The following is a 115343-nucleotide window of genomic DNA, read 5'->3' on the forward strand; positions in this document are numbered from 1 at the left end:
ATATTATGTTTATTACTGTGGCATGGTTTTCATACGATATCGTCAGTTACGGCATATGGACCTATTCACCTCTCATATTTTCAACTGAAATTACATCATACTATGCTGATCTCTATGTGGTGTTTACCGGCATGGCTGAATCAATTCCGGTGGTTGTAGGATTCCTGATTGCAATATACTATGTAGACCGCATAGGGCGCCGCCTTCTCCTTATAATAGGATTTTTAGGGGCCTTTGCAGTACTTATATTATTCTTCTTTGTGAACCAGTATATGGTAGTAGGCCTTTTGATGACTTTCAGCGCCTTCGGGTTTGTTCACTTTTTCCATAATGTAGGGCCGAGCCCGATAACATATACGTATCCACTGGAGATATTTCCCACCAGAATAAGGGGCACTGCAATGGGTTTTGCCACTTCAGTTTCAAGAATTGGATCTATAGTTGCTGTATTTTCATTTCCTATAATAGATGCATTATACGGATTGAAGGCAATAATAATTTTCTTCGCCATATTCGAATTCATCGGACTAGCATTTACATTAAAATATGCACCGGAAACAAATGGGAAATCCTTAACATAAAAATAACAAAGGCTTATTTAAAATAAATTTATAAAAATGGGGCAACCATAATAGGAAGAATTGCTGTAGCATCCCCGTAAATATTTACAAATTTTGCATCTTTTCTTACCTTTTTCCAGGTTATTGCTTCCTCAAGCTTTGCACCTGAGAGTGAACCATCGTATTCCTGTGCGGTTGTGATATAAACAGCCTCGTTCAGCCCGTCCCTGAACTGGTTCCACCATATGGTATGGTGCTTTGAAATGCCGCCCCCTATCATCAATGCGCCCGTTTTCTTTGCATCAAATACTATATCAGAAAGCCTGTGCTCATCTTCAAGGATGTTTATTTTGAAATCATGGTGCATTTCATAGAATGACCATAACTGTGACCCGAATGATCCATCGGTTATGCCCGGAACAAACACAGGTATGTTATTTTTTGCAGCGTTATATAGAATTGAGTTTTCATTGTCCAGTTTCAATCCTACTTCCCTTATCAGATCCACCGGTGCCCATTCTTTCTTTTTGTTGTATAACTCCTCTATCATGGGCATTAGCTTCTCTTCTATTACAACTCCATAACTTTCATCGGGGACAAATACATTGCCCAATCTGTTAATATTCATATCCTTGAGTTTCTCATCACCAAAGTTAAATGTCCCGGCGTAATAATCTGTATACACACGTGCAACGTCATGGTCAAGGGTACCATTGGTTGTTATAATTACATCAACAAGTTTGTTTTTTACAAGCTGATTTATTATCCCTCTTGTCCCTGTGGAAATTATATCAGCCGGAAACGAAAGGAATGTTGTTTCATCCGATGTGAATTCTTCCTTTAAAATCTGATATCCTTCATATAATTTTTTTGATGTAAAACCACCGCTTGTCCCGAACATTTCCATTAATTGCATTAAGGTAGTATTTTTATTTATTTTCAGATCCTTTACCGGATCTTTTAATAAATCCTCTCTTTTTATTTCCATGAAACATAATAGTAATTTTATAATTCAATCTATCGGTTTATTTCCGGTTTTCATTACAAAGAAACTATGTATTGAATGCTTTAAAATACAAATTCATACAAGCCAGTAATGTTAAAAATTTAACAGTATACAAGGGCCGGGACCGGGAATCGAACCCGGGTCCGGGGATCCACAGTCCCCAAGGATGTCCATTACCCCACCCCGGCCATTTTAGCTCATGGATATTATTACTATGTATAATTATTTTTTTAATTTTTGATGCCATATACAAGAACAGATTCTATTTCATGGTAATTATCTGTATGGTGTGCATAGATCCTCGGCACCTTTATAAATATCCTTTCCTGCCTTATTATTTGAATTCTCTGTGAATAGAATTCCCTGATATATTCATAGCTTTTTATATTATGTATACTGTATATATGTGTCCCTATTTCTATGGCTTTATTAATAAATGGCATATCGTCGTGTTTTATGACAGATCCAAATGGGGGATTCATTAACACAGTGTCATATTCCCCCTTAACATCAGAAACATCTACATTTGCAAATTCTGCATCTGAAGCGTTATTTTCTGCATTTTTCCTGGATGTAGCTACCATCTCGGGGTCTATATCTATACCTGTGGAAACTTTTGCACCGAGATATGATGCCCCGATAGCAAATATCCCATTCCCTGTTCCAAGGTCTATTACATTCTTCCCTGCAATATTGCCATCCATATACGCTTCAATTAAAAGTGTTGAGGCAGTATCTGCATCTGTTGGGTACTGCTCCAGGTTAATATTATAAAAATCAGGCTTTTCCAATCTGGAGAGGAAAATTTCAAGCGCTTTTTTGTTTATTTTATTCCTGCGGGTTTCCAATTGCCATCTCCAGAATATTTTTGGCTAGACGTTTAGCTACCGGCATTTCATTTCCTCTCTCTATAAGTATTTTTTCAATCTTCCTTACAGCTCTCTGCCTTTTCCACGTGCCATTCTCATGAACTGCGAGAACTATATACTCCGCAATTTCACGGTCTATATTGATGCCGAATCTTTCCCTTATCTTAATCTGCCATACTGGAACCAGAACTACCGGAATATCACGCAGGGTGTTACTCCTTGCTTTTTCTATTAATCGGTTAATATTGCTTTGGTCTGACATCCGGCTTTCATTCATAACGTCTATATAAACATTTCATCTTTTGCCATTATAATGATATTCAGCATTATGAATAAAATCAATTGCTTGAATTATTATTACAATTTTATTTCCATCATTATTTCATATATCTGTATACATTTGCAGCATATGGAGCTAATTTCTTCCGGATCAAGCATTTCACAGAAAGAGGGCGTACGGCATAATCATGCTGCTAAATTAATATAATTACTGCAGGCAAGTAATGGCATAAAAACACCACCATTAACTCACTCATTAAAGACAATTTCCAGAATATATATTAGTTTTCCTTAGCACCTAATATATTTATTTAGGATTAACATACATATGAGAAGTAAATGTCCGGTAAAATAGCTTTATACATTGAATACTCCAAACCACGGGTATGGTGGCTTCTTGTTTTTATTGGCTTTGGTGGGGCTATACTGGCGATTAATCATTTTTCATTAACAAATATATTGATGGTAATTGTTGCAATTGTTGCTATAACAGCAGGGTCTATGGGTGCTGAAGGCTTAACCAATTATATAGACCTTGAAATGGATACGACAATGGAAAGAACCAGAAACAGGCCGCTTCCAAGTGGAAAGATCACCATGAAGGGGGCACTTATATTCGGTTATTCACTTGCCATATTCTCTGTGTTAATCCTACTTGTATTTGGAAGGTTTATAGCATCACTTTTCATGGCAATTGGCATAGTAGATAATGTTTTTATTTACAGCTACCTTCTCAAGAAGATTTCATCATACAGTATCATATACGGGGGGTTTTCAGGAGCTTTTCCGGTACTTATAGGCTGGTATGCAGTGACATCCACTTTTTCCTGGCTTCCGTGGGTATTGTTCCTCCTGGTCATGTTCTGGATTCCGGTACATGTCTGGAGCCTCGCCTATAGATACAGGGAGGACTATAAAAAAGCTAATGTGCCTATGTTCCCCGTTACCCACTCAGACAGGTCAACCGCTATTGCAATCTCATTTTCATCCCTGTTGCTGATAGTATTTTCACTGACACCATATTTTCTGGGGCTTTACAATCTGGTATATCTAATACCGGTTGCAATTCTATCGATTCCAATAATAATATTCTCATATAATTTTATAAAAAAACCTGATAGAAAGACATCTTTCCGGCTATTTGTCTATACTGCCCCCTATCTTACATTTGTATTTATTCTTGTTATAATATTGAATCTGTTGCGTGTATTAAATTTATTCCGTTTTTTCTGATTGTGCTAATCAAAAAATTAATAATAAATGAATTACTTAATATAAAATCATAGAATACATATACAGTGGAATTCAATTGTATAATGCAAAATATGACAGAGGTAATTAAATGGAACAGGTTAATGACATAGTATTTCCGGGCGACGTGATAGCAAAGGAGGAAGAATACCTCTCAGGTAGAAATACACAGGATATAGACGGAAATATCATAGCCACCGCTTTCGGAAAAGTATCAAGGGATGATAAATCACTTGTAATATCTGTTGATACACAAAAACAGGCAGTAGTTATAAGAAGATATGATATTGTATATGGAAAAATAATAAAAATTCTTAACAAGGAAGCAGTAATACTGGTTTCTGGAGTTGATAAGGGAAAGGCAATAGTCCCTGTGGCCACAGAAGCAAGGCTCAAATTGCCGATTCCAAACAAAACAATGTATTCCCATATTGTTACACTTGGAGATATATTAAGGGCAAAAATAGTAAGCACAAGGCCACTTTATGCCACTATATTTGAATCCGGGCTTGGTGTACTTAAGGGCAGATGCACCGTATGCAGGAGTGAACTCATTGCAGATAACGGAAAACTGTATTGCAGAAATTGTGGTAGAATAGAGCAGAGGAAAATTGCCCAGGATTATGGCAATATAAATATATCAGGTGTTAATTATGAAAGAAGCCGATAAAACAAAAAATGTTCAGGAGCTTTCAAGAGAAGTTAAAGACATGAGAAAGGAAATAGATAGTATGAAGGAGCTTCTGGGCGGATTGATAAAGGTCATGATGGATCATGATGACCAGTTTAGCGACGAGGATGAATATAATTAGGTGAATAAAATGGCAACATTACCGATGAAAATGCTTGAAGAAAATTTAAATAAAAAAGTTACGCTCTTATTGAAGGACAACAGGTCACTTGTAGGGATACTTGCAGGGTATGATGAGTACATGAATATGACTCTGGATGATGCAGAGGAAAATGGTGAAGTCCAGAGAAAAATTGGAAAAGTCATTATACGTGGAAGCAACGTGGTAAGAATTACCACAAAATAATTTCTAAAGTATATATAATCTGTTTTAATAACACCCTATGTCTGAAAAGATAAACGATAAGCAATATGTAATGGGATTTACATGGGCAGGGTACAGAAATGGCAGAAGATTCCCACTTTTAATTAACACATTTTCAAATGATTATAAAAACGATAAGGACAGTATAGAAATTCTCGGAGAGAAATTTTCCAGGAAGATATATTACCCCTCTTTCCTCGGCGGTGAAAAAGTTATCGAAGGAAATGAAATGGTTATAATATACAATGGCCTGGAACTTATACAGAGGCCAGCCCGCCTTATTGCATTTATAATGGAATTAAGGAAGAAATATGGGTTTAAAAAAATGTTTTATCTACAGGGAATTTCTGACCCCTACCTCCTGCCTGTACTCTCATATCTAGGAATCAATATTTTTGATGACCTGTATATAAGGAAAGAAAGCCAGGAGAATTTAAAATATACTGTTGCCGGTAAAACAAAGGTTGATTATAATCCGCTGGAAGAAAATATAAAATTCGCTGAATCCATCCTGGACTCAATTTTTCTGGCTACCAGAGATGGCACATTGCGTGAAATTGTTGAAAAAATTGCAATATCAGGGAAAGCCCTTGAAATTTTAAGAATAGCAGATACAAAATATTATAATGAGTTTTCCCAGGTATTTCCTTCAAGGACCCCATATATCCAGGCTAATTCAATCGAATCATTAAACAGGCCTGATATAGCTTATTACAGGAATAAAATAGCAGAATATACAAAACCGGAACACAGGAACATTGCACTTCTGCTCCCCTGCTCAGCAAAAAAGCCATATTCAGATTCAAAAACCCATAAAAAAATACTTGCAGGCATCTGGCAATATAGAAGATATCTCCATGAGCTGATAGTAACATCACCTGTCGGGCTTGTACCACGTGAACTGGAAAATGGGTATCCTGCCAGATTTTATGATATTCCGGTAATCGGCACATGGTATGAGGATGAAAAAGTCATGATGAAAAACCTCATTTCCAGTTATATGAAGAAAAATAATTATTCAGAAATAATAGCATACATACCGGAAGACCTGGATTTTATCCGGGAATCACTTCCGGAAAACTCAAAGATAATAGAGGGAAGGGTTACTGATGATGGCAACATTGCGAAACTGGCATCCGTTTTAAAGGATACAATAACGGGTGATAGTGAGTATGCAAAGAAGCTGGACGATTACCGGGCAATATTGAGATTTCAGTTTGGTGAATGGATCATGCCATACCTTTCCAAGATAAAGCTGATAAATAGCTTTCATCAGGATATGCTTGTTGAAGATGGCAAAATACTTTTTGTGTATAACGAATCTATTGGCCGTTTTTCAATTACCCATGAATCGGGCAAATTTTTCATGGAGAACAATAAGTTTAATGTTTCAATTGAAGATTTTAACCCCACATCCAGTGTATACGCTATGGGAATACGCGACGCCACCACGGACATAAAGGCCTTCGATGAGGTGGTAATGACATATGGAAATGAATTGCGTGGCACCGGCACAGCATTAATGCCATCCAGGGCTATGGTAGATATGGATCATGGAGCTGCTGTAAAGGTCAGGTCAGGAGTTAAAAAGTAATATTTATTCTTAATAAAGGATTATTAATAATATTGAAATTATCCCCTATGAGTATTCTGATCAGGAATGGAACAATAATCACTGAAAACGACAACAGAGATATACTGCACGCCAACATACTTGTAGATGGCAATAAAATAACATATATTGGCAGTGAAGAGCTTCCACATGACAATGAAATAGATGCCACCGGCAAAGTTATCCTGCCCGGGTTCATAAATACTCACACACATGTGGGGATGAGTGGATTTAAGGGTTTGCTTGATGATATGGTTCTTTCCGAATTTCTTGATAAAACATCAAAACTTGATTCACAGAGGACAGAAGAAGGAATATACAACTCAAGCCTGCTGGGCATGAATGAAATGATCAACTCCGGAATAACCTCATTTGTTGATTTATATTATTCTGAGGATGTAATTGAAAAAGCAGTAGAAAAAACCGGAATGCGCGGCTTTCTTGCCTGGGCAACGCTTGATCAGGAGTTTACCACCCAGAAAGGAGACCCCGTTAAAAATGCAGAATCTTTCATAAAGAAAAAGCATCCTGACACAGTTACCCCTATGGCAGGAATTCAGGGCATATATGTTTCATCAGATGAGAACTATTTCAGGGTGAAAGAACTTTCTGAAAAGTACAATGTTATGGTGCACACACACCTTTCAGAAACCAGAAAGGAGGTATATGATTTTGTAAAAACCCATAATGAGCGGCCTGTAGAGCATCTGGGTTCCATAGGTTTCCTGTCTGATAAGCTCATTGCTGCACACTGTGTATGGATTACATTAAACGAAATTAAACTGCTTTCAAAATATAATACATCTGTTTCATGGAATTCTATAAGCAATGCCAAACTGGCATCCGGCGGAATAGCACCTGTTCCTGAATTGCTTTCCAACAGCGTTAATATCTCTCTTGGTACAGATAGTTCAGGAAGCAATAACTCATTAAACATGTTCGAAGAAATGAAATATTCAGCAATATCAATTAACAATGACCGGTGGTCAGCTGATACGGTAAAATCACAGCAGATACTGGATATGGCAACCAGGAACGCAGGCATGGCATTGCACGCACCAATCGGAATAATAAAAGAAGGATACCTTGCAGACCTTATTGTGCTTGATATGGAGCAATACAATACAATGCCATATACAGATTCTAACATAGTGAATAACATTGTATTTTCGGCAAATTCCGGGAATGTGGAACAGGTAATGGTAAACGGAAAAATAATCATGAAGAAGGATTCTAGCAAAACAGGAGTGTCTTTTTTCAGTGGATTAAATTATTTATAATTCCGGTCATACGGAACTATTTTCAAAATCTTAAAAGTATATAGAACCCTGCAAAGCAGGCCAGTTATTTATACTATTTACCTGCATTAATTGTAAATATATAACGGGTGGTGATGAAAACCCTATTATCTACCAAATAAAACACATGAGGCGCAGCTTTTAATTCTTTCTACTTTATTTCCATATCAGAATGCAATGCTAAATAACCATATGGATATAAAAATATATAAAGGCTTAAAATATTAACCAAAGGATAAGATATGAGCTGGACAGAAGCTGAAGTTAGGGAATTAAAAGTAGGAAGATACATGTTAATAGATGATTCACCCTGTAAAATAGTTGATATTACAATGTCAAAACCAGGTAAACACGGTGAAGCAAAAGGGCGAATTGTCGCCATAGGAGTATTTGATGGGCAGAAGCACAGTGTTGTTTACCCAGTGAAACATAAAATCAAGGTTCCTATAATAGTTAAAAAGAATGCACAGATACTTTCTATTGCAAATAATGAAGCACAGATGATGGATTCTGAAAGTTTTGAAACATTTATTTTGCCAATAGAGCCAGAAGATCAGGATAAATTAAAACCGGGAATGGAGGTGCCATATTGGGAAGCTATGGGAAAAAGGAAAATAATGCTGCAGAATTAATGTCGCAGTTTTCCAATCTAAAAATTGCTGACGCGCTGGCCAGCTATGAAGATGCAGATTATGTGATATTCGGGGCCCCATTCGATAATACGTCCAGTTACAGGAGAGGTTCCAGGCTGGCACCCAATTCCATACGGGCTGCCTATGATAATCTCGAATCATATGAGGTAAATTATGGTATAAACCTTCTCGATGCAAAAATATGTGACCTTGGGGACCTCCCGGTTTATGAGGATGTTGATTATATACTCAGTGAGATTGAAACGGCCACTGCTACAATATTCCACGACAAGAAAATACCGGTAATGCTTGGTGGTGAGCACTCCCTTACAGTAGGTGCACTGCGCAACCTTAAAGATATTACAATGGTAATTATTGACGCCCATTCTGATTTCAGGGATTCATATATGGGCAATAAGAATAACCATGCATGTGTTACAAGAAGGGCTCTTGAACTCCTGGGTAAAAACAAAATAATCTCAATAGGGACAAGGTCAACATCATACGAGGAAATAGCTTCAGGAGAATATGAAAATGTTAGATTCATCTCAGCAAATGAGGTCCGTGCATCAGGCATAGATGAAGTTATAAGCGAAGTTATGGAAAAAACATCGGATAGGGTTTATTTCTCCATTGATATGGATGGTTTCGACCCGGCATATGCACCTGGCGTTGGAACTCCAGAGCCATACGGGCTTACATCATATGATGTTCGCAGCATATTAACATCAATATCAGATAGAATAATTGGTTTTGATATAAATGAAATGACGCCACTATACGATAATGGCAATACATCAATGCTTGCTGCAAAATTAATTCAGGATTTTATAGCGAGCCGTGAAAAGGCTCTAAAAAAATAAATTTATAATCCCATTTTTGAAGTTATTTCTTTTCCCTTTGTTATTATTACCTTGCATGGTGTAGGCAATTTTATGGAAGCTTTCTTTAAAGCATCTTTCATGGTTTTAGCGCTGGCTCTGTCTACCTTCCCAACCATAATAATTTCTCCAATATGGACTCTTGCGGCTGTTCCTACCGGTTTTCCAAAAGCCATTCTCATACCACTGGATATCCTATCAGCACCTGCTCCGGTAGCCATTTTATGTTCACGGATTACCTGGTGCGGGTACACGCGTATATGAAGGAAATAATTTCCAGCTCCCACGTTTTCAAGTAATTTCCTGTTAATAGAAATTCTTGCAGCTTCCAGGGCTGTATGCCTTATCTGGCACGCTTCTTCTGCTACTAATTGCATTTCAATTTCAAATTCCCTTTTCTGGTTACCCTGTACGAATGTGGTAATCTTGGGGTAAGGAACCCCGCCCATAAACTCCTTTCTCGTATATGCTGGGCCTGAAATCTTTGAATACATTCTTGCTGGTTTAGTTACCATAATAATCTATTCATGAATTCATGCGCGTATAAAAACATTTACGAAAATATCCGGTAAAAAATTTTATAGCTCCATCCAGGAATTCAAAAAAATATTGCTATTTGATTATTAAACTAAAGTAATAGGGCGTCTCACATTTTAACAATTGACGATTTTCATTATCTCCCTCGGTTTTTCTCCCAGTTCCATGTTTGATATTATCATGAGATTGTATGCAATTGTTTTCAGGCCTATTGCAGTATCATAATCCCTGTTCACAGTGTACCAGATATTCTCACACTTCAGTATTTCTTCAAGTATGCTGAAGGTACGCTCTATTTCCCATCTAAGAGGATACATTGAAGCATATTCTTTTCTCATGTCAATGCCTATTTTCCTGTTTAATGGCAACCTATTATCTACTATCCCTCTTCTCCTATTGGTATCAATTACAGGTAGAGCATGTGTATTTTCAAATATATAATCGTATATGTCAGATGCATCATAAGCTGAATCTGCAAGAACATATGAGAAATCTCTAACAGAATCCACCATATCATGCGACACATGGGAATCATGCATATTTCCCTTTGTTACCATCCATTCCATTATAATGAGGGAATCAACATCAATTGCCATATGGCATTTTCTACCATATGACCATCCCTTTGTTGTCTTTGACCATCCTGATACTGGATCTTTGTAATTATTCCATGCCTTTCTTCTCATTGCTGTTGAATGCTTGCATGTATGTATTATAAAGGAATCTATTGCAGCTATTGATTCTATTGAATAAAGATAGGTAATTTCGTTGTTTACTGCATGGAGGTCTATCATTCTGGCTCTCCTTGAAAGTGTCTGGAAGCTTGGTATCTCGTTAAGGCCAGCCATTCTTATATATTCCTCATGGTTGGTGAGGAATATTCTGGCTGATCTATAAGATATATTGAAAATCTGTAAAACTATCAGCACCTTCAATATCTGTCTATCTGTGTACTTTCTTTTCCTGTCATCAGGCGAAACAATATTATCTATGATTTCCATAATCAATGGGATTTGCTGTGAGGGCATATCCCATTATTGTTTTTTTGTTAATAATGTTCGACATCTGTCTGATATTTTATGAAATGTGAGACACCCTATAAAGTAATTTATCCAGTGGCAGTTATTAATCCACTGCATCTGCGGGCGTTTCTTCTACTGTTGTGGAACCTGCATTTTTGACAGTGTCAGGTCTCTTTATCCATGTAATTAATGTAATTGCAAGTACAACTACTATTATTACGATTCCCAGCACTGATGCAAAGTTATATGGATATGCAGGAAGGGGGAAGAAATTTGATGCCAGTACAGCTATAAGGGCAACTATTGAAATTACAGGTGCAATCAAATATCCGGTGAGGGTTTTTTTGTTAATTTTCCCTGCCTTAAATGTTGAAATTATAAGACTTGAAGAAGATATGGATCTGATCAGGAATGAGAAAAATGCATCGGCAAACAAAAGCACGTAGCCTCCATCTATGGGGCCAAAATATATTCCGAATACCATGCACAGGAATACGGATATAGCCAGAATGAAAATTGTTGTATAAACAGGAGTTCCATTTTTGTCAGTGCGGGAAAATATTCCGGGGAAAATTATATTATCTCTGGAAAATGCGTAAAATATCCGTGTCATGGAAGTTCCCATGGATATATTGTTTCCCATGAAGCTATTGACAGTAAATATGAAGAGAAGCCCGAACATTATTGGGCTCAACTCTCTGAAAAGGACTAACCCGTTATCCACAGAATTTCCAAAGGAAAGCATTCTAGATGGCCCCCATGCAACTGTCATAGCATATGATAAGAATACTATAGTAACGCCTATTATAATTGAGGAAATTAATAATGATTTTGGAACCGTTTTTTTCGGTATATGTGCTTCTTCAGAAATTGCAGTTAATGCTATAGATAACCCTATAAATGTTACCACGGACAGGGTAAGGGAATGTGCGAATCCTATGATCCCGCCACTGGCAATAAACGGCGAAAAAACCGCAAGCGTATTATTCTTCCCTGCAAGTATAACAAGGCCTATTCCCCCGGCTATAAGAATGATGAATTCTGCGATCCCGGTTATTATCTGGTAATTTGTGGAAAACCGGATTCCCTTATAGAGTATTATAAAGGTTATAACATTCAATGCAAGTACTATGGGAATCCATAATCCTCCGGTCAAGATTTTACTATCAAATATGCCAAAAAATCCAGCAAGTCCAAGCATGCCAAACCCCGCATAAGCAAATATTGTTCCGAAAAGCAAATTCCACCCTTCGAATGTTGCCATGAATCCCCCTATACTCTTTCCCACATAGGTAAAATCACTCCCTGCGGAAACATACTTGCTGGAAAACCTGTAGGAAGTATTCAATATAGTTAAATATATAAGAAAACCCACCAGTATTGATAGTGGAGTTGCGCCCAGAGCTACCAGTGCTATACCTCCAAGGAGATACGCTATATCAGCGGCGGGAGCAGTCATTCCCCAGCCCTGCCATACAAGCCTGTTTGTTCCAAGAATATTTCTTTTTAAATTATCTGCCACGGAAAACGATAAAAATGTTATCTATAAATATATTGTAGCACAGAAATATAACAATATTGTGATATAAAATAATACCTGTTTCCTATTTATGGTTGCCTTCTTCCTATAATATTGTTAATAATTATATTATATGGCCCTGTGTAATCTTTATCCAGTTTCTGGCCACATTTTGTGCATTCAAGGGACATATCTGGCCCTATCCTGTATTCCACGTTTCCACAATTGGGGCATGCACTTCTTATCCAGAGCTCATCAGGTGGTGTTTTGATCCTTGGCTGAATTTTCGCTGCCGTATTGGGTTCTCCAGATTGTGCCGGTTCATCCGTGCCTCTTTCCCGGGAGGCTTTTCTATTTCTATCTACAATATAAAAAGTCACAGTGTAAAGCCCGAGAAATGCCCATATAAATATGAAAACTGAAGTGATCGATGATACTATAACATTGCCGGCAAAGGCAGTAAGTGCAAATTCAATGAACGAGGAAACGAAACTGGCAAAGACTGATCTTAATAATCCATATCTTATATAAATAAAGCTGAGTGCCAGTGTTGAAAGGTAAATTAGAATGGAATCATAAATATTATAATTTGTAATTAGGACAGCTACTGCTGCGGGCAATATCATAAAAACTATCAGATACTCTTTAACATGACCGTAGGGATTCAGGAACGAAGAAAATTTGAACTTTTTTGTAGCCAGCAGAATTATGGCAATTAATATTGTAATAGGTATAAACTCAAATATGAGAACCTGAAAAACAGAACTCATGAGATAGATAAAATTCTGTTCCCCTAATGGCATTTTTGATACCGGGCTAACTGCTATTGACGGATCAAAAACTTCTATAATTACAGAGGAAAATACGAGCAAAGCCATGTAAACAGCAAGTGCAGAGAAATAATACTCATTATTTTTTATATCAAAACTTGCAAATTTAGTGCTGTTATAAATGAATGGTGTGAAAGATGCCAGAACTATAATAATGCCTGATATTAGAAATATATATGCCAGATTGCTAGTAACGGTAATATGAAGGTAAAAATAGGAACCTGAAACACCTATTATTGAGTTTATGTCTTTGATAAGAAAAGGGATTGTAAAAAAGAATCCAAGAACAGCTATAGCAATTCCAATATACGAAATGCCCCTGTTCAGTCTATTTATTAAATTCAGTTCATCCATTTAAAATCATATAAAATAATCATAATTCAACCTATCGGTTTCACAGGCATAATTAAAAATTTTTGCCAGAAATTTATAAAAATAAATTATGCAGGCATAAATTTATTTCAAAGTTATTGTAAGCCGTTTATCTATTTTCCCTTTAACGGTTGAACTGGCCACTTCTATTTCGCCTACTTCGGATGTAGTTGCCGTATAGAGGCCATAATCAGACTGCAATGGAAGCCCCGCAATGTTTATGACCCTCAGTTCTTCATCATCTGGCAATGTCCCCGTGGAATAGCTCATTCTCTGTTTTTCCCGTGGAAAATCATTATTGTTCATGTATTCTATCTTTATGGGAATGTTCTGCTTCACTATTTTGTTTGCTTCCTCAGTGATATTTTTTACTATGTCTTCTGTAATGTTGTCTATATAAAGATCAACCCATGCTTTGTCATCATATGTCTGGCTTATTCTTGATTTGGCGTTGTAAAACTTATAAGCCAATCCAGATATTATAAACATGGCCGTCCTGAATCTCATATGGATACTCCTGACATCCCAGTCCAGTTTCTGCTGAATTGTTTTTCCAACCACATTCTCCGGATATGTATCCAGAGAAATAAGGTGAATATAGTCCCCGTCTGTCCACACGTCCACTATTCCATAAGTTTTTCCGTCAATAACTATTTCACCCTTATCATTCTGCTGCCCATCCATAGTAGGGAAAAAAATAGTTTTGTCCACAGTCAAATCTGTAAATTCACACATAAGGACCTTCCCCTCGCATTCCTTTAAGTATGAGTCCTTTAAGAATATCTGTTCTGTTATCATTAAGCACATAAGAACTTATTTCTATATAATTTTATTTTTATTTTTTCATGAATAATATGCATACTATTACTGTTTATCTAAATTCTCCCCAAAAATATCATAAAGCATATACCCTGTCCTGGTAATTTTTTCTTTTTCCATTAAATAATGGTTATGGCGTTTAAAATCGAAGTTTTTGAAAGTTACATTATCATATGATATATCCATTAATACCAGGGGCTCCGGGCTTGCCAGATACGTAAATTTGTTTTCCAGTGAGAAAGGGTGTTTTTTCCCCATAAGTGCAAAAGCCATCATGCTCCGTATCTGATGCCATACAAAACTACGCCCCTGGATATTAATTATGTAAAATCCATTGCGGGTTGAATAATTTATTGATTTTATAGTTCTTACAGTATTCCTACTGTCCAGTTTACAAAAATTTACAAAATCATGCTGCCCCACAAATTCTCCAAGCGTTTCCATTACCCGGGATATATCAATATTCTCAGTTATAATATATGAATATTGCTTCAAGGAGTTGTGCCTGGGGTTTAAATAGCTATCAAGTGCCGAATAGGAATAAAAGAACATTCCTGGAATTCTGGCGTTCAGGATTCCCATGACATTTCCTATATTTGTATCTGTGTCAACCAGCATAACATTTCCCCTTGCCGATACATACCTATCAGTTCTTGCTGCACTTTCAATGTTATTTCCAATACCGTATTTTTTCAGTATTTTTATAATTGAATCCTCAACACTGTTTTCACCATTCCCCCTTTGAAAACCCGTAAATGATGTTCCATCATATCCATATTTTATAAGATAATACATTGTTTCTCTCTAATTTTTGATAAGGCTTTGCTATCAGGCAATGCTTCCCATGCACATTACCCTCTCTGGGAGTTATATTATTTTTGTGCCTGTTCCCTGAAGGTCTCCAGCTTTCTACACTTTACCCTTACATGTAAATAAGGTTTTATCATGTTAATTGTTCTTGCGGCTACGCCACAAAGCCCACAATTTGAATATAATGCATATTAATAAATCTTTGTGTGTTGAGTTGTATAATTTTAATGTTTTATTGTCCTACTGAACCATATACTTTTTATTAATACCGGTTACATAGGAAAATGTACATTATGGTGTTTCTAAAAGTAGTATGGCAAAACTTTATATCGGGTTTTAATTTAATCCATTAAAATGTCGGTCCCTTACAGAATTACCATCAGAGTTTCTGAAGATTTAATTAATCAACTTCAGGAAATAGTGGAAAAAAATCAATATAGCAGTATTTCAGAGGCAATACGTTTAGCCATCAGTGAATTTATAACAAAAAACAGGGAAAATGCTACCAGCAAGGTAGACCTGAAACTTCCAAGAAATATATACACAGAACTTGAAGAGGAAGTAAACAATGGAAATGCCATATCTGTGAACGACCTTATACGATTCATATTGAGGGAATATGCAAAGGGAAAAACAAAAAACTAAATTTATATAAATTGTTAGTATCAGTTTACAATGGTTGTAATAAAGGAAAACAAGGATGACCTTATCCATGAAATCGGTATCAATTATTACTCAAAATTAAGTGATTTTGCGGGGATTATAGGATATTCCATTGAAGAAGAAAATAATGAAGTAAAGCTGGAATTTAATCCTGACAGGCCAGATCTTTTCTCATTTTATGCATTAAAATCCAATATGAAAATATTTTATGACGGCAATTATAGAATAAAGCCGCTCTTCGAAAAATCAGATAAACTAATCCGTGTAGATAATAGTGTAAAATCTGAAAGGCCTTATGTGATGTCCTTTGTCGCCCGTGGAAAGCCACTTGGAAATTATTATAGCCATATAATAGATTATCAGGAAAAACTACACGAAACTATTGGAAAATCAAGAAAAAAGATGGCTATAGGCATACATGACCTTGATAATATCTCACCTCCCTTCCTGTTTACCATGCGGGATAAAAAAACTTTAGAATTTACAACATATGACAATTTCCATGGAACAGCCAGAGAAATACTGGAGAAGCATGATAAGGGAAAACAGTACCGGCAGCTAATTTCATCGGACACAATGGTGCCTGTAATACTTGACAGCAAGGAAGATGTAATGTCAATGCCCCCCATAATAAATGGGCTGAAATCTAAAATTGGAAATAATACATCAAAACTTTTCTTTGATATAACAGGAACAGACTATAATGCGGTGCTTTCTGCGTTTTACCTCTTTGCCTATGAAATGTCGTATATTGGATATGAAGTACTTATACCTGATGCTGATAGGAATACAATTAACTATGACTGGAGAAAGGTAGAAATTACACATAAAGAAATTACAAAACTTATGGGATTGGAACCTGATAATACTGTAATTTTGCTGAGAAAAATGGGATACAGATGTGAAGTAACATCGGGTGGTTACAGGGTAGACGTTCCAGGAAACCGTATAGATGTTATGGGGCCTGTAGACATAATAGAGGATATAGCAAAGGCATATGGCTATGGTCGCATTCCAGCCAGGCCACTGAAAACTTCAGGTACCGGTGTTCCGTACACACCGAACGAAGATGAGAATATAATTAAAGGAATATTAACATCTATAAATTACCAGGAAGTCAGAAGCTTTATCCTGAATTCAGAAGATTTTTACAGGAAAACAGGATACTCAGGAGATGTAATAATCACAAACCCTAAAAGTTTAGAATACTCAGTAATTAGAGATAAATTATATCCAGGCATAATAAGCCTTCTTGCAATTAATAAGCGGAGAAAACTGCCTTTAAAAATTTTTGAAATAGGGCAGGTTGTTGTTTCCGGAAATCAGGAAAGCCATCTCTGTGTATTGTACAACAATTCGAAGGCAGCTTATTCAGACATTTATGCTGTGCTTGAATATTTGCTGGCAAGAACAATAAATGCCGGTGCAAAGGTGTTGCAGGGCAATTATAATGAAATTATATCAGGTAGAGGAGGAGATATTGTTTATGAAAACACAACACTGGGAATAATAGGAGAAATGGACCCCTCAATTCTGGTTGATTTCGGGATTCAAAATCCGGTAGCCTTTATGGAAATAAATCTTGACAAACTAAGAAACATTATAGAAAAATAACTTTCGTGGGTTAAGGCAAAATCCACATACTTATTATACAGTATAAATTAAGATGAATAAATAAGAATTTTAACCATATTGCAATTCCGTACCATGAAATCAGTTAATCTCCGCGGTGCAGTGATGCAATCATTTACATCCATCGGACCTATGCTGGATTTCATCGCGTTGTTTTCAATTATCTCTGCATATTCTGGTTCAATGCTTCCATTCGTCGTTATTTTTTCATTTCTGCTTTCCTATTTCACATTATATACAATATATTCCCTTTCCAGGATATATGTTACAAATGGCGGTTACTATTCATATGTGGGCAATGCACTTGGCAGGGGGGCAGGGTTTTTTGTTCTCCTGCTATATATTATATATTCTGTACTCACCGTTCCCAATATATCACTGTTCATTTCAGGATTTTCATATTCAATTCTGGAGCTGGCTGGCTTCACTGCTCCGGTTTTAAAGTATGTGCTCCTTCTTATATTTATAGGGACGGTTTACTATGTTGTATCAAGGGGGTTAAAAGTATCGATAACCTATACTCTAATTGCCGGTTTTCTTGAAATTGCCTTTATTATTTTAATGAGTATAATATTTATAATCTACCGCTCTCCAGGTTTTTCATTTTCCGGGATAAATTTTTCCTTTAATCCATTCTTCTTCGGCGTCATATTTGGCATACTGGCATTCTCAGGCGGTGGATCGAGTATATTTATTTCAGAACAGACTGCGAGTTCACATATAAACACTCCAAAGTCTTTATTTCTATCCTTTACAATATCCGGGATAATAATGGCAGTTTCGGCATTTGCATTGCTAATGTTCGCTGGATTTGCAGGCCTCCGTGCATATGAAAGCAACTCATTTTATATCACCGAGCTGGTACAGGCAAGGCTTGGAACGCCATTCCTGATATTATTCTCATTTTTTGGCATCATGAGTGCATTCAATTTAAGTGTGTCATACCTTAATGCATTTGTCCACATGGTGCCAAAGTTTTATCATGATTTTAATTTGAAAGGTGAATTTAACCGGAATAAGTTGATAGCAATTTTATCTGTGACTTCTGCTGGCATTGCTATATTCAGTGGATATTATGGGGGATTTTTCAATTCCTTTGTCATCATAGCTGGAATAATCAGTTTCGTTTATATTATAATACATATAATTTCCAACATATCATTGATAAAAATATTCAGGAGAAAAAAATTTTTTATGCCTGTCCTGTCATCTATAATTCTTACCATAGCTTTTATCCTTTCATTTTCAGGAAATACCGGTTATTATGCTGTGATTAATTACTTTTTAATAGGATTCATAATGATTTCTGCATTTATCGTAATACTGGTAAGAAAAATTATACCACGGTTTTATATGGCTATCAGGTTTGAATATTACGCCAGGATTAACGAACTTCCAGAACATGATAAATAAATGTTGCAGTATTATAAACAAAAGGCTAAGGCGTAAAATCGATGAAATGTATAATTTTGTCAATGAATAGTTACCAAATAAATACAAACAGTAATGCAGGCAGGCCAATAGCGACATACAGGAAAGTATAAGAGGACTTATGATCACAGAAAGATGCAAAATATTTTACAGTGTTCTGCGGTGTACCTGATTCATATATAAAGGGAAAATTAAAGCTATGCTATTGAATCTATACTAAATTCTGGCATATTAAAAATACTGAATTCTTAAATAAATAAGGTAAATTTTTATATTAAGATTTCATTATCGAAATTAATCTATGGAAATTACAGATCGATTTAAACAAAATATAGCCAGGCATCCAGAGGTACCAGTCCTGATTGCCCTGCTTGCCCTTTACATGTTCCTGTCCAATTTTTTTGTATGGTCACTGGCATTTCAGGACAATTACCTGAATGTATCGGGGGGAAGTGATCCCTACTTCAATTATTATATTGTTCAGTATATACTGAGTACCCATACGCAATTAACACACACCATTTTACTAAATTACCCTGTTGGCACATTTAATGCAAGGCCGCCTTTCTATCAGTGGAGCATTGTGTTTGCAGGATATATTCTATCTCCATTTGTTGGGGTCAAAATGGGCGCTTATTACGCTTTTATGGAATCTGATGCGTTTTACGGAGCGCTTTTAATCATACCTGTATATCTTATCACAAAACAGATATTCGGCAAGAAAGCAGGTTTATTCGCTGCTGTACTGTTTACCATAATGCCAGGAAACCTTACATCCGGAATACTTACAGATGGGAGGGCACATACACCTGAGCTTATATTCGCATTTTTATCCATATACTTCTTTGAAATGGCGGTTATTACTGCAAAGAAGAGGGTAATAATAAATAAACTTACAGACACAAGGTCATATTTCAGTTCAATTAAGAACTACTATGAAGAGAACAAGATAGCAACAATATATGCACTTATGTCTGCAGTTTCCCTTGGGGGGCTTATAGTATTCTGGCAGGGATTCCCGTATATAGAAGTTATACTGCTCATATACGTTGCTGTCCAGCTTCTTTATAATCTATTCACAAAGAAGCCAACAGGCTACCTCACATATATATCTACAATATATGTGGCTGCATCTTTTCCAATAGGCTTTTACTATTACGACGTGACTTTCATGATCCATGCATGGTTTTTGCCTCCCCTTGCAATGGGGTTGATGATTATTGGATTTGGCATATTAATTAATATAGTGGCAAGGCGTCCATGGATCATAACCATACCAGCACTTGTTCTGGTTACTATAGCGGGATTATTCGTTATAAGCAAAACCAATCCAGCAATACTCAAGGAACTGATAACGGGTGATGGGTACTTCGTAAAATCGAGGGTATATTCAACCATAGCTGAAGCAGCAGCCCCTGCACTTGGCCAGTATATATCAGATTTTGGCCCTGGACTTTTCCTTCTGGGAATAGCAGGTGTGCCATTCATAATTTATCGCTTCCTGAAAGAAAAGAAAGAAGCTACCTTACTGGTTATAATATTTGCTATATTCTCAATATTCATGAGCTTTGAGGCCGCAAGATTCAATATAACTGCAGCTCCAGCATATGCAATACTTGGCGGAGGCCTTATAATGTACTTTGTTGACAAAATAAGGCATAACGAATCAACAAAAAAGTCCAGGCATGTTTCAGGAAGAAAATCCCTGCGCAAGAATATAAGCGGAGTGACAATTGGATTTGCTGTTATAGTGGTTTTAATATTGATTATTCCTTCAGGCATGGGTGCATTTTCTGCAGCAGTACCTGAAAACAACGCTGCATCATACAATCATATACTAAATTCAACAGTTCCAAAGGGCATAAGGCCGAACAATCCATTCGGAAACTATGGACTGGCAATAGACAATAAAACACAGCCTATAGCAGCTTCTTTTAACTGGCTTGCAACGCAGAATACAAATCAATCAATAGAAAATCGCCCTGCATATGTTTCATGGTGGGATTATGGGTTCCAGGAGTTACAGCAAGGGCAACACCCCACAGTTGCTGATGATTTCCAGCAGGGTATAGCAAGTGCTGGGCAAATGCTACTGGCACAGAATCAAACACAGGAAATCTCTCTGTTCATTTCAAGGGTATTGCAGACTCCCGGCGGGTATTCCAACGGGCATTTCAATGCAAGCATAACTGCTACAATGCATAAATATTTTGGCGTCAATGAGACAAATACCATAGCAAATATGTACGGCAATCCATTGAATTCTTCTTACACACCGCTTCTATCAGAGACAGCATACGGAGGCCACCAGATAAATGTTACATCATCATATAATGCCAGACATGCACTTATAATGGGCCAACTTTCAACCAAATACAATTTATCAACACTGGTAAATGCCTATAGCGCATTGGAGAAAGTCACAGGATCTTCAATATCGTATATACAGGTAGACCATTCACTGTATCCATTTTCAGGTTCCAACCCTGGAATATTCTATGCACCTGCATATCTTACCGACACACCGTCTTATACCGCTGATGGTGAAGTTGTTCCTACAAATTACTATAATGTAGTAGCTGTTACAAACACAGGAGCTCAGTATACATTAAATAATCTGCCTACCGGTGTCACCGTAAGTAATTATCTTCTTAACTACACATCCGCATTTTACAATACCACCATATACAAAACAATATACGGATTCCCGGAATCCAACATAAACAATGTAACACATGTATACCCTGCATTCAATATGAGCAATTTTGAACTGGTATACTATGCATCAGAATATAATCCAGCTAAGGATGCAAATAATTCAACTCCTGGCTGGACCCTGATACCACTTCAGACTGCGTATAAATACCAGCAGGAGGGAAAGGGGACAGAGGTACTTCTTCCAGCCAGTTTGATAGGAAATGAAGATCCTATTATAAATTACTATCCCGGTGCAGTAATACACGGGCAGATAACGAATGCGAACGGTATCGGAATAGCCGGAGTTCATGTTACAATAGAAGACCAGTATGGAATTCCACATGAAGTTGTTACCACAAACAGCACAGGATATTACTCGATAACAGGATTGCCTGGAAATGATACACTTGTATATTCCACTGGTTCAGTGAATTCAGATACTCTTAACGGTACAAACGTAATAGGCACACAATCTGTTGCAGTTTCACAGAATCAGGGAAACAGAATAGGAAATTACAATATTACACAGAATATGCATATGGCAAGGAACTCAGTATATGGCTATGTAACAGTTGATAATGGGACGTCGCACGCTTCAATAAATTCCGGAACCATAACATTAACGAATTCTACATATGGAATAAATGTAACAGCGCCTATAACAAATGGCATGTACTCCTTGAGCAATGTTATACCATATGGATACAATGCAACAATAACCTCTAATGGAAAAACATACACAAACTTTACAACTTTACAGGTCACAGGCAAATCACAGCAATTAAGCAATCTTACAGTTAAAATGGATAGCATTAAGGTAACCGCATCTGTTAGCGGTTCAGGTCTCTCCGGGTATACCGCGTACTTAAACAGTACTTCGGGTAACTATCAGCTCACCGGGGTCACTTCATCCTCCGGAACATACACATTTGGGGTGTATCCCGGGACTTATAATATTACCATCAAAGCAAACGGAACAGAGGACAAATCAGTTGCAACAGTTTCTGGATGGGGCAAATCGAAGTCTGTATCGCTCACACCTGAGTTAACCGCAAAGGTTTCAGGTAATGCTACACCGTATGCTAAGATATCCTTCTACTTTGATGGTCAGATATCAGATTACAAGAATGTAACTGCAAATGCTAGCGGTGCCTATAATATATCGATGCCCTATGGCATTTATACTATATATTCCACCAATACATCAGGCGGCGTATTTGCTAAAACCATAAATGTAACAGGAAATGCTGTCCAGAATATTTCATATTCTCCAGCAGTAAAATATAAAATTAGTTCGACTATGAATACGACAAAGTACTACAGCGGTACATATGAAATATTAGCGGCAAATTCTACAGGCCAGCACTATACATTGCTGGATTACAACTATGCAAATTCGAGTATACCATATACAATATACCTGCCAAGCGCTAAATATTCATTTGCCGGAACAGGTACATACAATGGCAAAACAATGGCCGGTTTCAATATATCCACGACGGCAACTAGTGTAAACATCAACCTAACAGATTCAGACAGCCATTCAATATTGACTTCAACTAACAATACTATAGGATATGTAAGCCAGGGGATCATGCTGGTTTACAATAATTCAACACCGTACTACTATACAGAAATCTCGGGTGGAACTGGAAAAGTATATGGATATAATACCAGCACGGTTGGGATACAATCACCTTACTACTATAACAGTACTATTCCGATAAATAGCTCCATATATTATGCGAAGCAGAATATGGTTTCTGTATCAATGTCAGTGTATAATGATTCAAAACTCACAAACTATACCGGCACTATTACACTAACTGGTCTTTATAACACATACACTTTGAATATGACTAAGGGTGTTGCCAGCAAGGAAATTGCTATGGGTGTGTACTACACACAGGTATCAAATAACAGCGCATACATAGTTCCGGATCTCACAGGAACAGTTGTTAATAGTTCAGCTTCCCAGTCCTTTGTGAAGAATTCGAACCTGTATTTCACATTTAAGAATTCAAATACAACAATAACAGGCTCCGGAACGACACTGTTCAATTCAACGGGTGTTAATGTAGGCCTTAACCATCTGCCTGCAGGGACATACACACTGTATTCCGTAAACGCAACCCTTGTGAATATGACTACAATTACCCTTGACAAGAACACGAGTCTATCACCGGTATACCATACAGGGTATAATCTGAGCATAACAAACAACCTGAGTATATCGGCCGCATATCATATCAAAAATGGCTCAATGGAAATTACAACCAGTTCAAGCAAAAACCTGACAATTATGCTTCCAGATATTAATTTCACTATAACTTCAAGCGGGAACTTCACTAACTCTACCGGCGCATATACATATGTTAATACCAGTACACCTGCAAATAACGTTACACCTGGAGCAGCAGTCCATAACTTCAAAGTCAATCTAACTCCTAAAGAGGTATACGACAAAATATCAGGTAATGTCTATTTAAAAGGAACTAATGTATCGGGTGTTAACGTAATACTGACGAAAAACGGTAAGCAGATTGATAACACTACATCATCTTCTACTGGATTCAATTTAACAAAGTTGGTTCCCGGTACCTACGGACTATACGCTAACTACACTACTGCTGGAGGAAATGAATATGCCTATTTCCAGAATGTTACACTGCAGCCATTCAAAAATCTTACCTATAATATATCTCTGATGCCTGCATATAAAGTAACTCTGGGAGGTTTAAATAATACTAATTCCAGTGTTCCAACGCAGCTCACAGTTACCGGCGGATCTCCAATATCCCCATCTATGTATATAACATCCACAGGTGAATCAAACTCGATCATATTGCCGGGAAATGAGACCTATAACTTCACAATTACAAACACAACAGTTCAGAGTGGCATTACTGTTAATTACTCGGCTTCGCAGACAATATTCCTTAATAATACAGACAATAAACAATTAACGCTGCATAAAGACTATGTTTCAAGATATATACTTATGGACCCTTCAGTTACAGGATATATAGGCGAGAACGTTACAACAACAGTAAAGGTATACAATAAGGGAACTACAAATGACACACTGCATCTTTATTCAGGCAATTCAACATGGGCATTATCTTTCAGCCCGTATAATCTTACTGTACCTATGGGTGCAAACAAAACTGTGGTAGTTAATATTACTATCCCTATAGCTAAGGCAGGCAACAACACAGTAGATGTTATGGCATTAATAAACGGCACATCACACTATATAGGTAATATAACTGTTGATGTTGAAAAAGGTTCGAGCTATAATGTTTCATATTCTAAATATGCTGAAGTCAATGGAACATTAAATATGATACCTGTTACAATAAAGAATACAAATAACACAGCTTTAACAATAAATCTAGGCGTTATCAATTCATCGAAACTCTTATCAGATTACGATATTGTGGCATATGCAACCGAGAATGGAAAAAATGTTACAAACGTAACCCTATCAACCGGGCAATCAGTAACCATTTACATACTTGCATATGGCATAAATGGAAGAACACTGCATTCAGTACCTATAGAATTTGAAACAAATGCCACAATAAACGGTAAATTAACATACCAGAATGAAACTATTACACCTGTGCTCCCATCAGCTACTGTTGGAACAGGCTCATCCGGCGACCATATAATAAGTAATTATAATAAGAATCCAGCAATTACCATATATATTGGAATTGGAATCATAGTGGCTGCACTCCTTGCCGGCGTCATCGGTTCATCAATAAGATCCAGGAAAAAGAGGTAAAAATCAATGAGATATAAACTATTAATACTATTTTTAGCTGTATTCGCTTTAATAGCCTTATCAGGCACTGCAGCCTCGGGCAGCAATACCCATGGCAACTCACCTGAGACATCATCCAGTTCGTTCTCTCCGGGTATTTCCGTTCCAACCTATGTATATGAGAACGAAACTTTCTACCTGAATGTAACGGAATTCACTTCAGGATACCATAATTACTCACTATCAGCATATCTTGGCGCGGAAAACGATACAGGTTTATCACCCCTTTTCTATTATGGGCACTCTAAAACTGGAAATTTCTCCATACCGGTCACTGCTCCCTCAGAAATAGAAAATATACACGGATTTATAAATGCTACTGCAGTTAATTCTACAGGAAGCACTGTTAGCAGCGTTTCTAGCATATCACTTATAAATGTAAGTGCTCCTGTAATATTCAATTCAACCATCAAGAATACAGACCCGGTTCCGATCACAAACATAACTGTTACATATACCATATCCCATGGCACATCTTCTGTGGTTGCCGGGATAAGCCATATAAATGAAATAAAAAGCAATTCAACATATAAGGACAATATAACAGTTCCGGCATCTCTGGTATATAAGGGAAAAGACACACTTACAGTTACTACAAATAATCCTGTTATCACCATAGCAGGGAAAAGTACCACAACATTCTATTACGGCCAGTCACCTAATTACGACTGGGTGTATTATATCGCTGCTGTAGCTGTTGCGTTTTCTGTGTTTTTGATTGTTGCCAGTGGAAGAAGAAATACCGTGAAGGTACCGAAATGGAAAAGGTCTAAATCGTCCAGAAAATCAAAAAAACTGGAAAAAGCCAAATAATTTAAATAAGTGAGTGAAGGGTAATAAACTCTTTATCATATATGTTTTTTCTGCTAAATTTTACCGGCGTCCTCGATGTATCATATCTATCATCTATCAATGATATCCTGGCCGCTGAAAGGGCATTGTCATGTATTTTATGAGGCGTGCTTGTGTTTTCCTCATTTACTATGACCATGGGTGCTATGTTTTTTAACTGTTTTATTATTATATCTCTGTTAGGGCGATCACCGTTCCCTATCTTTATCATAATGTACCTGTAACTATAGTTTTTCACCACATCTAGAACATCATCCTTTACACCGCATATAGTGGGGCATTCCCAGGCTTCCATCAGTACATTATCTGCCATTACGGCTATTCCTGGCCTTGGCCCCGGGTCTATTCCAATTATAACTCTGGTAAACTGGCTTTTATTAAGGAGTACGGGCAAACTCCGCCTTATGCCTTCTGTAGCTGTGACAGCTTTTATCTGGCCGGGCAATGTAAACGGATCCTGTTCTGAACTAAGTATAACATTTATGTCGCCAGGTATAGAATAAAGGTCAGGTATGCTAAAAAATGGCAGATTCCATCTCTTCAATTCTTTTATAATATCATGGTAAAACTTGAAATCGTGAGTATATATTCCTACACGTGTCATTTATAATATTAAGTATTTCATTGCTAATAAATATTATTATTTAAATTTTTCAGATCTGTTTACAAAAAATAAATTGTATTTATTTTGGTTGTTCAGATGCTGCTATTTTATAACCCAGTACATTCGCAAATTGCATATCTTCCGGTGGAACTTTTATCATATGTCCAGGTGCTATAGTGTCTAATTTGTTTCCGATAAGTATCGATCCTCCTCCGACTGGAAGCAGTGCTGTAATCCTGTTCATGTCTTCCCTCAAGGTTTCCTCTACCTCGTTAACGATTCTAAGGGCTAATTGATCCAGAAGTGGTCCTGAAACATCTGGCCCGCCTATTTCATTTTGCTTAAAAACTATTTTCTCCCCTATGGCATCCCTGGCTACATCTGGGGGAACCACAAAACCTGTTTGCTTACCTATAACTTTGCTCATGCCTGAAACAACATCACCAATTCCCGCCTGTATACTGAAAGAGTCCTCTATGATCGGCTCCATATTTTTCAAATTAATTGTCAGGACATCGGTTGTTTTGAATCCTATATCTATAATTACGCCATTTCCATATTGTGTCTTTAATATTCCATGATTCAACGCATAAATGGCCGCACCTACCCCCTGGGGACGCATAACCAGTTTAGATATTTTAAAATCCTGTTCAGTTCCCTGTGCAGACTTTATCTTTAAAGTTTTTCCCTCAAGGAGTTTTGCAGCTTCCACTACTTCCCTATCGAAACTACCAAGCTGCACCCCACTGGAGAGTGTAACATCCGTTTTTTCTCCTTCATGCCCAATTCCACTTGTCCATAATGCTCCGGCTAAAAGCTGAATAGCATTCGGATCAGTAAGCCTTCCGTCTCCCTGTGGCTCTCTTAAATTAGTTCCCGTAGCATCCTCGCCGAAGATAAATGACTCACCGTCATTAACGGATATTACAGGTATATTACCTCCTATTCCCCAGTTACGTGATTCAGCGGGGGTCCATCTGGATGGAAATTTAGCCTTTTTATTTCCCTCCGTTACTAATTTGGTATCTCCATATCCCAAGTCAACTCCCAGTATTACCAATTTCTATCACCTCTGAAAAAATTCATAGAATATGATATATATTATATATTTAAATATTTGTCTAAATATGATAATTTTTTGATAATAACTAAATATATATGTCGTACAATGTCTTATTTTGTAGAATATATTCAAATAAATGATGATATATAGATTTTATAGCCATATTTTGCCAGAAATATGAAATATAAAATTATACCAACAGAAATATTGTATATTACTTTATTTGATAGATGTTATTTTATAATATAACTAGATTCTATATTAAAGCAATTCCGGTAAAAAAATAAATATGGATTTGCAATACACATTAACGGATAGGTGGCAGAGAAGCTATGCGTGAGACTGCAGATCTCATCTACTTGGGTCCAAATCCCAACCTATCCTATACTCTATTGAGTGCTAAAAGATTTATTATATAAAGAAACGAAGTAATTATTATAATTCATTTGAGCCCTTTGACCTTTATATCAAAATTCTTAGAACATAATGCACGACAACGGCTTAAATTTAATGCGAAAGCACCTCATGGTTTTTATACAAAAGGCAATTACAAAACTGCAATATAAGTTATCCAGAATTAAAATAAAAATAATTATGTAATTTAATTGAGCATCTTCACTCCTTTTATCATATAAGGACTATATAGTCGTTAGTTTGCGGGAGGACTATACCAATTATAGCACATATAATATTACGTCCATGAAATAAATAATAATAGTAGATTGTTAAAGAAAATAAGATTGTGTTTTAATTTACATACTCATATTAAGTTATATTTAATACCTTAATACATTAAGTCGGTTGCCGTGAGTTAAGACCCTATTTACGTATATATGCAATATATGATTTAACGCGCGAGGCAATATAATATCATACCTGAAAATATTATTTTGTAATTTCATTAACCTTTATGGACGTTATATCTTAAAAGGTCTATATAGACGTTAAGTCCCAGGATGTCTATACACATCGTGGAATATACGGATATAATGCACGCGGGAGAAAGGCGAAATATTAGAGTGGAATTTGATAAGTAGAATAAGGTATCTCATATTTTAGCAAATTACGATTTTCATTATCTCCATTAGTTTTTCTCCAAGTTCGCTGTTTGGTATCACCGTGAGATTGTATGTAATAGCCTTTAATCCAATTGCAGTATAATAATCCTTGTTACTTGAATGTAGATCAATTATCCTCACCCTCCTTGAAAGAGTTTTAAAACTAGGCACTTCTTTGAGTCCAGACATTACGATATATTATTTATGATTGTGAGGAATATTCTGGCTGATCTGTAAGGTATATTGAAAATCTCCAAAACTATCACAACCTTAACTATCTATCTGTGTACTTTCTTTTCCTATCATCAGGCGAAACAATATTATCTGTGATTTCCATAATCAATGAGATTTGCTGTGAGGGCATATCCCATTATTGTTTTTTTGTTAATAATGTTCGACATTTGTCCGATGTCTTATGAAATATGAGGCACATTAATTAAATTCATTATTAACCGGAGAGTTTATATTTACACATAATTACATACACAACCGTTCCAATGATTATGTTGTTATTAACATCAATATTATTTAATGTAAAGGATAATGGATCAATTAGAAATAAAAAGGCAATAGCAATATCAAAAAACTAAATTTTTTATGAAATATGGCTATCTATTGATTCCACTATATTTTTAAGTGCAACGGCGCTGTTGTGTTCAACATTCCTGGCAGAATATACAAATGTAACCTTAGTATGTTCTTTAACAAGTTCTTTTAGTTTTCCAATTTCCTCATTGCCTGACAGTTCTATAGTATACCGCTTAACAAATTCTTCCCATTTTTCATCCTCATGGTTAAACCATTTCCGCAGTTCCGTTGATGGGGCTATGTCTTTCATCCACAAATCTATATGTGCTTTCTCCTTTGAAATTCCCCTGGGCCATAATCTTTCAACCAGAACCCTGAAACCCTCCTCTGGAGTGTATTTATCATAAATCCTCTTTATGTATATCATTTATTAAAAATCCCGAGTGCATTAATAAGTTTATGGTATCCAGCTTCAATTGAATCTGGAAATAATTAACAATATGTTAAATAAAGGATTTGAATTATTATAGATATGACGCCAGCGGATAAAAAGCAAATTCTCCAGAAATCAGCAATATTATCCAATTTATCCTTAATTATTATATTCTTTGTTTACATAATTCTCTCTGAAATTCCATTCACAGTATATACCATACTTGTCATGGTTAGCATAATTATCATAAACAGCCTTCTATTCATGCATTTCAAGGATGCAATGCGCGACCAGGAATCTGATGAAAACATATTTCAGTATATTACAGATGACCTGAGCTGGAGATATGTAACATATCTTTCCATATTTTTCCTTGCAATGTTGATTGCACAGGGATATATAAAAATCGTAGATACCTATTCATATCTCGTTATATTGAATGCATTTATAATATTCATATGGTCTATCTCTGCCAATAATCCTATGGTAAACATTCTTGTCAGGAAATCAGAAAAACTCCAGGACATTTATTTAAACAATGAAGCAGCGGATCTATCAACCCAGATGGGTATAAAAGAGCCGGAAATTTACGTAATCAATACAAATGGGAGAATAGCCAATGCCTTTGAGATAAATAAAAGGGAATCCTATGTTTTTATAACCAGTTATTTGATGTCTATACTAAACCATGACGAGATTGTTGGGGTCCTGGCCCATGAACTTTCGCACATAAAACTGGGGCATAACCGTAAAACAACAATGGTTAATTTTGTTGTATTCATCATAATGCTGAACCTGATTTCACTGGCAATTACCTCCACAAATGCACTGTTATTTTATTTAACTCCTGTATTTATCATTATATTATTTTTATTTATCTTTCTTGTTTCTCCTGCCATAAAACGGCACAATGAAACTGAAGCAGACCTTAACGCCGTAAAATATGTGAATAAGGATTACCTCATTAACGGCTTAAGAAGAATAGCAGAAACAGACAAAATCCCGGAAAATGTAATGAGATCTTTGAGCCTGGACCACCCTTCCACCGAAAAAAGAATCAAACTCATAGAAAATAGTAAATCCTGAATTAGCATTTATTATATATGCTCAGGTTAATCATAGCGGATGCGGAACTCCAGACAGTTCCGGAAAAAATGGCAAAGGACAGATCAATAAGGAACATTGCAGAAAAAAACCATAAGAACCCAGCTGAAATGCTTCTAGATTCAAATTATATGCATACCACAATAGAAAAATTTTATCCAGGCGAATCCAACAGGAGAGGCAGGCCCGATATAATATACATATTTCTGGAAATGGCTATGGAATCCATATTAAATAAAAATAATATGCTGGATGTTTACGTCCATACAAGGGATAATTTCATAATACATATCAATAATCAAACAAAATTGCCGCGATCATACAATAGATTTCAGGGCTTGATGGAGGACCTTTTCAAAAAACGCTCTATCGAGTATAATGGCAATGAATTGCTTTCTATGGAAGAGGGGAAGATCATACCATTTCTAAAAAACCTCGATGGCAAAACAGTCGTACTTTCACCTGATGGCAAAGAATCTTCATTATCAGGAATAATCAACGATAATGATTTAAATGTTGTAATAGGTGGATTCTCCCAGGGTGATTTCATATCAGACCTCTATGGAAATTTCCCCTCATATAAAATATTCCGTGAAGAACTTACCATATGGTCTGTTGGCATGGAAATAATATCCCAGTATGAACGGTTTACTTCGTTGCTCGGATAATTCCGGAGTATTTCATGTTATTCTATTAAGATGGAATATTGCACGCTTCGAGTTCAGGCATAGGAAATGTTATTCCTGGTTTGACAATACGTCTACTTAAAAACCCTTATTACTGTAATAGAATTAATTAAATGGGGATAAATATGGTTAAACTTGGAAACAAGGAGGTTTCTAGCATTGGTCTGGGAACATATGGGATGGGAGGCAAGAATTCACCGGATTATAAAAATGACGCTAAAGAAGTAGAGGCTATAAAATACGCAATAACAAATGGGATAAATCTTATTGACACTGCAGAGTATTACGGACATGGGCATTCTGAGGAACTGGTAGGAAAAGCAATAAAGGATTTTGAAAGGGAAGATTTATTTATAATATCAAAGGTGTGGCCTGTTAATCTGCATTATAAGGACGTTATCAATTCTGCAAAAGAGTCATTAAAAAGATTGGATACAGATTATATTGATCTTTATCTTATACACTGGCCAAACCCAAAGATTCCTGTTAAGGAAACACTGGGTGCTATGGGCGAATTGCTGGACAGTCATTTAATAAGAAATATTGGAGTTAGCAATTTTGATATAGCCAACCTAACAGAAGCAATAGACCAGCTCAAACATGGAAAAATAATTGCAAACGAGGTAGAATATAATCTGGAGAATTATTATATAGAAGATGATTTAATCCCGTTCTGCGAGAAAAATAACATTAAAATAATAGGCTATTCCCCACTGAACCAGGGCCGCATAAGCAGTAAAATAAACCATGTTGCAAAATCACTTGGCATGTCCAGTATACAGTGTACCCTCGGATACCTGAAGAAAAAATCTATACCTATACCTAAAGCATCCAGTATTTCACATATTAATGAACTGGTAGAATGCATGAATATTGATCTGGATGAAAATGAATATAACAGAATTAAGGAAGCTGTAAGAAGATAATTTAGTTCATTCAAGAATTTTCTGGATTTTATTTAAATGTAACCACATTTGTCATATTTTTATTTTGATTTAAAACCCGTAATAGTATAATGAGAAATATCTGGATCAGTTCAGTATTTATTTTATCTACTGCATAAACTTCCTGCCATAGCATTTCCTGTATACACCTTACAAAAATATAAACGCAGGGTATTATCAAGGAATGGTACAGAAGATAAAAAATAAAATATATAAAGATAGAAAAAACAAAAAGAATAAATTTATAGTAATAATACCATATGGATTTCAATGGCACGAATGCACACAAGAAAGAGAGGAAAATCAAGATCCACGAGACTCGTACTGGCTGAGAAGCCCTCATGGATGCAGAATGATGATGAAATAAAGGAAGAAATATTAAAATTCAGAAAGGATGGCTTATCAAATTCTATGATAGGCATTAAACTCAGGGATCAGTATGCTGTACCGGGTGTCAGGCCTGTTCTTCATCAGAAAATGGGAAAAATACTTGAAGAAAACGGCATTAAGGATGAGATACCTGAAGATCTGGCTTTTCTTCTGAAAAGATACAAGAATGTTTCACAGCATCTGGCTCTGAATAAGAAAGATATAAGCAATAAAAGGGGAAGCCAGCTTATAATGTCCAAAATTTTACGCCTTATGAGATATTACAAGCGTACAGGCAGATTGCCCGCAGACTGGTCCCTGAAAAGAGCCCTATGATTTATGACATTTTAGGGGACTCTCTCTTTAATATTTTACACCAGGCAGGTGAAAAACTTAAGGAAGAAAAGTATGTCCGTGTACTCGCACATTATGACGGTGATGGTGTCAGTTCATCAATAATACTTCTTAAAGCGCTGGAGCGCCTGGATATAAAGTACCATTTATCATATATAAAAAACCTTGACAATGAAGGTTTCAGGTCACTGTATGAGGAAGAAGCAGACTCGTTAAATATCATTGTTGATGCCGGTTCCTCCCAGATTCCAGCTATAGCAGACCATTCAAATTTTATAATTCTGGACCACCATTTTTACAATAAAACGGAAACATCCTGCATAAATATAAATGCCCGGGATTTTGGCATCAATGGCACAAGGGATGCCTGTGGGGCTACAATGGCATACATATTTGCACTTGCACTTGATGAAAACAACCGGGACTTATTCCCATTTTTTATGTCCGGCGTAATGGCAGACAAACAGGATATAGGCGGGCTTTCTGGCCTGAATAAAGATCTTTACAGTGAATATAATTCATATAAAACCCATCACACACTCAATCTTGAGGGCACAATTTCCGATGCAATTACATATTCAATAGACCCTTTCTTTGATGGCCTTACCGGACATCCAGATGAAGTTAAAAAATTTCTTGAAAGCAATGGAATAGATCCGGATAAAAATATTATTGATCTGACAACAGATGAGAATAAAGCACTTGGAAACAGGCTTGCATTGAAAATACTTGAAAACAACGTTGGTTCTGATGCAATAAAATATCTTGAGGGGGATGTTCTTTATTTTGACAATTTAGGATTCTCATCCAAAGAATTGAATTCAATTATAGATGGCAATGCAAGAATAGGTTTGCAATCCCTGCCGGTTCAGTATTTTCTGGGAGATAACAGCGCAGGAAATGATATGGTGGCCAATGTAAAAATATTCAAGACAAAGTTGATCGATTACATATACAGGGCAAAATCAGATTTGAAGGAGGAAAAATACCTCCGCTATTTTTATGCACCGGAATCTGAAATGGCCGGTCCTATAGCCGGGGCAATAGCTCTCTACACAGTAAAGCCAGATAAGCCTGTAATTGGATTTAACAGCGGCACAGACGACGTCAAAATATCATCCAGGGGATCACGATACTCAGTCAGCAGGGGATTAAACCTTTCTGAAGTAATGAAAACCGCATGCGCTGCTGCCGGAGGCTCCGGTGGCGGGCATGACATTGCAGCAGGTGGAGTAATTCCAAAGGGCAGGGAGAAACAATTTCTGGACGCTGCCAATGAAATGATAAAATCACAGATTAAGATATTTTAAGCTTTAATTGCGTTGTTTCCATATTTAACTTATGTTTCAGTACAATTTTACTTGATGAATATTTTTCCGGAATTATCACATATATCATCAATTAATCCACTTTTTAATAATTATCCGGGCAATTCTATCTATTATTCTAAAAGCTTATATAGGCTGATAGGTTATTATTAGTTGGGTAGTTTTATGTCGGTTTATAATGCAGTTGTTTTAAGATCAATAAAAAGAAACATGTCGAGAGTTAAGAATAAAAAGTTACCTACAATAGCAGGCCATAAGCTATTGTATGAATGCAACTTAAGATGCAAAATGTGTCCGTTCTGGAGGAGGCCAGATAGCAAACTTCTGTCTATGGAACAGGAAATAGCAATGATGGAAAAACTGAAAGAGGGTGGAGTGTCATACCTTGGATTTGAGGGCGGTGAGCCCCTTCTTAGAAATGATACCCCGGAAATATTGAAAGAAAGCCACAAGAGATTTCATACATCCATGGTAACAAATGGATGGCGCCTTGAGAAGAAAATAAATGAAATACACACTTCTTTAGATTTCCTTTTTGTCTCTATTGATGGAAGCAAAGAGGTGCACGATACCATGAGGGGAATGCAGGGTTCATTTGAGCATGCAGTAAGGGGAATCAATGCATCAAAACATATGGTACCAGTTGCCATGAGTTCAACAATTACAAGAGAAAACATAGATAGCATAGGAGATATACTTGATCTAGGTGATAAGTTAGAAGTCCCGATAAATTTTCAGATAGAATATGACTATTCAACAGCAGAGAAAATATCACCCGAAAAGGAAAAACTCCTTGGCGCTCTGAATATGCTTATTGATAGGAAGAAAGCCGATGGCCCTATAATGAATACTGTACAGTATTTTGAGGCAATAAGGGATTCCTGGTTTTACGGATATAAATGGGAATGCAGGCCATGGCTTACCATAAACATTGACCCGGAGGGCAGGGTTGTGACCCCATGCTATATCATCAACGAATATTCAGGATCTGATTATGTATGGAACATAGACATTAAAAAGATGTGGAACACATTTGACTGGGAACCCTACAGAACCTGCAATAAATGTGCATTATCATGTTACCTTGAACCTTCCCTGTTTAAATGGACAAGGCCGGCAATGGTAAAAAGCAGAATAATAGATGCCACTATAGATTACATAAAATTCAGTGCGTCAAAGAGAAATTTTTAAACTATTTATAAGCCGCCGACGGGATTAACATTAAAAGGTTAAAGCTATAAGCTAAAAATACCTAAATTATTTTTTTTCTTTATATACTCACGATCCGGTTTTTGTAATATAAAAATACAATTATATAATCGCATGATTATTTTATAGTTTTAAGCCAGGTTAAAATTTAACCCTTGAGTTATAAAAAATATGGCCATAATTGCAACTTTTAATCTTGCCTTAATTTTCATACCCTATAATGCCATTTTACAAGGCAATTTTACAAGGCAAAGTCATTTACTGGTATAACTACACCCTAAAAGTAAGTCATGCTCCAAAATCATAAAGGAAACCTGTTATTTTTTTCCAGGTTATCTGCCAATTTTAACATACATAAAACAACTCATGCAGAAATCTTAACCTTTACCTCTTGATTCACAATTATATAATAATAGGAAAGCAGCCGCCGCCATGTTAGATATTTCATAAAGGATCCAGAGAAAAAAATCTCCATATAGCAATCCCCTATATCCCTCTCTCTTGCGTCAAGCAAATGCGAAAATGCAAAAAATAAGCAAAATCCATTGAAATTATTATGTTTAAAATTTCGTAAATGCAAAAAAATGCGAAAATAAAAGAGATTAACTTCCCCTTAAGAAATACATACAGAAACCGGCATAAACCTGGATTTCACCCAATGGTATATAATTGACATGGAGATAATTCCAACCCTCCACAATATTTTGGTTATATACAGTTATTTAAGGTATGAGGTATTTTTCTATCTACCTTTCTATAAAATATTCAGTTAAACTTATAGTCATGGTTTTCAAAATAAAGCAACCTTGGTTGGGATTATCATTTTCTATGTTAGATTATCCAAAAAAATTTAGCAGGGAGAACTAAAATTGACCTACCTGAGCTTAAGAATGGGATTGAATGTATAAGGTAAATCATGCTATCAAATCATATAATAAAATATACTCTGTAATCTCAAATCTATGAAATCTATTCTATTTACTATTTCATCAAGCTCTTTGTTTTCCTTTGCTATTTCATTTATACCCCTTGACATGTTTTCTTTGAGCTTTTCCCTATCTTTCCTTATATTGTTACAGAGAGCATTCTCAGGAACCATAAAGTTATGGAATTCATTGCTGACTGCACGTTTGCCTGCCTCTGATTCGTCAATGCCTGCTTCCTCCATGATTTTTGACATGGCATCCTCAACTTCCTCTTTCCACCCGTCACTCAGTCTTTTAATAAATAAGAGAATCAGAATATATTTGTAATCCACAGATGTCCGTACTAGATCTGCAGCATTATCCATCAATTTAACCAGATCATTTTTTGTAATTTTGCGAAAACAGTCAACTGCCATAGAACTCTAAAGTATCAGTGCACTCTTATATTTGGAGTATACTATACGTGGTATGTGTCATTAAGAATTTATATGATTTAGATATTGTCTCCATTGTTGGACTCAAATTGTACTGTAACATGATTGACACCGTATTTTGACAGTATTCTTTCGATGTCTTTCCTCACGGAATCAAGTTCACCTATCTGCATCTGAGAAGGTATACTCATATGCAGGGTGGCCACTCTCTGGTGCTGGCATATGTCCCAGATGTGCAGATGATGTACACTTGGAAACTCCTTCCTAATCATCTCTTCAACCTCTTTGACACTGACGGAAGAGCCTTCGAGCAGTATGTTAACGTTTCTCCTGAACATATTGCGGTTTCCGTATAGTATTATGAAGAGAACAATGTAGCTCCCCAGGTAGTCAAGATACTGGCTGAAGAAGTAGAACGGCAGTAGCGAGAATGCCAGTACTATAATCATTATTGCAAGGTCCTGCAGTGTATGAATGAACATAATCCTGAAGTTGGACTTTTCGTCATGTTCAATAGTAACTCCTGCCACTATCAGCAACGGAATGGCTATTATAGCCGATAAGGCGGTGCTGCCACTTGAGATTGGAATGCCGTGTATCAGCAATTCCGTTGTGAGTATTGCAGAATATGCTGAGATTGCAATGAACAGTGTGATAATCGTGATATTCAGCAGTGCCTCGACTCTATGGAAACCGTATGAGTGAAATTCATCCGTAGGTTTATTCGAAATTCGGTTAACCAGGAAAATCATTGATATCGACAAGGCGTCTACCAGACGGTCGGATACCACGGAAAGGGATAGTGGATTATCGGACTCCAGGTAAGAATAGAGGAACAAACCGAGAATAATCCAATATAATAAAGCAGTGATAACATTGTTCTCCGACCTGCTCCACTTAATTTTGGACAGTTTTTTAGTGTAATGTTGAGACACTTCTATTCATCCTCTTCATATTAATTTTCCTGTTTCTCAATCTCCTTTCCTCTTTTTTCTTTATCCCATCCATAAACCTGTTCCTGAATTCCGTTTATTTCTAAGGCTGTTTACTGTTCCCATTATCTCTTTCCTCTATAATTTTTTTTACTCATCGATAACCAGTGCTTGGTCACCTACCAGCCTTTTCAATTTTTCATTCTTTCTGGTATTCATTATCTCCAGATCTGCCGGCTCCATAGAATCCCGTTTTCCCAGATTCTATAAATTTATCCCTCCATTTATAGAAGTTGGCTCCTAATACTCCCATGCCTCCTGCATAGCTCTGCTATACTATTAGTTGTAAATGATTCTATTACTATTCTACCTTTTCATCTGATGTAAATTTCTCCATTATATCACTTCCTCATATTCCACTTGGTAACTGTCCAAATAATAAAGGGTATGCACCACTACACATTAAAATTAAGGAGTTATTTATATACCCCCTGATCTATTTTTTGTTGTCCGAAAAAGAACTCTTTGCCGGACATGTGTTTGCAGGGCATACACCTGTACAGTTGGTGACCGGCTGAGTTGCTGCATCATTTGATGATATCTTTTCCCCTATCCTTATTGTAGTATCTGCAACGCACATTCAGGCAGGTTACAGACTAGACTTCACATGGCTTGCCCATGAGAGGCAATAACGAGGAGGTATCTTAATAAATGTAAATCGGGACGCTGCCAAAAGTTAATTCCGCTTAATACATATGACTTGTCATGAATGCAAATGCGCAGCCTTGGATTCTATCGAAATTGAATAAAGCAGAAAAACGAACGAAATGACTGCGATGATAAACCCAATGGACATAGTGAAAGAGAAAGTATTATTCTGGAAGTTAGAAAATATGAATTCGAGACCGCTTAATCCAGCAAGTAAAATCGAGATTGATGCTATTGCACTTACGACCATCGATTTATAGTCCCCCAGCATCAGGGTCATCATAAATATCATTAATGACAACAGTCCAATAAGAACGCCAATCATCATATGAACCATAAGTTCAGGAATTGAAAACATAATATCCATCATTCCATACATCGGAAAGGCATTGTTATATGAAGGATAGACTGCAAAGAGATTCATCCACATTCCGATTATGAACTGCACTGCAAGAAGAGATAATTCAGCCACTATGGCTATGGACAAGAAGTGAGTGCCCTGCCCATTGAATTGAAACACGTGTCCTCTAGACGTCATGATTTTACCTGTATATTCCAATATCCGAGAGAACTATTAAAGCTTTCCTAAAATGCTATGGCAATTACATTCCGTTAGGTGAATAATTGTATGCCTCTCTGGATCATTGCCTCAAAGTTCATAATTTCCTCTAAGCGGCCTGAATATTTCTTGACGCCTGAGCCGCATTCATCATCTGATCGTTGTATGGAGTATCGCTCAGATTGTCCTCAAGTATCATTCTTGTTCCATCAGCTACGAGTTTATTAACAGTGCTCACTGTCATACCAGGTTTCCTGAAATGTTCTCTCCGCTTTGCAAATACAGCGGAGATCCCATCCGAACCAAAGACAGTTTTCACGTAGATCGGGTTGTCCAGGTTCTGGAACAGGGCAAGCTGGACACCGCTCTGTGCCAGAACATGCCCTGTTGCTGTATTGCCATTTCGTTTCCTCACATTCCTCCTGATCTTCCTGAAGAACCTCTCCATGCCGTTGTTCGTCCTTGGCATGGTTCCATCTGCGTTGTTTGCAAACAGCATGATTTCACGCTCATGGTACCTTTCAATGATGTGTTTCGCAGCCCTGATTATGTGAGGAGCTATGTTCTCATGAAGGTATACTTCCATCTCCCCTATGACCGTGTTGCACTGATCGTGAATGGATGCATCATCCGGAATGTCATCCGACAGATTGCCCTTTTCCGGGATCCGGAAGGCAAATCGAAGCTTCTGGAAGAGCATGTTCACCTCGGAGAGTTTCTTTGCAGTTTCCACTATGCTCTGATCGGTTACTATGCGGCCTATGTATTTCCTTGCACTGCTGATCAGTTCCATGGATTCTTCGCCTGCTGCCTTTTCTGAAAGCTCAGATAAGAGCTTTCCCGCTTCTTTCAGTGAAGTGAAGAAGTTCAGGTGGTTCAGGGAGAACGGGAATCCATAGCCTGAACTACCGTTAACCGAAAGAACCGGTTCAATTATTCTCCTTATGGCCATGATCTCCATCTTTCCCCGGTCGGAACAGAACCCGTTTTCTATCTCTTCCAGTGTATTCTGATCGTAATCAGGCATTGATCTCAGAATGGATTTCAATGCCGATTTTATCCCCTTCCTGTTTATCTTGAGACCGAGATTGTTATGCATGTCCACCATCAGACCCTTTCCAAGGTCTCTGAGAAAGTGCATCAAGCAGATCCTTATGGGCATTCCATGGAAGACCTCTGCAAGGGCGGTGAGTATGCCCGATCTCATATCGGATATGGATCCTGATGGCGATCCGAATCTTTCCTTCACCTTCATCAGGATGTCCTTGATGTTCTCATATGATTCCGAGGCGTATTTCTCCGCATGGAGAGTGAAATTAGATATCGAATCCCTTACAACGACGATCATGTCAAACTTCGAATCCGTCGTTCCGTCTATCTGCAACACATAATTATGCATGGCACCCTTCAGCTTTTTCCAGCTTTCCTCATGAATCCTGGATAATATGCGGAGTGCCATGTTCGTCACATTCCTTGCATGGCTCCCGCTTATTCCCCTCATCCCGCCCTGTTCGGATATTTCCGAGCAGCTAAGTCCATGGATGAACCTGCCCATGGAGGCCTCAATCATGATGTCATTGGCGTATATGCAGTGTGGATTAACGATGGACTTCAGCCTTTCGGATCTGAACATTGTTCCATGTCTTCTGCATCCCATGATTTTATGGACTGCGGTGAACTCGCCCATCTCCCATGATCTGATCGTCCTCCTCTCCGTCTTGTATTCCACAAGACGGGAATGGCACTGAGGGCAGACAGTGCGATCCGTCCGGAATATGATCTCCGAGATCATTTCAGCCTCAGGAAGGTCTTCTTCAGCTTGAGATCGTTCTCTATCATGATCTTTGTTATTGGCCATGAATCATACTCGATCCCGATCTTCTTCAGGATCGAATCTATATCCTCCTGGCTTATCTTCTTGTCCAGGAGCCTTTTGATATAGGGCAGTATGTCCTCCAGTTTGATCTCATTCTTCGAATGCAGGTCCTTTCCAAGGTATCCAACATACTTCTGCACAACCTTTCCTTTCACACGCTTTTCGTCAACAAGGCTGTAATAGGTATTTCCATCCTTTCTTGTTACTTTTTTAGGTCTCACTGTCATGTGGACTGTAATTACATCCCACAATATAAATGTTTCGGTACGCCGTATTTTACGCAAGAAATGATACAAAACATTGCTATTCATCTAACGGAATATAATTGCCATAGCTAAAATGCTATGCCGGACATTGACTGTCTGTGCTGTATATAGTATTTATACCAGTAATTAACATGTCAGAATTCTATGTTTTAACAGATTTTATTGATTGAAACAGTTTATCTGTATATGGATTGTCTTTTATTCTGCTGTTTATTATCATATCAGTGCCCTTTTCAACAAGCTGTATAATCTTTTATGTGTCATTCCATTATTCCTGTATGGCATAATGTGCTTTGCCAGTACTGAAGCAATATTGTTGTTTCCAAATACTGCCTTTACATAATCCTTATTCTCTATTGGTGTGTCCCCTCTAAATTTGGACACTTATGATGATATGGTTAGATTAATAAAATCATTTATTTTGCTGTATCTCCATAGGCGAACCTTATCATCATATTTTTACAGTATATCCGTGTGATTTTTACTGGGTTACTAGGTAAATTATGTTCTGGGAATGGTTAATCCCTATCTTCGTATATCTGCCAATAATCGCGAATATAGCACACTTTTGGGATATTATAATATTTTTATATATTCTCAATTATAACCGTCCTAAATTAAGTGGAATAGATCATACTCCCTCCTTTTATTATCAATATCCGGTGATACAAGCCTCAATTCCAATCCATTCCTGAACCCTACAATCTTAGAGTTGAACGTTTCCTCTTTTATTACAGTATAATCGGCATTCTTCCTGAGCCTTGAAACAAAGTTAATATTATTCTCCTTTAATTCCTTAAGCCTGTCATAGCTATAGTACCCTAAATCAAATGTTAAAACAGTATTGCCAGACATGTATTCGTTTATATGCCATAACAGATCATCAAATACTTTGGAATCATTTACATTTGCAGGTGTTATTATTGCCTTCAATGGCAATGCATAGTGATTTGTTTTAGCTGCAATATGGATCTTTATCCCATTTCTCCTTTTCTCCCTCTGGTATATGCCGGAACCATTAACCATTGTTTCTATAAATGTAGAATCTATTGCCAGAATACTGTATAGTTTGTCAAGATAATCATGGTATATATCATACCTGTGTGCCTTTATGAATGTGTTTAAAAGGCTGTAGAATACCTTCTCAGATATAGTGTATGGCCTTTTATTGTTGAGCTTTGACAGCTGTGATTTGCTTATTCCATTGTTATATGCTATATCTGTAAGGTCATTCTTTTTAATTATCCCTTTTGCTAATATGGATAGATGTGCTGACAGGTTAAACTTCTTAGAATAGCTGTCTATGCCTATTCCTTCAACCTTTGATTCCCTTGATATTTTATTGCAGTGTTTTTTAAGAATTTTATTGACATGCTTGAACATGATTATAAATTAAGGCTCTTCGCACTTTCGTATGGGTAAATAAAAATGATAGACCGCAGAGAGGCTTCATTTATTGGGTTTTATCGCTCATCATAAAAGACTGGTCTCGCTGGGCATCCGCTAACTCCCACTGACCTTAAAAAACCGGCTTTCCTTGTTATCCCATTGATGGGGACCCACATGAAAGTGGGAAGAACCTAAATTAAATCATAGAATAAATATGATACGGTCATACATAATGGTTAAATACTGGAAACTGGTATGTTATTATTGGAATTGTTTTTGAGATTATTGGTATCATAGCTTTTTTATTGGCAGGTAATGCACCAGAACTATTTCTAGCAAGGGCTATGCAGGGTTTAGCAAGTGGTGCAATATCTGGTCCAGCAGGTGCATTATTATTTCATTATCGTGGAAAAACAGGTGCAATCCTAACATCTTTTTCAACATCATCAGGAATCGCGGTGGGGCCATTACTTGGCGGTTTTATGGCTGAATATTTACCTTTCCCTTTAAAACTGGTATATATTATCTCATTAATAATTACTATAATTCCTTTTATTTTTATTATTCCTGTAATAAATAGATTCAGAATAGATAACAATCATAATGTTTTTAAATTCCATTTTCCAAAACTGGATATGGAAGCAAAGAATTTATTTATATTAAGTGCAGCCACAGCATCTATTGCCTGGTCTATTACCGTATTTTATTTGTCTTTGTCACCGTTTTATATTATAGAGTTATTGAACATTTCAAATATAGCAATAACAGGTTTATTAGTATTTTTGATGTTAGTAATATCTTCAATAATGCAGATTTTATCAATGAAAATTAATATATTTAATTCTTTAACTATTGGGATAATTTCTATTATTATTGGCATTATCCTCATTATTGTATCATTGCCGTTTAAATCTATATTAATTTTTAGTGCAGCAACAATCACGATTGGAATAGGGGGCGGATTTGCCTTTACAGGAGCTACCAGGGGAATCAGGACAATTGCACCTCCATTAAGAATGGGTAATGTTTTATCAAATTATTATATGATACTTTATTTCTGTATGGGATTTTCTGATATTATTCTAGGACTTATAGATAATATGTTAGGATTATTCAATGGGATTTTATATTATGGTTCCAGTTTAATAATTATTTCATTAGTAATTATAATATTTCTATATAGGCATAGAATGAAAATAATTATAGATTAATATCGTTTTATATTAGATTTTTATTATATAAATATTATTGATTTTTATTTCTCACCATTCCTGGATTCTTCTTTGAATCTCTTCAGCAGCTCCGGATCCTTTAAAATTTCTTCCAGGATTTCCTCAATCATTTTATTTTTGAATCCTTCCGGGGCTTTTTCCAGGATGCTCTTGGTCATTCCAGGTATAACAGAGGAGCTTTTCAGTGTGGACACAATATTGTTTTCCTTATCCTTGTATTCCAGGGCCAGCTTCTCATTGAATGGCATAAAGCAATTTGTGCAGTATAATGCAGTTGAAGCGTTTAAATGGTCGCATCTCGGGCATTTCTTAGGCTTTTCCTCTATTATCCGATCCTCATCTACATGTATTCCATAGGCTTTTAGGATCGCATTATCCTGGCCCCTTCCAGACAAATGCACATATATTGCAGTCATCTGGCTACCATGCACCCATCCCATTTGATTCTCACGTGGTGCTTCCGGAACTTTAGAAGCCAGCATTGAGGCCCTGGTATGCCTGAACAGATGCGGATATATCCTTTTCTCTATTCCTGCACGCCTTCTCACATTAATAAATAATCTTCTGATAGCAGTATATTGCAGCTGCTTATGCATGGTAGTACCCTGCAGGCCGGTAAAAAGGTATTCATCCCTGCCATCCTTGGTTTTTAAGTAATCCCTCAGGTAAGCGATTGAATCTCCTATTATCCTTACACTGCGGTTTCCCGTCTTTCCATGCACATGCAATAATGCACCGTATTCATCATAAACAACATCTTTTATCCTCAGGTCCAGTATTTCCCCTATCCTGCACCCTGAATCGTATGGAATGGAGATAATTGCCTTATCCCTGGCATTGTTGCAGTTGTTAATCATTTCATCTATATCTGCCCTGGTAATAAGATCCATCTTCTTGTCATGGCTTGGCTTCCGGCTAACTTTAAGATTTGCCATATAATCGGGTAGTGTGCCAAATTTCCATCTGTAGAACCGTTTCATCACGTTTTCATAATCAATTAAAGTCTGGTCCGTGTATTTTTTCTTGAAGTCCAGGAGCATTGTTATAATTGCCCTCTTGTCCGGGTTAAGGAACTTATCCTGAAGATTGTTGTAAATAATCCTTAGCTTTGTCAAATAGAATAATTCCCTGAAACCTGTTATGCCTGTTATCTTGACTTCATCAACAAAATCTAATATTGCATTCCTGGCTTCTGCGTTTATCTTCCCTAATCTTGTATGCTCTGATTTTATATCCCTTTCTACCCCATATATTGCCATTACTTTGCTATTGATACAGAGGGATTTAACCTTTTAGCAGTAAGCCGCCGACGGGATTCGGTCCCGCGACCTCGTGCTTACCAAGCACGCGCTCTACCAGGCTGAGCTACGACGGCATTAAAGGTTAATGTTTAGTATGTATAAATTATTTTTGAATTTCACCGGATAAGTATTAGTACCATCTTATTGTTTTCACCGGTCTCAAACATGCCGTAGATGCAATTCCATTAATAAACTGTGTTGAAAGCTATCCATAAATAATTTTAATTGCTAATCAATCTGCAATAGAAGCTAGAAAATAAAGTGCATTATTTTATCGATATGAGCGTAATAGCTTTTTCAGGACATGCTTTAACACAATCTCCGCAGGAATGGCATAGTGCCGGGTCAATAACATACGCCTGTTTGCCACCATGTGCCCTGGCTTTCAATTTTCCAACCAGTGACATATTCTTTTTGTCTTCATCCTTCAGAGGTATTAATTCAAAAACATTGTATGGGCAAATAGAAACACATTCGCCCTTTGCTTCGCAACTGTTTCTGTTTATTGACGGTATCACCAATCCGGTTGTTTTGCAGTTTTCATTAATGTTGTTTGCCATTTGCAGCATCCTTTTCCATATCTATGCTACCTGCGTAAATATATATTTCTTTTTGCCTGTTATGATTACATATCGCCCAGAATGATATGCCACACTAAATGCCAGGCCATTTACAATTCGCAAAAAAGTATATGGATAACACATTTTGTTACCCCCCAGCAGGCTTAATAAAGTGTTAAATACTTATTATCAATAATAATTATACATGATTAGCCAGGACATAGAAGCAGACAATATTAAACGCCAATGGATAGATTTCTTCGACCGTTATGACTATAATGATCAGATTAACAAACTCAGAAGCGACTATCCGGATATAAAATCACTATACATTTCATATAACGATTTATCAGGCTATAGCACCGATTTTATTGAAGGGCTGATGAAGGACCCATATTATTATCTTACAATTGGAGAATTTTATATAAAGGAAACATTGGGAATTACATACAATAAGGTCAGGAGGATAAATATCAGATTGGTAAATGTCCCTGAAATTATTGGTATAAAATATGATATACGCAATGTAAGGAGCAGCAATGTAAATTCATATATCTCAATCAACGGAATAATAAGGAAAAATACAGAGGTATTGCCAAGGCTCCAGAATGCAGCATTCAAATGCCCCGCATGTGGCGAACTTACCATAGTCCCGGAAGACATACAGAAACTTTTTGAGCCTACAGCATGCCAGGCATGCGGATGGAACAAGGGAAAGCTAAAGCTTATCCCAGAGGAATCAGAATTTGTTGATACACAGAAACTTGAGATACAGGAAAATCCGGATACAATAGATAGCACTTCACAGCCACAGAGGATTACACTGATAATAGAAGATGACATTACTGGAAAGATATACCCCGGTGACAGGGTAACCGTATATGGAATACTGAAGGCAGATGAAAAACATATTGGAAATACAATGCTGACTGAATATAATATATATTTAAATGTAAATAATTTCAAGAAAGAAACCAGAGATTTTGAAGAAATTAAAATTAACGATGAGGACGAAAAAAAGATAAAGGAACTGGCAAGGGAGCCAAACATCATAGACCGGCTGGCAAAATCTATAGCACCATCAATATACGGTTTAGACGTTATTAAAAAATCACTTGTATTACAGCTTTTTGGTGGCGTCAGGAAGGTAATGAAAGATGGAACTCATATAAGGGGGGATATACATATACTCATGATAGGAGACCCGGGTACCGCCAAATCACAGCTTTTAAGGTATATGACTTTCATCTCACCGAGAAGTGTATTTGCTTTCGGGAAAGGTTCAAGTGCAGCAGGATTGACAGCAGCTGCAGTAAGGGATGATTTTGGTGAGGGCAGATGGACGCTTGAGGCAGGTGCCCTTGTTCTTGCAGATAACGGTTTCGCGGCAATAGACGAACTTGACAAAATGGATAAAAACGATACTGCATCTATGCATGAAGCCATGGAGCAGCAATCTGTTACCATATCAAAGGCAGGCATAATGGCTACCCTTAAATCAAGATGCTCTATACTTGCGGCTGCCAATCCCAGATTTGGAAGGTATGACCCCATGAAAACCATAGCTGAACAGACAGAATTCCCACCACCCTTGCTTTCCAGGTTTGATATAATTTTTAAATTAATCGATACGCCTAACAGGGAAATAGATGACAAACTGGCAGAACATGTACTTAAAACTAACCGGCTCGGAGAGATATACAGGAGTCTGGAAAACAACAATCTTGAGATCGATATACCTGATGAGGAGAATTTCATAGCAGAACTGGACAAAGACCTGATAAGAAAATATGTGTCATATGCCAAAAATAGAGTGTTCCCAAGGTTGAGTGATGAAGCCATAAGCATATTGAAGGAAGAGTATGTAAAAACCCGTGCAAGTGGCATAGACTCTGTGCCCATCACCGCAAGGCAGCTTGAATCAACAATAAGGCTTGCAGAGGCAGCGGCAAAGGCAAGGCTCTCACCTATTATCACCGTTGAAGATGCACTGCTTGCCAAGGGAGTTGTTGATTACTACCTTAAGGAAGTATCGGCTATGAACGGTCAGGTGGATATTGATATACTTAACACAGGAATAAGTACAAAACAGAGGACCGAACTTGAAGTAATTCTGTCCGTGATTAAGGAAGCTAAAGAAAACAGTGGGGATCAGAAAAAGGCACCGGAAATTGAAACAGTAATAGAGATGTTAAAGCAAAAAGGAATCAGCAGGGAACGGGCTGAAACAGACCTGGCAAGGCTAAAAAGTGATGGGTTTATCTATGAGCCTTCAAATAAAAGGGTAGATGTGATCTGAGTGAATAATATAAATATGAAAATACTCAATATAAACGGGGAGGTCATGCTGGCCGCCGCTGATAGTGAGCTTATCAATAAAGACCTACGGGAGGGAAAGCTTCATCTGAAAATTAAGCCGGAGTTTTATGGAGAAATGAAAGTATCAGAGGAGACATTTCTTTCCTCCCTTGATATATGCACCATAGCAAACCTTGTAGGTGAACATGTGGTAAATGCAGCTATTGATGCAAATTATATTGAAAAGGATAACATAATAAAAATTGCCGGGGTTCCACATGCACAGCTTGCAAAAATTGTGTAATGCTATTGTGCACAGGGCTCCTGAATATAATGGTAAAGGATATATATAGTTAAATAATAGGGAATAACTTACACTTAACAGGATGGTAATATGGCTGATAACAAAAAAGATAATGAAAATTTTCAGTATATTGTTCGAATTGCGAATAAGGATATAAGAGGAGAGAGAAGGATGGACCTTGGTCTGGCCGATATTAACGGTGTAGGCGAAAGGCTTGCAAATATTCTTATTAAGAAACTTAATCTGGATCGTAACAGGCAGATAGGAGACCTGTCTGAGGATGAGGTTCTCGAAATCCGGAAATATGTTGAAAGCAAGGAATATGAAGGAATGCCTGTATGGCTTTTAAATCACAGGAAAGATGTAGCAACCGGGAAGAATTTTAACCTTTTATCCAACGATCTTATTCTTAAGATTAATGATGATATAAACCTGATGAAAAAAATGAGGTCATATCGCGGGCTCAGGCACGAGCAGGGGCACAAGGTAAGGGGCCAGAGGACACGTTCGAATGGCAGGCATGGATTATCAATGGGTGTTATCAGAAAAAGGCAGGAACAGAAAAAATAAGGTGATATAATGGGAGATCAAAAATTTCAGAGAAAAAGATATTCAACCCCAAGGCATCCCTGGGAAAAAGAGAGAATAGACAGTGAAAGGCAGGTTGTAGCAAAATATGGATTAAAAAATAAAAGAGAATTATGGAAGGCTGAAGCTATATTATCTTCCTACAGGGCTCAGGCAAGAACTCTTCAGGCAAAGGTCAGGTATAACGATCCTATTGCTGAGAAGCAGTTCCAGCTTTTACTGAAAAAGCTGGATAAGTTAAGCCTTTTAAGTGAGGGCGCAACGCTTGATGATATACTTGCGTTAAACATAGAAAATATTCTGGATAGAAGGCTTCAAACACTGGTATACCAGTTAAACATGGCTACAACCATGAAGCAGGCCAGGCAACTTATTACCCACGGGCATATTAAGGTGGGAGACCATATTGTAACAATACCCAGCATTGCAGTTTTGAAAGGTCAGGAAGACAGTATTACATACAGTGAAAAATCACCCTTTTCAGACGATAAGCATCCCATAAGGCTTATACTGGCTGGAATACAGGAAAAGGAAGACAAGGAAGAACCGGAAAAAGCAAGCAAAGGTGAAGCTCAATGAATAAAATTGGAATTGCACATATATACGCATCCCAGAATAATACTATAATACTGATAACGGATCAGACCGGATCAGAAACAATAGCAAAATCCACCGGAGGCATGGTGGTAAAGAACGATAGAGAAGAATCAAGCCCATATGCGGCAATGAAAGCATCAGATATCATTACAGAGAAACTCAGGGAAAAGGAAATTACAGATTTGATTATAAGGGTCAGGGCTCCTGGTGGAAGCAGATCAAGAATACCGGGTCCAGGCGCACAATCAGCTATAAGGGCACTTTCCAGGGCAGGATTCAAGATTTTGAGAATTGAGGAAGTAACGCCCACACCACACGATGGAACCAAGAAGAAAGGCGGTAAGAGAGGAAGGAGAGTTTAAGCATGATGAAAATTCTGGAACTAAAGGATAATTTTATACGTTTTTCCATTGATGGGATTACACCTGCAATTGCTAATTCTATACGCCGTACATTAATAAATGACATCCCGAAATTAGCTATTGAAAACGTTATCTACCATCATGGAGAGATAAGGGACGCAGACGGAAACGTATATGATTCCTCACTTCCATTATTTGATGAAATACTGGCATCGAGGATTGGCCTTATTCCATTAAAAACAGACCTTTCAATGAATTTCAGGGATGAGTGCTCATGTGGCGGCAAGGGTTGTGACCTCTGCACTGTAACATACTCAATTAACAAACTGGGGCCTGGAATGGTTTACTCATCCGATATTATGCCTGTCAACAATCCGGAACTAACTGTAACAGACCCATTAATACCCATTGTAGAACTTAAAAAGAACCAGGCCATGCTTGTAACATGTGAAGCTATACTTGGCAGAGGAAAAGAACATGCAAAGTGGCAGGCAACATCGGGCGTTTCCTACAAATATCACAGGAATTTCCACGTCAATAAGGCTGCACTGGATAACTGGCAATTCTATAAGGACACATGCCCGAAGTCTGTTTTAAGTGAAAACGATACTACAATATTATTTACAGATGATATACCATGCAGTTATCTTTCACAGTTAATGGAGAGGGATGGCGTAGTTGTAGAGGAAGACAGTACAAAATTTATTTTTAAATTTGAAACAGATGGCTCATTAAAAGCTTCTGACGTTTTAAGCTATGCATTGCATAGACTTGAAAATAGATTTACAGCCCTTATGGAAAGCTTATCAGATTAAAATTTTTTTTTAAAAATTATATTATAATATAAATAACATATGAACCAGTGCTGGATATGATTCATAGGCCACGTATATTCCTACAAGTATAATTATTATGGAAAATACTTTTCTTAATGTTCCTTTTCTGCCTCCAAGGTTTACAGATAATTTTGTTCCAAGATACCCGCCGAATATTCCACCTATTACATATACTATTGCAACAAGGAAAAGTACATCGCCTATCATGCCACTGCTAATAAACTGAAGCCCGGGGGCTACTATGGAGTATCTAATTGCAGTTACAATGCCAAATGTGCCCACTGCAAGTAGGGATGTTCCTATTGCCATGTTTATTTTAATTTTTGATGATGCCAGGAGGCCAGGGACTATTAAAAATCCACCCCCTATGCCGAAGAATCCGGATGCAAACCCAACTATCAACGAATACCCGGATACCTTGCCGTAGTTTGTTTGTTTTGCCAGTTCTTTGCAGTCCTCATTGGGTACGGCTCTGCATTTGCTGATGTACATATAAATGCCAATAATAATCATAAGCATTGAAAAGAAGAATAAAAGCTCCCCACCTTTTATAATGAGGCCTATGGTTGACCCTACTAACACTCCTACGATTCCAACCAGGGCAAATACTCCTCCAAGCTTAATATTTGCATTTTTCCTTCTAAGATGCTGTGCAAAATTTATGTACGCTGTAATTCCTACAGCCAGAGCTGTTGTTCCTATTGCCAGATGTGGGTGATTTATACCTACAAAATATATGAAAAGAGGAACAGCAAGTATTGACCCGCCTCCACCTATAAGTCCCAGGCTAAATCCCACTGCGATTCCGGATATAATTGCAAGTATATACTGGATTAATGTTACGTCTATCATTATATCAGAACATTATTACATATTACTATAAATATATATTCATAATTCAACGTAATTATTCATAATAATGTAAAATTATAAAATAAATCCATATTTATGAATTATTAATTTTCATGAAGGAGTGTACTCAGGCGATATAATGCCTTTCCGGCATTTGAATTGTCTATAATTATCCATATTTCAGTATCCAGCCTGTATATATTTGTAAATTTAATTCCATATGTCATCAGATAATCGGTTATTAGAAGGGTAAGCCCTGGAGTGAATGATGACTGTTTGGGGAGTATTATTTTGATCAATGCAATCTTGCTCTGCTGATTCCCTGTATTTGCTATGCATATGTATATGTTTGACTCTTTCATAACCAAGATAGAGTTTTCCGGGATTTTTTTGATATCATCAAAATAAAGTATACTGTATTCATATTCTATTGTGAGAGAAGACCTCTTAAGTATTTCGAGGTCATCAGTATACTCTGGCTTTTCAGTTTTCATATTTGCAAGAACCTTCACAATGGTATTGAATTTTACATTTTTTCCCGTCATAGCCTCAACTTTATCCTTTATATTTTCAGCTATTTTGGTATAATTGCATAAACCACTTGAAATTGCCATTGAATAGATAAGACTATTTGATACTATCACTTTTACCGAATCAGATACTTTTGCCATAAATCTTCATTATATTCATGTATAAATTCATTGCCATTGAAAATATACACATATGTGCTATTTTATGATTAACAGATATTGAGGCATAAGTCCTGAATACATTATTAATCCAGCAGAGCCTGTGTAACAGTTTAGGAACGCTTATGTGTTCCGTCTAAGCATGGCAGAAGCAAAAGGCATATAAATTTATTAACACCGCATATTTTTATAATAATAAGCATAAAATTAATTAAATGCTATATAATAGATGAAAGTACCGGTGTGTAAATGAAAATAGGAATTATAGCTAGAATCAATTGCCATTCATGCATAAAAATTGCAAGACGCATAATAGAGTTGATTCCGGAATCTTGGGAATTGGTGCTTGAAGATAAACTTGCAAAAGCCTTAAACATGAAGGGTGTTAATTTCAAAGACATTGATGCCGATATAATAATTGTAGTAGGGGGTGACGGAACAATTCTCCGGACTGCACAACTTTCCAGAGGAAAAATACTGGGGATTAATGTGGGCGGATTGGGATTCCTCTCTGAAGTCGAAATCGGCAATATTGAAGAATCAATATATAATCTAATTAAGGGAAATTACAAGACATATGAAGTAATGAAATTAAATGTGTATGTAAACGACCAGCTTTTTGGGAAAGGCATAAATGATGTTGTCATACATACAGCAAGAATATCAAAGATAAGGAAATTTAGCGTTTATATTAACGACCGCTTTATGGAAAACACAAGTGCAGATGGTGTTATAGTGGCAACACCTATCGGGTCGACATCATATTCATATAGTGCTGGCGGCCCTATACTGATACCTTCATTGAAGGCGATGGTTATATCTTATATTGCACCATTTGGTTCAAGGCTCAGGCCTATTGTGTGCCCTGATGATAGCAAGATAACAATAAAAATTATTGGTAGGTTCAGTTCTCTGGTAATAATAGATGGCCAGAGGGAAGCCGTTGTGAACGGAAATGATCGTATAGATATCAGGGTTTCAGATGAAAGACTGACATTTATAGAGCTAAAAAATTCATTCTATGACAGGTTAAGGGAGAAACTGATTAAAGATGTGGTCAATTAGAGAAAGAACGTTGAAGATGATTATGGAAGCATCCCGGGATGCACTTCCGAACGAATTTGGAGCCCTTCTAAGGGCAGAACACCAGATAATATATGAAATAGCACTGGTTCCGGGGTCTATCAATGGCCCTGTACATGTAATATTCAGAACATATACCATGCCACTTGATTTTTCATATGTTGGCTCAGTACATTCGCATCCATCAGGCAATACACATCCATCAGATGCTGACCTGCATATGTTCTCCAACACCGGCCCTGTTCATATAATAGTGGGTTATCCATATAATATGAATAACTTTTCAGCATATACGAGAAATGGAGACCCGTTAAAACTCAATATCATTTAATATTTATATCGCAATATTCCGCAATAACCCCCGAATTGCTTTATTATATCGCCAGATTCTGTGTAATCGCTAATAACATGAATGTTTATTCCTGTTGCCTCATTGAGAAGTTTTCTGGTTTCAGGGTCTTTAAATTTTGATTCAGATATAAGAATATCCTCGACCATATTCATTCTGGAATATTTAACAAGTTCATCATATCCATATATGCTTAACCCTGTTTTATTTAAATTAATGAGAAAATTCTCTATAAGCTTTTCATCTGCAGCCAGCCTGGCACCTTTTAAAATATCACCTGATTTTTTATCAGCCATAAATTCATATATGCCACGTTTCCCATTATCAGTTTCCGGAAAATCGTGCAGTGCTATTCCATTGAAAAACGGGTCATCCATTATTTTTTTGTATAACTTTGTGTGTTCAAATCCTGGGCCAAGTATGATTATTGATGCAGGGTTTTTTATGTTTTTTATAGATGCAATTATTTCTTTATAATATCCCGGATCTTCACCATTTGAACCATAATCCTTCCCTGATTTTTTAGAAGATATATCTGCTATTTCCTGGATGCCATATGATTTCATCAAGGCTATGATGCACGATTCATCATCCAGTGAAACAAACACTATACTGTTTTTATAATAATTTTCTACAGCTTCGTCAAGAAATGCCCTTTCTCCAGAATCCAGGGTCTTTATAATAGTTATTTCATCATCTACGCCTATCATTACGGATTGATGGCTGCCGGAATTTTCACCTTCCAGTATTTCACCGAGAATTTTGAGATTATCCGTATAGGGAAGAAAATCTATTTTTTCAACGTTTAACTTTATATTTATTTTCTTCCTTTCTGTGGCTTTTGATCTATTTAAATCGGCATTCTGTTCCTGGCGCCTGAAAACCGATGTAATAATCTGATCGCCCCTGTCAAGTATATTCTTTAAATACCATAAATCATCTATAGTATTTATCATAAGAACCAATTTTGATTCTTTAGGGTTATCTTCTATTATTTTCAATAACACCTAATTTCATATTTGATTAAAAAATTTAACCTTTTATTATATTGTTGAGCTGTGACAATATTCTGGAATAATGGGAACCTTCCCAGTAATATTTTCCGCATCCAGGACAAAATTTAACAGTGTCATATCTGGATTTTACAAGATCATAGCCGGGCCCCATTGTTTCAGTTTTAACAGTCTGAAGTATAGTATTGCATTCTGGGCATCTTGAGAAAAACAATTCACGATCAGGTGGAAACATAGTTACTACCTGCTTTAATTGCTCCTTAAAATCAGGGCTGTCAAGGAATATGGAATTGCTATACCTTTTATAAAACTCGTAATCCCTTGTGAGCAGTATAAGGTTTTCCTCCTTGCATTTTTTAAGTATATCATTATCGGAATGGCACTGCGGATAACCTGTATCATATCCCATTATCCTCATCCATTTGCATGTCCTGCCAAGCATATGGTCAGCCATAAATTTATTCATCTCTCCACCGTGGCGATATATCATTTTTTATCCCTGCAAGGTCAAGCACCCTTGCCACTACAAAATTCAAAAGGTCTTCCACGCTTGATGGCTTATTGTAGTATCCGGGAACAGCCGGTGCTACTATCACATTATTCATTGACAGTTTCAGCATGTTCTCAAGCATTATCGTGCTGAATGGCATTTCTCTTGGCACCACTATAAATCTACGTCTTTCTTTCATAGCTACTGTAGCCACTCTCGTTATAAGTGTATCTGATATGCCTGCTGAAATTTTAGCCAGGGTAGATGAAGAACAGGGGATCACTACAAATGTATCAAAGAGAAAGCTCCCTGAGCTAATTCTAGCAGCTATATCTGAATCGTGATAATAATAATCTGCAAGGCTTTTAATATAATCTATAGAATAGTCTGATTCAAGTTTCATAACCTTCTTTGCACTTTCTGACATTACCAGGTGAATTTCCATATCTTTTATGTTTTCAAGAAATTTTACTCCCAGGGCAGTTCCGGATGCTCCAGTTATTCCCACCACAATCTTTTTCATAGCTTATAAATATGGTTTAGTTGGATATTACTTTTTCCTGTTAAACACATAATACAGAGCTATCATGCCTGCAATTATTGCAACAAATATTCCAACATACAGATATTGAGTAGATAAGGGCTTAACTACTGGTTTAGAGAATGAAAATCCTGGATAAGCACCTGCATTTAATGCCTCGATGTCTGTATATCCCTTAACCTGCGAAGACATGTTTTTCGTTTCATTGAAAGCCAGGGTCATATTTTTTAATGTAGGTGTTCCTATGCCTGATAATGCATTTATAAACTGAAGCCCGTAGGGATTCATCCCTGTATAGCTTAGATCATAAACTATTAAACACTGGGTTGATGTATTGAAACTGTATTTCACATAGTGCGTGTTGTCTATTACAGATGAAAAGAAAGCCGTCCAGTTTGAATCTGATATAGATTCATTTGTACCATTATAATTATAACTGATTGACGGCAGAGATGTGGGGGCAGCTGGCAATGTTACAGGGGATGCTGAGGAGGCAAATGGAGCCATAACCATAACAAGTGAAATTATAACTATGATAGCTGGAAGATACTTTTTCATTTATCCTGTATATTAATTTAGGTTTAAAATCTTTTTCTTTAGCATGCAGTTAAATTTTAATTTTTTATGAAAATAATGTCATTAAGTTTTTAAACGAGGATTAATTTCAAGAAGTATATGGAATATCCTATAAAGAAATTACTTACAGTCACATTAATTTTTATACTCGTTATTTCATCACTTGCAATTCTGGATACAGCCCAGAATCCTGTAATTAGTCCTGTAAACAATTCTGATAATAAAAATTCCACATCTCAAACTATAATGGCTTACGTACCTACTGGCCTCAAATCATACGTAGGAAACCAGCTAAATTCAACAGGCATTCCATACAGTTATTATGGGAATCTCCTGAATGTCAACGATTCAACGCAGAAGGGCACAATATCCTATGTTTTCAGTGAGCTTAACCGCACACTAGGTATAACATATTTTACATTCAATAATTCTAATGATTTCATTCCGTATATTCAAAATCCATCCTATCAGGCCAGGCCATATTTACCATCAAATATCTACAATGCATATGATATAAATTATACACATAATGAGGGTTATTATGGAAATAATACTACAATAGTTATTGTTGACGCCTACGGAGACCCGACACTTAACTATGATGTTAGTGTTTTCGACAATAAAACCGGGTTGCCTCCAATAAATCTTACAGTAACAACCCCTGAAGGCGCAATAACATCTACAAATTCCCAGTGGGCTTCTGAAACAGCTATTGATGTAGAGTGGGCACATGCTATAGCACCTGGTGCCAAAATAGACCTGGTACTGTCACCGGGTTCAGGATCAAGGCTTCTTGATTCTGTGGCTTATGCCGTTACCCACAAATTAGGAAATATAATTTCTATCAGCTGGGGAGAGGCAGAAAGTGATCTCTCACCTCATACTCTAACGAGCCTTAACAATATTTATGAACAGGCAGCCGCGAATAACATTACTGTGGTGGCTGCATCAGGCGATCAAGGTGCAAATGATGGTACTTCCCATCTTGCAGTAAATTTCCCGGCATCGGATCCATATGTCCTTGGAGTAGGGGGAACAACGTTAAATCAAATCTCAAGTGGTCAGTATACACAGACTGCCTGGGGTGACATAGTTAACGGAAAAGAAGAGGGAAGTGGAGGAGGTTTTTCCTCCTATTTCACCACTCCATATTACCAGGTAGCCCCAAATTATACGGAGTCCTACAGAGGAGTACCTGATGTTGCTCTCGATGCCAATCCAAACACAGGTGTACTGGTGGTTGTTGATGGCGCAACATCCGTTCTTGGTGGAACCAGTATTTCTACTCCTATGTGGGCAGGGATAATTGCAATAATGGACCAGTACTACGGGAAATCTCTTGGGCTAGTTAATCCACTCTTTTATAAAATTTCTGAAACAAAGTATTATAAAAATGCATTTACCCCGATAACATCTGGAAGTAATGCAGGATACAGCGCAGGACCGGGATGGAATCCTGTCACAGGGCTGGGAACACCAAAGGTAAGCAACCTTATAAACGATACTGGCAAAATTATGAATGGATACGGAACTGTGGCTGTTTTCAATAACACTTCATATGCCACCGATATATCTGCCAGTATTAACGTTCCAGGAAATAATGTGGAGCAATTCAATGGAAGCACCTATTATTACCTTGGATTCTACGAAAATCAAACTAATTATATAAAATTCGGAATTTCAACAAATTCTACAGGTTATTATTATAAGTACAGTATTTATGATAATGGAACAGAAACCCGGGGAATCCTACCCGGGGCTCCATCTGCCTACATTGGAATAAAAATTTCCGGGGCAGAAATTTACTTTACAGTTAACAATTCAACTGTGAAAGAATTAAATGTTCCAGTATCGTTTTCAGGTGATTACCATGCTGTTGCAGGTGCACAGCAGGATAATGCAAAAATCAATTTTGTGAATATTTCTAAGGCAACATACAGCAACATAGACATTACCAATGCTACAGGCAGGATAAACTATACTGGAATATACACATCAGGCTATAGCAATATGGGGACTGATTATAGCAATATAACATTTTCATACAACTCTTCAGCGAAATCACTCACCGCATACATGGGAAAGGAAGTAAATAAACAAATATATGGAAAAGCAGGCGCTGTACACATCCTGTATAGCATAACTTTTGGGAAAAACTCCACACTAAAATTCAGCCTGAGCAATGGGAATTCTGCAACTTATGCGGTAAATGGAAGCACCAAATTCAATCCTGTTTCTCTATCAGGGGGATATTACAATATATCAGCAACTGAATCCAGTGGCGTTACTTTTTATAGAGAAATACACGTTCCCACCATAAGGGTTGTTAGCGTAACCATAAGCTCAAGCCCATCCTATTATTCTCCACAGTATACGCTCATTGTGGACCATTACTTTGGATACACATCCAGTTCAAAAACTATAGATGTTTACGAACTTTCCGGCAACAATAACGCGACCATTAATTCTACCGGCTACTTCACAGCAAATGCCAGTGCCAGTACTATAGGCTTTTTAACACTTAAGCCCGAGAAAGTACTGGTGGACGTTTTTGTCTCAAATGGGAATGCTACTGTAACGCTGAACGGGGTTAAAACTAACAGCATAGGGGGCTATCATTTTCTATACGTTACTCCGGACACTACATATATTAATGCAACAGATACAGGATATACATCCCAAAACCAGAGCATGAACTTAACACCCGGACAGAATATCCACATTTCCCTTGTTTTATCCCCCAAAAACTCAAGCTTCAAAGCAGTTCAAGGCACTGTTGAGAACGTTCAATATGGATACGGGCTCAGCAATGTTAATATTACATCAGATGGAAAGACAATAGGGTATACAAATAGTTCCGGCCAGTTTGTATTATTTTTAAATGGAACAACAAATGCAACATTCCATGAATATCTGTATGTTAATAATACTACATCCATATCTCCCGGTTCTTCTCCTGTTGTTTACATGAGCCCGGCAAGTGTATCTGTTCTGGTTATTAATTTCAAAATCACATATTCGCTTCCACTTGGATTTTATTATGCCTTCGTATCCTGGGATAAATATCCATCCACCAACTTTGCAGAATACGTTGTTGCCTATTCCAACAACTCATTAATGTTAAATCCCCACACAGAAGTAATATCCTCAAGGGGCACTAATTTCGGTTTCATTCCTGGTTTAACGCCCGGAAAAACATACTATGTGATTGTAGATGCATATACTCCCAGTGGATCATTCGTTTCATCCAATGAAGTTGCAGTACACTATACAATCATATCATATCTGATAACCCTGTTGATCTTTGCGGGTATAGTGGCATATATCGTTTTTATAATACTATTCTTTATACGGAGAAAAAAGAGAAAAAAGATGAATGAAGAGGAATACGATTACTTCCAATATTAAAAAATTATTCTATTTCTTTCAGTATTTCATTTCTTGCTGTATCCATATTTTTTAATTTTTCATATCCTGTTTCAATAGACCTTGTTCTTAGCCCGCAATCCGGATTTACCCTTACCAGTTCAGGAGGCATTATGTTTAAAGTATAATTTATTCTATCTTTAATTAGCCTGACAGGTTCTATATAGTCAATATGTACATCTGTTACTCCAAGCCCTATGAATTTTTTCTTTGTGTTCAACTGCTGGAAATACTTCAATTCTTCATAGCCTGGCCTTGCAGCATCGGATGTCCCCGGTTCCAGTTTATCCCTGTTCGCGAACTCAAGGTTAAGCCCATCTATTTTTATATCATTCATAACATCATATAGGAGCCTGTAATCGGTACTATAGCACACATGAATGGTAAACTCACAGTTATCTATCCCTTCTACAGATTTATTAAGCGAATCTACCACTATATTCATCTCATCAGGATGGGTGGTTGTAGCAGGTTCGTCAAGCTGTATTTCCAGCTTTCTTCCAGGATATTTTGAATCCCAGAGTTTTTTCAGTGTTTTCATTTCACTGTTGAGAAGTGTTGCAAATGCCATTGCGGTTTCGTATCTGTCACTGTAATGTTCATTGAATGACCAGTCCATCATGGTATACGGCCCTGTCACAGGTATTTTTATATTATCATATCCCTTTGAGAGAAGATATTCCAGTTCATCAGAGTGGAAAGATTCCTTAATTGAAATATCCTCCACTATGCTGCCTTTTTTATAATACCTGTTGTCAAATGACCTCACAGGCCCATAGAATTTTATTCCGTCAACTCTATTTGCCTGATGTTCATACATTTCCCAGCGGAACATCTCTCCGCCCACGCCTATATTATCTAACCCTGCATGCCTGAAAAGGTCTATTGTTTCCTCTGTAGCTTTTTCTGATAATTTATAATATTCCTCAGTTCCATATATTTTGTGAAATACGGTACTGAGGTATTTTGGCTTCCTGAAACTTCCTATTTCCTGAGATATTAAATATTTCCCCATTTTATTCACCTATTTTTGACATAAGGTCAAGTTTTCTATCTGCAATGAGTCTTGGCAGGAAATCAAAATATTCCCTGTGGCTAACTATTATCCTGTCAGCATCAAGTGACTCTACCGTTCTGTTTATTTCATTAACATTTTCCAATCTGGTATTGGAGCCATCAATGAGCTTGACACCAGGAACCTTTGAATTTTCCTTTGAAATTTTGAAATTCTCCGGACTGTAATCAGCAATTATAGAGTACAGGTTTCCCTTTATATTGTTTTTGTACAGCTTTCCTGTTGTCACTAACTTTATTTTAAAATCGCCCAGTAAAGAAAGATCAAGGATATCTGATTTTTCATATGGAAGTGGATCGTAAAGTACAAGGTCTTTTAAGCCAAATTCCTTAAGTATGTTAGCATAAACACCTTCTATTTTTTCCTGGAATATGCCATACGGTATACTGCTCCTTGACATTTTATAGAATGAAAGGGGCGATGGAAGAAAAGCATTAAATCCATTTCCATTGTTAACATATAATGGGAGTGGCGGGTTCTCATTCAAAGGAGAAAAATCCTTAGGGTCTATTGAAATACCTGATATATTATTAATTACCGGCATTCTATAGAAGCTATTTGTCTCTTTAAATCTCGTAAGTGGCCCGAGGTCTATGCCATCAACTATTAGCGATACTGGCCTGAGTATATCATACCAGTTGAACAGTGGATCTGTATGCTCAATGCTGCCCTCCTTCAATAAATCGTAAAACATTGCTTTCTCAGATTCTATATTCTCGTTTAATGTAGCATCAGGAATCTTTCCCTTCTCCCATCTGCCAATGTGCAATCTTAATTCATTGGTTTTCGGGTAAATACCATAAACTAATTTATCTATCTGCATGGTGGTTTATAGTCCGATGTTAATAAAACATTTTTGTCAAATATATGATTTTCAGTAATACCATTAAATGTTATTATAATGTTTTAATCAACAACATTTTCTTTTAATTCCATGTAAGGCTCCTCATCGCTTATGCCTATCCTGGCATTCAGTGGAAGTACCATCTGTTCTTCCCCATGTCCAAATGGTGCACCATACAGTGACGGTTTATTTATCTCATTCATAAATTTCTGTACCACATCTTCTATGGATGGCATTGGCTCTTCCTTGTCAAATATAGCTTTGAAATCTCCGAATACAAACCCGTTAAACTGTTCAACAATATGTGCAAGTTTCATGCTGAAGAAATAGCGGTCAATATCTCCTGAAGTTACGTCCGTGTCTTCAATGAAAAATATCCTGTTTGTTGTTTCCGGGATATAATTGGTGCCCAGCAGTGATGCTACCAGTGAAATATTTGTGCCCATGGAATACCCTTCTGTTTTCCCAGGAATGATGTATTTTATTAAACGGTCTCTGTATATATTTATCTCATCGGATTTTCCTGAAAGGATTCCAAGGAATTCCTTAAATGAAGGTTTTGATATATCATCAACATCGGATGCAACCATTGGCCCATGGAATGTGATTAAATTGGAATTCCTGTTTATAGCCAGATGGAGTGCTGTAATATCGCTGTATCCCATGAATATCTTCGGGTTTTCCCTTATGGCTTCATAATCCAGCAATGATAGTATATGTATGCTCCCGTAACCGCCCCTTGCACAGAATATGGCTTTTACATTGTCATCACGGAAGGCTGACATTAATTCCTCTGCCCGGTCCTTGGCAGGTGCTGCAAGATCGTTTCTCTGGTTGAGCTTCTTTATATTTTTGCCCACTGTTACCTTATATCCAAGCTTTTTAAGTTTTGATATTCCCCTTGACAGTTTTATCATGTCCGGTGCACTTGCCGGTGCAATAACCCTTATTTCATCCCCCGGCTGCAATTTTGGTGGCTTTACCCTATTTTCCATTATCAAACTCCTCCTTTATTTTGTTTAAGCGCTGTTTATCCTGCATGATCTTCAGTATAGCGGAGGAAGCAGCACGTATAGCAATTATAAGATTTTCTCCTGCTCTGGCTGGATTAGCAGCTTCCCTGAACTGGTCTGAATGCCCCGGGAGCCCTGTTCCAATTTTCAGGTCAATATGCCCGGTGGGAACCGCAAGGCTGACATTTGCTTCATCGGTGCTTCCACTAGCACTCTCATCACTATCATCTATATTGAATGCATCAATGCCAATTTTCTCCAGTTCATCATAAAGTACACCATCTATAACACGGTTTGCCTTATACTCTGTGTACATTGGCATCAAATCCTTTATCTCAAGTGTGGTGCCATAGCCATCTGAAATCCCCTTTGCCAGTTTTTTAATTTTCTCTATGAATTCAACCAGAAATGAGGAATCGCTGGACCTCAGGTCAACCTCCATTGCTGCCCTATCAGGCACAACATTTGAAGCTTTCCCGCCATCCCTTATTACCATGCCAACAACAATATTTTTGTCACCCTTTGCCAGGTCCCTCATATTGTTAATGGCTGAATATGTTGTGACCAGTGCATCAAGGGCATTGATTCCATAACATGGCGAAGCAGCCATATGTGCAGACCTCCCATGGAAAATAAATTCCATTTCAGAGTCTGCAAGGGCTTTTGAGCCTACTGCCCACCTGTCGTCCGGGTGCATGCCGATAACGAAGTCTACATTGTTGAACGCTCCCGATTTTGCCATTATAGCCTTGCTTCCAGCATAGGGCCCTATACCCTCCTCAGATGGTGTTCCGAAGACAACAATTTTTCCACTAGAAATAAAGTTTTTAAGAACTATAGCAGTACCATAGGCCCATGCAGATATTAAATTATGCCCGCACGAGTGCCCATTTGGAAGGGCATCGTACTCCATAAGAATCCCAACAACCGGAGAACCTACCCCATATTCTGCCCTGAAAGCTGTATCCATGCCCATATAGGGATTTACAATTGTAAATCCTTCCTTCTTCAATTCATCCATCATAAGTGTGGACGATTTATATTCCCTGCTTCCAAGTTCAGCGAAATTATAAATCTTATCAGATATGGACAGAATAGAATTTTTATGCTGTATAATAATAGAATCTATATCCATAATTCATAATCCTTAATAGGTTAATATTTTTACCTGAACATTATATTTGTTCTGGAATTAAATCGGATAACCCTCCAAACAATTAAAGTGTATTCAATTTTTATGGCTTCTGCAGGCACTGACCATCAAAGGTTATCTCCTGTATTTGCAATTATTCAATGAAATATCTTTGCTATGTTGCCGCAGGATTTTGAGATTAACGGGGATAAACCAGAATAATATTATTCGTTATACTGGGTAATTGCTATGGTTCCCAGATCCGCCCCATTTTTTAAGGCCTTTAAAATCCTGACCGGCCTTTTCATAGATTTCATCTCTTCCCTGACAGCTAACCTCAGTGGATGGAACAGGTCTTCTCCCTCAAGCGATAAGCCTCCGCCTATAATAATGGCCTGCGGGTCGAAGATATTTATGATATTCACTATGCCCACGGCGAGATAATATATAGTTTCCTCGACTATTAACTGTGCAAACATATCACCCGCTCTCCTGGCGGCAAAAATCTTTTTTGCATCTATATCTGCCGGATTCATATCAGAAAATATTGTGGAATTTTTGACTTCACTTATATTCTCTATCACCCTTCTTGCCATGCCTTTCCCGCTTGCAATAGCTTCCAGGCATCCTCTTCTGCCACATCCGCAAATAGGCCCGTTGGGAAGTATAACCATATGACCGAGCTCACCGGCCATTCCATGGCTTCCCTTATAGAGTTTGTTGTCTATGAATATTCCCCCTCCGATTCCGGTACTCAATGTAATGTATACAAAATTAGAGAAATTCTTTGCAGCGCCGTATAACTTTTCGGCTATGGTGGATGCAGAAGCGTCGTTTTGAAGGTATACATCTACATTAAAGTGTTTACGTATACTGTCTGTTATGTTATAATTTTTTAATCCAATAATATTTGGTGATGAAATAATGGTGCCTGTTTTCGAATCAACCGGCCCTGCAAATATAATTCCTATCTTCGATACCTTTTCAATGCCAGCTTTTTTAATTAATTCATCGCCCATGGATATTAACTGGTCAGTTATGCCCGATTTTCCGTAGTCTTTCATAGTCCTCCTTGTTATTTTTTTCATTATCCGGCCGGTCCCATCACCTATAACAGCAGAAATTTTTGTGCCACCAACATCGTAGCCAAGTATGTACATTATGTGTATATTTTTAGATTACATATAAATATAATCAATAAGCCACTTATAGTATCATAAAAAAAGTATCCTCTGAAGTTTTTGCCAGGGTAACAGAAATTACAGGTTTATACTATCAGGTTTAAAAATCAAAGAAATAATAGTCTCTAATGTGGATGTTAACATGGTTAAAGAAAACTATAAACGTATATTTCTAAATCCCACACCATTTTATACGGTGAAGATCAAATTTTCTTGACAATTAAGGTAAGCCCCTTTCTTTCTATTATAACAACTTTTTCGCTTCTGTTGACATCAACTCCTATATTGATGGCTTCCCATTGGACTCCATCAATCATTACAAATCCTTTCCCATTGCGTTTCATGGGTGTTACAACATCCGCGCTGTGCCCTATTAAGGATTCGGCACCTGTGTATATTTCTCTCCTCTGTGATTTTAATATCTTGCTAATATAAATGATCAGAAGTATTCCTATAAGAATTATTGCAATGGAGAACATGTAAAAACTTTCTCCAAACGGTGCAGGCGAATATCCGGGGCTTGAGGTTCCATATGAGGACGCAAGAAAATAGATTCCCGCAATGCCGGTGATTAATCCCGATAAAAGGGCTATTCCATGGTTAGTTTTAAATTCCAGAAATATTAAAATTCCTGCGAGGAGAAGTAAAATCAGGCCGAATACTGAAGCATTTATTATATCCGCTCCAAGCAAACCAAGCCCTATCATCACCACCCCTATTACAGACAGAACTATTGTTCCATGATAAAGATCAAGAAATACTGCCACAATTCCTATAAGTATAAAGATTCCGGCGATCAGCGGATTGGCTATAAAGCCCAGAAAATTATCATAGACACTCTGATGAACATATTCTTTTCCATATGCGCTCAGGTTCAACCCTACCAGCATCGCATTCATCGAAGCAAAATTTCCATCTGATAATTTTATGTTTGATGCCTGGGTAGAAGAATACTCGGAATCATTTAACACCATACTGCTGGCAGCAGTCCCATTTCTATTATGTGCCAGTGCCATTGATTCCATAACATGCCCCATCTGGATAATATCATTCTGTTCCTGGGTGGATGTACCGCCGACAAGGTCAGGTTGCGAGAGCCCTATCATGGTTCCTGGTGCCATGTAAAGCCCGGTTGCATCCATTGTTACATAGGTTGCTGTATATGTGGCAGATCCACCAGGCAGGACATATGCGTATACAGTAATTCCTTTATTCTCTGTTGAATTTATGTATTTATCAATATCCAGTGCCTGCTGAAGCATCCCTCCACCGGCATCAACGCTTATAATTACAGCTTTCACACTTGAATTATCTATGTTTGCAAGTTCTGACCTGAACATATTTGTTGTACCTGCACTCACTGTTCCAGTCAGGTTTATAAAAAGTACTACCTTGCCATTGCCAGCCTTATATGAATTTTCTGCAGGCCCTGTGGCATGACCGGCTGATGAAGCAACCATTAGAAGGAAAATAAAAATTATAAGGACTATTATTAGCCCCTTTGGCTTTGTCATTAAATGTATAATAGATTTAAACTATTATATTTTACTTTCAATAGAATAATTATAAAAATAAAGCGGCAGTTTAAATTTTTTCAAGGGCATTTTCAAAATCCTGCAACAGATCTTCTGAATCTTCTATTCCAACTGAAAGCCTCACAAGGTTGTCCGTGATTCCTGATGCTTTCCTTTCTTCAGGCGATAGTGCTTTATGTGTCCCTTCAACAGGAATGGATATCAGGCTTTCTACGCCCCCGAGGCTTACTGCATATTTCGGAATATTAAGGTTTTTTATCAATTTATGTGAATTTTCTATTCCGCCCTTTACCTTAAATGACACCATACCACCATAACCTTTCAGGTTTTTCTCTGCAACATCAAAATATTCACTATTTTTGAGCCCCGGGTAATAAACCTCCTCTATTCTACTAGATTCGTTTAATACTTTTGCAAGCTCCATTGCATTTTTATTATGCCTTTCCATCCTTAATCCCAGGGTTTTCAATCCCCTGTATGCAAGAAAAGCCTGAAATGCATCAGGCGTCCCCCCAAAAGTTTTTCTGTAAAAATCAAGGTTATCATAGTTATCATTGAAGCCCGCAAGCCCTATCAAAAGGTCCGAATGCCCTGATATGTACTTTGTCCCGCTATGCAACGCCATATCTGCCCCAAGTGAAACCGGATTCTGGTTGTATGGGGTGGCAAAGGTTGCATCCACCATGAGTTTTATTCCTTCCTCCTTACAGATTCTGGAGAGGTTTACAATATCAGGTACTTCCAGCAGCGGATTCGTAATTGATTCCAGATAAAGCAGTTTATAATTTTTATTTTTAAAATTCAGTCTATTCAGGTCATTGACAGATGTAAAATCAACATTGATTTTATACTGAGGCAAAACTTTTGAGAAAAAACCAAATGTTTGTCCGTAGAGTTCATTGAGTGCAAGTACAGAGTCGCCACTCTTCAGGTATGGCATGATGCTTGAGGTTATAGCTGCCATGCCCGTTGAAAAGGCAAAAGCATGTTCTGTTTTCTCAAGGTCTGCATACTTTTTTTCAAAGGATTCAACTGTAGGGTTGCCCCATCTTGAATAGATATATTTGCCGGCTACGCCACTCTCAGGGAACTCGAAGGTTGAATTTTCAAAAATAGGCGTTACAACGTTTCCAACACCTTCTATTTCCATGTCCCCGGAATGGACACATCTAGAATTAAAGCCATTGCTATTCATAAATATACGTATAATTAATTAAATATTAATCTTTGTAATATCCTGAATATAATAACAGGACATGTTAAAATTCCAAAAAGTTAAAAAATTTAATAATAGATGAATATACCATAAAGATGAGAACTTATATAGCCGATATAAAAACACTTGATGATGGATCGGATGTAACGATAAAAGGCTGGGTACAGGAAACAAGAAAAATTAAAAACCTCATGTTTATAATTATGAGGGACAATACCGGGAGCATTCAGGTAACAGCAAAAAAGGATAGTATGAAGAATTATGACCAGCTCTATGACATAACAAGAGAATCCGTAATTTCTGTGTATGGAACTTTGAATAAAAAAAGTATCAGCAAATCAGGTATGGAAATCCAGGGAATTGAAATAGAGATACTTTCTATAGCCGACACACCGCTTCCACTTGGTGTTATTGACCGTGTTTCCGCTGATTTTGATACGCGCCTTAACAATAGATTTCTTGATTTAAGAAAGCCGGAACATCTCCTGATATTCCAGTTCGAAAGCCAGCTCCTGTTTGGAATAAGGGAGTTTATGAATAAAGAAAATTTTATCGAGGTACATACACCAAAGATAGTTGCAGCTGCAACTGAAGGTGGAGCGGACCTCTTCAGGGTCGAGTACTTCGAGAAAAATGCTTTTCTTAACCAGTCCCCGCAACTTTATAAGGAAATACTTATAGCTTCCGGCTTTGATAAGGTATTCGAAGTAGGGCCGGCATTCAGGGCAGAAAAGGAAAATACAGTAAGGCATCTGAACGAATTCACATCAATAGATATGGAAGCCGCATTTATCGATGACAAAAAGGCAATGGAATACCTTGAAAATGCAATTTCCTATGCAGTGAATAGAAACATTGACCTGATGCATACAAAGCTTGAGGAATATGGCTACCATCTGGAGAAAATCGAAACGCCTTTCCCGAGGATAAGCTATGAAGATGGCATTAAATACCTGAATGATCACGGGTTAAAACTGAATTTCGGTGATGACTTTTCGCCCGAAGCTAATAAAATACTTGCGGAGAAGTTCAACGGGTTTTACTTTATTACTGGCTGGCCCTCCGATATGAGGCCTTTCTATACACATCCGGATACAAATCCGGCTTTGACAAAATCATTTGACCTGCAGTTAAATGATATAGAGGTAACGTCCGGAGCCCAGAGGATCCATAATTACAAAATGCTTGAAGATAACTTCATGAAAAAGGGATTAAACAAAAATGATTTCGAATTTTACGAAAAAGCATTCAAATTTGGGATGCCACCACATGCCGGATGGGGACTCGGCCTTGAACGGCTGGTGATGAATCTCCTCCATTTAAACAACGTTAGGGAATCTACATTATTTCCTAGGGACAGAACCCGCCTTTCTCCCTGAATTATTTTTTTCCTCTCTCCATATATCTTTTTCTAAATCTTCATAGCTGGCTACTTCATCTAATTCGTCCTTTCCTTTCTTTCTATATAATGACATTAGGAAGACCAATCAATGTATTGTAATAATAGTATATAAATTTTTGGTAATAGAACCACGGCATATGCAGTTCACCATTACCAGGGCTAATGGATACTGGTTTTACATTTTTTGCTTTTATCTACTAATTTTATGAAACAGTTTCATATGAAATATTATTTACTTTACAAAAAAATAAAAATAAGTTCTGGTGCTTTTACTGGTTTAGTATTGGTATAAAAATTAATTTAAAAAACAAAAAATATCATATCCAGAGAACCATAAAAAATTGCCTATTTTTGTAATGCACCTCGCTGCCTGTTTAATATAACTATAGTTGGAGTTATCCTGTATTTTGATTTTGATATTCTTTCTATTGATATTATTGCGGATTTTTTGTCTGTGTTTGCAAAGAATTTGTTGATTTCCTTTGATAGGCTTCTGTTGATAATTAACTCGACATATATTGGGTTTCCCAGGCTATAATATGTAGCTATTACCGAACCCTCCTTTACGTTCTCTATGTCAGACCTTTCTATTTCGAAATCACATTTTTCTCCTATTTCTATTTTCAAGTCTCTTACCTTAATATTACATAAAAAAGAGAACTATATAACCTTTTCTAATATACTTTCATGTCAAATTAAATATATATGTAAACACAAAAAATTATTTATTTCAAAAATGAAAATAAAAACGAATTTATGTAATAATTCTCCTGTATAATTCTCATTCAGGTATGAAATTTGGATTATAAATTAATTATTTAACTTCAGTTATTATAATTATTTGAAAGTGTATGCATGACATTATCTCTCTAAATATACAAAGTAATTGCCAATATCATATGGTTTAAGGTCTATTATTTCTTTAACCTTAAAATCCTTTATTTCCCTTATTGCAGAATTAACAATGCTCTTTTCCGGCCTGTTAGAGGATATAGCCCTTGCCTTTATTATTAACATGGCTTTTTCAGCGTTTTTAAATTTCTTTGAATTTTCATTGAATATTTGAATCTGGTTCCTCTGTGCAATATCCTGGTATATAACGTCGGGCCCGTCAATTAAAAATTCATACTTTTCCGGCAGGTTCGCATCTTCCAGGATAGGGTATATATTGTTTCTTTTTTCTGCCAGAGTGTATAATTTAACAAATGAATCGTAAGAAAACTCAACAGCAAATACCATTCCTCTGAAACAAATATCCGATACATGGCTTACGGTTGTACCGGTTGACGCACCGAGATAGAGTACGGATGAGTCTTCCTTTAATGGCATGGACTTAAACCCTTTAAGCAATGCTGCACCTAGTTTGCTCCTTCTTGGATTCCATTCCCTTAAATAAAAACCGCCGGATTTTTTAATTTTTTCTCCATAAATTGACTGGTTAAAACCGCTTACAGTGAATATTTTACCTCTGTCATTAACTATTCGCCTGTTATTTATCTGTAATGGCTGGGCATGCTTTTTCATATGTCTTTATACCTATTGAAAATAAATAATTTCCCTAATTTTTGAATGCAGAAGTTCTATCAATAATTGAAATTTTTCTTACTGTATCTACCTTCCACCTGCAAACTATTCAAATCAACAATAATAACAGAAGTAGATAAGGTTGAACTTCCATTGTTCCCCATGAAATTTTAACAATTAATATGTATCAGATCCTATTCGTTATTATCCCTGAAATGGGAAAAACTATATTTTAGTAGGGCATATATATCTATGAACTGTGAAATGTGTGGGGTATCCAGTGATAAATTAATTAAGGTAAAGATATCAGGTGCCATATTGAATGTATGCCCGCAATGTGCGAAGTTTGGAGAACCTGTTGAAGAAAAGAAATTGAACAAAATAAGTGAAAACGTTACAATAAAATTCCCTGAAAAGAAGATAAATGTGGTTACATACAAGAAACCATTCAAAAAGCCTGTAACAACAAAAAAACCGGTACACAGGGAAAATGTGGAGGAACTGGATGTTGTTGAAGATTATGCTGATCTGATAAAGGCCAAAAGGGAAGAAATGAACATGACCCAGGATGAACTTGCAAAGAAGATATTCGAGCGGAAGAATGTATTATCCAATATAGAAAGAGGGGAATTATTACCAGATATAGCAACCGCAAGGAAACTTGAGAAAGTTCTCAATATTAAACTCCTTGAAAAAAATGAATAATATGTGAATGGTTAAATATCCGGCGTTAAGACAGAAATTTAACAATTATTTAATTTTAACTCGCATTATATTGCATTGGACCAGTAGTGCCACGTTTATAACCTTAATATACATTGAAATAATTATCTCTGATGTATTTAGATTTAGTTATTTCACAGTCAGAACATAACATACTATTTTTGATTCTTCTCTCCATACACGTTCTTTCAGCTATAACATTTGTAGGAGGATCCATATTTATATGGTTGATACTGTGGCCTGCATCATACAAAATGAACGATGATAAGTTGAGGACCCGGCTTCTGGGTTTTGTGGGGCACAGATTTGCATTCTGGACTAATTTAACCCTGGGCCTGCTTATCCTGACAGGGTTATTGATGACCTACCGGTATGTGCTAAATCCTTCTCTATACTTTCAAAGCACTGGCGGTGAATTGCTTTTCTCTGCAGAAATATTGATAATAGCCATGGTTATTATTATGTACGGAAATAATATTTACCACGGGAAACTCATCGTCCGGTTAAACGAGCAGGGTAAACTGGAAGAGGTTAAGAAAATAAGAAAAGTGACACATATATATTCTATGATAACCATGGTATTATTAATCATCATAGTTTTATTGATGGTATCTATAACTGTTTACCACTGATATTACAATTTAACTTCTAAATATCTACTTTGCAGTATGTCTAAAATTTTTTTATATCTGAATAAATAAAAAAACAAAAATTTGAAAGATTACCTTGCAGAAGCTGCAACTCTTTCAATTTCTTCCTTTTTGCTTATTGCAAATGAGTTTGCGTCATTTCTGGCAGCAAGTAGAATCTCATTGGCAAGACAATCCTGGATATGGATTTTATGTTTGAATGATGCCTTCGTAGCTCCCCTGGCTATATTCCTGAGAGCCTCATCAAGCCTTCTGGATGGAGAAACATCAACTGATTTTGGTACGGCAATTCCACCATACTTTAACCTTGTTACTTCTTCCCTGGGTGCGGAATTCTCTATTGCAGATACAAGTATCTGAACTGGGTTCTGCTTGGTTTTTGTAGCTATGATATCAAATGCCTGGCTCATTACTTTATATGCTGAATACTTTTTTCCTGTCCACTTCTCGGTTCTCATCAGGTTATTAAGCAGCCTTTCAATTGTATTGACATTTCTTTTTCCTGACAGATAATTGGAAAACCTTCCGCCAGTATCTAAATTAAGATATGATGTTAAATTTATATACGTTGCAAGCCCCTGATCCTTTATCTGTATGCCCGAAACGTCATATTTATTCATTATTAATTGTTCCATGAAATCACCTTACTGTTTTCTCCTTTCTTCCACGCACAAGCTCGTTAAGTGATATGCCATTAACTTTAATGACTTTGAACCTTACTCCGGGTATATCTCCTTTACTTCTGCCCATTCTTCCGCCTATGCCTTCCACCATAACTTCGTCATGTTCATCTATATAGTTAATTGCTCCATCTCCGGGGGCAAAGGCGGATAACTGCCTTCCATTTTTTATTAACTGTATTTTGACACATTTTCTAATTCCGGAGTTGGGCTGCTTAGCCTCTATTCCTACCTTCTCTATAACTATGCCCTTGGCCTGTGGGGACCCTTCAAGGGGATCGCTTTTCCTTCTAAGATCAAGCATTCTCCTCTTATAATCACGATCCGACCACGCATAATGTTTCCTTGCTTTCATCAATTTTTTTCCTGCATTCATACCATTGGGCACTATATCACCTTGAATTTGAAATTATCTTGATAACGTCATTATTTAATAATTTATAATCTTTTCCAATTACTCTCTTGGTTCTTCCGTTCACTGCCCTTATAAAGTTCTTTCCTATATCCGTGTGTATTTTATATGCCATATCCAGTGCTGTATCGCCATCCTTCATCAGGTAAGCATCAGGAAGCACATTGCCATTTTTATCCTCCCATTTTGTTTCATCCAGAACTGGATATACTACAATATACCCCAGTGATTTTATTATTGAAGTGAGAACATCATAAAATCGCATGATCTCTCCATTCCTGTACTTTTCCTTTATCCTGTTAAGAACGGTTTTCTGGGCTTCTCCAGATTTATCCGTAAAGGTAAAATCAATTGCATCAGAACTTATATAGCCGTTATTATATGCCTTTTCTATTAAAAGCTCGTATTCTGCTGAAATCATATACAATTTATTTTCTCTATCTTTAAGGGCCTTTATTGCGTCATCCGTTAACAGGTCTAATTTATTTCCTATGCTGAACACGGGTTTAACATATTTAAGGATGGCCTCAGAGAACCTGTTAATGTCATTATCTGTCCAGTGTATAAGCTTGTCCGGGAACGATTCCTTAGTCATTATAAAACTAACATCCTTTTCACTTAAACCGAATGTTGCTGCTTTCTGGAGAATTTTGACATCCAGGCGTTCCGGGCTATTATCTTCCTTCCTTGCAAATTTTTGCCAATCCTTAGAAATTTTTCCATTCATCCAGCTTATTATCTCATTGTTTACAAACTTGATATCATCCAGGGGGTCATGGCCGCTCTCTGAAGGGTTTCCCTCCATATCAGTCATGCCGGACGCATCAAAAAGATTGATTATTAAATCTGCATCACGTATATTGTCAAGAAACTCATTGCCCATGCCCTTTCCTTCACTGGCACCCTCTATTAGCCCCGGGACATCTATTATTTCTACCGGGATGTATCTTATTCCATCCAGGCATTTGCCTTCTCTTGGATTGCATTTTGCATTTATCTCATTTTCAGGGCATTTGTCCTTGACAAAGGAAATACCAACATTAGGCTTAATGGTGGTGAATGGATAATTTGCTATATCTACATCTATTGATGTAATAGCCGAAAATAAAGTTGATTTGCCAGCATTTGGCTTCCCGATTAATCCAATCTTTAACATTAAGATTCAACTTCCCGCATATCATATCCCTTCGGGCAGCTTATTTTCCCTATTATCTTTTTAACAACAATTTTCTTATTGCCTTTCAGGTTCAGAAGGTTGCATTTTTCTATATTGGGGCATGTTAAATAATCACATTTCATACTTCGCAATTCCATTGAAGAGCCTTCCATCAGACGTTTTCCGTTCTGTACATTGTATGTGTTCTCAACTTCCTCTACATCAATTGTGGAAACTTTATTTGTGTCATAAATAAAGCAGGGATTAATCTGTTCCTTTACTTCTTTAATTCTATAAGATTTTCCAGGTTCCAGGTTGAAGCAAACGTTTCTAATTTTGCACTCATCGCATTTTCCAGCTAAAGGCCCTCTGAATGTGAACACTAAATCTTTTTTAGCCAGGTTTACACCAATTAAACTTATTTTATTCAATTTGATCATATTCCATAAAATTATATGGTTTATTAAAGTTATGATATAATACCCGGAGTTTAAATCTTTCTGTTTGAACGATAAACTTCAATAACTGTACAGGCAACTTCCGGGATTCCCGGTTTTTCTTATGCCTTATTGTTGATGTTAAATGGTATAGGGCACATAATTATACAGAAATTGAAGTTATGTGCTGTATTACTTTACGTTTTCCCTTGATGCCAGTTTAAGTGCCGGTGAACAATAAGAAATCTACTGTCTCATAGCAGAAAACCCCGGTTTAGAGAGATGCCACAGAACGAACAGTTTTTTTGCAGCAGCAAATCTCACCGTTATAATTTGTATGAAATCCCTATATGCATTTAATAGCTGGTTCAAAGTTGCCAGCAAATATGTGGAGCTACTACTAAAATATAAAACTTATATTACTCCAGTCAGCTTTAATGCATTTCTGGAAACTTCCTCATTCAGGTCTGTTTCCCCAAGTATGGTATATCTCTGGGGCCTCAGCCGGTGGGCAATAGATAATGCCTTAATGGCGATTTCGTCCGGTATCCCATAATCCTTTGCCTTTGTTGATACACCTATTTTTTTGTATGTATCGTAAAGCATTTTCCAGTCTCCCCCGTGGAGATACATTGACACAAGAGACCCCATTGCAACCTGTTCACCATGCATCGCATTTCCGCTTCCAAGAATTTCAAGTGCATGTGCAAATAAATGCTCGCTGCCACTGGCGGGTCTGGAAGAACCGGCTATTGCCATTGCTGTACCCGATGCGAGTATCTGTTTTGTTATCATCCATATACTGGCTTCAAGCCCTGGCTGGATCATATTTGCATTTTCTATAAGCTCTCTGGATGAATATTCAGATATAACTGCGGCAGTAGTACTGAATATTTCGCCCTTTATACGGTTGGCCATTTTCCAGTCCATTACTGCGGTAATATTGGCTATTACGTCGGAAGCACCTGCAGCAGCAAAACGATATGGTGCCTTTGCCATGATTTCTGTATCTGCCACAATTGCAGTTGGCATTGCAGCTTCGATTGATAGGAACGATTTCCCATCATATATTGAAGCCCTGGGAGAAGCGATCCCATCATGGCTCGGAGCAGTAGGAAAACTTATAAAAGGAACATTTAAATCAAAGGCAATCTTTTTCCCCATGTCTATTTTAGATCCACCCCCAACACCAATAACGAGGCCTACTTTAATATCAGCTATTTCTTCTCTGGCACTTTTTATTGCATCCATAGTTGCGTTGCCAGAAAATAAAACATAGTGCTTAAGTCCTTCCAGTTTATTCACCACAGCCTCACCGGCTATCCTGTATGTTTTTTGCCCTGTAATTACCAAAATTGTTCCGGATTTCAAATTTTTCTCAGCCACTATGCGCATGCTATCTATGGCGTTGTGGCCTATGTAAACATCATTCGGGAAATGCATAGCCTTTGTTTTATTGAATTCCATTGACTTATGATATTCAATTAGAATATAAATTTACGTATTACCGGCTTTTTTGAAGTTTTTCAATATACTTTCACCGGTTTTTATAAAACATTGAATTTTTTTATTCAATATACCGGAAATAAGAAATTTTGGAAGTATAAATTGTATGAAACTATTTTTATTATATGTTTATATATTATCATGCAATTCGTAATGTTTAAATATGTCAGACAATTAATATTAATATGAACAGGTACAATACATTTTTTTCTGCTGGCCTTGCTATAGTGGTGCTGACATACCTGTTTATTTTCCTTCTTCCTGGCAATAGCCTTTCAAAATATTTTCAATCCGGATACTATTACGGCATAATACCAAGAATATTTCCTATATTTTTAATATTCGGTGATGTATTTGTTGTTGCCGGACTTCTATTCCCTCTCAGAAATTTCAATAAACATAAAGATTATCTTGTGACAGCAGCGGCAATTTTCATAGTTGCAGGAGTTTTATTTGCCCTGGTGCTTCATGTATCTCCCCTGGACGGAAGCCAGGATAATGGGCTTAAAGCGGGATACCTGATTGTTGAAGGTGTTATACTCCTATTTTTCACTTTGATTATATCATATTATATTTCTGCAGATTCACTTGGCAGTGATAATCTACTGGCATAGGGTGGAGTAGAAAAAAAGATAAAAATAATAGGTGATAATATATACACAATAATGGATATTAACCGTGAATTGAAATCATTTGAACGGTTCATGATTACCGAAAGAAAAAGCTACTATACAATAAAGGAATATAAATTCCTTATATCCGGTTTCCTCTCATATTGCAATAAAGACCTTTCTTCTATTGATTTTGACGATGTAGAAAATTACAAGAATTTTATTGTAACCGAGAAGCAATATTCAAAAGCTTCACAGTATTTAGCAATGAAAGCGTTGAGATTGTATTATAAATTTAAAAATAAAGATACACCCCCAAATCTTATCCCTCCCAGGCGATCGCAAAAAATGCCTGTTTACCTGAATCAGAAAGATGCGGGGGTGCTCATAAACGGAGCCAAATCCATCCGGGATATAGCCGTAATATCAGTATTCCTGTATACGGGTATCAGGGTAAGCGAATTAACAAATTTGCAGATAGGCGATGTAGATTTTGATGAGAATATCATTTATATTCATGCAGGAAAGGGCGATAAAGACAGAATTGTAGTTATGCCGGACATTTGCCGTGAGCATATAAAATCGTATATGAAAGAACGCATCAGGATAAAATCCAGCAACAATTACCTGTTTATATCAAATAAAAAAACAAAATTTGATACAAGTACAGTTGAAAGAATGGTGAAAAGGGTGGCAAAGAACGCAGGGATAACAAAGAATGTTACACCCCATGTATTAAGGCACACATTTGCAACTTCCATATTGCGCAATGGCGGCGATATAAGATTTATCCAGCAAATACTGGGGCATTCAAGCCTTGCAACCACGCAGATTTATACCCATATAGATGATAATACATTAAAAGAAATGTATTCCAGGCATATGCCAAAATATTAATTTTCTCTTTTTATAAGGTATTCCAGAAGGAAATCAAGCATTTTTATTACTTCCTTATCCCCATCAATTTTTTCAAGTGCAGATCTTGCTATATTATTGTATTCATCTATTTTCTGTTTTGTGTAATCATATGAACCTGTTGATTTTATGAGTTCCCGGAGCCTGTTAAAATCAGAATCGCTTACATCCCCGCATTTAAGGCAGCTTTCTATGAACTCTCTGTCCTCTTTCCCTGAGTTCTCATAAGCTTTTATAATTAACAGGGTTTTTTTGCCTTCGTTAACATCACCTTTAACCGGCTTTCCTGTTTTCTCTTCTACCCCAAATATGCCCAGCATATCATCGTAAAGCTGGAAGGCTATTCCCGCATATTTTCCAAAATCCTTTATTTCCTGGATATATTTTTTATTCCCTGAAAGATAAGCACCCATTAGCAGTGGCCCCTGCACCGTATACCGTGCAGTTTTAAGGAAATGCAACTTTGTAAGCCTCTCCTCGCTATATAAATTCTCTATTGAAGAATATATATCCAGTATCTGCCCCTTTCCAGTATCCTCTATTATCCTGGAAAATTCAAAATCGGCATCCAGCAAATTTTCAAGTTCGAAACCGGAACGTAAAAGTGCTTCATGGGAAAATGTGTCAATAAGGTCGCCGGCGCTGATAGCAAGGTTTTCCGCAATTCTTGTAGCATCATTTCCATCCAGGCTTCCTTCTACTGCCTTATGGAAGCTTGGCTTTCCCCTGCGCATATCGCTCTGATCCATTATGTCATCATGTATAAGAAGGAAGGATTGGGCCAGTTCTATGGAAATTGAAGCCTTGATTATCCTTTCATCCTGCCCGGAGAACATATTATACCCCATGATCATTAATATTGGTCTCAAACGTTTCCCGCCATTCAATGTGAAATCACGCAATTTGATTATTATATCTTTTATTCTGGCATCATCACACTCATTTAATTTAAAATTAAAATATTCCTCAAGCTGCGCATTGATTTTATCCTTAAGCCCATCGAGGGTTTTTTTATAATCTTCTATATTATTCACTTTAGAAGGTAATAGGTTAAATTATTATTAACTTTTTTCATGATTCTCTGGACTTAATGTTAATATATAAAATATAAATACCATATACTATGGCCGGAAATTATGTATATAATAAAGATGATGAAGCTGATGACTATAATGAGCGGGGAATATCGTACTTTAATGTTACGCAGTATCCCGATGCAGTTAAGGAATTTACAAAGGCAATTAACCTGATTAAAACAGACCCTGATTATTATATAAACAGGGCACTTGCTTACTATTCCATGCACATGTATAATGAAGCTATAAAAGATTGCAAGAGCGCAATAGCACTTAGTGCTGACAGGGGGGATTACCACAACACCCTCGGGTCTATTTATGATGATATGAACAGGTTCGATGATGCACTGGCAGAATTTGATGCTGCAATAAAAATCGAAGATGATGTGCCTGATTACTATTATAACAGGGGCAATGTTTACTGGAGAAAGGGGGACAAAGACCTCGCACTTGAGGATTATAACAAGGCTGTTTATTTAAACAGCGCCGATCCGGTGTTTCTGTATAAAAGGTCCCAGATATACACGGAAATGGAGAAATACGAAGACGCGCTCGGAGATCTGGATGATTGCATTAAACTGGCAAGGAATCCTGAATATTACAAGGACGAGGCAAATATATACATTAAAATGGGGAATAAGGAAAAAGCACTTCAGGCAGTGGACAATGCCCTGAAAAATTCTCCTGAAAATATCTCTTTGAAGGAATTAAAATCCAGAATCGAGAAAATGTAATAATTTTTTTATGAAGAAGGAAAATAAAAATTTTATATAAAATTATTTTAGGTATTTTCCATTAAATAAATTTAATAATGCGATGCCCATATTAATATATGAAAGCAATTGAGTTCGCAAAACCAGGCATAGAAAATGTAAATATTGTGGATAAAGACCTCTCAGGAGAAGGCATAAAGGTAAAAATAGTAAAGGCAGGGTTAAATCCACTGGATTACAATCTTATAGCTGGAAACATTGTATATAATGTATACCCTATGCCACATATTCCTGGTTCAGAGGTAATGGGAATTGCCATGGAAGATGGAAAACGGATACGCAAGGGGGATCGTGTAATAGTATACAATCGCGTTTTTGACAATGGCTGTGATATGTGCTACTCTGGAAATGAACATTTATGCTACAATGGTGGGATATGGGGTGTTATAACCAACGGTGGCTATTCTGAGTATATAAAAATAGGGGAGCAAAATCTTTTCAGGGTTCCTGAGTCCATTGATGACAACACGGCTGTCAGCATCGGCATTGGGGCATTGACATCCTACAGATCGCTGAAACGTGCCAGGGCAGGGATAAACGATAAGATACTGGTATATGGTGCGGGAAATACAGGCATATTTACTGTGCAGATAGCACGCCAGATGGGTATGGATGTTTATGTATACTCCAGAAACAGGGAACTTGAAAGCCTTGGCATTAAGGTGCTGGATTCTGTCCCTGACGACTTCAAAGCTGATATTATTGTTAACCCGCTTGGAGGAAAACTTTTCGGAGATTCAATAAAGCATTTGAAGAGAAGAGGGAAAATAGTAACTTACGGGGTTTTAACCGGAAGAAACGCAGACCTTGACATAGCAAACGTTTACACTAATGAACTGGAAATAATAGGGTCAACCGGCGGGACAAGGAAAGATTTAACAGAACTTATGCAGATACTGGAAAAAAGTAATTTTCGCCTGCCCGTATACAAGGAATACAGTTTATGGGATATAAAAGATGCACTGCATGCATTTAAGGATAGGGTAAATGGGAGAATAGTTTTTAATTTATAAAGATTTTAATTTTTTAATGCTTTCATTAATGCCATTTTTAAATATGTATGAAGCGGATACCAGTATATCTGCGCCAGCCTCAACAGCCAGTTTTCCCGTTTCATTATTTATTCCACCATCTATTTCTATTCTGGTACTGTAATTATTTTCATCAATAAACTCTCTCAGTGCTTTAACCTTCTCAAGTGATTTTTCTATAAATTTCTGGCCTGAAAATCCTGGAAACACAGACATTACAAGAACAATTTCACTACCCGGGATTAACTTATAAATTTTTTTTACATCAGTGTCCGGGTTTATGACAATGCCGTACCTTATGTTCTCGTCCTGAAACTTTTTTATTAAATTAATGACCTCAATAGGCGTTTCATAATGTATTAAAAGAACATCCGCTCCAGCATTTATGAACGATTTATAATAGCGGTCCGGGCGTTCTATCATAAGATGGCAATCAAGCCTGAGATTCGTGCCCTTTCTTATTGCAGCAACAAGGTCAGGCCCCATAGTTATATTGTCTACAAAATGGCCATCCATAATGTCAAGATGAAAAGACCCTGCACCAGCATCCTGGCATTCCTTAATCTGGGTTCCGAGTTCCAGAAGGTTACTGGAGATTATTGATGGAGAAATTTCCATGTTATTCACAACATAGAATTATATGGTATGATTTATTCTTTTTTATTGTTCCTGGGTTGACATCAGGTTAAAATTGTACCTGTTATATATTCAGTAATATCAAAGGAGCAAGGGGCAATTTTTAAAAATTTTTTTGATGAGTTTCTATTTATAACCAGAACATTCCATATTATGTCCCTGACTCAAAAAATAAGGAAGAAGCGGATACTGGTGGTAATAATATGGGTGGTTATACTGCTGCTTATGATCCCGGCAGTTCTCGGCTATTCTGGCTTTTTAACATATTCAACCACAACAAATGTGAGTTCACATGCAGAATCAACAATAGCAAATAAAATTGTATCTGAAAAGTACCAGCAAAATTCCACGTTGATTGTAGTTATAAACAGCACATACTATCAAAATTTAAGTTCTTCCGATACGGCAAAATCAATTCTCGCTTTCCAGAGCAGTTTAAATTCCTCAAGTCTCAAATATTTTAGCGGTTCCCAATCCATTTACAGTGCATATATGACCGCTATAAACAAAGAATTCAATAAATCTAATATCGAAAATATTAGAGATGCCTATTCCGGTATAAATGCCACGTCACATGATATTTTCAGTTTCCCATCAAATTTTTATGCCCACTGGGAAATTAACTCATTTGCAAACAGCTCTATTTATACAGCGGCTGAATCCTCAGGTTACAATAATTCCAACTCCTACGAACATGACTTCATATCTTCTATTAATAATACTACAGGGTCTCCATTTGGGAGGGTTAGCTCGGCTATACAGAATTCATATCAGGCAATAAAAACTCCATATACTAATATCGTTTACAGTACATTTACAATAAATAACTACAGCAATTCTGGTAGTCTTGTTAATGCAACAGCATTCTATCTGTCAGAAAATGGAATTTACATTAACAACTATATGGCCTCAGCAGCAATACATAGCAATGATCCTGGAAAATACTACCTTTACCATTATGGATTGTTGAATGTTCCTTCTTACCTGAAGAAAGAATATATGGCCGGTGATATAGGCATAATAAATGTTATTTTCACTGTTAAAAGTGGAACTGATATAGTCGGTGGCAAAACTGCAGGTGAATTGGCAACACCTGCAGTTGAAAATGTTGCTGGCAAGGATCTAAACCATGCACTTATAACAGGAAATGGCGCCATTTCATATGAAACATCAAAGGAAACTGCAAAGGCTGGTTTTGCTTTCGGCTTAATCTTTATATTTCTTGCTATAGCCATATTTATAACACTTGTATCATGGAAATCTGCTATCCTGGTATTTATGATATCAGGCATTGCACTCCTACTTGGATACACTTCTGAATACCTCTCAGGGCTTCTATTCCACCATGTCAGTTTTATTGTAAACTATACATTGACTGCTGTTATTTTAGGTGTATCTGCGGATTACTTTGTATTCATAGTTTCAAGGTACCGCGAAAGTTTACGGGCCGGGAAAACTGAGGATGAGGCTTTCGGTGAAGCGGTTAGCAAATCTGGAAAATCTGTAACCATAAGCGGTTTAACTGTGGCATTTAGCCTCTTTACATTCTACTTTATTCCGGGTTTCAGGTCATGGGGGACATCACTACTATTTGCTGTAATATTCACAATCATACTGGAAACAACATTATTGCCGGCAGCAATGTCGTTCTTTGGAAAGAAATTATTCATGGCTTACGGGATGAAAAAAATAGGAAAAGACGATGTTAAGAACTCCATCTTCTACAAAATTGCTGGCAGGTCCGTAAGGCATAAAATACTGGTTATAGCAATAATAGGAATTCTAGGTGCATCAGGCATATACGGCTTTCTGGCTGTCCCAACATCCTATAATTTCAACACAGGCCTCCCTCAGAGCCTTTCTTCTGTTCATGCAGAAACTGAAATAAACAATAACTTCGGCGATTCCCATCTATATCCTGTATACGACGTTGTGAACCTCAGCAAAACAACAAATGCCAATTCAACCCTGTTAAGTGATGCAAAGTACCTGTTCAATACCAGCGGTGTCACATCAGTTTACGGGCCATTTGCCGCAGGCAAGAATGTTACAGACAATAATATTACTTCCTATATAATCAATGGGAAATATGCTGTATTTACAGTATATCTGAAGTATAACCCCTATAGTAAAAATGCCATTAACACAGTTACTGAGATGAGGAGCAGCAATAATTTCATAGTTGGCGGGTTGACATCCACCATTATAGACGAAAAAAATGCCAATTCAAGGATATATACTGAACTGGAAGTTCTTATTGTTGCCGTGATCGGATTAATTATAGGAATATCGTTTAAATCATGGAAATATCCATTTATATCACTCATTGGCGTATTCTTCAGTGTCGCATGGACAACTTCTATACTATACTTTATTTCAACTTATCTATTGCATGAGGCATTGATCTATTTAATACCAATAATACTGTTCATCATATTATTCTCGCTCGGCAATGATTACACCGTCTTTATAATATCGAGAATCAGGGAGGAACAGAAAGAAAAGAAAAACGATGAAGCAATAAAACACGGAATCGGGTATTCAGGAAAGGTTGTTACATCCCTAGGCCTTATTCTTGCAGTTTCACTCGGTTCATTAAGCATTATACCTGTGGCTTTTCTTGAAGAACTGGGCATAGCATTTATAATATCACTGCTCATAGACACATTTATTATAAGGAATATTTACTTCCCGGCAATGATATCTATACTTTTCAGGGATAAAAATCATAATCATAAACAACCATAACCTCTGCATTTTTATCTTTTTTTCTTATATTATCGATTAATTTTTTGGCGCTTTCCAGTGAATCTGTGATTGTAATTGCAAACCCTGAACCGGGGCTATAGGCTATAAGCAGCCTGCTATCTATAATAGAGCTAAATTCTTCTATTGTTGATGAGAATATGGCAATTAAAACTATATTCACCATCCTTAAATTTATCTTCGGAATGATAGATATTATTCCGTTTTCAAGCATATAATCTATCCTTCTCTTGACTGTGCTACTTTTTCTTTCAAGCCTGTCTGCTATATTAACTGCACTTGCAAGCGGATCCTTTGACAATTCATCTAAAATTTCTTTATCCAGTGCTGACAGCTCAAATTTTTTACCTGAAACAGGGGCTTCATACCTCATAAACGGTTTTCCCAGGTAAGAGCACAGGTTTTCTATCCTATCATTCAGTTCTTCTTCTTTGCCAGAAAGCCCATATACTGTAATTTTTTCAAGGCACATTATTTTAGCGTTTACCGGTTCTGGATACGGCGCATCATTTTCAAATGCCAGATATACGGATTTCATTCCAAGTTTTTCATAATTAATACGCAGAAAGTATTTTTCTATAATGCTTTTAAATTTCATATTTTTAAGCCTGTAATATATTACCTGCTCACTCAATTCCAGCTTTGACCCCAGTTCTGTTAATGTTTGCCTCGGATTCTTAATAATATTTACTAGTATGCTGCTATCCATTTCATCCATATGCATGTCTTAATACCAGGATGTATTATATTATTTCTATTGATAAATATCCAGAGTTGGATATGGCATTCCATTTTCCATGCCCTGACACTAAAAAATTAACACATATCCAATGCTGATACAATAGTTTTTATCCATTAAAATAGAAGCAATACCCTATTTAGAATAAATATTCAGGTTTATTTCCAGTTGATATGATCAGTTTCCTGCCTGTAATTAAGCATTGTCGTAAATATTAAAAGGATGTTTAAAATAGGCTCTGGTGAATACCGGGCTTAAAGGCATGAACAGGATTGAAATGCGTTATCTGGCAAAGCTGCTTCCTGTATTTTTAAGATTCAGCTCAGATCGTAAGAAATCTAAAAAGCAGGAAGAATATGATTATAAAATAGAAAACCATGGCCGTGCTGCAGTAAATGCTTTTATAGAACTTGGCCCTACATTTATAAAACTGGGGCAGGTACTTTCTGCAAGGCCGGATCTTTTGCCCAAGGAATATTTAAAAGCATTTTCAGACCTCCAGGATAAGGTTCCTCCGGACAATTTTGTTTACGCTAAACAGATTATAGAGGAAAATGTTGGGAAAATGGAAACTGTTTTTGAAAGTTTCGATGAAAATGCCATATCCGGGGCATCACTGGGGCAGGTATACCGTGCAAAATACAAGGGAAGGGATGCAGCTGTAAAAGTTAACCGGCACAATATAGATAATGTCTTAAAAAGGGATCTTATTATAATAAAGAAACTGCTTAATATGTTCAAGCGTTTCATCGATAATTACCTTTACATAAGCATATCTAATGTGCTCTCAGATTTTTCTGCCAGAATATACGATGAAACAAATTACCTTGTAGAGGCAGAGAATATAAAGCGTATAGGGAATAATATAAAGAAATATGATATCATAATCCCTGAAGTTCTATTCGCGTCCCGGCAGGTTATAATACTTACATATATTGGTGGCATAAAAGTTACAGATGTAAAAAAACTGAAGGAGAAAGGAATAGACCTGCCAAAACTGGCCCATAATCTTGATCTCACATTTATCCGGATGTTATTGAGAAACGATATTTTCCATGCTGACCCCCATCCAGGAAATATAGCTATTTCTGATGATGGAAAGATAATACTCTATGATTTCGGCATGGTTGGAAAGCTGGACGATGATACAAGGTTCAAGCTTTTAAAACTATACGATGGCCTCATAAATAAAGACCCGGACACCATAATGGACTCACTTTTGCAATTAAACGCCCTATCCCCAGCTGCAAACAGGGGCATAATAAGGAAAGGGATAGAACTCTCAATAGCTAACCTGTCAGGTGCAAACGTTAATGAAATGGATATCAGGGAATTGCTTGAAATCGCAAACAATGTGATATTCGAATTCCCATTCCACCTTCCAAGGGAACTTGTACTCTATATGCGGATGTCATCACTTCTAGAGGGAATATGCAAAACACTTGACCCGAATTTCAAGTTTGTGCTAGTATTGCGTGATATACTTTACAATGAGGGGATGCTTCAGGAATTATATCTTAAAGAAATGAACGAATTCGCCCAGAAGTCAATAATATCAATAGAAAAGGGGCTTGATGTACTGCCACTGCTCAAACGGGCGCTTGAGGAGAGAAATGGCGAAACAAATGAAAATAAAAAACTTCCATCAACTGTATTTCTTTCTGCTATTCTTATTGCTATGGTATTATTTTCCAGGAGTCATCCTGTAATATCATATATTGTTATAATAATAGACATTATCCTTTTTGCATATATTATAAAAAAATAATTATTCTATTTTAACTGTTTTGACATTTTTTACAGGTATTTTTAACGATAAAACGCCATCGTTGTATTTTGCTGAAAATTCCTGTTCAGTATCTACTTCCATTGGAAGGGACATCCTTTTGAAGACTTTTTCCGGCCTCTGGTTCTCAAATACTGTGCCTTCAGGCTTTATTTCTCTCTCTGCTCTGATGACTATAGCATTCTTTTCCAGTGTTACCTTTATATCTTCTCTACTGAAACCAGGAAGGTCTGCTTCTATTCCTATATATCCATTATCTTCATACATGGTTACTGGCGGATACATAAATGTCATTATTTCCTTGGCCCTGTTGTTTATATTTTTCATAAACTCATCTGAGTAATATTTTAACGGTCTGTACATATTTCAAATATAAATTAAGAGTACTAAAAGTTTGTGTTAACCAAATTTATTCAATTAACATTATCTATTCGATTTAACAAATAAATTTTTTCCCAAACCAGTTTTCAGCACTTAAATATTAGACATGGGCACGTCATATTTATCCTATAATTTAATTTATAATCCAGATCAAGTACATCATAAAATGTCTGAATAGTATTAACATCTGGTTCAGACTATTATACCACGGGCATATTAGAAAATTAAAGGGAAATCATATCCATTTTGTTCAAGCATAAAGAAGAGCATTGTTTATACATTAATGTTGGAATAAGCATTTTAAAATACTTCTCGCGTAGAATCAAGAAAACAATAAGAAAATCTATGTCTTCCATGAAAACTTTACTGCGGTATAATATATCCCTGTGTTTCAGCCCATAAGGTTCTATTTACCTGTTTCGCCGGAATTTTCAGTGTTTCTTATTTCAGGCCTTTCACCACCTGCTGGCCTACTTTTCAATATATCTTCTGCCATGGTATATGGATCCTCATCAGGCACATTTTTATCATCTTCAATACTGTCTATGTACTTTGAATAATCGCTATATATCGTTTCCATAACTGTCATTTTCAACTTTCTGTAATATTTTTCCTTTACATTTTTCTTATCCATTCTAAGTATGTTATCTATCAGTTCCCCGTAATTTTCACCTGTAATAGAGTTCAGGCCTATGACCGGTGTTGACAGTTTATTGCTCATATTCAATGATTCCCTGATATCTTTTATTGCCATATATGACCCTTCCCTGTCAATTTTATTTATGATAAAAATATCCCCAATTTCCATTATGCCTGATTTAATTGCCTGTATTTCATCCCCGAGCCCTGGAGCAAGTACCACACATGTTATATCCGCAATATTCATCACATCCACATCTGACTGCCCGGAACCCACAGTTTCCAGTATAATAAATTTATTTCCTGCTGCTTCAAGGATTTTGATTATATCCCAGGTATATTCTGAAAGCCCGCCATTAAAAAGCCTGTTGGATGTGCTTCTCATATAGATATTTTTTTTGCTCAGAGCTGTCTGCATCCTTATTCTATTCCCCAGTATAGATCCTCCTGAGAACGGGCTTGCGGGGTCAATAGCAAGCACTGCAACCTTTCCATGCTCCGAAAGTTTCGGGGCAAGATTTCCTATCAGTGTGCTTTTTCCAACTCCTGGTGGCCCTGTTATGCCTATTATTTTTGCATTCCCATGCCTGTATATCCTGCTAATGATCTCTTTCCTTAATTCATATCCAGAATTTTCTATAAGTGATATTGATCTTGCAATGCTCCTGTAATCTCCATGGAGTATGCCATCAGTTAGCCTTTCAATATTCATTTTCCCTCAATTTCCTGATTTCCCTTGCACGTTTTTTTATGTGGCTGATGATCTCGCTAAGTGGTGTCCCAGGACCGAAATTTCCGGTTATGCCCATTTTTTCAAGGGCTGGCTTGTCCTCATCTGGTATTATTCCGCCCCCAACCACTGCTATATCACTCACCCCACGCTTCTTCAAGCTCTCCATAACATTCCTGAAGGCTGTCATATGGGCACCATTTAACAGGCTCAATGCAATTACATCTACATCCTCATTAATTGCGGTATCAACTACCTCTTCTGGCGTTGGCAATAATCCAGCATATATGACATCCATTCCCGCATCCCTGAATGCTTTGGCAAGGACAAATATACCCCTATCATGCCCATCTATAGCAGGTTTAGCCAGCAAAATCTTTATTGGCGCTTCAGTATATTTTCGGTTCTTTCCATTCTCCAAATATATCCCTCCCGATATTTGATATTTCCTCAAGTGTGCAGTAGTTCCGTACGCAATCCATGATATATGGCATTAGATTTACGCTTTCATCTTCCATGGCATTTTTCAGCTTTTCAAGGGATTCTGCAACCTTTGATTCATCCCTTTTTGATTTTATATTCTTAAGGCTATTGATCTGCCCGTTTTCAGCTATATCTGTAATTTTTAATGTGTTTATTGGCTTTTCATCCTTATCAACGTACCTGTTCACGCCAACTATTATGTCATCTTCATTTTCAATTTTCAACTGCTTTTTATATGAAGTGTCAGCGATTTCCTTCTGTATGTATCCTGATTTGACAGCATCGAGTATGCCGCCCATTTTTTCTATCTCGGAGAAATATTTGTATGCTTCTATCTCCATCTCACAGGTTAACCTTTCAAGATAATATGAGCCGCCAAGCGGGTCAATCACATCTGCTATTCCTGTTTCCTCTGCAATTATCTGCTGTGTTCTCAATGCAACCTTTACCGCATCGTCTGTAGGCAAAGCCCATGCCTCGTCATAGGAATTTGTATGCAGGCTCTGTGTTCCACCAAGTACTGCAGCCATTGCCTCTATTGTTGTCCTCACTATATTGTTAAGCGGTTGTTGCCAGGTAAGTGTATAGCCAGATGTCTGTGTATGGAATTTCAATTCCATGCTTCTGGGATTTTTGGCATGGTATTTTTCTTTCAATACTGTTGCCCAGATTCTTCTGGCTGCCCTGAATTTTGCTATTTCCTCAAAGAAATTTATCGATGAATTGAAGAAAAATGACATCCTGGGTGCAAAATCATCGACGTTCAGTCCAGCATTCATGCCCATCTCTATGTAATAAAATCCATCGGCTAGGGTGAACGCAAGTTCCTGGACAGCACTGGACCCTGCTTCCCTTATATGGTACCCGGAGACACTTATGTAATTCCATTTTGGCACATGCTCTGTTGAATATGTAAGCATATCCCTTATAAGCCTTAAATGGGCTTCCGGTGGATACATCCACTCTTTCTGGGCTATGTACTCCTTCAATATATCTGCCTGTACAGTTCCGGCTATCTTCTCCAGCGGAATGCCTTTTTCCTCTGCAAGGACGAAGTACATGGCAGTAAGTATGGCAGCAGGGGCATTGATGGTCATTGATGTGCTGACCTTGCTGAGGTCTATGCCATCAAAAATTCGTTCCATGTCATGCAGTGAAGATACATTTACACCGCATTTTCCAACCTCACCTTCAGCCCTTTTATTATCACAGTCAAATCCATAAAGTGTTGGCATATCAAAGGCAATGCTGAGCCCTGTTTCTCCATTTTCTATAAGATATTTCAATCGTTTGTTTGTATCGTCCGGTGTTCCGAAGCCTGAAAACATTCTCATTGTCCAGTTCCTTCCACGGTACATATTCGGATATACGCCTCTTGTAAATGGATATTCGCCGGGGTTTCCAAGGATACTGTCAATATTGTCCGGGAGGTCGCCACGTGTATATAGCTCTTTTACCGGCATTGATGATGAATTTGTCCTGATTTTATCCCTATACCCCGTTTTTTTATTCCACGGTTCCAGTATAGTCTTTTTCCACTCTTCATAGTTTTTATCTTCCTTAAAAGATCCTTTTATTTCTTTAATTTTAAGGTCCCAGAAATTTTCCATAATAGCCTAATGGCTAAAAGCATTAATATTTTTCTTATGGGATTTATCCCAACTATTTTAAATATTTTGCCTGGCAATTAGCGGGAGAGCTTGGACATTCTATCTACCATATTTGTTATATATCCATTTAAACCCGAATTAGCGATAAACACACCATCCTCTTCCCTGTCAACTGTCCACGGAACTACAAAATATCCATCATCCTGTATTTCCTTAAATTTTTTCATATATTCTTTTTTGTATTCCGGTAAGAATAATGAAACGCCCATTGATTTCAAATCCTTGCAATCTATTTTTCCAATGTATTTTTCAGAATGCTGGTCATAATCAAAACCCAGCATGATAGTCCTGCTTAGCTCGCCCGCCCTCCTCAAGGCATAAGGGTCAAATGATATAATGCACACATGGTCTTCCATGCCCATGGATTCGACAACCTGCAGTGTATACTTAGTTAATTCATTTTTTACAAGGTAACCATCATCATGCACAGTTTTAAGCTCAACGAGAAAATATTTATCCCTGAATAATTTAAACAAATCACGCAATTTTGGTATATTCTGCCCCCTTACCATAATTCTGTCGATTTCAGCGGATTCAATGTTTTCTATATCCTTATCAATTGAGGCAAGCCTGTTAAGGTTAAAATCATGAATAATATATACTTCATTGTCGCTGCTGAGGTGAACATCAAGTTCCACAATATCTGTAAATTTGAAAGCGTTTTCAAATGATTCTATGGTATTTTCGACATATTCGGAAGGCAAACCTCTATGGCCCACAACCACAAAATTTGATTTAATGTAATCTCTTATATTCATGGCGTGTAATATAACCCGGGCTTAAAATAATTTCTAATGCAAAGTTATAAAAATAAAATTTAGAAATCGAACTTTTTAATTATTTTTTCGTTATAATAACTTGGATATGTATATTTTCTGAGCAATGGATAGTAAGTAAGATTAAATTTTCTAAGAATTTCACGTACTTCCTTGGATGAATACGTTACATTAAACTCCTCTTCTATGTATTCTTGAATTTCGTGGACTGTGCATACCTTTTTATTTTCTACACAGTTCTTCAAGGCTATCATCTGGTTTTCATGTAATTTTGAAGGCCGACCCATGTATGTCCTGACCAAAACTCTCTTTTCTTTTCCATTTTCAACTGATATTACAGTTTCTAATTGATTCTGTCCCATACTTTCACCCTACATTTCCATCATACGTATAACGTATAAATACGTTATTATTATGTGAAAATTAATCAAAAAAAAACGAAAACATATATATTTTGTCTGATTTCATTATTTTAACATTTATATTCAATATTATAACATGAAACTATTAGTATCTATATTTTTAAATCGAAAAGTAACATTAAATATTTAAAAGATGAACTTTTAATTCTTACTTCGATTTATTCCTATTTTCTAAATATAATTGAGAATAATATCCACCAATATAATTCAATAATCTGTAGAAAAATACAATAGATGTAAAACGGTCAACATAATATTTTGTGATACCGTATACATAGCTACAGGATAGGGGCACCGGGCAAATATTCTATTCCAAAATAAATAAACTATAAATTTTAGATATTCACATTTTTTGAGATGAAAACCAATCACAATAAACAATTAAAATCTTGCAACTTTTCAATAATATAGATTATATAATTCTATTAAATTACTCATAATGAAATTTGCAGTACCCGGATTTGATGTTGTTTCAGATTTTTATGGTTCTATCAGCGGGGTTAAATTAACTGTTCCTGGAAGCCAGTGGTTCATTATTCCCTCTATTATATCATATTTTACTTCACAAGGAGTTAAAACTTACTTTGAAACATTGCCTGAAGTATATATTAGAAAGAGGGCTAATGGATCGCCCATAACCATAGGGAATCTTGTAATTGAAAATAGGCCTGAAATTATATGTCAGAGCAACAGGCTGATACATGACATGAAAGCGATGGAGAGAAAGGAGGCATTTGAAGACGCCCTCTGTGTCGCTTATACAGGCAAGAAGAAGCAGGTGAGCATATCGGAACTTAAAAATTTCCGATTTGCTATTCCGAATCCGAGAACCAGTGCTACCGGAATTGCCTTTAAAAATTATTATGAGGAAAAGTGTGGTTATTATGGGGAATTAAAGGAAAATACAGCGATCTGTGACGTTCCTAACAGGGAAATTCCAAAAAAGCTCATCAATGGGGATGTGGACTATGGAATAATGTTAAAAAGCGAAGCGAACTACTGGAAATTCCGGCATTATTTTCCCGATGTTGTAAAGGAAAAATTTTCATGGCTTCTTCTGGAAAATGCCAGCCCAGCTGCAATAGATGTTTTCCACACAATAGAATCGGGGACTTTTAACGAATATTATGCCAGATATGGTTATATTACAGCTGACCGTGCAAAATCACCTGTATAGTTTTTCAGTAAAAATATTTTTATATTAGTTTAGGCTTAATCTAATGTATCGTGGTCTAATATGAAAGACAAAATGGAATTGCTCTGGAATAGCATTGTTAATTATTCTAAGAAAAATGGCTTTTCTCTATATTACTCCACTGATGTGGATATAGTTATAAGCTTTGAATGGGACAAACATATGGGTGGTGCATCTAAATTCCTGAAAAATGCGAAGGATAGTGGGATAAAATCTCTTGTGCTTTCTGTTAAACGCTTTGAGGATGAGGATATGGATTGCTCCACCATAGATTGCAATAAATACAGGAACAAAATAGCTGAAATTGATATTATGTACATATTTAACGATGTTGGCTATAAATATCATGATGAAGCTGACTGGTTCTCAGAACTTAACACATTCAACATAGACGACCTGCTGGAAGAGAATGAAGAAAAGAAGGTACTGCCGCTTACCCGGGAAGTTAATGAGAAATCCATCGATTCCCTGGTGCAGGACATGATTCAATATTTCAACAATGAATTTCCAGATAGCTCAAATTATGACATGGAAGAAAATATGAGGACTTTCTGGCTGTACAAGGGAATAAATTTTGATTTCCCCGTGGAAAACGATTTAAAATTAAAAATTGACAAGGTAAACCATGAGGCCCGCAGGAAGATAGAAAACAATAAAAAGTCTGAGGAAAGAGTGAAATTATTAAAATTAATACCTGCAGTTATAACCGAAACAAATGGGAATGAAAATGGAATTATAACACGTGAACAGCTTAAAAATTACTTATCTGACAAAGGCATAAAGGTACAGAACTCTAAAAATATAGATTATATGTATGAGCAGCTTCTAAAGCAACTCCGTATCCAAAATAAAAAATATTAATTTATGTATTGTCTGTTAGAATACTTTAATCTGGATTTTCTACTGTATGTATCAAATTATATATAATTTCATTTTCAAATTGCAAATTTTTCTGAAAGAATTATACATAAAAGTATTAACACCGCAGAGTTTTGGATTGGAAAATATATCGTAATATTAACCGGTTTAATATGTATATTATACTCCCTCAAATTTGCCATTTAATTAGCCTTTAACAAGAAATTGCAAACATCTACCATTTTTCTTTATATATAAAGGTATAATTTGTAATTATCATGACTAATTAGTCCTTTAAGCAATTAGCAAGAATAAAGACAAAACATATATATTATTCTATTTGCTTAACATAATTAGTTAATTAGGTGAATTAAAATGGTATTGACAGAAGAAAGAAATAAGTCGGAAGTCAGATTGGCTAATGACTTTGAAATAAGTAGAAATGCACCATTCAAAACTGTAGATGAGTTTTTGAAGGGAATGGGCCATTTAATTACAGACGATATGCTTGTTTTAAGAGTAACAGAAAGCTTATGCCCCCTGTGTGCAGATGAAGAGAAATTCGATCAGATGAGAATCCCCGCAATAGTATATGAAGAAGGCGGAGAAGTAGACCTTATAAAGGAATGCGCAGAACACGGAATAACAAAAGAAAAATACTGGGAAGACTATGATATGTACGAGGAGGCTAAGAAATACCAGGACAAAGAGGGAACAAAAATACTTAACCCCAACGTAGCAATATATGCTGATAAAATTATATGCCCCACGCACTGTGGACTCTGTGTAAAGCATAAATCCCATACAGGATTGGGAAACGTAGTTATAACAAACCGCTGTGATTTATCATGCTGGTACTGTTTCTTCTACGCAAAAGAAAACGAGCCCATATACGAGCCATCACTTGACCAGATCAGGTTAATGCTCAGAAGAATGAGAAACGAGAAACCTGTTGGTGCAAATGCAGTTCAGATAACTGGCGGAGAGCCAACATTAAGGGATGATATAATAGATGTAATCAGAATAGCCAGGGAAGAAGGATATGAACATGTGCAGATGAACACAAACAGTGTCAGGGCCGCATACGATCCAGACTTTGTTAAAAGAGCCAGGGACGCAGGTTCAAACGTTGTTTACACAAGTTTTGACGGTCCAACCCCGAGATCAAACCCGAAGAATTTCTGGGAAATCCCTATGGCATTGGAACACTACAAACAGGCACCCATGGGTGTAGTTCTTGTACCTACAGTTATTGGTGGAATAAATGACCAGTATCTTGGAGATATGATCAAGTTCGCAAAGTCAAACATGGACGTTGTAAGAGGAGTTAACTTCCAGCCAGTAAGTCTTGTTGGAAGAATGTCAGATCGTGCCAGAGCAAGACAGAGGATAACAATACCTGGTGCAATAAAGAAAATCGAGCAGCAGCTTGATGGAGCAGTTGGAAGGGAAGACTTCTTCACAGTTCCGGCAACAACTGATGTATCTAACTTTGTTGCAGCTCTGAAAGGACATCCAACATACAAACTGTCCATACACTTTGCATGTGGAATGGGAACATACCTGTTCATTGACAACGACAAGATAATACCTGTAACAAGGTTTGTTGATGTTAAGGGAATGTTTGAATACCTATCAGAATTAGGAGATGACATAAAATATGCAAAATGGCAGGCACCAAAGAAAGTGGAATCTGTAACCAAATTATTGCTTCACCTGAAGAAATTCGTTGATTACAGCAAAGCCCCGGAAGGATTCAAGCTGAAAGATATGGTATATAACGCCTTTACAGAAGGTGATTACCATGGTCTGAAAGCTTTCCATTATAAATCACTATTCGTAGGATTTATGCACTTCCAGGACCCATACACATATGATGTTGACCGTGTGGAAAGATGTGATATCCATTATGCAATGCCTGATGGAAGAGTTATACCTTTCTGTGCATTCAATGTTATACCTGAGCTGTACAGGGATTCAACACAGAGAAAGTACTCTATACCTGCAAATGTGTATGAACAGAAGACTGGATTTGACCTGAAGAAGGACAAATACTTCAGAAAATACACAGTTGAAGAGAAGAAGAGGATCATAAGCTTCTATGAAAGAAGCCTTGGAAGAAACCTCACTTCAAAGGAAATAGGACTTGATCTGGACAAGGATGAAATACCAATGATTTCATCTGTAAACCCTGACCAATAATTTTTTTGTTATTTTAATAACAGATTTTTTAATTAAATTTAAGTTCATTTTGTATTCAATCTAAATGTTCAGATTTTAAAGTTAATTTTATATGTGTACGCTAAACACAATAATATAAAAATTCGATCAACATATTTATATTCAAACACATTACCATATTATATGAAATATGATATTCTTGACCATACAGCCGACCTTAAAATAAAAGTATACGGCAATTCTTTAAACTCAATCTTTGAAAACTCTGTTGCTGCCATATCTGATTTAATCACCGGTTCCAGCAGTATGGAGAATACCATTAAGAGAAAAGTAGAAATTACAAAACAATCGGTTGATGATATGCTTATCCAGCTTCTAAATGACGTAATATTTTACCTTGAAACTGAAAATGTATTGTTCCAGAGGGCAGAGATAAATATTTCAGGCAACAGGCTTAATGGAATACTATCCGGAACAAAGCTGCCTGATAACCTCTGTTACAGCAATGCAATAAAGGCAGTAACATATTATAATCTTGAAATAAGCCCCGAGGAAGGGTTTGCTATCCTTGTCCTCGATGTTTGATTATTGAATTTCTATTAAAGGCCTCCCTGGCCAGGGGTTTTTCTTCAGTATTTCACTGGACTTCACCACTGCAATTTCTATCTTTAATACGGATTCTATGTATTCTTTGTTTTTTGATATTATGCTATATTCATCCACGGGTTCAGGGTCTATCCTGTTTTTGTTTTTCATGTAATCAGGTATCATCGACTTATACTCCCTTTCCAGGCTGTTTGCCATATAACCTTTAATAAAATCCTCCTGCTTTGTTCCATAAACAGTAATAACTGCCTTCTCCGGCTTAATGCGTATAATTTTTATTATTTCCCTGATATCAGATATAACCCTGTTAAGGTAAGTTTCTGATTTAATAATTCCAGAGTCTATCCTACTTTCAATATTGGTATCTATAGGCTGTACGCTGACAAATGTTTTATTGTCTATGTGGCGGTGCCAGTATTCCTCGCAGGAAAATGGTATTACCGGGGAAAGTGCTTTGAGCCAGTCAGCCAGGATAGGTTTCAGTGCACTGTTTATATTACCACCATGGTTTTCCACGTTTTTTAAATCATTCATCACATTATAGAAAATAGAAATACACGCATCTCGAATATTCATAGATTCCATGTACCCGAGATAATTTTTCAGGTTTTTATAGAACGACGACCTGAACCAGTCATATATGTAACCATCTCCTGGGTTATCACCTGAATATCCATCAAGAAGCCCTATAAAATAGGAATAACGTTTGATTACCGATGATATATCCTTTTCATTCCAGTCCAGGAGCGATGAAATATCTGCTCCTGCAGCCATAAATAATCTGTATATATCCGCTGAATACCTGTTTATAATTTCCAGAAGGGAAATAACATTGCCCTTGCTCTTTGAAATTTTTGCACCATTTGATATAACAAGCCCGGATATCATAAGGCCTCCAGGAAGCTTACTGCCGGAAAATATGGCTGCATGGTTCATAATAAAAAATGCCAGGTGATTTGAAATATGTGGCGGTGCAGTAATCCTAAGGTCATTGCCATACCAGTAATCAAATTCTTTCTTTGCTGATCTGGCATTTTCCATTATATAATCATCATACCTGTTACGGATCTCCTTTCCAAGCAGGACATAATCCAGTATATCGCCGGGTATGCTGTGGAGCCTGTCATAAATATTTTTAAGTTCCTTTTTATTGGTATAGGCAAGCATATATATTGTAGAATCTGATAGTGATTCTATAACCCAGTTTTCATCAAATGGGAGACGGGTGCCTATTCCTCTCTTTCTGGCACATGGGCGCTCTTTAAGCCAATCAATGGCATCCATCATCAATTTCCGGTACAGTTCAGGGTAGAAACGCATGGAATTTATGACCTCATGGGCTTTATTCTTGAGCCACTCAGGCGAATAATCAATGAACCACTGGTCTTTTAATACTGCCACTATAACCCTGGAGCCAGACCTTGTAACAGCTTTCCTTGTTGTCTCATAAAAAATTACAGCCATATTTTTTGATATCAGGTCATTTTTAATTGCTTCCCTGCCGGCTGCAACATTCATTCCGCTGTATGGGCCGGAATTTATGAGTACTCCATTATAAAATTCTTCCTTATAGAGCTCCTGTGTAGCTTCCTTTAGCTTGCTTTCATTGTGTTCAAGCCCGTATTTTTTAACAAGTGATTCAACAGACATTTTGCTTTTTACTTCAACAACTTTCTTTATGCTATTTTTTATGTTGTTTCTGCCATAATATAAGTAATCAAATATGGAATGGCCCGGTACAGAGTAAACAACTCCAGTACCATTGTCCGGATCAACAAAATCAGCTCCTATCACATCGACAGGAGTATCCTGGAAAGGAACATTGAATTTTTCACCTATAATTTCTTCAGGATTTACTGAACCAATGTATTCAATTCCATCATGCTGGAGGGAAAATTTAGTATACCCATCCGCAGACATAACTACATCCATGTTATTGTAGCGGACCATAGCATACTGGGCATCAGAATTTATCCAGAGATTTGTCACACCGAATAGTGTTTCAGGCCTTAAGGAAGCAGCTATGAGATAATATTTATCCCCCTTAAAAAGGACGCCTGTAAACTCTTCTATTGTTACCTTGTCAGTATCTCCATCCTTTATATCATCTTCCCCTACAGCATTTTCATCATTTATGCTATAAAGTATAGGGTATTTGCCCTTTTTTATAAGCCCTTTTGATTCCAGCTGCATAAATTGCCATTTAACGATTTCCTGATAAAACGGGTCTGCTGAAGTAAACTTTCTGGTCCAGTCAATTGAGTATCCGAGATCCATGAAATCTTTGACTATCACCCTTGAAAAATAATCTGCAATATTCTGGGGATTTTTGAAGGATTCTATAATCCCATCAATATCGGAAGGGTTTTCATATTCCATAAGGTAATTTCTGTAAAGTTTTATGGTACCGGGGTCACCGTTTCTGATCCTCTCCGAGAAAGCCAGGATGGGTGTTCCACTTTCATGGAATCCCATAGGAAAAAGCACATTAAACCCTGTAAGCCTTTTGTACCGGGCGATTATATCCCCTAGTGTGTATGTCCTTCCATGGCCAACATGCAATGACCCATTGCTGTAGGGCCAGGGGACAGTTACAAAAAACTTCGGTTTTGTATCATCAATTGATGGTTCAAATATATGGCTCTTCGCCCATTCATCACGCCACTTTTCTTCTATTTCACGGTCCATTTACACCACTAGTACAGCTGCGGCTATGACCGTTGCCCATTCATCCGGTTTGAGGACAACGGTGGTAGCTGCAATATTTTTTGTAGTCAGGATTTTATCATCAAGCACATATTCATTTTTTTTGTCTTCCCACTTCAGGTGGTCATCCAGGCCCATTGTGCTGGCCAGCATTTCTGCCGCAAGTTTTTCAGCAAAATGGCCAGAATCATTTTCAGTTTGCCCGAATGTATGGTGCTCGCTCAGATAGCCCCATTTGCTCCTGTCGGACGGCACCGCAACGCCAATCGCAGAGGATATCATCCTGTTCAGTTCATTGGACGAATTTCTTGCCAGTACTGTAAATAAGATCTGCCCGTAGGATAATAACTTAATACCTTCTGATTTATCTACAATTTCTGCGTATGGCGGAAGTATGGAACTGACGCTTACGAGGTTGTAAGCTGCAATATCCGCATCCCTCAATGCATTTTCAAACGATTGAAGCTGTGTCTCTCCGCGCCCTATTCCCCTTGTGAAAAAAATTTTCTTTGGAAGCAACATAGGGGTGTATTATTAATTATTTAAAATATTTATTGAATATTGCTTGGAACTCTCCGGTACAGGTTTATAATATTTTATATAACATACCGCTATTTATAAGGAACAATGTCCATGCAACAGGGAAATGTATTTGATATGCTTGATCCGGCACTAAAGGAAAGCCTGGCAAGAAACGGTATTTTAAATCCAACAGAAGCACAGAAAATGGCAATTCCTGAGATATTGTCAGGAGAGAATACCCTTCTTATATCACCTACCGGATCTGGAAAAACAGAGGCGGCACTGGTTCCACTGCTAAATAAAATATATCTTGAAAAACCACAATCCATAGCCCTTCTTTACATAACTCCACTGAGGGCATTGAACCGTGATATGCTTTCAAGGGTATTTGATTACTGCAGAACCCTTGATATACGGGTGCAGGTAAGGCATAGTGATATATCCCAGGCAGAGAGAAATGAAATATCCAGAAACCCTGCACAGATACTTATTACAACACCGGAATCATTGCAGTTGCTCATGATGGGCAAAAGGCTCCGCGAGCACATAAAAAATATAAAGTATGTAATAGTTGACGAAGTCCACGAAATGGCTCAGAATGAAAGGGGCTCACAGTTTGCCATAGCTATGGAGCGGTTAAAGGTGCTTGCAGGAAATTTTCAGGTTATAGGGCTCTCTGCCACTGCAAAGAATGAAGATGAACTTTCACTTTTCATCTCTCCTTCATCCCCCTGCAAAATATTAAAACCTGTGATAGACAAGAAAATGGATATAAAGGTTATTTTGCCTCCTCCCAGCAATGATGATATTGCTAACATTATGGCATGTGATAACCAGTACGCAGGGTCTATAGAGAAAATACATTCTATAGTGGAGGAAAATAAGGGCACTATTGTATTTGTCAATAGAAGATACGTTGCTGAAGATATCTCATTCAGGCTAAGGCTATGGCTTAAAGATCCGGATATTGAAGTACATCACGGATCACTATCCCGCGAAACCAGGGAAACAGCCGAAATGGATTTTAAGGAAAACCGGGTAAAGGCACTTATTTGTACTTCATCTCTGGAACTTGGAATAGATGTGGGTTCAGCGGACATGGTAGTCCAGTTTAATTCTCCCAGGCAGATAAATAAAATGGTACAGAGAATTGGCAGGGCAGGTCATTCTTTGCAGAAAGTTTCCCGCGGGATTGTAATATGCAATGATGTTATCGAACTTGAAGAAGCAAAGGCTATAGTTGGCAATATTAAATTAGGGGAACTGGAAAATGTAATGATAAAGAAAAATTCCCTTTCAACCGTTGCAAACCAGATAATGCTCGAGCTTAATTACTCGAAGAAAGTGGATTATAATTATCTGTATAGAATAATTACCGGTGCATATCCATTTAAGACTCTAGAATTTGAAGAATATTATGCTGTGCTGGAACTTCTTTCAAGAACACATAAAATCATCATAGATGGCAATTTTATTATAAAGCGGTATCCGGTTCTTAAATACTTTATAGAAAATATATCAATGATAGCAGGTGAAAAAAATTACAGGGTAATTGATGTAATTAATAAAAAATTTATAGGAACCCTGGATGAAAAGTATGTTGTGAATGAGATTTCTCCAGGTTCATATTTTGTCATTAAGGGTTCAACATGGAGGACAATAAGGATAGATGATGATAAAATATATGTTGAGCCCTTCAGCACGGCAGCCATTGCACCACACTGGACAGGCGAAGAGATACCGGTTCTCTACGAAGCCGCATCCAGAGTATCACAGGACAGGAAAGAAAAATATGTTCCGGAATTCCTGAACGATCGGGGCAAAAAAGCCCTTGAAGAATGGTATAAAAATGACATGGCTACACTGGATAAAATCATAATAGAAGCCCATAATTCAGAAATTATTATACAGATCCTTCTGGGAAGCCTTGGCAACTTTACCCTGGCACAGATACTATCCGGGCTGCTAACATCAATCACAGGAGAAAGCGTGGAAATGGATTATTCACCATACCACATATATATGAGGGTTTCAAGGAACATTTCAGCAGAAGATGTAAAGAATTTAATTATGAATATAGATATAAACAACCTTGATGGCTATGTCAAATCATCTGCCCGGAGATCAAGATTCTTCAATAATGTATTTTTATATGAAGCCAGAAAATTTGGCATCATAACGAATGAAGCGGACATAACCAGGATCCGTTTTGAAAAAATAGTGGACTCATACTATAATACAGTTGTATACGAAGATTCCATAAGAAAGCTCATATTTGATTACATGGATATTAACGTTCTGCATGATTACCTTGAAAACCTTGATGATTCAAATTTTATACTCAAAAACAAAATCTCAGATTCTTCAAATATATTCCTGTCTCATTATTCTGAAAGGGTCATGCCACTCAAGCCTACAAAAACAATACTTGAATCAATTCGCAAGCGGCTTATGAATGAGGAAGTTATACTTTACTGCACATCCTGCGGTAATAAAAGAACCAGGAAAATAAAAGATATTACGGAAATAAGATGTCCTGTCTGCCATTCACGGCTTGTGGCTTCAATCTCAAAATTTGATGAGGAGTCAATTTCAAAAAAAATAGATGAAAAAACCAGAAAAAGGATGATAAAAAATGCCCATCTGGTGAGAGAACACGGGATTACTGCTGTTATGGTGATGGCTGCCCGCGGTGTTGGCCCGGAGATCGCTTCAAGGATACTTGAAGTTTCATATCTTAACGAAGATGACCTTATAAGGCGGCTTCTCAATGCAGAAACAGATTTTGCAAAAAATCGCCAGTACTGGTAATAATTTACTAAAATCGATTTATATTTTAGGCATGATAATCAAAAGAAACATTATTGCCATTGTTCAATCATCTCCGTGACATTAGTACGTTTTTAATATTCTGTTATTAAACAAATACGCAGATTAAGGCATTAAAAACATGAAAAATATTACTCATAATTTATTTTGCACGAAGCAACAAGGTAAATTAATTATACCTGTTCCTTAGATGTTAGATACATAGATTTGCTACATCAAAAATTTATTATAGTGACTGAAAATGCACTTATTAGATGAATGAGGAGGTAATAGTAAGTAAAAGAGAAGATGGGCGTATTACCGTTTCAGTGCCATACAATCCAGAATATATCGCAAAATTAAAGAAAATTAAAGGTTATCGCTGGCATCCAGAAAGCAAACTTTGGAGTTTTCCCTCTGACAATAGTACTTTGAATGAGATATTAGAGTTGTTTGACAAAAAGGATGTGAATGTGCCATGGCCATTAGAACATGGAAACAGTCTTGAAACCATTCCAGATTCGACTATTGTATTTTTAACTATTAAAGAGGCGGCCGTGTGGGCGTCAAACTATGTAGGAAAAAATGTCACATCTTCTAATATCTCTTACCTTGTTCAATACGGTAGAATTAAAAAAATAAGCCACAATGGAACAACATTTGTAAGAAAGGATGACTTGATAAAGTATTACCAATCATTTAGAGGTAAACGTGAACTTGAGTGGAAAGAACAACTCGGAGATGACCTGAATTGGGCTCTTTCATTTGATTATTTAAGAGAAGCAGACACCACTAAACACGTTCACAGATTACATCCTTATAAAGGGAAATTCATTCCCCAGTTGGTCGAGTATTTTTTGGATGATCATATAGATGATTTCAAGAAGGAGGTGTATTTTAAGAAGGGGGATATTGTATTAGACCCTTTTTGTGGTAGTGGTACAACATTAGTGCAGGCCAATGAATTGGGTATAAATGCAATTGGGATTGATGTTTCTATATTTAACTCGCTGATAAGCAATGTTAAAATTTCCAAATACGACTTTGGTATTTTGAAACTTGAGATAAGCCGAATAACTGAAACGTTGAGGAATTTTATTTCGAAATCCAATGAAATTCAATTTGAACAGAAACTTTCGGAGGCAATGACTAAATTCAATAATCTCTACTTTCCCTCTCCAGAATATAAATATAAATTGCATCGGAATGAGATAAATGAATCAGTTTATGGAAGTGAAAAGGAGGCAGAGTTCTTGCCTGTTTTTAATAGCCTTGTTCGAGAATTTAGAATTCAACTAAAACAGGGAAACAACGGCACATTCCTTGATAAGTGGTATTTACAACCAGTTAGAAGAGAGATAGATTTTACATACGAACTTATAAATAACATTCAGAATAATACAATTAAAGATGTGCTAATGGTTATTTTAAGCAGAACAATTCGTTCTTGCAGAGCAACTACACATGAAGATTTAGCTACCTTAATTGACCCCATAAGTTCGCCATATTATTGCGCTAAACATAAGAAGATTTGTAAGCCCCTGTTTTCTATACTTAGTTGGTGGGAGCGTTACAGTACGGATACTATTGAGAGGTTAGAGCAGTTTAATAAAGTACGTACAAATACGTTTCAATTTTGTCTGACTGGTGATTCTAGAACTTTGGATATTCCCAATAGCTTAAATAGGGATGCACCCGAGTTGGCTGAATTAGTTCAAAACCAGAAAATTAAGGGAATTTTTTCCAGCCCCCCTTATATTGGTTTAATAAATTATCATGAGCAGCATTCCTATGCTTATGAATTATTTGATTTGCCAGAAAATACAGCATCTGAAATAGGAAATATGTCCTTGGGTCAGGGAAGAGAAGCTAGAAACAAGTATGTCATTGATATTTCTAATGTGTTAATAAATTGTAAACAATATCTTGTAGATGACTATGATGTATTTTTGGTGGCGAATGATAAATTTAACTTATACCCTTCAATTGCAAATAAAGCAGATATGAATATAGTAGAACAATTTAAGCGCCCTGTGTTGAATAGAACAGAAAAAGACAAAGGTGCGTATTCAGAGGTTATATTTCATTTGAAGAAGGGATAAAAATGAGTCTAACGGAAATTCAAATAAAAAACGTGGAAAACGTTTTAAGAAATGCTTTACGAAACAAATTTCAGACCTATAAACCAGAAACATCATCTATGCCTTTTCATGTCAGATTGTTGGGAAAAGATCGGTTAGCGTTATATTCTTTTATACATTCACTCAGCACGAATTTTGGAACAAGTATTTTTGAGCCTGTTGCCGTCACTCTGGCAAAGGGTCGTTTTAAAAATGTAAAGTCACACACATCTGTTGGAGATTACATAAGTACACAATCTCAGAATGAGATACAAAGAATTATAGATAATCTGATTACTGCATCTTCATCTCCTAATAAAATAAAAGAGATCGAAGCAATTCGCAAAGTCTGTAAAAGTGGTGATATGGTTAGAGTGAAGCCCACATTAGTGGATTTGTTTCTTGAAGACAAAAATGGAGTTTTTTACTTGTTTGATCTAAAAACAGCAAAGCCAAATATTGGGAATTTCAAAGAATTTAAGAGGACTTTGCTGGAATGGGCTGCAGTAATTCTTGCATCCAATCCCGATTCATATGTAAACACTCTGATAGCCATTCCATATAATCCCTATGAACCAGCCCCTTATAATAGGTGGACTATGAGGGGAATGCTAGACCTGAGTACTGAGTTGAAGGTTGCAGGAGAATTTTGGGATTTTCTGGGAGGTGAAGGTACGTATAAAGAACTGTTAGAATGTTTTGAAAGGGTTGGGATAGAACTAAGATCGGAAGTTGATTCATATTTTGCAAGTTTCAATAAATAAAAGAGCCAATAAAAACTAGTACGATATGGTAGCTCAATAACATACCACAGCGATAATTTTGGTGTATAATAAATGATGAAAATTCTTCTTATACATCTGTACCATTATACCAGTACTTCCCATCAAAAAATAAACATGTTTACAAATAGCTTTATAAAGAACTGCGAATTTTACCTTTATGGAAATTAATAAGCGAAGAATACAAAAAATGAAGGATTTAATTTCACAGAATTTAATGGAAAGCTTCCTGCCCTTTCCACTGGATACAAAACTTTACTCTTCATGGGCTTCAGGGCTCCCGCATGATGGTGAAACCATAATATATACTTCATATATGTACCAGATTTCAGGCATACTTAAACGCTATGAAGAATTGTTTCCCAAAATTTACCGTTTAAATCTACCTAAAAGGTTAATGACCGCATCAAAATTTTTGATAAAGCCAAACAGGGATGAACTTGACAGGTCTTTTAATATACTGAAAAATATAACCTCAATGTTAACAGCACAGGGCTTAAATTTCGGATACTTATACGATGAAGAGCCATATTCAGGAGCCCTGTTGCTGGAATCTGGATTCATTAACGAATATAAAGAGTATGGAAAGAAACTATATAATTTCTTCAAGGAAAGAGGAGTAAAGCAGATTATAACTGTTGACCCGCATACAACAAATGCCTTAAAACGCTATAAAGATTTCATAGACTTTGACATTGATATAAAAAACTACCTGGAGCTGGTTAATTTTAAAGGATCCGGGAATTATGTCATACACGATTCCTGCCTCTATTCACGTGCCATGGGGATGTATGATAATATAAGGGCAAAAATTAAGGATTCTGGAATATCTGCAAGTGAAAACTATCTCGTAACAGGAAAGGACATGGGGAGCTGTTGCGGTGGTCCACTGGCCCTTGTCTCAACTAAAGACAGCGAGGATATATCAAAATCACGTGCTGAGAAATTATTATCTGTCAATGAAAACGTTCTTGTTATGTGCCCGCTATGTTACCAGAATCTATCTCCCTATGTAAATAATATAAAGGACATTGCAGAGGTGGTCTCATGAATTATGAATGGGATGTTGCGGTAAATAAGGCAATTGTAAATAATGCTCCAAGGGTACAGCAAATTCTCGATGATAATCCATACATAAAGGATGTTGCATCAGAATTAAGGAAAACAAAAAACACTGTTCTCGATAATATCGAATCATATATATCAAAAACAGAGGAAAGTGTGAAACGCACAGGCGGGCATTTCCATTATGCAAAGGATAGCAGTGAGGCCATGGATATTGTCCGGGAAATTTTAGGGGAGAAATCAAAAATAGTGCTTTCAAAGTCTAATGTACTTTATGAAATTAAATTGAGAGAAGAGCTTGAAAAGGAAGGAAAGGATATCTGGGAAACTGACCTGGGTGAATACCTTGTCCAGATTAACAACGATATGCCTTCACATCTGGTTGCTCCTGCAATCCATCTTACAAAGGACAAAATAGGCAAATTGCTGCATGAAAACCTTGATAGCACAATAAATGAAAATACATCTCCGGAGGAAATGGTCAGCAGGGTAAGAAAATTTCTCATGGAAAAATATCTCGGCGCTGAAGTAGGGATTACAGGTGCCAATGCTATTGCAGCTGATACCGGTTCTGTCCTGCTCATAGAGAATGAAGGCAACATTAGAATGGATACTGTGCTTCCACAGGTACATATAGCTATAACAGGAATTGATAAAATAGTCCCAACATTGAAGGATGCATTTAATGAAGTGATAGTACAGGCATCCTATGCAGGGTTTTATCCGCCAGCATACATCAATGTTACTTCGGGACCCAGTGCCACAGGCGATATAGAACTTAAACATGTGTCGCCTGCGACCGGACCTAAAGAATTCCATTTAATCGTCCTTGATAACGGGAGGAAGGAGGCTATAGACTCTGATATAAGAGAATCACTCCTGTGCATAAGATGTGGCAGGTGCTATTTTTCATGCCCTTCATACAAGCTTTATGGGAAGGACTTTGGCGATAGCCCATATACGGGACCTACAGGGATTATGTGGTCGGCCATAACAATGAAAAAATATGACAAATCAATGTTATGCATGCATTCTGGAGGCTGTCGTGAAGTATGCCCCATGGATATAAATATCCCGCAGGTCATCGAAAAAATTAAATTCAGGTATATTGAATCCTGAATAATTTTTGCCAGCAAATAATAAATGCAATTCTGCAATATATCCACATGATAAACCATAAACTGGAATACCGCTATAAATCTGATGCACATTTTGTGTACCCGGATTATGATGGATATAATTTCTCAAACATAAATAGTACAATATTATCATTATTCAACATAAAGCACGACGGAAAAGACCTGGATAAGAAGCTGTACAGCAATATATGCGGCACAAAAAAGGTGGTATTTATCTACATCGATGGCCTCGGTTATGATAGCTGGATCAACTATCTGGGAAAATACAGGGCATTTAAGGAAATAAATGAATCAGGCATTGTGTCTCCAATTACCTCCATATTCCCTTCTACCACCGCTGCTGCGAGCAACACAATAAATACCGGGCTTACACCTGCAGAACACGGTTTATTTGAATGGCGCCTGTATATTGACCAGTATGATATGGTTATGAAAAGCCTGCCATTTATTCCCGTGTATAAACAGGACAGGGAAAAATTTATTGAAGCCAATCCGAACCCATCTGTTCTATTTCACGGAAAAACATTTTATGAAACCCTGAAAGAAAACGGTATAAAGTCATATGTAGTTTCACGCTCAGAATTATTAAAGAGCAGCTATAGCCGGATAATGTATTCCGGTGCGAAGGAGAAAAAAAGGTACGATTTTCTTTTTGAAGGGTTTCTCATATTGAAAAAATTGCTGGAAAAGATAAAAGACAATTCATATGTATTTTTTTATATAGAAGAACCTGACAAAATGGAGCATAGATACGGCCCGGGAAGTCCAGAGCACCTGGAATCACTCCATTATATGGCAGGCTTATTTAACAGCCTGTTCGAGAACCTATCCGGGCAGGATATTTCAATAATAATTTCATCCGACCACGGATTTACGCCGGTTAATCATAAAACCTATGTTTCAGGTGTAGAAAACTTAATGTCCACAAAGAATGGAAAAAGAATGCCGGAAACATGGAGTCCACGTGATATGGCAATGTATAGCGAAAATCCGGAAAAACTTAAATTATTTCTTGAAAACCAGCTGAATGGGAAAGCAGATGTGATAACAAAACTAGAACTCCTGGAATCCGGTATACTGGGCAGCAGGAAGGTTGATGAAAAATATGCATCCAGGCTCGGTGATGTTATAGTGCTTCCATATTCCGGAAATACTGTATGGTACAAATATTATGAAGATGATATAATAAAAGATCGTGGGATGCACGGTGGGCTTAGCAGGGAAGAAATGATTATACCATTGGCAACAATAAATTTAAAAGATATAAAAAATTATTAATTTATTTTGTGTTTTTGATTAAATTTTCATAGACTTCAAGGAATTCAAGCCCTTTGTTTATCCCACCAAATAATTCGTCCCTTTTTATGCTGTCTGTGTTTTTCCTCATCTTTTCCGGTTCTTTTACACCGGCATTTCCAATCATGGACTGGACGCACCTGTTGATTCTCAGGGGGCTAAGCTCAAATTTGTACAACATGTCTACTATATCCTTGAGATTGTCTATTATAAACTGCCTTGATGGAGCATTTGAAGCCATTGCAACAAAGAACGAATCCATATCCTGCTTCTTTGCTTTTCCGGATTTGACAAATTCCATAATTGCACGGTGGTTTTTATTGCCTTCAAGTGCGCCAGATGCCGTTATGGCTTTTGTTTTGTCCTCATCATTTTTCGTGTTTGTTATAATATCCGCAAAGTAGCTGAAATCCTGGTTTATCTTTGCCTCAGCAACCAGATATCCAAGCCTGAAATCAGGGTCAACATTTTCGTAGCTGCTGTATTTTTTTAATAATGATTTGCAGAAATCATTATTTATATATGCAAGCTTTGTGTAAAGCCCGGAAAGGGTAATTTTGAAATTAAAATCATCTTTCCTGTTTGCCTCTACATACTCCATTTTGTCCTTTATATAGAAATTGGCCAGGTCCCTGAAATAATTGTTGTCTGTTATTGTATAAAGGTTGAAAAGTTCCTTTGATATCTCATCTATTACTATGTTCTCATTTATTCCATAAAGCTTTTCCAGCCTTCTGACATAGGTTGTTATATTTATTTTTCCTGAAAGCAGGAAGGCATAAAGGTCATTTGCAAGCCCCCATTTCTCCTCTGCTGTAATCTGGGAAAGGTTTCTTGATATATTTTCAAACATGGAATCATCGTATAAAACCCTGTAAAATCCATTATGGTTGAAATTAAGGGATAATATATCGCCATCCAGCTTCATTTCATTTCCTTCCATCAATAACTTTTCCTCACTGGAGAACCGGTTTATAAATAATGGTATTTTCCATGATGAATTTTTATCACCTTCAAGGAAATAGAACTGTTTCTGGGATATTTTAAGTGAATCCCCATCCTTTGCAGTTTCAAGGTATGGATACCCCTTCTGGGAAATCCACTGTTCCATAATGGTTGATATACCCTTGCCAGACTCCTTTTCTATGGCATTCCACAGGTCAGATCCGGATGCATTGCTGTATGAGAATTCTTTTAAATAATTTCTCATGGCCTTCATAAACACATCTTTGCCAACATATGCCTCTATCATTCTCAGGACATTTGATCCTTTGCCATACCTTATTTCATAGGATAATTGTGATATGCTCCTTGGGTCTGTAACATCAGCATTTATTGGATGGGAATTTTTTAGTGCATCCATGGTATAGGCACCATCTGTCTGATCCAGAAGAAAATCTCCGAAGAATTTCCAATCGGGATTTGTGCTATCTACTGTCTTGAAGGCAAAGAATGTAGCAAAGCTCTCATTAAGCCAGAGGTCATTCCACCACTTCATTGTTACCAGGTCACCGAACCACATATGGACAAGTTCGTGTGTGATGACTTCTGCAGTCCTTTTGTAGCTTCTGCTAGTTGTTGATTTATCTATGTTCAACAAAATTTCCCTGAATGTTATCGCTCCCCAGTTTTCCATTGCACCTGCGGCAAATTCAGGCACCGATATGAGGTTCAACTTTGGAAGCATGTAATCTATGCCTGTGTAGTTTTCAAGATACTCAAGGGACTTTTTGGCACAATCAATCGGATACCTTGACTCTGTCAAGTGCCCTTTCATTGCCGTTAAAGCCAATCTTTTTCCCCTGTATTTATCCTCCATCTCATCGAAGTGGCCCACACCCAAATAAACAAGATATGTAGCCATTACCGGTGTTTGTTCGAACTGCACAACCTTTTTGCTGTTTTCAAGTGTTTCGAACTTTACCGGCATATTTGATATTGCCTGGAGATCTTTGTCTATTGCCATTGTTATATCAAACGTCGCCTTATAATTTGGATTATCTATGCATGGAAATGCCCTTCTGGCATCAGATTCCTCGAACTGTGTGGACAGTATGTATTCCTTTTCAGTGCCTGCAACATAAAATCCCTTCAACCCTCTGTCATTATCAGATGAAAACTGCACTTCTGCAACTATATCTCCACCATCTGTGGGGAATGTAACTCCATCTTCTCCAGCTTCAAATTTAACATCCGATCCGTTAACTTTTATTTTATGTATATCTATTTTATTTAAATCAAGTGTTATCTTTTTCTCTGCATCTGTAATTTTTATTTTCTCAATGCCACTATACTTCTTCCCGGAAAAATCAATATCCAGTTTTATGTTATAATTAACAACTCTCATACTACTTTATATGCTAAGGTTTAATAAATTTTTTTAGCCGAACATTCTAAATAATAAAAATTGATTACTGAATAATGGATCAAAAATATAGCTTCGCCTATCTGGGCATAACAGCTATCATGGCTTTACTGTTCATACAGTTTATACTTGGAATGTATGTTAACCTGTATGTTTCATTCCCGCCTTTAAATAACGTGTCGCACCTCGCTGGCAACAGCTTTCCCTCTAATTATATAGTAGTAATGGTACATATGATGTTCGGGTTCCTTATACTTATAGTTGCCTTTATACTCCTGCTGTTAAGTGTTAAAATAAGGAATTCAAAGCTTGTTTTATCCAGCGCAATTTCTTTAGTATTTGTAATAGTGGCTGGCATATCAGGTTTATTATTCCTGTTCAACGAAGCTAATTTATATTCCCTGATTATGGCTGTTTCATTTATAATAATAGTATTGTCAGAATTTTATTATCTATATGTTATAAAAGTCTCACAAAATTAATTTTTTAAAAGATCGGAAGACCTTTTATATAATATGTCACGCATCAAAAGGAGAGCACGGAAATTTTCAGGATTAAACCTTCCGGAAAAGCCCTCTTTTCTGGATACAAGCCTGTAATAATACATTACTTCTATTGTTTTTCTGCAGGCCCTGAAAGCAACGTGGGCTGCCCTGTTTTCAGATGACAGTATCTTATAATCATTTGCCCATCCCCTTTCACCTTCGATTTTTTCAAGAAAACTGAAATCGGCTGCTTTTTCACCTGTTATTATATAATTTTCAAGTGATTTTATAAGTTCAACCATTTTTTTATATTCTTCCATATGTGGTTCATCAACCTTCATTAGCCTGTCCAGCAACTCAGCAAGGTCATATTCTTTCATAAAATACATCTGTATGCCTGAATCGTAGTCTTCTTCTTTCTTGCTTACCATGCACTGAAATTTAGGAAATTCTGTCATAATTTATTATGAAGGCAATCAATATATATTTTGCTCAAAATGATAAAATATAAATTTCATTACGGTACCATTATTTTACTCCGTAACCGTATCTCCTATAGATGTATAACGTTCACAATCTTCAATTTCAAAATTCTTTTTTGTTATATCTATAAATTTTTCCTTTACAGAGTTGAAATCATTTTTGATTCCGGAAATATTATCCATTGAAGTCATAATATCCGGGGAAAAATTGCAGGGGTTTATTACATTGAATTTTTTCAGGTCAGTAGATATATTCAAACCCATTCCATGCATCGTTGTAAACCTGTCTATTCCTATGCCTATGGAACAGATTTTTTTATCGCCTACCCATACACCGGTTTTTTCATTTAACATGGGTTTCCCATCTATGCCATAAGCTTCCAGCAGGCTTATTATAGAATCCTGTATAATTTTAATTAGCCCCAGGGCGTTAATATTCCTTCTTTTCATGTTAACTATATAATACGCTACAAGCTGTCCGGGGCCATGATATGTCATATATCCTCCCCTGTTAACCTTTATCGCGTTTGAGAGGTCCCCACTGTAATGGGACCCTGCAGTGTACACATCCGGGTGCTGGAGGAAGATAAAAACATCACCGCTTATCCCTTCATTAACCAGTGCATGCATTTTTTTCTGGAAATTCAATGCCTCAATATAACCAACAATTCCCGGGTCGTATATTCTTTCTACTGGCTTCTTTTCCTCCATTACACTCGAATTCATTCTTTAAAGTTATACATTTCTATGTTTTCAATCCGGCAAATATCTGAAAAACAGTAAAAAATTGTGTAATTTCAGGGTATATAAAAGTATAGCAAAAGAATTTAAATCACTGTGTATTAGTTATATGGTGAAACAAATGGAACATGATTTTAAAATTATTGATTACATAATAAAGGGGAATGAAACACATGACGGTGCAGGTGTGAAGCTAAAACGTATTTTTGGTGGTCCGAATACCGTTCAATTGACAGACCCATTTCTGCTTCTTGACCACTTCGGGTCAGATCGCATAGAAGATTATATTGCAGGATTTCCATGGCATCCACACAGGGGAATAGAGACAATAACTTACCTGCTTTCTGGAAAAGTAGAACACAGGGACAGCACAGACCACCGTGGAACAATATACCCTGATGAACTTCAGTGGATGACCGCAGGTAGCGGCATATTCCATGAAGAAATGCCAAAACCACTTGATGAAAAAAACCCTGAGGAACTGATAAAGGCATACGGAATGCCCACTCTTGTTTCAGGATTCCAGCTGTGGCTTAATTTACCTGCTAAGTATAAAATGTCTACTCCCGCTTACCGCAGCATCAAGGGCAGTGAAGTTCCTAAAATTGAAATTGACGGTGCAACATTAAAAATTATAGCAGGAGAATATAACAAAGTATCTGGCATGTACAATTCACAGTACGGCATCGACCCGCTATACCTCGATATTACAATGGATGAGGACTCAGATTTTGTTTATAGGGTTAAAGATGGATACACATCACTGATATTTTCTATAACAGGAGAAGGAATATCTAACGGCCAGAAACTTGAACCTGATACTGCCGCAATAATGTCCAGAAATGGTAATTTCATAAAAATTCATACAGGAAATTCAAAATACCGCTTTATCCTTCTATCCGGAAAACCATTGAATGAACCTATTAAGTGGTATGGGCCAATAGTAATGAATACAGATGAACAGATACGTGAGGCTATAAGCGACCTGAATAACAATAATTTTGTCCGTGAAAAGAATCCCATAGTAGAATAAGTTATTCTGTAAGAATTATATATCTATTCTATTTTTAGATAAGAATTAAATATCCTGTTGCAATGGTATGACATGGAAAATGATAGCGATGCCAATCAGTATATGATATCACTGAAATATCAGTTTAAATCATACCTGCGGACAAAAAGATTCCTGGGGTTGATTTTATTTACAACAATAATATCCATAGGTATTACTGCTTTAATGCTTCATGATGAATACTCAATGCTCAAAGCCGGAACTCCTTTATTATACTTTTATAAGTACCTTTCAGGATTTTCGGCTGATCTGGTTGTAATTATAGGTGCATTCTTCGGTGGGGATATTATTTCCACAGATACCGGCACAAATGCCGCATACTACACACTTGTGCAGCCTGTAAGGAGATCCATATTATTTGTAGGTAGATTTACTGCTGCCTTAATATCTTCATTTATAATAGTGCTGGTTTACTTCGTAGTTGGCGTTGGCAGTTCCCTTTACCTTTATGGAAAGGTAACACCGGTTATATTTGAAAGCCTTGGAATACTCGTATTATTCCTGGCAGCTGCAATTGCATTTGCATCACTGTTCTCAGGTATATTTAAAGGGCAATCAAGCGGGATTATTGTTTCAGTATTATTGCTCTTTATAGGATTCCCTATAATAGATGAATTTGTAGGCAGTATCGGTGGCATAGACCCGCTATTTTCACTTAACTTTGCCGGTGAAATCAT

Annotated in this window: 108 protein-coding genes, 2 tRNA genes and 1 pseudogene (2 of these 111 cut by a window edge); 53 read left to right on the forward strand and 58 right to left on the reverse strand. The window is 36.9% G+C overall.

What is annotated here, in order from left to right:
• Window positions 1-581, forward strand: the 3' end of a protein-coding gene (locus fad_RS01045; protein ID WP_081141409.1) for an MFS transporter. The gene continues 748 nt to the left of window position 1, outside the view; 581 of the gene's 1329 nt are visible here — the last part of the coding sequence; its start codon lies beyond the left edge, outside the window; it ends in the stop codon at window positions 579-581.
• Window positions 582-609: 28 nt separating this feature from the next.
• Here fad_RS01045 and fad_RS01050 read toward each other — a convergent pair whose 3' ends face one another.
• The 4 genes from fad_RS01050 to fad_RS01065 form a co-directional block, all read right to left on the reverse strand.
• On the reverse strand, window positions 610-1548 hold the full coding sequence (locus tag fad_RS01050) for a deoxyhypusine synthase (protein ID WP_081141410.1): 939 nt from the start codon (window positions 1546-1548) through the stop codon (window positions 610-612).
• 134 nt (window positions 1549-1682) lie between these two features.
• Window positions 1683-1754 (reverse strand) — tRNA-His (locus fad_RS01055).
• Between the two features lie 42 nt (window positions 1755-1796).
• Complete coding sequence (locus fad_RS01060) at window positions 1797-2414, reverse strand: METTL5 family protein (protein ID WP_081141412.1); 618 nt, start codon at window positions 2412-2414, stop codon at window positions 1797-1799.
• A complete protein-coding gene (locus fad_RS01065; protein WP_081143133.1) occupies window positions 2395-2697 on the reverse strand; it encodes a hypothetical protein in 303 nt (100 codons plus the stop codon). Before fad_RS01065 ends, fad_RS01060 begins: the two co-directional genes overlap by 20 nt.
• Window positions 2698-3053: 356 nt before the next feature.
• Here fad_RS01065 and fad_RS01070 point away from each other — a divergent pair, with 356 nt between their 5' ends.
• The 8 genes from fad_RS01070 (at window position 3054) to speB (ending at window position 9425) form a co-directional block, all read left to right on the forward strand.
• Complete coding sequence (locus tag fad_RS01070) at window positions 3054-3947, forward strand: heme o synthase (protein ID WP_081141413.1); 894 nt, start codon at window positions 3054-3056, stop codon at window positions 3945-3947.
• A 109-nt stretch (window positions 3948-4056) separates the two neighbouring features.
• Window positions 4057-4635 (forward strand): exosome complex RNA-binding protein Csl4, encoded by a 579-nt coding sequence (locus tag fad_RS01075; RefSeq protein ID WP_081141415.1) that lies wholly within the window; start codon window positions 4057-4059, stop codon window positions 4633-4635.
• Window positions 4619-4777: a hypothetical protein gene (locus tag fad_RS09370; RefSeq protein ID WP_171481739.1), complete on the forward strand. Its 159-nt coding sequence runs from the start codon at window positions 4619-4621 to the stop codon at window positions 4775-4777. The genes fad_RS01075 and fad_RS09370 overlap by 17 nt, the downstream gene beginning before the upstream one ends.
• A 9-nt stretch (window positions 4778-4786) precedes the next feature.
• The gene (locus fad_RS01080) at window positions 4787-5002 is read left to right on the forward strand and encodes an LSM domain-containing protein (protein ID WP_081143134.1); all 216 of its coding nucleotides are present in this window, start codon (window positions 4787-4789) and stop codon (window positions 5000-5002) included.
• Window positions 5003-5039: 37 nt separating this feature from the next.
• Entirely contained in the window at window positions 5040-6614 is a 1575-nt protein-coding gene (locus fad_RS01085; protein ID WP_081141416.1) for a DUF5591 domain-containing protein, read from the forward strand.
• 47 nt (window positions 6615-6661) lie between these two features.
• A complete protein-coding gene (locus fad_RS01090; RefSeq protein WP_081141418.1) occupies window positions 6662-7912 on the forward strand; it encodes an amidohydrolase family protein in 1251 nt (416 codons plus the stop codon).
• Window positions 7913-8172: 260 nt separating this feature from the next.
• The gene (locus fad_RS01095; protein ID WP_009887233.1) at window positions 8173-8562 is read left to right on the forward strand and encodes a translation initiation factor IF-5A; all 390 of its coding nucleotides are present in this window, start codon (window positions 8173-8175) and stop codon (window positions 8560-8562) included.
• Entirely contained in the window at window positions 8520-9425 is a 906-nt protein-coding gene (speB, locus tag fad_RS01100) for an agmatinase (RefSeq protein ID WP_009887234.1), read from the forward strand. The genes fad_RS01095 and speB overlap by 43 nt, the downstream gene beginning before the upstream one ends.
• Window positions 9426-9427: 2 nt before the next feature.
• Here speB and fad_RS01105 read toward each other — a convergent pair whose 3' ends face one another.
• From fad_RS01105 to fad_RS01130, 6 genes are all read right to left on the reverse strand, one after another.
• Complete coding sequence (locus fad_RS01105) at window positions 9428-9958, reverse strand: 50S ribosomal protein L16 (RefSeq protein WP_019841616.1); 531 nt, start codon at window positions 9956-9958, stop codon at window positions 9428-9430.
• Between the two features lie 138 nt (window positions 9959-10096).
• Window positions 10097-11008, reverse strand: coding sequence for a transposase (locus fad_RS01110; protein ID WP_081141419.1), 912 nt, complete (start codon window positions 11006-11008; stop codon window positions 10097-10099).
• Window positions 11009-11105: 97 nt separating this feature from the next.
• Window positions 11106-12524, reverse strand: a complete 1419-nt coding sequence (locus fad_RS01115) for an APC family permease (RefSeq protein WP_081141421.1) — start codon at window positions 12522-12524, stop codon at window positions 11106-11108.
• An 86-nt stretch (window positions 12525-12610) separates the two neighbouring features.
• Window positions 12611-13705, reverse strand: coding sequence for a hypothetical protein (locus fad_RS01120; RefSeq protein WP_009887237.1), 1095 nt, complete (start codon window positions 13703-13705; stop codon window positions 12611-12613).
• A 102-nt stretch (window positions 13706-13807) separates the two neighbouring features.
• The gene (locus tag fad_RS01125; protein ID WP_009887238.1) at window positions 13808-14521 is read right to left on the reverse strand and encodes an alanyl-tRNA editing protein; all 714 of its coding nucleotides are present in this window, start codon (window positions 14519-14521) and stop codon (window positions 13808-13810) included.
• Between the two features lie 66 nt (window positions 14522-14587).
• Window positions 14588-15337, reverse strand: a complete 750-nt coding sequence (locus fad_RS01130; RefSeq protein WP_081141422.1) for a pseudouridine synthase family protein — start codon at window positions 15335-15337, stop codon at window positions 14588-14590.
• A gap of 369 nt (window positions 15338-15706) precedes the next feature.
• Here fad_RS01130 and fad_RS01135 point away from each other — a divergent pair, with 369 nt between their 5' ends.
• The 5 genes from fad_RS01135 (at window position 15707) to fad_RS01155 (ending at window position 26417) form a co-directional block, all read left to right on the forward strand.
• Window positions 15707-15997: a ribbon-helix-helix domain-containing protein gene (locus fad_RS01135; RefSeq protein WP_009887240.1), complete on the forward strand. Its 291-nt coding sequence runs from the start codon at window positions 15707-15709 to the stop codon at window positions 15995-15997.
• A 30-nt stretch (window positions 15998-16027) separates the two neighbouring features.
• Complete coding sequence (pheT, locus tag fad_RS01140; protein WP_081141424.1) at window positions 16028-17629, forward strand: phenylalanine--tRNA ligase subunit beta; 1602 nt, start codon at window positions 16028-16030, stop codon at window positions 17627-17629.
• Window positions 17630-17722: 93 nt separating this feature from the next.
• Window positions 17723-19060: an APC family permease gene (locus fad_RS01145; protein ID WP_009887242.1), complete on the forward strand. Its 1338-nt coding sequence runs from the start codon at window positions 17723-17725 to the stop codon at window positions 19058-19060.
• A gap of 319 nt (window positions 19061-19379) precedes the next feature.
• Complete coding sequence (locus fad_RS01150; protein WP_009887243.1) at window positions 19380-25565, forward strand: glycosyltransferase family 39 protein; 6186 nt, start codon at window positions 19380-19382, stop codon at window positions 25563-25565.
• A gap of 6 nt (window positions 25566-25571) precedes the next feature.
• Entirely contained in the window at window positions 25572-26417 is an 846-nt protein-coding gene (locus fad_RS01155) for a hypothetical protein (protein WP_009887244.1), read from the forward strand.
• 1 nt (window position 26418) lies between these two features.
• Here the strand turns inward: fad_RS01155 and fad_RS01160 are convergent, their stop codons facing one another.
• The 4 genes from fad_RS01160 to fad_RS01175 all read right to left on the reverse strand — a co-directional run bounded on the left by fad_RS01160 (window position 26419) and on the right by fad_RS01175 (window position 30136).
• Complete coding sequence (locus fad_RS01160; RefSeq protein ID WP_081141425.1) at window positions 26419-27060, reverse strand: hypothetical protein; 642 nt, start codon at window positions 27058-27060, stop codon at window positions 26419-26421.
• 79 nt (window positions 27061-27139) lie between these two features.
• Entirely contained in the window at window positions 27140-28120 is a 981-nt protein-coding gene (locus fad_RS01165; RefSeq protein WP_009887246.1) for a ParM/StbA family protein, read from the reverse strand.
• Window positions 28121-29178: 1058 nt separating this feature from the next.
• Window positions 29179-29370 carry a hypothetical protein gene (locus fad_RS01170; RefSeq protein WP_081141427.1) on the reverse strand — a complete coding sequence of 64 codons (192 nt, stop codon included), beginning with the start codon at window positions 29368-29370 and terminating at the stop codon, window positions 29179-29181.
• Window positions 29371-29776: 406 nt separating this feature from the next.
• Entirely contained in the window at window positions 29777-30136 is a 360-nt protein-coding gene (locus fad_RS01175) for a DUF488 domain-containing protein (RefSeq protein ID WP_009887258.1), read from the reverse strand.
• A 105-nt stretch (window positions 30137-30241) separates the two neighbouring features.
• Here fad_RS01175 and fad_RS01180 point away from each other — a divergent pair, with 105 nt between their 5' ends.
• The 6 genes from fad_RS01180 (at window position 30242) to fad_RS01205 (ending at window position 36118) form a co-directional block, all read left to right on the forward strand.
• Entirely contained in the window at window positions 30242-31228 is a 987-nt protein-coding gene (locus fad_RS01180) for a M48 family metallopeptidase (protein ID WP_009887259.1), read from the forward strand.
• A gap of 17 nt (window positions 31229-31245) precedes the next feature.
• A complete protein-coding gene (locus fad_RS01185; RefSeq protein WP_009887260.1) occupies window positions 31246-31914 on the forward strand; it encodes a 16S rRNA methyltransferase in 669 nt (222 codons plus the stop codon).
• A 143-nt stretch (window positions 31915-32057) separates the two neighbouring features.
• A complete protein-coding gene (locus fad_RS01190) occupies window positions 32058-32858 on the forward strand; it encodes an aldo/keto reductase (RefSeq protein ID WP_081143135.1) in 801 nt (266 codons plus the stop codon).
• A 288-nt stretch (window positions 32859-33146) separates the two neighbouring features.
• Window positions 33147-33581, forward strand: a complete 435-nt coding sequence (locus tag fad_RS01195) for a 30S ribosomal protein S15 (RefSeq protein WP_009887263.1) — start codon at window positions 33147-33149, stop codon at window positions 33579-33581.
• Window positions 33578-34909, forward strand: a complete 1332-nt coding sequence (locus fad_RS01200; protein ID WP_009887264.1) for a DHHA1 domain-containing protein — start codon at window positions 33578-33580, stop codon at window positions 34907-34909. Before fad_RS01195 ends, fad_RS01200 begins: the two co-directional genes overlap by 4 nt.
• A 183-nt stretch (window positions 34910-35092) precedes the next feature.
• Window positions 35093-36118, forward strand: coding sequence for a PTO1314 family radical SAM protein (locus fad_RS01205; protein ID WP_019841622.1), 1026 nt, complete (start codon window positions 35093-35095; stop codon window positions 36116-36118).
• A 940-nt stretch (window positions 36119-37058) separates the two neighbouring features.
• On the opposite strand, the gene fad_RS01210 is transcribed toward fad_RS01205, so the two are convergent.
• The 4 genes from fad_RS01210 to fad_RS01230 all read right to left on the reverse strand — a co-directional run bounded on the left by fad_RS01210 (window position 37059) and on the right by fad_RS01230 (window position 40836).
• Entirely contained in the window at window positions 37059-37478 is a 420-nt protein-coding gene (locus fad_RS01210; protein ID WP_009887267.1) for a type I restriction-modification system subunit M N-terminal domain-containing protein, read from the reverse strand.
• A 77-nt stretch (window positions 37479-37555) separates the two neighbouring features.
• A complete protein-coding gene (locus tag fad_RS01215) occupies window positions 37556-38431 on the reverse strand; it encodes a cation diffusion facilitator family transporter (RefSeq protein WP_019841624.1) in 876 nt (291 codons plus the stop codon).
• Between the two features lie 760 nt (window positions 38432-39191).
• Window positions 39192-39674: a hypothetical protein gene (locus fad_RS01225; protein WP_009887271.1), complete on the reverse strand. Its 483-nt coding sequence runs from the start codon at window positions 39672-39674 to the stop codon at window positions 39192-39194.
• Between the two features lie 130 nt (window positions 39675-39804).
• Window positions 39805-40836: a hypothetical protein gene (locus tag fad_RS01230; protein ID WP_155951090.1), complete on the reverse strand. Its 1032-nt coding sequence runs from the start codon at window positions 40834-40836 to the stop codon at window positions 39805-39807.
• Between the two features lie 52 nt (window positions 40837-40888).
• On the opposite strand from fad_RS01230, the gene fad_RS09375 reads away from it, so the two are divergent.
• A complete protein-coding gene (locus fad_RS09375; protein ID WP_196795608.1) occupies window positions 40889-41086 on the forward strand; it encodes a hypothetical protein in 198 nt (65 codons plus the stop codon).
• Window positions 41087-41483: 397 nt separating this feature from the next.
• Here fad_RS09375 and fad_RS01235 read toward each other — a convergent pair whose 3' ends face one another.
• The 3 genes and pseudogenes from fad_RS01235 to fad_RS01240 form a co-directional block, all read right to left on the reverse strand.
• The gene (locus tag fad_RS01235; RefSeq protein WP_009887273.1) at window positions 41484-41798 is read right to left on the reverse strand and encodes a hypothetical protein; all 315 of its coding nucleotides are present in this window, start codon (window positions 41796-41798) and stop codon (window positions 41484-41486) included.
• Between the two features lie 255 nt (window positions 41799-42053).
• Window positions 42054-42221, reverse strand: coding sequence for a hypothetical protein (locus fad_RS09210; RefSeq protein WP_155951091.1), 168 nt, complete (start codon window positions 42219-42221; stop codon window positions 42054-42056).
• 249 nt (window positions 42222-42470) lie between these two features.
• Window positions 42471-43220, reverse strand: a pseudogene (locus tag fad_RS01240) (transposase); the annotation flags it as partial.
• Between the two features lie 269 nt (window positions 43221-43489).
• On the opposite strand from fad_RS01240, the gene fad_RS01245 reads away from it, so the two are divergent.
• Window positions 43490-44437 (forward strand): MFS transporter, encoded by a 948-nt coding sequence (locus fad_RS01245; RefSeq protein ID WP_081141428.1) that lies wholly within the window; start codon window positions 43490-43492, stop codon window positions 44435-44437.
• Between the two features lie 44 nt (window positions 44438-44481).
• Here the strand turns inward: fad_RS01245 and fad_RS01250 are convergent, their stop codons facing one another.
• The 3 genes from fad_RS01250 to fad_RS01260 all read right to left on the reverse strand — a co-directional run bounded on the left by fad_RS01250 (window position 44482) and on the right by fad_RS01260 (window position 46319).
• A complete protein-coding gene (locus fad_RS01250; RefSeq protein ID WP_009887277.1) occupies window positions 44482-45717 on the reverse strand; it encodes a tyrosine-type recombinase/integrase in 1236 nt (411 codons plus the stop codon).
• Window positions 45718-45759: 42 nt separating this feature from the next.
• Window positions 45760-45833 (reverse strand) — tRNA-Thr (locus fad_RS01255).
• A gap of 192 nt (window positions 45834-46025) precedes the next feature.
• The gene (locus fad_RS01260) at window positions 46026-46319 is read right to left on the reverse strand and encodes a 4Fe-4S dicluster domain-containing protein (RefSeq protein WP_019841627.1); all 294 of its coding nucleotides are present in this window, start codon (window positions 46317-46319) and stop codon (window positions 46026-46028) included.
• Window positions 46320-46524: 205 nt separating this feature from the next.
• Here fad_RS01260 and fad_RS01265 point away from each other — a divergent pair, with 205 nt between their 5' ends.
• The 6 genes from fad_RS01265 to fad_RS01290 all read left to right on the forward strand — a co-directional run bounded on the left by fad_RS01265 (window position 46525) and on the right by fad_RS01290 (window position 51283).
• The gene (locus fad_RS01265; RefSeq protein WP_009887279.1) at window positions 46525-48618 is read left to right on the forward strand and encodes a minichromosome maintenance protein MCM; all 2094 of its coding nucleotides are present in this window, start codon (window positions 46525-46527) and stop codon (window positions 48616-48618) included.
• Window positions 48619-48921 carry a DUF424 domain-containing protein gene (locus fad_RS01270; protein ID WP_009887280.1) on the forward strand — a complete coding sequence of 101 codons (303 nt, stop codon included), beginning with the start codon at window positions 48619-48621 and terminating at the stop codon, window positions 48919-48921.
• A gap of 90 nt (window positions 48922-49011) precedes the next feature.
• On the forward strand, window positions 49012-49491 hold the full coding sequence (locus tag fad_RS01275; protein WP_009887281.1) for a 30S ribosomal protein S13: 480 nt from the start codon (window positions 49012-49014) through the stop codon (window positions 49489-49491).
• Between the two features lie 9 nt (window positions 49492-49500).
• On the forward strand, window positions 49501-50088 hold the full coding sequence (locus fad_RS01280) for a 30S ribosomal protein S4 (RefSeq protein WP_081141430.1): 588 nt from the start codon (window positions 49501-49503) through the stop codon (window positions 50086-50088).
• The gene (locus fad_RS01285; protein ID WP_081141431.1) at window positions 50085-50468 is read left to right on the forward strand and encodes a 30S ribosomal protein S11; all 384 of its coding nucleotides are present in this window, start codon (window positions 50085-50087) and stop codon (window positions 50466-50468) included. The genes fad_RS01280 and fad_RS01285 overlap by 4 nt, the downstream gene beginning before the upstream one ends.
• A gap of 2 nt (window positions 50469-50470) precedes the next feature.
• The gene (locus fad_RS01290; protein ID WP_019841629.1) at window positions 50471-51283 is read left to right on the forward strand and encodes a DNA-directed RNA polymerase subunit D; all 813 of its coding nucleotides are present in this window, start codon (window positions 50471-50473) and stop codon (window positions 51281-51283) included.
• A gap of 21 nt (window positions 51284-51304) precedes the next feature.
• Here fad_RS01290 and fad_RS01295 read toward each other — a convergent pair whose 3' ends face one another.
• On the reverse strand, window positions 51305-52156 hold the full coding sequence (locus fad_RS01295; protein ID WP_081141433.1) for a sulfite exporter TauE/SafE family protein: 852 nt from the start codon (window positions 52154-52156) through the stop codon (window positions 51305-51307).
• 104 nt (window positions 52157-52260) lie between these two features.
• The gene (locus fad_RS01300; RefSeq protein WP_081141434.1) at window positions 52261-52827 is read right to left on the reverse strand and encodes a hypothetical protein; all 567 of its coding nucleotides are present in this window, start codon (window positions 52825-52827) and stop codon (window positions 52261-52263) included.
• A gap of 267 nt (window positions 52828-53094) precedes the next feature.
• Between fad_RS01300 and fad_RS01305 the strand changes: the two genes are divergently transcribed.
• A complete protein-coding gene (locus tag fad_RS01305) occupies window positions 53095-53910 on the forward strand; it encodes an NAD(+) kinase (RefSeq protein WP_081141436.1) in 816 nt (271 codons plus the stop codon).
• Window positions 53897-54259: a Mov34/MPN/PAD-1 family protein gene (locus tag fad_RS01310; protein ID WP_019841630.1), complete on the forward strand. Its 363-nt coding sequence runs from the start codon at window positions 53897-53899 to the stop codon at window positions 54257-54259. The genes fad_RS01305 and fad_RS01310 overlap by 14 nt, the downstream gene beginning before the upstream one ends.
• Here the strand turns inward: fad_RS01310 and fad_RS01315 are convergent.
• Genes fad_RS01315 through fad_RS01330 form a run of 4 tightly spaced genes read right to left on the reverse strand, consistent with a single transcriptional unit; the run spans window position 54256 to window position 56879 of the window.
• Window positions 54256-55278, reverse strand: coding sequence for a pelota family protein (locus fad_RS01315; RefSeq protein WP_155951092.1), 1023 nt, complete (start codon window positions 55276-55278; stop codon window positions 54256-54258). The genes fad_RS01310 and fad_RS01315 overlap by 4 nt on opposite strands.
• 31 nt (window positions 55279-55309) lie before the next feature.
• On the reverse strand, window positions 55310-55756 hold the full coding sequence (locus fad_RS01320; RefSeq protein ID WP_196795609.1) for a Mut7-C RNAse domain-containing protein: 447 nt from the start codon (window positions 55754-55756) through the stop codon (window positions 55310-55312).
• Complete coding sequence (locus fad_RS01325; RefSeq protein ID WP_009887292.1) at window positions 55749-56303, reverse strand: UbiX family flavin prenyltransferase; 555 nt, start codon at window positions 56301-56303, stop codon at window positions 55749-55751. Before fad_RS01325 ends, fad_RS01320 begins: the two co-directional genes overlap by 8 nt.
• Before the next feature lie 27 nt (window positions 56304-56330).
• Window positions 56331-56879, reverse strand: a complete 549-nt coding sequence (locus fad_RS01330; protein WP_009887293.1) for a hypothetical protein — start codon at window positions 56877-56879, stop codon at window positions 56331-56333.
• A gap of 117 nt (window positions 56880-56996) precedes the next feature.
• On the opposite strand from fad_RS01330, the gene fad_RS01335 reads away from it, so the two are divergent.
• Window positions 56997-60305 carry a hypothetical protein gene (locus fad_RS01335; RefSeq protein ID WP_081141440.1) on the forward strand — a complete coding sequence of 1103 codons (3309 nt, stop codon included), beginning with the start codon at window positions 56997-56999 and terminating at the stop codon, window positions 60303-60305.
• Window positions 60306-60309: 4 nt separating this feature from the next.
• Here fad_RS01335 and fad_RS01340 read toward each other — a convergent pair whose 3' ends face one another.
• The 7 genes from fad_RS01340 to fad_RS01370 form a co-directional block, all read right to left on the reverse strand.
• Window positions 60310-61338, reverse strand: a complete 1029-nt coding sequence (locus tag fad_RS01340; RefSeq protein WP_081141442.1) for a methionine synthase — start codon at window positions 61336-61338, stop codon at window positions 60310-60312.
• Window position 61339: 1 nt separating this feature from the next.
• Window positions 61340-62221, reverse strand: a complete 882-nt coding sequence (locus fad_RS01345) for a uroporphyrinogen decarboxylase/cobalamine-independent methonine synthase family protein (protein ID WP_081141443.1) — start codon at window positions 62219-62221, stop codon at window positions 61340-61342.
• A gap of 83 nt (window positions 62222-62304) precedes the next feature.
• On the reverse strand, window positions 62305-63237 hold the full coding sequence (locus tag fad_RS01350) for a S66 peptidase family protein (RefSeq protein WP_081141445.1): 933 nt from the start codon (window positions 63235-63237) through the stop codon (window positions 62305-62307).
• A complete protein-coding gene (locus fad_RS01355; RefSeq protein ID WP_081141446.1) occupies window positions 63227-64390 on the reverse strand; it encodes an amidohydrolase in 1164 nt (387 codons plus the stop codon). Before fad_RS01355 ends, fad_RS01350 begins: the two co-directional genes overlap by 11 nt.
• 221 nt (window positions 64391-64611) lie before the next feature.
• The gene (locus tag fad_RS01360) at window positions 64612-65547 is read right to left on the reverse strand and encodes an ROK family protein (RefSeq protein ID WP_009887299.1); all 936 of its coding nucleotides are present in this window, start codon (window positions 65545-65547) and stop codon (window positions 64612-64614) included.
• 224 nt (window positions 65548-65771) lie between these two features.
• The gene (locus tag fad_RS01365) at window positions 65772-67082 is read right to left on the reverse strand and encodes an NfeD family protein (RefSeq protein ID WP_081141448.1); all 1311 of its coding nucleotides are present in this window, start codon (window positions 67080-67082) and stop codon (window positions 65772-65774) included.
• A gap of 70 nt (window positions 67083-67152) precedes the next feature.
• Window positions 67153-68298, reverse strand: coding sequence for a PLP-dependent transferase (locus tag fad_RS01370; RefSeq protein ID WP_081141449.1), 1146 nt, complete (start codon window positions 68296-68298; stop codon window positions 67153-67155).
• A 116-nt stretch (window positions 68299-68414) separates the two neighbouring features.
• On the opposite strand from fad_RS01370, the gene aspS reads away from it, so the two are divergent.
• Window positions 68415-69698, forward strand: a complete 1284-nt coding sequence (gene aspS, locus fad_RS01375; RefSeq protein ID WP_081141451.1) for an aspartate--tRNA(Asn) ligase — start codon at window positions 68415-68417, stop codon at window positions 69696-69698.
• A 368-nt stretch (window positions 69699-70066) separates the two neighbouring features.
• Here the strand turns inward: aspS and fad_RS01380 are convergent, their stop codons facing one another.
• Window positions 70067-70348, reverse strand: coding sequence for a hypothetical protein (locus fad_RS01380; protein WP_009887303.1), 282 nt, complete (start codon window positions 70346-70348; stop codon window positions 70067-70069).
• Between the two features lie 234 nt (window positions 70349-70582).
• Window positions 70583-71245 carry a fibrillarin-like rRNA/tRNA 2'-O-methyltransferase gene (locus fad_RS01385; protein WP_081141452.1) on the reverse strand — a complete coding sequence of 221 codons (663 nt, stop codon included), beginning with the start codon at window positions 71243-71245 and terminating at the stop codon, window positions 70583-70585.
• A 252-nt stretch (window positions 71246-71497) separates the two neighbouring features.
• Here fad_RS01385 and fad_RS01390 point away from each other — a divergent pair, with 252 nt between their 5' ends.
• On the forward strand, window positions 71498-71950 hold the full coding sequence (locus fad_RS01390; protein WP_009887305.1) for a multiprotein bridging factor aMBF1: 453 nt from the start codon (window positions 71498-71500) through the stop codon (window positions 71948-71950).
• 131 nt (window positions 71951-72081) lie between these two features.
• Window positions 72082-72600: a hypothetical protein gene (locus fad_RS01395; RefSeq protein ID WP_009887306.1), complete on the forward strand. Its 519-nt coding sequence runs from the start codon at window positions 72082-72084 to the stop codon at window positions 72598-72600.
• An 89-nt stretch (window positions 72601-72689) separates the two neighbouring features.
• Here fad_RS01395 and fad_RS01400 read toward each other — a convergent pair whose 3' ends face one another.
• From fad_RS01400 to fad_RS01420, 5 genes are all read right to left on the reverse strand, one after another.
• Entirely contained in the window at window positions 72690-73253 is a 564-nt protein-coding gene (locus fad_RS01400; protein ID WP_019841636.1) for a 30S ribosomal protein S7, read from the reverse strand.
• Window positions 73254-73257: 4 nt separating this feature from the next.
• The gene (locus fad_RS01405) at window positions 73258-73686 is read right to left on the reverse strand and encodes a 30S ribosomal protein S12 (protein ID WP_048074061.1); all 429 of its coding nucleotides are present in this window, start codon (window positions 73684-73686) and stop codon (window positions 73258-73260) included.
• Between the two features lie 4 nt (window positions 73687-73690).
• Complete coding sequence (gene ychF, locus fad_RS01410; RefSeq protein ID WP_081141454.1) at window positions 73691-74866, reverse strand: YchF-related putative GTPase; 1176 nt, start codon at window positions 74864-74866, stop codon at window positions 73691-73693.
• Window positions 74866-75306: a UPF0179 family protein gene (locus tag fad_RS01415; protein ID WP_009887310.1), complete on the reverse strand. Its 441-nt coding sequence runs from the start codon at window positions 75304-75306 to the stop codon at window positions 74866-74868. Before fad_RS01415 ends, ychF begins: the two co-directional genes overlap by 1 nt.
• A 411-nt stretch (window positions 75307-75717) precedes the next feature.
• Window positions 75718-76770, reverse strand: a complete 1053-nt coding sequence (locus tag fad_RS01420) for an NAD(P)-dependent glycerol-1-phosphate dehydrogenase (RefSeq protein WP_009887311.1) — start codon at window positions 76768-76770, stop codon at window positions 75718-75720.
• 224 nt (window positions 76771-76994) lie between these two features.
• Here fad_RS01420 and fad_RS01425 point away from each other — a divergent pair, with 224 nt between their 5' ends.
• Together fad_RS01425 and xerA are read left to right on the forward strand one after the other, a co-directional pair.
• Entirely contained in the window at window positions 76995-77423 is a 429-nt protein-coding gene (locus fad_RS01425) for a hypothetical protein (protein WP_081141455.1), read from the forward strand.
• 51 nt (window positions 77424-77474) lie between these two features.
• Window positions 77475-78317, forward strand: a complete 843-nt coding sequence (gene xerA, locus fad_RS01430) for a site-specific tyrosine recombinase/integron integrase (RefSeq protein ID WP_081141457.1) — start codon at window positions 77475-77477, stop codon at window positions 78315-78317.
• On the opposite strand, the gene fad_RS01435 is transcribed toward xerA, so the two are convergent.
• Window positions 78314-79369, reverse strand: a complete 1056-nt coding sequence (locus fad_RS01435; RefSeq protein WP_081141458.1) for a polyprenyl synthetase family protein — start codon at window positions 79367-79369, stop codon at window positions 78314-78316. The two genes, xerA and fad_RS01435, sit on opposite strands and share 4 nt — an antisense overlap.
• A gap of 89 nt (window positions 79370-79458) precedes the next feature.
• On the opposite strand from fad_RS01435, the gene fad_RS01440 reads away from it, so the two are divergent.
• The gene (locus fad_RS01440) at window positions 79459-80145 is read left to right on the forward strand and encodes a tetratricopeptide repeat protein (protein ID WP_081141460.1); all 687 of its coding nucleotides are present in this window, start codon (window positions 79459-79461) and stop codon (window positions 80143-80145) included.
• 98 nt (window positions 80146-80243) lie between these two features.
• On the forward strand, window positions 80244-81197 hold the full coding sequence (locus fad_RS01445; RefSeq protein ID WP_081141461.1) for an alcohol dehydrogenase catalytic domain-containing protein: 954 nt from the start codon (window positions 80244-80246) through the stop codon (window positions 81195-81197).
• Here the strand turns inward: fad_RS01445 and rpe are convergent.
• Window positions 81192-81833 carry a ribulose-phosphate 3-epimerase gene (gene rpe, locus fad_RS01450; protein WP_009887317.1) on the reverse strand — a complete coding sequence of 214 codons (642 nt, stop codon included), beginning with the start codon at window positions 81831-81833 and terminating at the stop codon, window positions 81192-81194. The genes fad_RS01445 and rpe overlap by 6 nt on opposite strands.
• A gap of 171 nt (window positions 81834-82004) precedes the next feature.
• Between rpe and fad_RS01455 the strand changes: the two genes are divergently transcribed.
• The gene (locus fad_RS01455) at window positions 82005-84599 is read left to right on the forward strand and encodes an MMPL family transporter (protein WP_081141463.1); all 2595 of its coding nucleotides are present in this window, start codon (window positions 82005-82007) and stop codon (window positions 84597-84599) included.
• Here the strand turns inward: fad_RS01455 and fad_RS01460 are convergent.
• Complete coding sequence (locus fad_RS01460) at window positions 84565-85335, reverse strand: winged helix-turn-helix transcriptional regulator (protein ID WP_171481511.1); 771 nt, start codon at window positions 85333-85335, stop codon at window positions 84565-84567. The two genes, fad_RS01455 and fad_RS01460, sit on opposite strands and share 35 nt — an antisense overlap.
• Window positions 85336-85597: 262 nt before the next feature.
• On the opposite strand from fad_RS01460, the gene fad_RS01465 reads away from it, so the two are divergent.
• A complete protein-coding gene (locus fad_RS01465; protein WP_081141466.1) occupies window positions 85598-87124 on the forward strand; it encodes an ABC1 kinase family protein in 1527 nt (508 codons plus the stop codon).
• Here the strand turns inward: fad_RS01465 and hsp14 are convergent, their stop codons facing one another.
• The 6 genes from hsp14 to fad_RS01495 form a co-directional block, all read right to left on the reverse strand.
• The gene (gene hsp14, locus fad_RS01470) at window positions 87125-87505 is read right to left on the reverse strand and encodes an archaeal heat shock protein Hsp14 (protein ID WP_081141468.1); all 381 of its coding nucleotides are present in this window, start codon (window positions 87503-87505) and stop codon (window positions 87125-87127) included.
• Between the two features lie 424 nt (window positions 87506-87929).
• Complete coding sequence (locus fad_RS01475; RefSeq protein WP_081141470.1) at window positions 87930-88874, reverse strand: ArgK/MeaB family GTPase; 945 nt, start codon at window positions 88872-88874, stop codon at window positions 87930-87932.
• On the reverse strand, window positions 88864-89319 hold the full coding sequence (locus fad_RS01480) for a cobalamin B12-binding domain-containing protein (protein ID WP_081143136.1): 456 nt from the start codon (window positions 89317-89319) through the stop codon (window positions 88864-88866). Before fad_RS01480 ends, fad_RS01475 begins: the two co-directional genes overlap by 11 nt.
• Entirely contained in the window at window positions 89282-90985 is a 1704-nt protein-coding gene (locus tag fad_RS01485) for an acyl-CoA mutase large subunit family protein (RefSeq protein WP_081141472.1), read from the reverse strand. The genes fad_RS01480 and fad_RS01485 overlap by 38 nt, the downstream gene beginning before the upstream one ends.
• 77 nt (window positions 90986-91062) lie before the next feature.
• Window positions 91063-91803, reverse strand: coding sequence for a glycerophosphodiester phosphodiesterase (locus tag fad_RS01490; RefSeq protein WP_081141474.1), 741 nt, complete (start codon window positions 91801-91803; stop codon window positions 91063-91065).
• Window positions 91804-91862: 59 nt separating this feature from the next.
• Window positions 91863-92183 (reverse strand): winged helix-turn-helix domain-containing protein, encoded by a 321-nt coding sequence (locus fad_RS01495; RefSeq protein ID WP_009887324.1) that lies wholly within the window; start codon window positions 92181-92183, stop codon window positions 91863-91865.
• Window positions 92184-92682: 499 nt separating this feature from the next.
• Between fad_RS01495 and fad_RS01500 the strand changes: the two genes are divergently transcribed.
• The 4 genes from fad_RS01500 to fad_RS01515 all read left to right on the forward strand — a co-directional run bounded on the left by fad_RS01500 (window position 92683) and on the right by fad_RS01515 (window position 97062).
• The gene (locus fad_RS01500) at window positions 92683-93420 is read left to right on the forward strand and encodes a type 2 periplasmic-binding domain-containing protein (protein ID WP_081141476.1); all 738 of its coding nucleotides are present in this window, start codon (window positions 92683-92685) and stop codon (window positions 93418-93420) included.
• 60 nt (window positions 93421-93480) lie between these two features.
• Window positions 93481-94299 (forward strand): hypothetical protein, encoded by an 819-nt coding sequence (locus fad_RS01505; protein WP_081141478.1) that lies wholly within the window; start codon window positions 93481-93483, stop codon window positions 94297-94299.
• 372 nt (window positions 94300-94671) lie between these two features.
• Window positions 94672-96498, forward strand: coding sequence for a tetraether lipid synthase Tes (gene tes / locus fad_RS01510; RefSeq protein WP_009887327.1), 1827 nt, complete (start codon window positions 94672-94674; stop codon window positions 96496-96498).
• Window positions 96499-96660: 162 nt separating this feature from the next.
• Window positions 96661-97062, forward strand: coding sequence for an archease (locus fad_RS01515; protein WP_081141479.1), 402 nt, complete (start codon window positions 96661-96663; stop codon window positions 97060-97062).
• Here the strand turns inward: fad_RS01515 and leuS are convergent, their stop codons facing one another.
• Complete coding sequence (leuS, locus tag fad_RS01520) at window positions 97063-99771, reverse strand: leucine--tRNA ligase (protein ID WP_081141481.1); 2709 nt, start codon at window positions 99769-99771, stop codon at window positions 97063-97065.
• On the reverse strand, window positions 99772-100311 hold the full coding sequence (locus fad_RS01525) for a pyruvoyl-dependent arginine decarboxylase (protein ID WP_009887330.1): 540 nt from the start codon (window positions 100309-100311) through the stop codon (window positions 99772-99774).
• A gap of 105 nt (window positions 100312-100416) precedes the next feature.
• On the opposite strand from fad_RS01525, the gene fad_RS01530 reads away from it, so the two are divergent.
• From fad_RS01530 to fad_RS01555, 6 genes are all read left to right on the forward strand, one after another.
• Entirely contained in the window at window positions 100417-103122 is a 2706-nt protein-coding gene (locus tag fad_RS01530) for a DEAD/DEAH box helicase (RefSeq protein ID WP_236940584.1), read from the forward strand.
• A gap of 272 nt (window positions 103123-103394) precedes the next feature.
• Window positions 103395-105221, forward strand: a complete 1827-nt coding sequence (locus tag fad_RS01535; protein ID WP_081141482.1) for a DNA methyltransferase — start codon at window positions 103395-103397, stop codon at window positions 105219-105221.
• Between the two features lie 2 nt (window positions 105222-105223).
• Window positions 105224-106003, forward strand: a complete 780-nt coding sequence (locus fad_RS01540) for a TdeIII family type II restriction endonuclease (RefSeq protein WP_081141484.1) — start codon at window positions 105224-105226, stop codon at window positions 106001-106003.
• A 178-nt stretch (window positions 106004-106181) separates the two neighbouring features.
• Window positions 106182-107072 (forward strand): (Fe-S)-binding protein, encoded by an 891-nt coding sequence (locus fad_RS01545; RefSeq protein WP_081141485.1) that lies wholly within the window; start codon window positions 106182-106184, stop codon window positions 107070-107072.
• Window positions 107069-108205: an LUD domain-containing protein gene (locus fad_RS01550; RefSeq protein WP_081141487.1), complete on the forward strand. Its 1137-nt coding sequence runs from the start codon at window positions 107069-107071 to the stop codon at window positions 108203-108205. The genes fad_RS01545 and fad_RS01550 overlap by 4 nt, the downstream gene beginning before the upstream one ends.
• Before the next feature lie 47 nt (window positions 108206-108252).
• Window positions 108253-109503 carry an alkaline phosphatase family protein gene (locus fad_RS01555; protein ID WP_081141488.1) on the forward strand — a complete coding sequence of 417 codons (1251 nt, stop codon included), beginning with the start codon at window positions 108253-108255 and terminating at the stop codon, window positions 109501-109503.
• Between the two features lies 1 nt (window position 109504).
• On the opposite strand, the gene fad_RS01560 is transcribed toward fad_RS01555, so the two are convergent.
• Window positions 109505-111868, reverse strand: a complete 2364-nt coding sequence (locus fad_RS01560; protein ID WP_081141496.1) for a M1 family metallopeptidase — start codon at window positions 111866-111868, stop codon at window positions 109505-109507.
• 74 nt (window positions 111869-111942) lie between these two features.
• Between fad_RS01560 and fad_RS01565 the strand changes: the two genes are divergently transcribed.
• Window positions 111943-112368 (forward strand): hypothetical protein, encoded by a 426-nt coding sequence (locus fad_RS01565; RefSeq protein ID WP_081141497.1) that lies wholly within the window; start codon window positions 111943-111945, stop codon window positions 112366-112368.
• On the opposite strand, the gene fad_RS01570 is transcribed toward fad_RS01565, so the two are convergent.
• Both fad_RS01570 and lipB read right to left on the reverse strand, forming a co-directional pair.
• Window positions 112365-112829 carry a hypothetical protein gene (locus fad_RS01570; protein WP_081141499.1) on the reverse strand — a complete coding sequence of 155 codons (465 nt, stop codon included), beginning with the start codon at window positions 112827-112829 and terminating at the stop codon, window positions 112365-112367. The genes fad_RS01565 and fad_RS01570 overlap by 4 nt on opposite strands.
• A 75-nt stretch (window positions 112830-112904) precedes the next feature.
• Window positions 112905-113564, reverse strand: coding sequence for a lipoyl(octanoyl) transferase LipB (gene lipB / locus fad_RS01575; protein WP_236940585.1), 660 nt, complete (start codon window positions 113562-113564; stop codon window positions 112905-112907).
• A gap of 151 nt (window positions 113565-113715) precedes the next feature.
• Here lipB and fad_RS01580 point away from each other — a divergent pair, with 151 nt between their 5' ends.
• Window positions 113716-114627 (forward strand): pirin family protein, encoded by a 912-nt coding sequence (locus tag fad_RS01580; protein ID WP_009887339.1) that lies wholly within the window; start codon window positions 113716-113718, stop codon window positions 114625-114627.
• 72 nt (window positions 114628-114699) lie between these two features.
• On the forward strand, window positions 114700-115343 hold the 5' portion of the coding sequence (locus tag fad_RS01585; protein WP_009887340.1) for an ABC transporter permease. The gene runs 193 nt beyond the window's last position; only the first 644 of its 837 coding nucleotides appear in the window; the start codon lies at window positions 114700-114702; its stop codon lies beyond the right edge, outside the window.

The sequence above is a fragment of the Ferroplasma acidiphilum genome (genome assembly GCF_002078355.1).
GTDB lineage: Archaea > Thermoplasmatota > Thermoplasmata > Thermoplasmatales > Thermoplasmataceae > Ferroplasma > Ferroplasma acidiphilum.

Coding starts and splice junctions, on each gene's coding strand:
- fad_RS01190 (WP_081143135.1), top strand. CDS start 32,058: ATGGTTAAACTTGGAAACAAGGAGGTTTCTAGCATTGGTCTGGGAACA.
- ychF (WP_081141454.1), bottom strand. CDS start 74,866: ATGTTAAAGATTGGATTAATCGGGAAGCCAAATGCTGGCAAATCAACT.
- fad_RS01505 (WP_081141478.1), top strand. CDS start 93,481: ATGAAAGACAAAATGGAATTGCTCTGGAATAGCATTGTTAATTATTCT.
- fad_RS01390 (WP_009887305.1), top strand. CDS start 71,498: ATGAACTGTGAAATGTGTGGGGTATCCAGTGATAAATTAATTAAGGTA.
- fad_RS01490 (WP_081141474.1), bottom strand. CDS start 91,803: ATGAATATAAGAGATTACATTAAATCAAATTTTGTGGTTGTGGGCCAT.
- fad_RS01385 (WP_081141452.1), bottom strand. CDS start 71,245: ATGAAAAAGCATGCCCAGCCATTACAGATAAATAACAGGCGAATAGTT.
- fad_RS01345 (WP_081141443.1), bottom strand. CDS start 62,221: ATGCAGATAGATAAATTAGTTTATGGTATTTACCCGAAAACCAATGAA.
- fad_RS01535 (WP_081141482.1), top strand. CDS start 103,395: ATGAATGAGGAGGTAATAGTAAGTAAAAGAGAAGATGGGCGTATTACC.
- fad_RS01320 (WP_196795609.1), bottom strand. CDS start 55,756: ATGAATAAATTTATGGCTGACCATATGCTTGGCAGGACATGCAAATGG.
- fad_RS01540 (WP_081141484.1), top strand. CDS start 105,224: ATGAGTCTAACGGAAATTCAAATAAAAAACGTGGAAAACGTTTTAAGA.
- leuS (WP_081141481.1), bottom strand. CDS start 99,771: ATGGACCGTGAAATAGAAGAAAAGTGGCGTGATGAATGGGCGAAGAGC.
- fad_RS01340 (WP_081141442.1), bottom strand. CDS start 61,338: ATGGGGAAATATTTAATATCTCAGGAAATAGGAAGTTTCAGGAAGCCA.
- fad_RS01280 (WP_081141430.1), top strand. CDS start 49,501: ATGGGAGATCAAAAATTTCAGAGAAAAAGATATTCAACCCCAAGGCAT.
- fad_RS01110 (WP_081141419.1), bottom strand. CDS start 11,008: ATGCCCTCACAGCAAATCCCATTGATTATGGAAATCATAGATAATATT.
- tes (WP_009887327.1), top strand. CDS start 94,672: ATGGTATTGACAGAAGAAAGAAATAAGTCGGAAGTCAGATTGGCTAAT.
- fad_RS01265 (WP_009887279.1), top strand. CDS start 46,525: ATGATTAGCCAGGACATAGAAGCAGACAATATTAAACGCCAATGGATA.
- fad_RS01425 (WP_081141455.1), top strand. CDS start 76,995: ATGAACAGGTACAATACATTTTTTTCTGCTGGCCTTGCTATAGTGGTG.
- fad_RS01360 (WP_009887299.1), bottom strand. CDS start 65,547: ATGTACATACTTGGCTACGATGTTGGTGGCACAAAAATTTCTGCTGTT.
- fad_RS01225 (WP_009887271.1), bottom strand. CDS start 39,674: ATGACGTCTAGAGGACACGTGTTTCAATTCAATGGGCAGGGCACTCAC.
- fad_RS01330 (WP_009887293.1), bottom strand. CDS start 56,879: ATGAAAAAGTATCTTCCAGCTATCATAGTTATAATTTCACTTGTTATG.
- fad_RS01285 (WP_081141431.1), top strand. CDS start 50,085: ATGAATAAAATTGGAATTGCACATATATACGCATCCCAGAATAATACT.
- fad_RS01550 (WP_081141487.1), top strand. CDS start 107,069: ATGAATTATGAATGGGATGTTGCGGTAAATAAGGCAATTGTAAATAAT.
- fad_RS01080 (WP_081143134.1), top strand. CDS start 4,787: ATGGCAACATTACCGATGAAAATGCTTGAAGAAAATTTAAATAAAAAA.
- aspS (WP_081141451.1), top strand. CDS start 68,415: ATGAGAACTTATATAGCCGATATAAAAACACTTGATGATGGATCGGAT.
- fad_RS01085 (WP_081141416.1), top strand. CDS start 5,040: ATGTCTGAAAAGATAAACGATAAGCAATATGTAATGGGATTTACATGG.
- fad_RS01580 (WP_009887339.1), top strand. CDS start 113,716: ATGGAACATGATTTTAAAATTATTGATTACATAATAAAGGGGAATGAA.
- fad_RS01500 (WP_081141476.1), top strand. CDS start 92,683: ATGAAATTTGCAGTACCCGGATTTGATGTTGTTTCAGATTTTTATGGT.
- fad_RS01530 (WP_236940584.1), top strand. CDS start 100,417: ATGTCCATGCAACAGGGAAATGTATTTGATATGCTTGATCCGGCACTA.
- fad_RS01395 (WP_009887306.1), top strand. CDS start 72,082: ATGTATTTAGATTTAGTTATTTCACAGTCAGAACATAACATACTATTT.
- fad_RS01560 (WP_081141496.1), bottom strand. CDS start 111,868: ATGAGAGTTGTTAATTATAACATAAAACTGGATATTGATTTTTCCGGG.
- fad_RS01310 (WP_019841630.1), top strand. CDS start 53,897: ATGTGGTCAATTAGAGAAAGAACGTTGAAGATGATTATGGAAGCATCC.
- fad_RS01365 (WP_081141448.1), bottom strand. CDS start 67,082: ATGACAAAGCCAAAGGGGCTAATAATAGTCCTTATAATTTTTATTTTC.
- rpe (WP_009887317.1), bottom strand. CDS start 81,833: ATGGAAATTTCTCCATCAATAATCTCCAGTAACCTTCTGGAACTCGGA.
- fad_RS01130 (WP_081141422.1), bottom strand. CDS start 15,337: ATGTATTATCTTATAAAATATGGATATGATGGAACATCATTTACGGGT.
- fad_RS01250 (WP_009887277.1), bottom strand. CDS start 45,717: ATGGCAATATATGGGGTAGAAAGGGATATAAAATCAGAGCATACAAGA.
- fad_RS01090 (WP_081141418.1), top strand. CDS start 6,662: ATGAGTATTCTGATCAGGAATGGAACAATAATCACTGAAAACGACAAC.
- fad_RS01495 (WP_009887324.1), bottom strand. CDS start 92,183: ATGGGACAGAATCAATTAGAAACTGTAATATCAGTTGAAAATGGAAAA.
- hsp14 (WP_081141468.1), bottom strand. CDS start 87,505: ATGTACAGACCGTTAAAATATTACTCAGATGAGTTTATGAAAAATATA.
- fad_RS01460 (WP_171481511.1), bottom strand. CDS start 85,335: ATGGATGAAATGGATAGCAGCATACTAGTAAATATTATTAAGAATCCG.
- fad_RS01370 (WP_081141449.1), bottom strand. CDS start 68,298: ATGAATAGCAATGGCTTTAATTCTAGATGTGTCCATTCCGGGGACATG.
- fad_RS01485 (WP_081141472.1), bottom strand. CDS start 90,985: ATGGAAAATTTCTGGGACCTTAAAATTAAAGAAATAAAAGGATCTTTT.
- fad_RS01300 (WP_081141434.1), bottom strand. CDS start 52,827: ATGGCAAAAGTATCTGATTCGGTAAAAGTGATAGTATCAAATAGTCTT.
- fad_RS01070 (WP_081141413.1), top strand. CDS start 3,054: ATGTCCGGTAAAATAGCTTTATACATTGAATACTCCAAACCACGGGTA.
- fad_RS01195 (WP_009887263.1), top strand. CDS start 33,147: ATGGCACGAATGCACACAAGAAAGAGAGGAAAATCAAGATCCACGAGA.
- fad_RS01050 (WP_081141410.1), bottom strand. CDS start 1,548: ATGGAAATAAAAAGAGAGGATTTATTAAAAGATCCGGTAAAGGATCTG.
- fad_RS01275 (WP_009887281.1), top strand. CDS start 49,012: ATGGCTGATAACAAAAAAGATAATGAAAATTTTCAGTATATTGTTCGA.
- fad_RS01355 (WP_081141446.1), bottom strand. CDS start 64,390: ATGGATATAGATTCTATTATTATACAGCATAAAAATTCTATTCTGTCC.
- fad_RS01200 (WP_009887264.1), top strand. CDS start 33,578: ATGATTTATGACATTTTAGGGGACTCTCTCTTTAATATTTTACACCAG.
- fad_RS01290 (WP_019841629.1), top strand. CDS start 50,471: ATGATGAAAATTCTGGAACTAAAGGATAATTTTATACGTTTTTCCATT.
- fad_RS09375 (WP_196795608.1), top strand. CDS start 40,889: ATGCCCGATCTCATATCGGATATGGATCCTGATGGCGATCCGAATCTT.
- fad_RS01155 (WP_009887244.1), top strand. CDS start 25,572: ATGAGATATAAACTATTAATACTATTTTTAGCTGTATTCGCTTTAATA.
- fad_RS01415 (WP_009887310.1), bottom strand. CDS start 75,306: ATGATCAAATTGAATAAAATAAGTTTAATTGGTGTAAACCTGGCTAAA.
- fad_RS01210 (WP_009887267.1), bottom strand. CDS start 37,478: ATGGCAGTTGACTGTTTTCGCAAAATTACAAAAAATGATCTGGTTAAA.
- fad_RS01565 (WP_081141497.1), top strand. CDS start 111,943: ATGGATCAAAAATATAGCTTCGCCTATCTGGGCATAACAGCTATCATG.
- pheT (WP_081141424.1), top strand. CDS start 16,028: ATGGTTGTAATAAAGGAAAACAAGGATGACCTTATCCATGAAATCGGT.
- fad_RS01325 (WP_009887292.1), bottom strand. CDS start 56,303: ATGAAAAAGATTGTGGTGGGAATAACTGGAGCATCCGGAACTGCCCTG.
- fad_RS01180 (WP_009887259.1), top strand. CDS start 30,242: ATGACGCCAGCGGATAAAAAGCAAATTCTCCAGAAATCAGCAATATTA.
- xerA (WP_081141457.1), top strand. CDS start 77,475: ATGGATATTAACCGTGAATTGAAATCATTTGAACGGTTCATGATTACC.
- fad_RS01545 (WP_081141485.1), top strand. CDS start 106,182: ATGGAAATTAATAAGCGAAGAATACAAAAAATGAAGGATTTAATTTCA.
- fad_RS01350 (WP_081141445.1), bottom strand. CDS start 63,237: ATGGAAAATAGGGTAAAGCCACCAAAATTGCAGCCGGGGGATGAAATA.
- fad_RS01120 (WP_009887237.1), bottom strand. CDS start 13,705: ATGGATGAACTGAATTTAATAAATAGACTGAACAGGGGCATTTCGTAT.
- fad_RS01160 (WP_081141425.1), bottom strand. CDS start 27,060: ATGACACGTGTAGGAATATATACTCACGATTTCAAGTTTTACCATGAT.
- fad_RS01515 (WP_081141479.1), top strand. CDS start 96,661: ATGAAATATGATATTCTTGACCATACAGCCGACCTTAAAATAAAAGTA.
- fad_RS01445 (WP_081141461.1), top strand. CDS start 80,244: ATGAAAGCAATTGAGTTCGCAAAACCAGGCATAGAAAATGTAAATATT.
- fad_RS01555 (WP_081141488.1), top strand. CDS start 108,253: ATGATAAACCATAAACTGGAATACCGCTATAAATCTGATGCACATTTT.
- fad_RS01235 (WP_009887273.1), bottom strand. CDS start 41,798: ATGACAGTGAGACCTAAAAAAGTAACAAGAAAGGATGGAAATACCTAT.
- fad_RS01440 (WP_081141460.1), top strand. CDS start 79,459: ATGGCCGGAAATTATGTATATAATAAAGATGATGAAGCTGATGACTAT.
- fad_RS01185 (WP_009887260.1), top strand. CDS start 31,246: ATGCTCAGGTTAATCATAGCGGATGCGGAACTCCAGACAGTTCCGGAA.
- fad_RS01175 (WP_009887258.1), bottom strand. CDS start 30,136: ATGATATACATAAAGAGGATTTATGATAAATACACTCCAGAGGAGGGT.
- fad_RS01455 (WP_081141463.1), top strand. CDS start 82,005: ATGTCCCTGACTCAAAAAATAAGGAAGAAGCGGATACTGGTGGTAATA.
- fad_RS01420 (WP_009887311.1), bottom strand. CDS start 76,770: ATGGAATTCAATAAAACAAAGGCTATGCATTTCCCGAATGATGTTTAC.
- fad_RS01205 (WP_019841622.1), top strand. CDS start 35,093: ATGTCGGTTTATAATGCAGTTGTTTTAAGATCAATAAAAAGAAACATG.
- fad_RS01095 (WP_009887233.1), top strand. CDS start 8,173: ATGAGCTGGACAGAAGCTGAAGTTAGGGAATTAAAAGTAGGAAGATAC.
- fad_RS01335 (WP_081141440.1), top strand. CDS start 56,997: ATGGAATATCCTATAAAGAAATTACTTACAGTCACATTAATTTTTATA.
- fad_RS01150 (WP_009887243.1), top strand. CDS start 19,380: ATGGAAATTACAGATCGATTTAAACAAAATATAGCCAGGCATCCAGAG.
- fad_RS01230 (WP_155951090.1), bottom strand. CDS start 40,836: ATGCACTTTCTCAGAGACCTTGGAAAGGGTCTGATGGTGGACATGCAT.
- fad_RS01145 (WP_009887242.1), top strand. CDS start 17,723: ATGAAATCAGTTAATCTCCGCGGTGCAGTGATGCAATCATTTACATCC.
- fad_RS01570 (WP_081141499.1), bottom strand. CDS start 112,829: ATGACAGAATTTCCTAAATTTCAGTGCATGGTAAGCAAGAAAGAAGAA.
- fad_RS01295 (WP_081141433.1), bottom strand. CDS start 52,156: ATGATAGACGTAACATTAATCCAGTATATACTTGCAATTATATCCGGA.
- fad_RS01170 (WP_081141427.1), bottom strand. CDS start 29,370: ATGTCTGGACTCAAAGAAGTGCCTAGTTTTAAAACTCTTTCAAGGAGG.
- fad_RS01125 (WP_009887238.1), bottom strand. CDS start 14,521: ATGATAACAGAACAGATATTCTTAAAGGACTCATACTTAAAGGAATGC.
- fad_RS01305 (WP_081141436.1), top strand. CDS start 53,095: ATGAAAATAGGAATTATAGCTAGAATCAATTGCCATTCATGCATAAAA.
- fad_RS01260 (WP_019841627.1), bottom strand. CDS start 46,319: ATGGCAAACAACATTAATGAAAACTGCAAAACAACCGGATTGGTGATA.
- fad_RS01475 (WP_081141470.1), bottom strand. CDS start 88,874: ATGAATATTGAAAGGCTAACTGATGGCATACTCCATGGAGATTACAGG.
- lipB (WP_236940585.1), bottom strand. CDS start 113,564: ATGGAGGAAAAGAAGCCAGTAGAAAGAATATACGACCCGGGAATTGTT.
- fad_RS01075 (WP_081141415.1), top strand. CDS start 4,057: ATGGAACAGGTTAATGACATAGTATTTCCGGGCGACGTGATAGCAAAG.
- fad_RS01525 (WP_009887330.1), bottom strand. CDS start 100,311: ATGTTGCTTCCAAAGAAAATTTTTTTCACAAGGGGAATAGGGCGCGGA.
- fad_RS01065 (WP_081143133.1), bottom strand. CDS start 2,697: ATGTCAGACCAAAGCAATATTAACCGATTAATAGAAAAAGCAAGGAGT.
- fad_RS09370 (WP_171481739.1), top strand. CDS start 4,619: ATGAAAGAAGCCGATAAAACAAAAAATGTTCAGGAGCTTTCAAGAGAA.
- fad_RS01105 (WP_019841616.1), bottom strand. CDS start 9,958: ATGGTAACTAAACCAGCAAGAATGTATTCAAAGATTTCAGGCCCAGCA.
- fad_RS01400 (WP_019841636.1), bottom strand. CDS start 73,253: ATGGAACAATTAATAATGAATAAATATGACGTTTCGGGCATACAGATA.
- fad_RS01135 (WP_009887240.1), top strand. CDS start 15,707: ATGTCGGTCCCTTACAGAATTACCATCAGAGTTTCTGAAGATTTAATT.